This window comes from Clostridia bacterium (assembly GCA_035561135.1).
In the GTDB taxonomy this organism is placed as follows: domain Bacteria; phylum Acidobacteriota; class Terriglobia; order Terriglobales; family Acidobacteriaceae; genus DATMYA01.
Map to the genome: position 1 here is coordinate 346,029 of DATMYA010000008.1, position 115,343 is coordinate 461,371.

General features: G+C 57.6%; 83 protein-coding genes and 3 tRNA genes (1 of these 86 only partly in view). 39 read left to right on the forward strand and 47 right to left on the reverse strand.

Features of this window, described 5'->3' with window-relative positions:
• The 18 genes from VN622_01710 to VN622_01795 all read right to left on the reverse strand — a co-directional run.
• A protein-coding gene (locus VN622_01710) for a universal stress protein (GenBank protein HWR34569.1) crosses the window boundary here: on the reverse strand, nucleotides 1–74 show its beginning. The gene continues 754 nt to the left of window position 1, outside the view; only the first 74 of its 828 coding nucleotides appear in the window; it begins with the start codon at nucleotides 72–74; the stop codon falls past the left edge of the window.
• Nucleotides 71–3,118 carry a glycoside hydrolase family 65 protein gene (locus VN622_01715; protein ID HWR34570.1) on the reverse strand — a complete coding sequence of 1,016 codons (3,048 nt, stop codon included), beginning with the start codon at nucleotides 3,116–3,118 and terminating at the stop codon, nucleotides 71–73. The genes VN622_01710 and VN622_01715 overlap by 4 nt, the downstream gene beginning before the upstream one ends.
• Nucleotides 3,115–4,044, reverse strand: coding sequence for a 1-phosphofructokinase (pfkB, locus tag VN622_01720; protein HWR34571.1), 930 nt, complete (start codon nucleotides 4,042–4,044; stop codon nucleotides 3,115–3,117). Before pfkB ends, VN622_01715 begins: the two co-directional genes overlap by 4 nt.
• A gap of 122 nt (nucleotides 4,045–4,166) precedes the next feature.
• Nucleotides 4,167–6,701, reverse strand: coding sequence for a TonB-dependent receptor (locus tag VN622_01725; protein HWR34572.1), 2,535 nt, complete (start codon nucleotides 6,699–6,701; stop codon nucleotides 4,167–4,169).
• Between the two features lie 61 nt (nucleotides 6,702–6,762).
• Nucleotides 6,763–8,160 (reverse strand): NAD-dependent succinate-semialdehyde dehydrogenase, encoded by a 1,398-nt coding sequence (locus tag VN622_01730; protein ID HWR34573.1) that lies wholly within the window; start codon nucleotides 8,158–8,160, stop codon nucleotides 6,763–6,765.
• Between the two features lie 524 nt (nucleotides 8,161–8,684).
• Entirely contained in the window at nucleotides 8,685–9,032 is a 348-nt protein-coding gene (locus tag VN622_01735; GenBank protein ID HWR34574.1) for a hypothetical protein, read from the reverse strand.
• A 501-nt stretch (nucleotides 9,033–9,533) separates the two neighbouring features.
• Nucleotides 9,534–10,928: an efflux transporter outer membrane subunit gene (locus VN622_01740; protein HWR34575.1), complete on the reverse strand. Its 1,395-nt coding sequence runs from the start codon at nucleotides 10,926–10,928 to the stop codon at nucleotides 9,534–9,536.
• A 1-nt stretch (nucleotide 10,929) separates the two neighbouring features.
• Nucleotides 10,930–14,106, reverse strand: coding sequence for an efflux RND transporter permease subunit (locus VN622_01745; GenBank protein ID HWR34576.1), 3,177 nt, complete (start codon nucleotides 14,104–14,106; stop codon nucleotides 10,930–10,932).
• A complete protein-coding gene (locus VN622_01750) occupies nucleotides 14,099–15,415 on the reverse strand; it encodes an efflux RND transporter periplasmic adaptor subunit (protein HWR34577.1) in 1,317 nt (438 codons plus the stop codon). Before VN622_01750 ends, VN622_01745 begins: the two co-directional genes overlap by 8 nt.
• A 56-nt stretch (nucleotides 15,416–15,471) precedes the next feature.
• The gene (locus VN622_01755; protein HWR34578.1) at nucleotides 15,472–16,005 is read right to left on the reverse strand and encodes a hypothetical protein; all 534 of its coding nucleotides are present in this window, start codon (nucleotides 16,003–16,005) and stop codon (nucleotides 15,472–15,474) included.
• A gap of 737 nt (nucleotides 16,006–16,742) precedes the next feature.
• Entirely contained in the window at nucleotides 16,743–18,803 is a 2,061-nt protein-coding gene (locus VN622_01760; GenBank protein ID HWR34579.1) for a sigma 54-interacting transcriptional regulator, read from the reverse strand.
• 108 nt (nucleotides 18,804–18,911) lie between these two features.
• Nucleotides 18,912–18,988, reverse strand: a tRNA-Arg gene (locus tag VN622_01765).
• 240 nt (nucleotides 18,989–19,228) lie between these two features.
• The gene (locus VN622_01770; protein ID HWR34580.1) at nucleotides 19,229–21,820 is read right to left on the reverse strand and encodes a zinc-dependent metalloprotease; all 2,592 of its coding nucleotides are present in this window, start codon (nucleotides 21,818–21,820) and stop codon (nucleotides 19,229–19,231) included.
• Nucleotides 21,821–21,989: 169 nt separating this feature from the next.
• The gene (locus VN622_01775; GenBank protein HWR34581.1) at nucleotides 21,990–23,966 is read right to left on the reverse strand and encodes a cytochrome c biogenesis protein CcdA; all 1,977 of its coding nucleotides are present in this window, start codon (nucleotides 23,964–23,966) and stop codon (nucleotides 21,990–21,992) included.
• Nucleotides 23,967–24,146: 180 nt separating this feature from the next.
• On the reverse strand, nucleotides 24,147–25,760 hold the full coding sequence (locus VN622_01780) for a redoxin domain-containing protein (protein HWR34582.1): 1,614 nt from the start codon (nucleotides 25,758–25,760) through the stop codon (nucleotides 24,147–24,149).
• A 183-nt stretch (nucleotides 25,761–25,943) separates the two neighbouring features.
• Nucleotides 25,944–27,653 carry a redoxin family protein gene (locus VN622_01785; protein ID HWR34583.1) on the reverse strand — a complete coding sequence of 570 codons (1,710 nt, stop codon included), beginning with the start codon at nucleotides 27,651–27,653 and terminating at the stop codon, nucleotides 25,944–25,946.
• A gap of 95 nt (nucleotides 27,654–27,748) precedes the next feature.
• Complete coding sequence (locus tag VN622_01790) at nucleotides 27,749–31,033, reverse strand: carboxypeptidase regulatory-like domain-containing protein (protein ID HWR34584.1); 3,285 nt, start codon at nucleotides 31,031–31,033, stop codon at nucleotides 27,749–27,751.
• Nucleotides 31,034–31,088: 55 nt separating this feature from the next.
• Nucleotides 31,089–34,040 carry a sigma-70 family RNA polymerase sigma factor gene (locus VN622_01795; protein ID HWR34585.1) on the reverse strand — a complete coding sequence of 984 codons (2,952 nt, stop codon included), beginning with the start codon at nucleotides 34,038–34,040 and terminating at the stop codon, nucleotides 31,089–31,091.
• A gap of 187 nt (nucleotides 34,041–34,227) precedes the next feature.
• Here VN622_01795 and VN622_01800 point away from each other — a divergent pair, with 187 nt between their 5' ends.
• Together VN622_01800 and VN622_01805 are read left to right on the forward strand one after the other, a co-directional pair.
• The gene (locus VN622_01800) at nucleotides 34,228–37,038 is read left to right on the forward strand and encodes a cation-translocating P-type ATPase (protein HWR34586.1); all 2,811 of its coding nucleotides are present in this window, start codon (nucleotides 34,228–34,230) and stop codon (nucleotides 37,036–37,038) included.
• A gap of 15 nt (nucleotides 37,039–37,053) precedes the next feature.
• A complete protein-coding gene (locus VN622_01805; GenBank protein HWR34587.1) occupies nucleotides 37,054–37,755 on the forward strand; it encodes a VIT family protein in 702 nt (233 codons plus the stop codon).
• Between the two features lie 84 nt (nucleotides 37,756–37,839).
• On the opposite strand, the gene VN622_01810 is transcribed toward VN622_01805, so the two are convergent.
• Nucleotides 37,840–38,313 (reverse strand): DUF4920 domain-containing protein, encoded by a 474-nt coding sequence (locus VN622_01810; protein HWR34588.1) that lies wholly within the window; start codon nucleotides 38,311–38,313, stop codon nucleotides 37,840–37,842.
• Nucleotides 38,314–38,776: 463 nt separating this feature from the next.
• On the opposite strand from VN622_01810, the gene VN622_01815 reads away from it, so the two are divergent.
• The 3 genes from VN622_01815 to VN622_01825 all read left to right on the forward strand — a co-directional run bounded on the left by VN622_01815 (nucleotide 38,777) and on the right by VN622_01825 (nucleotide 43,856).
• Nucleotides 38,777–39,976: a hypothetical protein gene (locus tag VN622_01815; GenBank protein HWR34589.1), complete on the forward strand. Its 1,200-nt coding sequence runs from the start codon at nucleotides 38,777–38,779 to the stop codon at nucleotides 39,974–39,976.
• A 101-nt stretch (nucleotides 39,977–40,077) separates the two neighbouring features.
• Nucleotides 40,078–42,972 (forward strand): carboxypeptidase regulatory-like domain-containing protein, encoded by a 2,895-nt coding sequence (locus tag VN622_01820; GenBank protein HWR34590.1) that lies wholly within the window; start codon nucleotides 40,078–40,080, stop codon nucleotides 42,970–42,972.
• Between the two features lie 422 nt (nucleotides 42,973–43,394).
• Nucleotides 43,395–43,856: a hypothetical protein gene (locus tag VN622_01825; protein HWR34591.1), complete on the forward strand. Its 462-nt coding sequence runs from the start codon at nucleotides 43,395–43,397 to the stop codon at nucleotides 43,854–43,856.
• 114 nt (nucleotides 43,857–43,970) lie between these two features.
• Here the strand turns inward: VN622_01825 and VN622_01830 are convergent, their stop codons facing one another.
• The 3 genes from VN622_01830 to VN622_01840 all read right to left on the reverse strand — a co-directional run bounded on the left by VN622_01830 (nucleotide 43,971) and on the right by VN622_01840 (nucleotide 46,422).
• Complete coding sequence (locus VN622_01830) at nucleotides 43,971–44,627, reverse strand: hypothetical protein (GenBank protein HWR34592.1); 657 nt, start codon at nucleotides 44,625–44,627, stop codon at nucleotides 43,971–43,973.
• Nucleotides 44,624–46,039 carry a selenium-binding protein SBP56-related protein gene (locus VN622_01835; GenBank protein HWR34593.1) on the reverse strand — a complete coding sequence of 472 codons (1,416 nt, stop codon included), beginning with the start codon at nucleotides 46,037–46,039 and terminating at the stop codon, nucleotides 44,624–44,626. Before VN622_01835 ends, VN622_01830 begins: the two co-directional genes overlap by 4 nt.
• Before the next feature lie 305 nt (nucleotides 46,040–46,344).
• Nucleotides 46,345–46,422, reverse strand: a tRNA-Glu gene (locus tag VN622_01840).
• Nucleotides 46,423–46,656: 234 nt separating this feature from the next.
• Between VN622_01840 and VN622_01845 the strand changes: the two genes are divergently transcribed.
• The gene (locus tag VN622_01845) at nucleotides 46,657–47,250 is read left to right on the forward strand and encodes a hypothetical protein (protein ID HWR34594.1); all 594 of its coding nucleotides are present in this window, start codon (nucleotides 46,657–46,659) and stop codon (nucleotides 47,248–47,250) included.
• 83 nt (nucleotides 47,251–47,333) lie between these two features.
• Here VN622_01845 and VN622_01850 read toward each other — a convergent pair whose 3' ends face one another.
• Together VN622_01850 and VN622_01855 are read right to left on the reverse strand one after the other, a co-directional pair.
• Entirely contained in the window at nucleotides 47,334–50,522 is a 3,189-nt protein-coding gene (locus VN622_01850; protein ID HWR34595.1) for a TonB-dependent receptor, read from the reverse strand.
• A 263-nt stretch (nucleotides 50,523–50,785) separates the two neighbouring features.
• A complete protein-coding gene (locus VN622_01855) occupies nucleotides 50,786–51,961 on the reverse strand; it encodes an acyltransferase (GenBank protein ID HWR34596.1) in 1,176 nt (391 codons plus the stop codon).
• Nucleotides 51,962–52,256: 295 nt separating this feature from the next.
• On the opposite strand from VN622_01855, the gene VN622_01860 reads away from it, so the two are divergent.
• The gene (locus VN622_01860; GenBank protein ID HWR34597.1) at nucleotides 52,257–52,829 is read left to right on the forward strand and encodes an outer membrane beta-barrel protein; all 573 of its coding nucleotides are present in this window, start codon (nucleotides 52,257–52,259) and stop codon (nucleotides 52,827–52,829) included.
• Between the two features lie 173 nt (nucleotides 52,830–53,002).
• Here the strand turns inward: VN622_01860 and ppdK are convergent, their stop codons facing one another.
• The 12 genes from ppdK to lon all read right to left on the reverse strand — a co-directional run bounded on the left by ppdK (nucleotide 53,003) and on the right by lon (nucleotide 69,657).
• Nucleotides 53,003–55,705 (reverse strand): pyruvate, phosphate dikinase, encoded by a 2,703-nt coding sequence (gene ppdK, locus VN622_01865; GenBank protein HWR34598.1) that lies wholly within the window; start codon nucleotides 55,703–55,705, stop codon nucleotides 53,003–53,005.
• Between the two features lie 122 nt (nucleotides 55,706–55,827).
• The gene (gene glyS / locus VN622_01870) at nucleotides 55,828–58,086 is read right to left on the reverse strand and encodes a glycine--tRNA ligase subunit beta (GenBank protein HWR34599.1); all 2,259 of its coding nucleotides are present in this window, start codon (nucleotides 58,084–58,086) and stop codon (nucleotides 55,828–55,830) included.
• A 154-nt stretch (nucleotides 58,087–58,240) separates the two neighbouring features.
• The gene (locus VN622_01875) at nucleotides 58,241–59,257 is read right to left on the reverse strand and encodes a glycine--tRNA ligase subunit alpha (protein HWR34600.1); all 1,017 of its coding nucleotides are present in this window, start codon (nucleotides 59,255–59,257) and stop codon (nucleotides 58,241–58,243) included.
• Between the two features lie 52 nt (nucleotides 59,258–59,309).
• Nucleotides 59,310–60,068: a hypothetical protein gene (locus tag VN622_01880; protein ID HWR34601.1), complete on the reverse strand. Its 759-nt coding sequence runs from the start codon at nucleotides 60,066–60,068 to the stop codon at nucleotides 59,310–59,312.
• Nucleotides 60,069–60,070: 2 nt separating this feature from the next.
• Complete coding sequence (gene recO, locus VN622_01885) at nucleotides 60,071–60,811, reverse strand: DNA repair protein RecO (protein HWR34602.1); 741 nt, start codon at nucleotides 60,809–60,811, stop codon at nucleotides 60,071–60,073.
• A gap of 241 nt (nucleotides 60,812–61,052) precedes the next feature.
• Nucleotides 61,053–61,313 carry a ferredoxin family protein gene (locus VN622_01890; protein ID HWR34603.1) on the reverse strand — a complete coding sequence of 87 codons (261 nt, stop codon included), beginning with the start codon at nucleotides 61,311–61,313 and terminating at the stop codon, nucleotides 61,053–61,055.
• Nucleotides 61,314–61,528: 215 nt separating this feature from the next.
• Nucleotides 61,529–63,589: an aconitase family protein gene (locus VN622_01895; protein ID HWR34604.1), complete on the reverse strand. Its 2,061-nt coding sequence runs from the start codon at nucleotides 63,587–63,589 to the stop codon at nucleotides 61,529–61,531.
• A 157-nt stretch (nucleotides 63,590–63,746) separates the two neighbouring features.
• Complete coding sequence (locus VN622_01900) at nucleotides 63,747–64,559, reverse strand: inositol monophosphatase family protein (protein ID HWR34605.1); 813 nt, start codon at nucleotides 64,557–64,559, stop codon at nucleotides 63,747–63,749.
• A 136-nt stretch (nucleotides 64,560–64,695) separates the two neighbouring features.
• Nucleotides 64,696–65,085 carry a Sm ribonucleo-like protein gene (locus VN622_01905; GenBank protein HWR34606.1) on the reverse strand — a complete coding sequence of 130 codons (390 nt, stop codon included), beginning with the start codon at nucleotides 65,083–65,085 and terminating at the stop codon, nucleotides 64,696–64,698.
• A 66-nt stretch (nucleotides 65,086–65,151) separates the two neighbouring features.
• The gene (locus VN622_01910) at nucleotides 65,152–66,174 is read right to left on the reverse strand and encodes a VWA domain-containing protein (GenBank protein ID HWR34607.1); all 1,023 of its coding nucleotides are present in this window, start codon (nucleotides 66,172–66,174) and stop codon (nucleotides 65,152–65,154) included.
• 125 nt (nucleotides 66,175–66,299) lie between these two features.
• Complete coding sequence (locus tag VN622_01915) at nucleotides 66,300–67,028, reverse strand: molybdenum cofactor biosynthesis protein MoaE (protein HWR34608.1); 729 nt, start codon at nucleotides 67,026–67,028, stop codon at nucleotides 66,300–66,302.
• Between the two features lie 187 nt (nucleotides 67,029–67,215).
• Nucleotides 67,216–69,657 carry an endopeptidase La gene (gene lon / locus VN622_01920; protein HWR34609.1) on the reverse strand — a complete coding sequence of 814 codons (2,442 nt, stop codon included), beginning with the start codon at nucleotides 69,655–69,657 and terminating at the stop codon, nucleotides 67,216–67,218.
• 507 nt (nucleotides 69,658–70,164) lie between these two features.
• Here lon and VN622_01925 point away from each other — a divergent pair.
• From VN622_01925 to VN622_01940, 4 genes are all read left to right on the forward strand, one after another.
• Nucleotides 70,165–70,713, forward strand: coding sequence for a hypothetical protein (locus VN622_01925; GenBank protein ID HWR34610.1), 549 nt, complete (start codon nucleotides 70,165–70,167; stop codon nucleotides 70,711–70,713).
• A gap of 316 nt (nucleotides 70,714–71,029) precedes the next feature.
• On the forward strand, nucleotides 71,030–71,182 hold the full coding sequence (locus VN622_01930; protein ID HWR34611.1) for a lmo0937 family membrane protein: 153 nt from the start codon (nucleotides 71,030–71,032) through the stop codon (nucleotides 71,180–71,182).
• A 55-nt stretch (nucleotides 71,183–71,237) separates the two neighbouring features.
• Complete coding sequence (locus tag VN622_01935; protein HWR34612.1) at nucleotides 71,238–71,480, forward strand: CsbD family protein; 243 nt, start codon at nucleotides 71,238–71,240, stop codon at nucleotides 71,478–71,480.
• A 281-nt stretch (nucleotides 71,481–71,761) separates the two neighbouring features.
• A complete protein-coding gene (locus tag VN622_01940) occupies nucleotides 71,762–72,151 on the forward strand; it encodes an energy transducer TonB (protein ID HWR34613.1) in 390 nt (129 codons plus the stop codon).
• Between the two features lie 24 nt (nucleotides 72,152–72,175).
• Here VN622_01940 and VN622_01945 read toward each other — a convergent pair whose 3' ends face one another.
• The 3 genes from VN622_01945 to VN622_01955 form a co-directional block, all read right to left on the reverse strand.
• Nucleotides 72,176–72,685, reverse strand: a complete 510-nt coding sequence (locus tag VN622_01945) for an N-acetyltransferase (protein ID HWR34614.1) — start codon at nucleotides 72,683–72,685, stop codon at nucleotides 72,176–72,178.
• Nucleotides 72,686–72,813: 128 nt separating this feature from the next.
• A complete protein-coding gene (locus tag VN622_01950; protein HWR34615.1) occupies nucleotides 72,814–73,383 on the reverse strand; it encodes a type 1 glutamine amidotransferase domain-containing protein in 570 nt (189 codons plus the stop codon).
• A gap of 156 nt (nucleotides 73,384–73,539) precedes the next feature.
• Entirely contained in the window at nucleotides 73,540–75,843 is a 2,304-nt protein-coding gene (locus VN622_01955) for a tetratricopeptide repeat protein (protein ID HWR34616.1), read from the reverse strand.
• Nucleotides 75,844–76,328: 485 nt separating this feature from the next.
• Between VN622_01955 and VN622_01960 the strand changes: the two genes are divergently transcribed.
• From VN622_01960 to VN622_01970, 3 genes are all read left to right on the forward strand, one after another.
• Nucleotides 76,329–78,923: a PBP1A family penicillin-binding protein gene (locus VN622_01960; protein ID HWR34617.1), complete on the forward strand. Its 2,595-nt coding sequence runs from the start codon at nucleotides 76,329–76,331 to the stop codon at nucleotides 78,921–78,923.
• A gap of 101 nt (nucleotides 78,924–79,024) precedes the next feature.
• A complete protein-coding gene (locus tag VN622_01965) occupies nucleotides 79,025–79,855 on the forward strand; it encodes a tetratricopeptide repeat protein (GenBank protein ID HWR34618.1) in 831 nt (276 codons plus the stop codon).
• Nucleotides 79,856–79,963: 108 nt separating this feature from the next.
• Complete coding sequence (locus tag VN622_01970) at nucleotides 79,964–80,743, forward strand: tetratricopeptide repeat protein (GenBank protein ID HWR34619.1); 780 nt, start codon at nucleotides 79,964–79,966, stop codon at nucleotides 80,741–80,743.
• Between the two features lie 200 nt (nucleotides 80,744–80,943).
• On the opposite strand, the gene VN622_01975 is transcribed toward VN622_01970, so the two are convergent.
• Complete coding sequence (locus VN622_01975) at nucleotides 80,944–81,579, reverse strand: HAD hydrolase family protein (GenBank protein HWR34620.1); 636 nt, start codon at nucleotides 81,577–81,579, stop codon at nucleotides 80,944–80,946.
• A 180-nt stretch (nucleotides 81,580–81,759) separates the two neighbouring features.
• On the opposite strand from VN622_01975, the gene VN622_01980 reads away from it, so the two are divergent.
• From VN622_01980 to VN622_01995, 4 genes are all read left to right on the forward strand, one after another.
• Nucleotides 81,760–83,103: a hypothetical protein gene (locus VN622_01980; protein ID HWR34621.1), complete on the forward strand. Its 1,344-nt coding sequence runs from the start codon at nucleotides 81,760–81,762 to the stop codon at nucleotides 83,101–83,103.
• Between the two features lie 995 nt (nucleotides 83,104–84,098).
• Nucleotides 84,099–84,377 (forward strand): hypothetical protein, encoded by a 279-nt coding sequence (locus VN622_01985; protein ID HWR34622.1) that lies wholly within the window; start codon nucleotides 84,099–84,101, stop codon nucleotides 84,375–84,377.
• Nucleotides 84,378–84,751: 374 nt separating this feature from the next.
• Nucleotides 84,752–89,257: a DEAD/DEAH box helicase gene (locus VN622_01990; protein HWR34623.1), complete on the forward strand. Its 4,506-nt coding sequence runs from the start codon at nucleotides 84,752–84,754 to the stop codon at nucleotides 89,255–89,257.
• A 49-nt stretch (nucleotides 89,258–89,306) separates the two neighbouring features.
• Nucleotides 89,307–89,864, forward strand: a complete 558-nt coding sequence (locus tag VN622_01995) for a L,D-transpeptidase family protein (protein HWR34624.1) — start codon at nucleotides 89,307–89,309, stop codon at nucleotides 89,862–89,864.
• A 22-nt stretch (nucleotides 89,865–89,886) separates the two neighbouring features.
• Here the strand turns inward: VN622_01995 and VN622_02000 are convergent, their stop codons facing one another.
• Nucleotides 89,887–90,228 carry an MGMT family protein gene (locus tag VN622_02000; GenBank protein HWR34625.1) on the reverse strand — a complete coding sequence of 114 codons (342 nt, stop codon included), beginning with the start codon at nucleotides 90,226–90,228 and terminating at the stop codon, nucleotides 89,887–89,889.
• A gap of 197 nt (nucleotides 90,229–90,425) precedes the next feature.
• On the opposite strand from VN622_02000, the gene VN622_02005 reads away from it, so the two are divergent.
• From VN622_02005 to VN622_02020, 4 genes are all read left to right on the forward strand, one after another.
• Nucleotides 90,426–90,845 (forward strand): DUF4440 domain-containing protein, encoded by a 420-nt coding sequence (locus VN622_02005; GenBank protein HWR34626.1) that lies wholly within the window; start codon nucleotides 90,426–90,428, stop codon nucleotides 90,843–90,845.
• Nucleotides 90,846–90,986: 141 nt separating this feature from the next.
• Nucleotides 90,987–91,496 (forward strand): hypothetical protein, encoded by a 510-nt coding sequence (locus VN622_02010; GenBank protein ID HWR34627.1) that lies wholly within the window; start codon nucleotides 90,987–90,989, stop codon nucleotides 91,494–91,496.
• 224 nt (nucleotides 91,497–91,720) lie between these two features.
• On the forward strand, nucleotides 91,721–93,490 hold the full coding sequence (locus tag VN622_02015) for a proline--tRNA ligase (protein HWR34628.1): 1,770 nt from the start codon (nucleotides 91,721–91,723) through the stop codon (nucleotides 93,488–93,490).
• Nucleotides 93,491–93,514: 24 nt separating this feature from the next.
• Entirely contained in the window at nucleotides 93,515–93,856 is a 342-nt protein-coding gene (locus VN622_02020) for a hypothetical protein (protein ID HWR34629.1), read from the forward strand.
• 85 nt (nucleotides 93,857–93,941) lie between these two features.
• Here the strand turns inward: VN622_02020 and rlmN are convergent, their stop codons facing one another.
• The gene (rlmN, locus tag VN622_02025; protein HWR34630.1) at nucleotides 93,942–95,072 is read right to left on the reverse strand and encodes a 23S rRNA (adenine(2503)-C(2))-methyltransferase RlmN; all 1,131 of its coding nucleotides are present in this window, start codon (nucleotides 95,070–95,072) and stop codon (nucleotides 93,942–93,944) included.
• A 249-nt stretch (nucleotides 95,073–95,321) separates the two neighbouring features.
• Between rlmN and VN622_02030 the strand changes: the two genes are divergently transcribed.
• The 13 genes from VN622_02030 (at nucleotide 95,322) to VN622_02090 (ending at nucleotide 108,042) form a co-directional block, all read left to right on the forward strand.
• A complete protein-coding gene (locus VN622_02030; GenBank protein ID HWR34631.1) occupies nucleotides 95,322–96,611 on the forward strand; it encodes a pitrilysin family protein in 1,290 nt (429 codons plus the stop codon).
• A gap of 415 nt (nucleotides 96,612–97,026) precedes the next feature.
• Nucleotides 97,027–97,533, forward strand: a complete 507-nt coding sequence (locus VN622_02035) for a prepilin-type N-terminal cleavage/methylation domain-containing protein (GenBank protein HWR34632.1) — start codon at nucleotides 97,027–97,029, stop codon at nucleotides 97,531–97,533.
• Between the two features lie 180 nt (nucleotides 97,534–97,713).
• A complete protein-coding gene (locus VN622_02040) occupies nucleotides 97,714–98,646 on the forward strand; it encodes an ABC transporter ATP-binding protein (GenBank protein ID HWR34633.1) in 933 nt (310 codons plus the stop codon).
• Nucleotides 98,643–99,419: an ABC transporter permease gene (locus VN622_02045; protein ID HWR34634.1), complete on the forward strand. Its 777-nt coding sequence runs from the start codon at nucleotides 98,643–98,645 to the stop codon at nucleotides 99,417–99,419. Before VN622_02040 ends, VN622_02045 begins: the two co-directional genes overlap by 4 nt.
• A complete protein-coding gene (locus VN622_02050; GenBank protein ID HWR34635.1) occupies nucleotides 99,416–100,342 on the forward strand; it encodes a hypothetical protein in 927 nt (308 codons plus the stop codon). Before VN622_02045 ends, VN622_02050 begins: the two co-directional genes overlap by 4 nt.
• 16 nt (nucleotides 100,343–100,358) lie before the next feature.
• On the forward strand, nucleotides 100,359–101,045 hold the full coding sequence (gene lolA / locus VN622_02055; protein ID HWR34636.1) for an outer membrane lipoprotein chaperone LolA: 687 nt from the start codon (nucleotides 100,359–100,361) through the stop codon (nucleotides 101,043–101,045).
• A 243-nt stretch (nucleotides 101,046–101,288) separates the two neighbouring features.
• A complete protein-coding gene (locus VN622_02060; GenBank protein HWR34637.1) occupies nucleotides 101,289–102,530 on the forward strand; it encodes a type II secretion system F family protein in 1,242 nt (413 codons plus the stop codon).
• 55 nt (nucleotides 102,531–102,585) lie between these two features.
• On the forward strand, nucleotides 102,586–104,220 hold the full coding sequence (locus tag VN622_02065) for a GspE/PulE family protein (protein ID HWR34638.1): 1,635 nt from the start codon (nucleotides 102,586–102,588) through the stop codon (nucleotides 104,218–104,220).
• 37 nt (nucleotides 104,221–104,257) lie between these two features.
• Nucleotides 104,258–105,145, forward strand: coding sequence for a hypothetical protein (locus VN622_02070; protein ID HWR34639.1), 888 nt, complete (start codon nucleotides 104,258–104,260; stop codon nucleotides 105,143–105,145).
• 16 nt (nucleotides 105,146–105,161) lie between these two features.
• Nucleotides 105,162–105,815: a PilN domain-containing protein gene (locus VN622_02075; GenBank protein ID HWR34640.1), complete on the forward strand. Its 654-nt coding sequence runs from the start codon at nucleotides 105,162–105,164 to the stop codon at nucleotides 105,813–105,815.
• Nucleotides 105,812–106,354 (forward strand): hypothetical protein, encoded by a 543-nt coding sequence (locus VN622_02080; GenBank protein HWR34641.1) that lies wholly within the window; start codon nucleotides 105,812–105,814, stop codon nucleotides 106,352–106,354. The genes VN622_02075 and VN622_02080 overlap by 4 nt, the downstream gene beginning before the upstream one ends.
• Nucleotides 106,354–106,980, forward strand: coding sequence for a hypothetical protein (locus VN622_02085; GenBank protein ID HWR34642.1), 627 nt, complete (start codon nucleotides 106,354–106,356; stop codon nucleotides 106,978–106,980). Before VN622_02080 ends, VN622_02085 begins: the two co-directional genes overlap by 1 nt.
• A gap of 24 nt (nucleotides 106,981–107,004) precedes the next feature.
• Entirely contained in the window at nucleotides 107,005–108,042 is a 1,038-nt protein-coding gene (locus tag VN622_02090) for a hypothetical protein (protein ID HWR34643.1), read from the forward strand.
• A 101-nt stretch (nucleotides 108,043–108,143) separates the two neighbouring features.
• Here the strand turns inward: VN622_02090 and VN622_02095 are convergent, their stop codons facing one another.
• Nucleotides 108,144–108,512 carry an iron-sulfur cluster assembly accessory protein gene (locus tag VN622_02095; GenBank protein ID HWR34644.1) on the reverse strand — a complete coding sequence of 123 codons (369 nt, stop codon included), beginning with the start codon at nucleotides 108,510–108,512 and terminating at the stop codon, nucleotides 108,144–108,146.
• Nucleotides 108,513–108,944: 432 nt separating this feature from the next.
• Between VN622_02095 and VN622_02100 the strand changes: the two genes are divergently transcribed.
• Nucleotides 108,945–109,217 (forward strand): hypothetical protein, encoded by a 273-nt coding sequence (locus tag VN622_02100; protein ID HWR34645.1) that lies wholly within the window; start codon nucleotides 108,945–108,947, stop codon nucleotides 109,215–109,217.
• Between the two features lie 140 nt (nucleotides 109,218–109,357).
• Here the strand turns inward: VN622_02100 and VN622_02105 are convergent, their stop codons facing one another.
• A complete protein-coding gene (locus VN622_02105) occupies nucleotides 109,358–110,542 on the reverse strand; it encodes an HRDC domain-containing protein (GenBank protein ID HWR34646.1) in 1,185 nt (394 codons plus the stop codon).
• A 167-nt stretch (nucleotides 110,543–110,709) separates the two neighbouring features.
• The gene (locus VN622_02110) at nucleotides 110,710–111,297 is read right to left on the reverse strand and encodes a hypothetical protein (GenBank protein HWR34647.1); all 588 of its coding nucleotides are present in this window, start codon (nucleotides 111,295–111,297) and stop codon (nucleotides 110,710–110,712) included.
• Between the two features lie 221 nt (nucleotides 111,298–111,518).
• Here VN622_02110 and VN622_02115 point away from each other — a divergent pair, with 221 nt between their 5' ends.
• The 3 genes from VN622_02115 to VN622_02125 all read left to right on the forward strand — a co-directional run bounded on the left by VN622_02115 (nucleotide 111,519) and on the right by VN622_02125 (nucleotide 113,247).
• Nucleotides 111,519–112,418, forward strand: coding sequence for a hypothetical protein (locus tag VN622_02115; GenBank protein HWR34648.1), 900 nt, complete (start codon nucleotides 111,519–111,521; stop codon nucleotides 112,416–112,418).
• Nucleotides 112,394–112,840, forward strand: a complete 447-nt coding sequence (locus tag VN622_02120; GenBank protein ID HWR34649.1) for a hypothetical protein — start codon at nucleotides 112,394–112,396, stop codon at nucleotides 112,838–112,840. The genes VN622_02115 and VN622_02120 overlap by 25 nt, the downstream gene beginning before the upstream one ends.
• A gap of 322 nt (nucleotides 112,841–113,162) precedes the next feature.
• Nucleotides 113,163–113,247 (forward strand) — tRNA-Leu (locus VN622_02125).
• 76 nt (nucleotides 113,248–113,323) lie between these two features.
• Here VN622_02125 and VN622_02130 read toward each other — a convergent pair.
• Complete coding sequence (locus tag VN622_02130; protein ID HWR34650.1) at nucleotides 113,324–114,409, reverse strand: site-specific integrase; 1,086 nt, start codon at nucleotides 114,407–114,409, stop codon at nucleotides 113,324–113,326.
• Between the two features lie 2 nt (nucleotides 114,410–114,411).
• Nucleotides 114,412–115,272 (reverse strand): hypothetical protein, encoded by an 861-nt coding sequence (locus VN622_02135; protein ID HWR34651.1) that lies wholly within the window; start codon nucleotides 115,270–115,272, stop codon nucleotides 114,412–114,414.
• Between the last annotated feature and the right edge of the window lie 71 nt (nucleotides 115,273–115,343).

Here is a 115,343-nt window from a genome sequence, read left to right on the forward strand (position 1 = left end):
ACATTCGCCACTGGCAACGCGCTCAACGATTGCTCGGAGCCGTCCAGCGGAACTCCAACGACGGGCATGTTCATGGATGCGCCTCCTGAGCCGGTGCCACGCCTTGCGCTTGCTGGCGTAGTTCGAATGCCACGCGCTCTCCGCGCCACTGAACTGCGAACCGAACTTCTCGCCACGAGGCCGGCAATTGAGGGTTGGCTCGCGGCCCTTCCGGGGTCAGATTGAGACCGGCGAACCCGAAAACAACCGCCTGCCACAATCCGCCGAGAGCGGCTGCATGCACTCCGCCTGCTGCATTGCCCATGTTATTAGCAAGATCGATCTCGGCGGTCTGCTTGAAAAAGCACTCCGCAAGTTCGGTGTATCCGAGTCGCGCAGCAATGGCCGCATGGACCGGTGGACTTAGCGAGCTACCATGCCCGCTTCTTGGGAGGTAATAGCGGAAGTTGGCCTGGTGGACTTCGACGGGGAACCGGTCCCAGAGCAGGTAAAGGAGCATCAGCACATCTGCCTGCTTTATGACCTGGGAGTGCTGGATGCGTTCGCGACCGAGAAGAACGTCCATGGCTGTCGTCCTCGGCTCGTACGATTTGATGTCGATCTCCTCGAGTCCGAAATAGCCCTGGAACTGTTCGAAAAGGCCGGTGCGCGTGTCAAAACCCAAGTACATATTCTGCGCTACACGAAGCCAACCCTCCCTTTCATCGGAGCCTATGCGAAGACGTCTAGACAACTCACGACACTGATCAGGCCAACGCTGATCCAGTAAAGAAAATGCCTCGGCGGCTGTCTCCAGGTTCCACTTCGCCATGCCATTCGTGTAGGCATTATCGTCAACCGATTCGTGGTACTCGTCCGGGCCAATCACCCGCCGGATGTGATACCGGCCGTCTTCTTCGGGCTGAGCGCGTATCGCCCAGAATCGGGCCGTTTCGAAGAGAATCTCAGCGCCTGCCTCGATGAGAAATTGCTCGTCGGCGGTGGCCTGCCAATAACTCCAGACGCCATAAGCCACGTCGGCGCTGATGTGGTGCTCCTGCTCCGCGGCCAACACGGGAATGACTTTGCCATTCGGCATGATCACGCAGCTCGGCGTCACGTCATCACCCGTTTCGGCCGACTCCCATGCATACAGCGCTCCGTGATAGCCGAGCCGCGCCGCTCGGGCACGAGCCGCCGGAAGCGTGTTGTAGCGGTACATGAGAAGCGCACGAGCCGCTTCGGGGTACGTCAGAAGGAACAGAGGCAGGACGAAAATCTCAGTGTCCCAGAAGACATGGCCTTTGTACGCAGGCCCGGTAAGGGCGCGGGCGCCGATGGAAACGTGTTCGTTTTCAGGATTTGCCGCGCTGATGAGGTGATAGATGGCGAACCGAATCGCCCTTTGTGCATCGGCATCGCCTTCAATCACGATATCCGAGGCGTCCCAACGCTTCTCCCATGCGGCGGTGTGATCCTCGACGGCAAGTTCGATGCTGTTTTCGTACGCATGCTGTACTGTCTCGCGAGCTGCTTCGAGAGGTTGATTGGAGTCCTGAGACGTGTGCACGCCCACAAGCCGGTCAAGGCGGCAGGTCTCCCCGAGATCCACCTCGACGGTCCATGGTTCGGGTTCCCCGTCGCATTTCCTTTGAGGCTGAGGTGTCCGCCTGCCCTTTGAATCCTCGATATGGCTTCGGGCGAAAAGCCCAATCGAAACTCCCTGCCCCGTTCGCATTAGCAGCGAGCGTGAGAACGCTGGCGACGCGAAGCTCACCGAGCCGCTGTAGTTCTCTGGCGTGATCGTGACAGACTGCAGGAGAAGATGACGATCGGCCAGGCTGGCCAGGCGCATGCCCCTAACGGAAGTTATTCGACCGGCTGAGTCCCGATGACGCCAATGCCGCCAGAGAATGCCATGGCGCAGGTCGAGTATCCGCCGATGTTCGAGTTGCTCGCCCGAATCGAGCCGAAGCGTGTTGCCGTCCACGGAGATAGAGAGTTGACCCCAGTTGGGAGCGCGCGCCAACCCCGGCACTGCTGCGCCCGGTTCTGAATCGAACACGCCGGCGACAAACGTTGCAGGCGCTGAGATAACACTTCCCTCGGCCAAAGAGCCTCTAGACCCGACGAAGCCGTTGCTGCTTGCGAACAGAGACTCAATTTCGTGCTCACGCGCAGGAACAAACCCTTCCTCGACCATAAACCACTCAGGCCTTTGTTCCGGCAACGAGGGCAATTCCAAGGGGTAGAGCGCGGCCTGGGCTGCGAGCAGTGTGGCGAACATTGGCGGCCCCCCAGGCATGTGCACGACTCCACCTGGGACACCGCCCGGTTCCGGCCCAACGGAAATGAAGGTTACGCCCGCGCCTGCGATGAGCATCCGGGAATCGCTACCCGGAAATCCGGCGATGGGACCAAATTCGTCACCGCAGATCAGTATCTCCTCTGGCCGGACACCACGGGGGACCGCGAGATCGCTGATGACCCACGCCACGGAGTCGGCCTTGTCGGTTAGGCCAATCTCCACGTGTTTCACATCGCTCGTGATCCGCGCATCCAGCAGTCCCTTCTCCCGTGCGACGCATTGGGCAAACTCGATGATCTCTTGTATTCCGCCCGTGATTCCTGCCTCCACGAGCCGCGTCTCGACAGCCAGGAACAAATCGCCGAGCGCGGACTTGGGCGGCTCCTTCCATTCCTCCAGCGGAATGAGATCCACCTTGCGGCGGTTCAGCCGGTCATAGATGACCCGCACATCAAGTCCGGTTCGAGAAACGACATGATCGCGCACGGCGTCGGCAACCCGTGTAAGTTTTCGCTCCTCTTCTGGACTGGCTGTTCGCTGCCAGAGCAACGTCGGCTCAAACCTCTCGTCGAAGCCGTAGACCTCGGAACCCCGGTTCGTCGCAAGATAGAGATTCCGCTTGTGTCTTCCCCTGATGGCACGCGAGAGCTGACAATCGATGTTGCGCAGGTTCGTGCCGCTAATAACAACGGCTAGCACACCGCACCGAAGCAGACGCTCCAGCGGTCCACGTACGGGAGTGGCATCCTCTGCTCTGCTCGCGACGGCAGTGCCGTCCCAATCGAAAGCGATGATTCGAAAACGGCGGTCTGCTACCAGCGAGGGTTTCACTCGAGCGCCTCAACTTGAACTTGGGGGAGCAGTCTACAAACGGCCTCGGCCGTCCCTAGCGCCGTACCCAATGTCATGGCCGTAGCTGCCCCGGCGGACGTGCCCAGGCGCAAGCCATGCTCGATGCCGTCCCCACGTGCGAGTGCTACGGCCAGGCCCGCCACCATTGCGTCTCCCGAGCCGACGGTGCTCCGTCGCTCCACCTTGGGCGGAACCACACGCCAGACATGCTTCCCCTTTACACAGATCGCGCCTTGGGAGCCCATTGATACAACTACGATGCCGATGCCATCAGCGGCGAGTTCTCTCGCCGCACGAATAATCGCTGCAGTGCCGGTAAGCTTCTTTCCGACGAGCCTCTCTGCCTCAGCAATATTGGGCTTAATGAGGTCCGGCCGCGCGGTGACTCCATGCCGAAGAGCATCGCCGTCGGCATCGAGAATGACTTTCACCCCGCACTCCCGAGCCATATGCACGTAGCTCGCAAAGGTATCCGTAGGAATGCCAGGAGGAAGGCTTCCGGCGAGAACGAGCACCCTTCCTGCCTGAAGCCAGAAGCGCAAAAGGGCGTCAAGTGATGCGAGCGAACTCGGAGCGACCTCGGGACCAGGGCCGAAGAAACTCGTCGCTTGGCCGGCGCGATCCACAACAGTCATGTTCACGCGCGTCTGGCCCGGAACCCGAACGAAGTGGTACTGGACCTCCTCAACTTCCAACGCCTTCTCAATAATGTTGCCCGTCTCTCCTGCAAGCAAGCCAAAGGCAATGGTCGGCCATCCCAGTCGGTGCACCATCCGCGAAACGTTGATGCCCTTGCCTGCCGGATCGATCTGCGTATCGATGACCCGGTGAACGCTTCCAGGCTGGAGTCGCTCCACCCAGGCGGTCTGGTCAACGGCGGGATTAGGAGTCAACGTGATGATCATGCAAACCTTCTTTCCTGCTCGGCAGTATGGCCAGGCACACTCCGGTGATTACTACGCTTAATGCGCAGCAGGCTGATGCTTGCCTGTGCTGATATCGGCGCAACTAGCTGGCCTTCTGGTGGTCATTTCCTGCCCAGGAATCGGATCCGTGCGGTGAATGCACGGCGCGCGGTGACGCTGTACTGAAGAAAGTTTGCGGCATCGACATTGTTCTGCACGACGAGCGGGTTCTTGCTGCCGGTGATGTCCTCGAAACCCCCACGCAGCGCAAGGTTGTAACCCTTCAACGTAAAGCGACGCTCGAGAAACGTGTTGATCATCAGGAAATCGGGAAACCGGCGAGAGTTAGCTGCGCCAACGAGTTGCTGGGATTGGTTGAAAACGCTGAACGGGAACCCGGTGTGCCACTCCCCCGAGTAACCGAAGGCCCACTTCTTGAGGTGCGGTACGGGGAGGAATCCCCAGGAAATGATCTTATTCGGGGCATCCCACGATAGCGGTCCTGCGGACTGCGGGCTGAATACGGGATTGTCGATCGAGTAGTCCAGTACGGCGGAAGCGTGCGCGGTGGAACGCGTATATGCTGCGAGGAGCTCGTGACCTTCGCTGAAGGTGGCACGCGCGCTAACTTGCAACGCACGGTATTGGGTTGTCCGATTGTTGCCAAGCCGAAGTTCGCTTGCAATCGTGCCGGCTCGCAGCAGGTCAGTTGCGAAATCGTGCGAGGTGTGGCGGTCGATGTAATCAGCAGTAACGATCAAGTTCCGCGTGAGTTGGTGTTCAAGTCCGAAGCTCCAGTTCCGCGATCCCGGCGGCCGCAATCCAGCAGCTGGCGCAACAAACGTTGTGGTTACCGGCGCACCGATCACGACAGTTCCCGTTGCGTCGTAGATATACTGCGTTCGCGAACCCTGCGCTGGACCACCCAACAAGTTCAATGTCGGGTAATCGTGAAACCAGCCTATGCCAGCGCTCAACTTGGTTACGGGGCCCAGCATGTACGTTGCGGCAATGCGAGGAGAGAATGCAGCCTCGCCTAACGCTGTGTCGTGGTCGGCGCGCACCCCCACTTCAATCAGCAATCGCGATAGAGGCGCCCAGCGATCCTCAATGAAACCACCATAAACGGCCTCGGACTGTCGCGAACGCGGAATGCTGTTGAAAAGTATTCGGCTGTACAGCGTTTGATCTTCGCGCAGTATCGAGATTGGCGTGCGCGACACGGCCATGGTCTCGTCGGTCTTTCGAGCAACGGCGCCGAACCGGAACTCGTGGGTGCCGCCCAGGTGGAACCGCGGCAGATATACATTCAACTGGGGCTCGAGACGTCCGGAACTTGTCCACTGCGAACGATAGAAATTGCCGTGCGCAATTCCCGGACTGATTACGAAAGGCAAAGATCCGAGCGGAAGCGCGCGATCATGGTAACGGCTCACCGCGAGCGCTACCTCGATCATTGTGCCGCCCGCGAGGTAAATCTGATCACGGGCCGTGGCAAGGTAGGAAGAATGAGCCTCTTTCAACGTTGTTTCAATCGGCGTAAGGGGGGAAATGCCACCGAAAGCCGTTCTCGTTCCGTTGACTAGAAAGCTCGTAGTGAAAATGTTTCTTGGTGTCAGGTTGACTTGAACCTTCGCCAAGTTCGAAATCCGCCACATCGTGTTGCTGTTCTGGCCAGGCGGAAGCTCTGAGACGATGTTGTTGTCGTATTCGGCATCGGGCGCAAGCAGGAACCACGCACGCCCCTTCGCGATCGGACCGGAGAAAGTAACCCGGGGAGTTACCTTATCGAGATGGACCCCCTGCTTAAGCTTCAGAGAAGGGACGAAGTTTGTTGCGGAAAACCGAAAGCGGTCATCGCCGGAGATGCTTGTAAACGCCGTCACACCCCCGGATGCGGGACCAAACTGAGCCGAATATCTACTGTCCTGGACATCGATTGCTCGAACAGCATCGGTAGAAAATCGCGTGTTCAGCTCTCCTGTCGCTGGATCGGAAATGACGAACCCGTCGAGAACCGTAAGCGTTTGATACGTTTCTGCGCCGGCCAGATGAATCTGCCCCAACCGATCCCGCATCACTCCTGGAATGAAGGGGAGCGCCTGACGGATGTCACGGGTTACAGGGAACGGGATGTTAACAATTTGTGTGCTGTCGAGGGACCGCGCAGCGGCAACCTGCTGTGCGTCAACCGCAGGCGGCGAGGCAGTCACCTGCACCGACTCTTTGATCTCCTGCGTGTGAGCGAGTGTTACTCGGAGCTGGCCAGTGTCAGATGGTCGAACGTCGCGTAACACGGCCTGGTAGTGCCCGACTTTCGTGACTAAAACCTCATAGGAACCAGCGGGTGCGGCGAAACGGCAGTTCCCGGCAGGATCTGTCGTACAACGCAAGCTCACCATGCCGCGCATTTCGATGCTGGCCCCCGGCACTGCGACGCCGTTTTCATCTACGACTGTGACCAGCAGCGATGTCTGGGTTACAGAGACGGAGTACACGAGCGTAATGAAAACCAGAACTCTCAGGGACACTCGTTTTATGATGCGGCGGAAAGCAACTCCGTAACGCGACTGTGGTGCATCGACGTTTGTTGGGCGGCGCTCGGGCAGACATGCTGCTGATGGACGGCGACCCTTCGAAATCGTCTGGCAAATCACGAGCGCGACTTCGTACAATCAGTAAGGCGGGACAATTCCCCGTCCAGCCGCTCCATGCCGTTTACTCGGTGCTGCTGCCGCTCGCGCTCTCGAGTTCGTAGATGCACACGGTCTTAACGTTCACAAACTCGCGGATCCCGTTGACGCTCAACTCGCGTCCGTAGCCAGACTGTTTCACTCCTCCAAACGGAATGCGCGGATCGGATGCAACCATACCGTTGATGAACGCCATGCCCGCTTCAATTCGTTCGATGAAGATGCTGCGCTCGTGTTCATCGTTCGACCACAGACTTGAGCCCAGGCCAAACTTCGTGTCATTCGCAATCTCTATGGCGTTCGCCATGTCACGAGCACGGAACAGCGATGCCACCGGACCAAACAGCTCATCATCGTGCGCAGGTGTGCCTTTCGGAATGTCGGCCAACGCAGTAGGTGCGTAAAAAAATCCAGGACCATCCAGGCGCTTGCCGCCGCATAACACGCGCGCACCAGCCTTCACTGTCTCTTGCACCTGCCTTTCGAGATCGCCTAGCACATCCTCTGTGGCCAGAGGACCAACGTCCGTCTTCTCATCCATGGGGTCGCCAACCTGGAGTTCCTTCATTCGCTCCGCAAATTTCTGTTCGAACTCCTGCGCGATCTTCTCGTGTACGATGAAGCGCTTCGCCGCAATGCAAGATTGCCCGTTGTTAATTGTCCTCGCCTGTACCGCTGTGTTCACGGTGCGGTCCAAATTCGCGCTCGGCATCACGATGAACGGATCGCTGCCGCCGAGCTCAAGCACAGACTTCTTGATGACCTTCCCGGCGGTCGCGGCCACGCTCCTTCCTGCATCAACGCTGCCCGTCAGTGTCACCGCGGCAATGCGCTCGTCTTCAATAATGCGGTTCACCTTGTCGGAGCCGATGAGCAGCGTCTGGAATGTTCCCTCCGGGAATCCTGCCTGCTTGAAAACGTCCTCGATCGCCAACGCGCATTGCGGAACATTTGACGCGTGCTTTAGCAGTCCAACGTTTCCAGCCATCAATCCCGGAGCGGCGAAGCGGAACACCTGCCACATTGGGAAATTCCAGGGCATGATTGCCAGCACAGCTCCGAGTGGCTGATAGGTTACGAAACTCCGCGTAGGCTCCGACCCTTCCTGATCATCTGCCAACAATCGCTCGGCATTTTCGGCATAGAAGTCGCATCCGCGGGCGCACTTCTCCACCTCCTGCACCGCAGCCCCGATCGGTTTGCCCATCTCCATGGTCATCAGGCGTGCATACTCTCGCTTGTTCTGCTCGAGCACTTTCGCAGCCTCACGCATCATTTTGCCGCGCGTCGTGAAAGGAGTCTTCCTCCATGCCCGGAACGTTTCACTCGCAAGCTGGAGTTTTTTGTCTATGTCGGAGTCGGAAAGTGAATCAAAGCTGCGGAGAACTTCTCCGGTTGCAGGATTCTGCGTTCTGATTGGCATTCGTCGATGCAAACCGCGTTAGCGGCGCCCTCTAGAGTTGATAAGATTAGCAGTTACGATGTTGAAGATCATAGCAGCGATGTCCAGCGCCAAACTCGATTCGAAACGGGGTTGAGCCATCGCTCATCTCCGCAGAAATGGAACACAAGAGCAGAACGTCTTCGCAAATTCTCAAGATCATTAGCGCACCAAAATGTGCATTGAAGGTGAGCCATCATGGATCGCCTCCATTACCATGGAGTCCTGTATGCCTTTTCCCATCAAAGTCTGCATCATCTGCTCGGAAGAGTTCGAGTTGAAGCCAGATAAACCTGGTTTTGCCAACCGCTGCCCAGATTGCAGCACACCTGAATCAATTGACCCCGAGACTAAGCGCCGCATGGACGCAGATGAACGCAGGGCCGAGAGTGAAGCAAACGAGGCCAGGAGGCACGCGATTCGCGACCTTCTTTACCGGAAGGATAGCTAACGGTAATTCCGGGTACACCTACTCCGAAGGCGACAGGACGAAGCGCGAACCCAAGTCAAAAACTTAACCAGATTTCATTCCGGCTGGCGGGAATACGCAGTTCGATCCCGCGCTCGCGATTGGCCAAAACCGTTGCATTGATGTCGAGCATGGAAATGGGAATGTTGCGTTGCTGGCGGTCGACAGTAACGCTCAGATTATCCGCAGTCAGCATATAGTGCGGAGTTTCCAGCCGCTCTCCATTCAGCAAAATAAATATTGCAGACGATTGAGCTTTCATGGCGGGTGCATTCGCAACGCCCGGAATTTCGATGAGCTTCGGTGTGATAGCCGGAGGTTCTGGTACCCGCGATTGCTGATTTCCCTGCTGCAAAATAATGACTGGAGGCGCAGGCGGATTCATCGCTGCTTCAGCATCGGACTGGTCGTACCCAAACGGCTCGTCGTACCAGAACGGAAGAAAGAAGGAACCGAAATTGTGGGAATGTCGAAAGTGAGGACGTCCCACAAAAATGCCGTTGCGGGGGCCGGGATGATGGCCGCGAACCCCAACAGGCGCAGCACCTGGCACAACACCGCGCTGCAACATGCCGCTTCCGCTTCTCTGTGCTTGTGCAGGCCCGGCAAAAAGGACAAAAGCAATCATCAGCGAGGATAAGGCTGCCCTCGACATACGTATAGTTTACGCCTGAATCGTATGTGTCAGGTTGCGAGGAGAGGCAGCTTGGCCGAAAGTGCCGGATTGCCGATTGCGGTTCGAGGCTTAAGAAAAATCAGTGCACCAAAAAGGAGCGCCTGCGCTGTTGCGACTTCGTGAATCGCACATTGCTGCGCAAGCGCCCCTTGGAATAAAGGTCAAAAAAGCAAGCATCCAACTAGCCGGTCCGCTTCAGAAACTCCGCCATCACGCGCCTCCGCCCAGCACCTTATACAAGGTGACGAGATTGGACATTCGGGCCATACGCAGTGTGACCAGACCCTGCTGCGCACCGTACAGCGAGCGCTGAGCAACAAGCACGCTCAGGTAACTGTCGATACCTGCCCTGTAGCGAGCCTCGGAAAGTCGATACGTTTCGTCCAGCGCATTCACTAACGCCTGCTGCGCGTCTTGCTGTTCGGTCAACCTTTTCCGCAGAGCCAGTGAGTCGCTAACTTCGCGGAAGGCCGACTGTATCGATCTTTCATATTGAGCGGTGGCGAGGTCGCGATCCACTTTCGAGACCTTGAGATTTGCTCGACGGGCGCCAGCATCGAAGATGGGCAAGACCGCCTGCGGAGCGAAATTCCAGGTCTTCGACCCGCTCGTTACCAAGTTCGACAAATCACCACTCATATACCCAGCGCCGGCGGTCAATGCGATCCGCGGGAAAAATGCGGCGCGGGCTGCCCCAATGTTGGCGTAAGCAGCTTTCAACTGGTGCTCCGCAGTCAATATGTCTGGACGGCGGAGCAGTACTTCCGATGGCACTCCGGCGGAGACATCCTTCAGCGTGCGATCGGTACCCAGTTGTGTGGGCAGCAAACTTGGCGCCACTGGCGTTCCGACAAGCAGGTTGAGTGCATTTTCATCCAGAGCCACTTGCCCGTTGTATTGAGCGATGTCAACTCGCGCCGCTTCCACCTGGCTCTGCGCTTGCCGCAGATCGAGGTCCGAGGCGATGCCAGCTTCCCGTGAGCGCTGAATCAGTTCGTAAGAAGCCTGTTGCGCGTCGAGAGTGGTTTGAGCTAAACGCAGATTCTCCCGATCTGCAGCAAGTGTGAGGTAAGTGTTAGCAACCGCAGATACCAATGAAATTTGCGCAGCGGAGCGGGCCTGCTCCGTCGAGAGGTAAAGTTCCAACGCGCGGCTTTTCAAGCTGCGGACGCGCCCGAACAGGTCAAGCTCCCACGAGGCGGCACCGAGGCCCACGTTGTATTGTTCCGCTTTGTAAGTCCGGCCGGTCACCGACATGTCTTCCGGAACCTGGTAGACCTGTCCGTCGGCAGAAGCTGCAACCGTGGGATACTGCTCGGCACGTTGAATGCGGTAGAGAGCTTGAACCCTCTCGGCATTGAGTGCGGCCACCCTGAGATCGCGGTTGTTGGCCAGAGCCAATTCGATCACCGATTGAAGCTCTTTGTCGGTGAAGAACTCCCGCCATTTCAGACTAGCGACATCAGGCGCATCCGGAACGCTGGTCTCACTTGCAGTGCTTTCCGGCCAAGCAGGAGGAACTGGCAACGTGGGACGTTCGTATTTCGGACGTACACACCCGCCCAGGCAAGCGGCCATCGTTATGACAATAAGTATTCGATACATGTTATTGCCCCTCCGCTGGGCTCGGTGCGTCGGAAGAGGCGGGCTGTTCGGTGGTGTTGCCCTTCTTCTGGATGAATTGAACCACCGTCACGAAGAACAGTGGGATAAAGAAAATTGCAAGGAATGTAGCCGTTACCATTCCTCCGAGCACGCTTGTGCCAATTGCGGATTGAGCACCCGCACCTGCTCCGGAGGCAATTGCCAGAGGCAGCACGCCGAATCCGAATGCCAGGGACGTCATCACAATCGGACGAAGGCGAAGCTTGGCAGCTTCAAGCGTGGCTTCGATCAACCCCGCCCCCTGATCCAACCTAGTCTTGGCAAACTGAACAATCAGAATGGCGTTCTTAGTGGTCAGTCCAAGAACGGTAAGTAAGCCGATCTGGAAGTAAACGTCATTCGGCAAGCCCCGAAATGAGGATGCCAGCACGCCACCGATGACACCGAGAGGCAGCGCGAGCATGATCGAAATAGGAACTGTCCAACTCTCATACAAGGCTGCGAGAACCAGGAAAATCACGAGGATCGCGAAGGAATACAGTAGTCCTGTTTGCGTCGAGGCCATGCGCTCCTGGAAGGAAAGCCCAGTCCAATCATGACCTATGCCCTTGGGCAGCTTCGAGACGATTTCCTCCATTGCTTGCATCGCCTCACCGGAACTTCTACCTGGAGCCGGCTCGCCCTGAAAATTCAGCGCGGGGAAACCGTTGAATCTCTCCAATCGCGGAGAGTCATAGACCCATCGCCCCGAAGTCAGAGTATTGAACGGCACCATGCCGCCCTTTGAGTTGCGGACATACAGCCGCTCCAAGTCGGTTGGAAGCATGCGGTATGGAGCGTCGGCTTGGACGTATACTCGCTTCACGCGGCCGCCTTGGATAAAGTCGTTCACATAAGCGCTTCCGAATGCGGCAGAGACTGTCTGATGTATGTTTGAGATGGGAACTCCCAAAGCGCCGGCTTTGTCCCAATCCACATCACTGTGGAATTCGGGCACATCTTCCAAGCCGTTGGGACGGACGCGCACCAGCCTTGGGTCCTTAGCCGCCATAGCGAGAACTTGACCGCGGGCTTCCATCAGCTTCTCATGTCCCAGTCCTCCGCGATCCTGCAGCATGAAATCGAAACCGGTGGAAGAGCCGAGCTCTACAACAGCCGGTGGAGGGAACGCAAACGCCACGGCGCCTCTCATGCCTGCGAACGCCTTCATTGCTTTCCCTGCGACTGCTTTGGCCCGAAGATCCTCCCGGTCGCGGAGTTTCCAGTCCCGCAGCATAACGAACGCCATGCCCTGGTTTTGGCCCCGGCCAGCGAAGCTGACTCCCGTCACCGCCAGGCATGATTCAACCGCTTCCTTCTGATCCTCTAGAAAGTGACGACGTACCTTCTCCATTTCCTGTTCCGTCTGTTCGCGTGTAGATCCGGGGGGCAGTTGCACTATGGCCATGAGGATTCCCTGATCCTCATCGGGTAGATAGGCCGTTGGCATTCGCAAGTAGAAGAAACCCATCACCACGACGATCAGAACAAACGCGATGAAGGCGGGTGTTCTTGCCCTGAGAATGCGTCCCACCAGCGACTCGTACTTGTCACGCAGAGAGTTGAAGATGCGGTCGAACCCCAGGAAAAACGGACGAAGCAGGCGGAATCCGGTCTCCGCAGCCTCGTGCCCTTTTGCTACTGGCTTAAGTAGCGAGGCGCAAAGAACCGGCGTCAGGATCAGAGCGACAAGAACCGACAGCATCATGGAGGCAATCACCGTCACCGAGAACTGGCGGTAGATGATGCCCGTGGAACCGGGGAAGAAGATCATCGGGGCGAAAACGGCTGATAACACAAACCCAATGCCGACCAGGGCGCCGGTGATCTCCTGCATTGATTTGCGAGTGGCTTCCCGTGGGGAAAGTCCTTCCTCGCTCATCACGCGCTCCACGTTTTCCACCACGACGATTGCATCGTCCACCAGGAGCCCGATGGCCAGAACCATGGCGAACATCGTCAACATGTTGATGGAAAAACCAGACAATGCGAGGACGCCGAACGTGCCCAGGATCACCACCGGCACAGCGATCGTTGGTACTAACGTCGCACGCATGTTGCCGAGGAAGAGGTACATGATCAGGAACACCAGGATGATGGCCTCGAACAGGGTTCTGACCACCTCACCGATGGCGACTTTGACGAAAGGAGTCGTATCGTATGGATATACAACCCTCATTCCGGAGGGGAAGTACTTGGACAATTCCTGCATCTTGGCCTTAACGGCCGCGGCAGTGTCCAGCGCGTTAGCTCCGGGTTCCTGCCGGATGGGAAGGATAGCGGATGGCTTTCCGTTAAATGTCGACTGGACATCATAAAACTCGGTTCCTAATTCGGTACGTGCCACATCCCGGACGCGAACGATTGATCCATCCGGATTGTTCCGAAGGGGTATAGAACCGAACTCTTCGGGAGTCTTGAGCAGCGATTGCACCAGGATCGACGCATTAAGCCGTTGGCCCGTTACCGCTGGGGATCCGCCAAATTGACCTGCAGAGACCTGCACGTTGTAGGTACGGATCGCCGCAATGACATCCCCGACCGTCATGTTGTACTGAGTGAGTTTGTTGGGATCGAACCATACTCGCATGGAGTACTGGGATCCGAAGGCTTCGACTTCGCCGACACCGGGTACGCGCGCCAGGGATGGCTGAATCTGCGAGACCGCGTAATCGGTGAGATCGTGCTGATCCACATCGGGGTTATCGGAGACAACGCCGACCAGCATCAGATAATTGCGGGTTGATTTGCTGACAGTAACGCCCTGCCGCTGCACTACCTCGGGCAGCATGGGCATGGCGAGTTGCAGTTTGTTCTGTACCTTTGACCAGGCGAGGTCTGGGTCGGTGCCGGGTGCGAAAGTGAGTTCCAGCATCGCGCTGCCGGCTGAATCACTGGTCGCATTCATGTACAGCATTCGATCCAGCCCGGTCATCTTCTGCTCGATGATCTGAACCACGCTGTCTTCCACCGTCTTAGCGCTGGCGCCTGGGTAGACGGCGCGGATTGAGATGGACGGCGGAGCAATCGGCGGATACTGGGAGATTGGCAGGTTGTAAATTGCCAAGGCGCCCCCAAGCATCATGGCAATGGCGATGACCCAAGCGAAGACGGGGCGGTCGAGGAAGAATTTAGACATGTCCTTCCCCTCTTGCCTTCTGCTGCGGAGTGTTCTTACCGTTCTCGGCTCCAGGTTCCCCAGTGGCCGGCTCCGTGAACGGAACAGCCCGAACAAGATCTCCTGGGCGCACGCGTTGTAGTCCCTCCACGATCAGTCGGTCACCGGCCGAGAGGCCGCTGGTCACAAGCCATTTGTCGCCGATGGCGCGGTCTAGTTCAAGCACCCGCTGCTCTACCTTGTCGTCCTTGTTCACGACCCATGCGACAGGTATGCCTTTCGCGTTGCGCGTTACGCCCTGTTGAGGTACGAGAAGTGCCTGTTCGCTAACGCCCTCCTGCACGATAGCCCTTACGAACATCCCTGGAAGAAGCACTTGTTCAGGATTTGGGAAAACCAGGCGTAGGGTGACTGAGCCGGTGGTTGGATCCACGGTAACGTCTCGGAACTGAAGATTGCCTTCGAGCGGATAAGCGGTCTTGTCCTCCAGAATCAACTTCACCTTGTTTTGAACCGACCCATTGCGGTTGAGTCGCCCGTTTTCGAGACGCTGACGCAGGCTCAGCAACTCAGCGCTGCCCTGCACTACATCCACGTAGATAGGATTCAGTTGCTGAACAACTGCCAACGCGGTGGGCTGATAAGCAGTTGCCATTCCACCAACTGTGACATTGGATATGCCGATGCGACCCGAGATCGGTGACTTGATCGGTGTATAGGACAAATTGATGTGGGCACTCTCAACAGCAGCGCGGTTAACCTCGACAGCCGCTTTGCGCGCCTCAACAGTAGCTTCGGCTTGCTGAAGTGCTGCGCTGGCGTCGTCGTAGTCCTGCTGTCCAACCGCATGGATTTCTGCAAGCCCTTTCAAGCGCTCCGCCCGCAGCCGAATGGCTGGCAGATTTGCCTTTGCCGTAGTGAGTTCCGCCTCCGAGGTGGCTAGCGCGGCCTTGGCCTGGTTATATGCTGCCTGGTAAGGCGCCGAATCGATTTGATATAGCAAGTCGCCTGCTTTAACATTCGCGCCCTCACGGAAGGCTCGGCTTCTGATCAAGCCATTCACCTGAGGGCGGATCTCGGCAACAAGGTAGGAACACGTACGCCCAGGCAATTCGGTGTTCAAAACCACGCGCTCGGGACGAACAGTGACAATCGCAACCTCAACAGGGCCCGCAGCCATCGCGCCGGGTTTCGTTGATTTACAACTGGAAATGAGGAAGCTCGCAACAATAGCGAAGATTGCCACAGAATATTTTGACCATTTGCTAAAAGACGCGATCTGAAACATCTTCTTCGCTTCGTTGAAGTCACGCTCTTTCAGTTTTTGCATATGAAGGTTTAGCCGGGACAATTAACGGATCCTTTCGACGGAATATGACCCTGTACTCATTTCTGAACATTGTTGAAATCCAAAGACGTGGCGGTAATCGGCACGCCGGTACCGCACCCCGACTGAGTGTACTCGCGAAGCCAACTTAGCGCGTGGCAGTAAGCACCCATGACAGAACGGCGCTGCACACCGAGCAGGAGCGAGCAATCTGACAACGAGGCGTGTTGTACGCCACGCAGCACGAGCATCGACCGGGCTAGAGGATCAAGACTTTCAATGATCTGTTGCGCTTCGAGCCGGCGAACGAAGACTATCTGATCGGCGGACAGGAGTTCATGATCGGAGTGTTCACAATTCCAATTGGAGTAACTTTTTGCCGATACGGAAATAATCTCATGAATGTTCCCTGCGGCGGCACGGGCAGTTGCTGAATGCGCCCACTGCGTGAGCCAATCACGGAATACACTGCTGCTCGATTTTTGCAACCCGCTCGCATCGACAATCGATTTCTCAGCAAGCGTCGGGTCGCCGGTGATAACCAATGCGGTCCAATGCAGGTTTTCGTGCTCTAAATCGAACGTCTCTTGCATCTCGGGAACGCTTGCGAATCGATCCTTGTTATGCGTGGGAGGTCTCCGCGGATTGAAATGCAGCCAAATCATGTCTTTGAGCCTTTTCCTGACTAACGCCCGGGCTTGTTCTCGCCCGAGCGTTGTCCGGGGGAGGGACTGCGAGGACCATTACATTGCATCGGGGAGGGACCTGGCACGCTTCCGAGCCAGCGGCAAGTGCAGGCGCTCGCAGACATCGAGGGAATACGCGCTTTCAGTGACGAACTTGACCCCGATTCGGCCCAACCACGTCAACACATTTTCACCGACCGTGTCGACGAAGCTCACCTCCGTTAAATCTACAAACAGCTTCGACGGAAAATCGCAGCGAGTAACTAGCTCGCGTGTGTCTTCCGCGAACTGCGAGACGAACCGGCCTTCCATTCGGATCGTCGTCGCATTTTCCGTTTCTTGAAACTCGACTCGAAGCATTAGCCGCCAACCTTCCGAGATCGCGCCTTCCTCTCGCCACCCTTATGTATTGCAAATGTAGAGCCAACGGAAAAGCTGTGTAAGTTGCTGAAACTAAATGCTGCCGAAGAGATCAGCGAAGGCGTGCCCTGCCCTAATAAGGGCACTGCCGGAATATTGTCAGGGTAGAGTTTGTGAACGCGCAGTTGCGACAGTTGGGAAGCTGATTGTGCATGACGTCCAGGGGAATAGTGCAGAGTGAGCAGGCAGGATGACACGCCATCATCTAAAGGAGGCGAATGTGTTTAGTAATCCGTTTTCTTGATCGCTAATCGCCGCATCTTGTTTTGCAGCGTAGTCCGTTTCAGACCGAGGCGTTCTGCCGCCCCATCCTTGCCAGCGATCCTGCCTGATGTGGCTTTCAGCGCGTCGATGATTGTCTGACGCTCCGCCTGGTGAAAAGTAGATACCGTGGCAGCGCTTCTGATCTCGGACCTTTTCAGCTCAGCAAGTGGAAGAGTCAGCTCGTCGCCTTGGGTGAGAATGACGGCACGCTCCATGAGGTTTTCCAGCTCCCGAATGTTGCCTGGCCATGGCGCGTTCGTCAGCGCCACCATCGCATGTTTCGGAATCGACTTGATGTGCTTTCGCATCCGCCGAGCGAGTCGAGACACAAAGTAATGAACAAGGAGGGGGATATCTTCGCGGCGTTCACGAAGCGGAGGGATCTCGATTGGGAAAACGTTTAGTCTGTAGAACAGGTCCTCGCGAAACTGATTGTTTCGGATCATCGCAGCCAGGTCGCGATGTGTGGCGGTGATCAGGCGGGCGTCAACATGAATGGTCCTTGTGCTGCCGAGCCGTTCAAATTCTTGCTCCTGCAGGGCACGCAGCAACTTCGGCTGCAGTTCCAGGCTGATGTCGCCGATCTCGTCCAGGAAGAGTGTGCCGTGGTCGGCAAGTTCAAATCGGCCACGCTTCTGCATCAAAGCGCCGGTGAATGCCCCTTTCTCGTGTCCAAACAGTTCGCTCTCCACCAACCCCGATGGAATCGCAGCACAGTTGAGCCTGACGAATGTTCGGTTGTTCCTCGGACTGAGGCTGTGGATCGCTCGGGCAATCAATTCCTTGCCAGTACCTGTCTCACCGTGCAAGAGCACCGTCGAGTCCGTTGGAGCGACGATTGCAACCTGGTCCAAAACTTTACGTAACGCGGGACTCTTCCCCACGATGTCCTCGAAATTGTATTCCGAGCGAATTTCGGATTCGAGGTACAAACGTTCTTCTTCCAGGAGATTCCTGGAAGCGTCCAGCCTTCCGTACGCAAGCGCATTATCGAGAGCAAGCGAAATCTGGATACTGATCTGCCCCAGCAAATCGAGGTCCGCTTGTCCGAAGCTGTTCGGGCGCCTGCTCCCCATCGCGATTAATCCGAGTGGTCCGTTGGCTGTTGCCAGCGGAGCAATCGCGATTGCGGTAATCGATTCAGCTTTTAAGTGCTCGCGCACCAGGTGTGGAAGCTTTTCAATCTCCGGCAGTGACAAGAGTTCGGGCTGGCGAGTGCGTAACCTCCTAAAATCTTCGTCAGTAAGGTCGTGAACGGGAATATCGGGAAGGAACCCCCTGCTCACGGGGAAGTCAAGGACAGCACGATCCAACTGCCTTGAATTCTTGTTCACCAGCCAAAAGCCGGTAAAGTCATTCCCGAAGTACTTCCGGATCGACGCAGCTGCCGAACGAAAGAGTTCGTTCATTTCCAGCTTCGATATAACGAAGTTGTTGATGTCGAGCAGGAGACGGAACCTGTCACGTTCTTCCGCTAGCTGACGCTGGTACGACTCTGCCGCATCGGTCGCAAGTGCACTCTCCAGGGCTACCGCAACGTGCGACGACACCGAAGTCATCAGCTCCACAATGTCTGGAGAGAACTCGCCCGAAGTAGGATTGGCGAACACGAGTGCCCCGTACTTTTTTCTTGATGTTGAGATCGGGAACACGTATGCGTTCTGCACAGAATCGATCGACACCCGCGACGCCAGCTCTGGTACTTTTGACAATTCACTTTTTGCGTCAGCGATGTATACAGGCTTCCGTTCTTGTATTGCTCGCCCGAGGGTTGTGTGTCCAAGTGCTACTTCGATGCCGATGTCAACTGCGGGATCTGGGCGTCGATCAAATGCAATGAGACGCACTGATTGCTCGCTGGCATCCAGCAACACCAAACTTACCGAGTCGAAGAGTACGACGGCCGACAAGAGTCGACGCAAACTGCGGAGAATTGCTTCGACATTCGGCTGTGCCGCTATGGCACTCGACATGTCGAGTAGCGTCCGATACCGATCCTCGGCGGCATTATCAATAGCCATGCTTCATTCCAACTGACGCTAAGATACCACCGCAAGGGGTGTAGCCCAGAAATGCACCTTCTTTAGTTCTGCCCTGCGGGCTTGTTATGGCAAGTTGTTGAAAAGGAATGGCGCGCCCTGAGAGATTCGAACTCCCGACCTACTGATTCGAAGTCAGCCGCTCTATCCAACTGAGCTAAGGGCGCGCGGTGCGTGTACAGGCGCACGTGAGCGTGCTTGCGGTGGTTTCATAAAGCTTTATTGAAGGAGACAGGGCGGAGCATATTCTCGCTGCCCCGGAACTCTACTGAAACCGATTCTAGTGTAGCAGGCTCGCGCGGGGACAAGCAGGACCACAAAAGCATCCAGAGTTAGAGCTCGTTTATAAATAAAAAAAAACGGGTACAGATTCGCCTGTACCCGGGCTGAAGTATTCACAACTTTGTTCAGTCCATCTGGAAGTCGTGCCAGCAGGGGAGCAAGCGGGCATCGTCATTCGATATCCCGGGGTGAGGATTGGGCGCGTTGGCCGCGGGCGCTTGCGTCTTTGGGTCCAGCGTTTTTGCGATCCGCGCCTCAATGTCACGAAGATGCGCGCGAGTCGAACGCTCGGTTGCGCGAGACATGGCCGACTTAAGGTCAGCACGAATCGTTAACAAGTCATCCCGGTAGAACGCATGGACGGCGGCCGAGTCGCTCGAACTCAGCTGCTTGTCGAGATGCTCGATGTATGAGCGCTGAAGATTGCGGCGGAACGTATCGACCTTGACCGGGCCGGCTCCGTACAACTCGCTCCAAACACCCGTGCGGACGTCGCGCAGCAGGTCACCGACGCCAATCGCGGTGCCCTGATTTGTGGCAGCCATGGCGTCAATCCTAAGCAGGCGTTGCGGCGCCAACAGTGACCGGAGCAAATCTCCCTGCGCTTTGCCGATCCTGGCAGGCGCTCCGACCGGGTCGATCCGATTCAGGATTTCCGGATTGAGGAACATACGCGGTGTTGTGAAGGCGTTCTGGTTCAGGAACTTCACGGCTTCGCGCTGGCGGGCCGAGGATACTGGTTCATAAACTGTGCCCTCCTGCCCGATGTGCTTGTTGTTGCGGGAAATGCCGCCAACGATCCGCACGACATGCGCCATCTCCGTGGTCCACTGGCCAATCAGGCGACCGTACATCAACTGCAGGTCTTCGTATGGTTGCCCGGTCTCCGAGGTGGTGGCCGAGAGCAAATTGGCCGCGACACGTTCGAGATTCTTGACGCCCAGCGCCGTGGATTTCACCGCGTCGGCGTCTCCAACAGCTTCCATCTGCTCGCCGGGGTCATAGCCGGAGAATGCCGCTGCATCGTCGGCATACCGCAAGTATGGATTCTTATCCTGCTCGCGTGCCCACTCGTTCAGCGTTGGAAACTCATCGTCGGGTGACTTGGCGTTGGGAATCGGCTTGTATCCCCATGCAATCGCCCATTTGTCGTAAACGCCGATTCCGGGAATCCCGTCGTTCGGATCTACTCCGTCTTCAGGCTGTGCCACGTAGTTGAAGCGGGCATAGTCCATGATCGACGGCGTGTGCCCCATAGTATGGACCCACTTGGGATCACGCAGCTTGTCGACCGGATATTGCGAACTAGCCTTCATGTTGTGCATAAGGCCAAGGGTATGGCCCACTTCGTGGGTTACCACATAGCCGAGTAGTTTCCCCATGAGATCGTCCGGAAGGGGTAACTTCTGCGCACGCGCATCCAGCGGGGAAACCTGAATGAAATACCAGGAACGGACCAGGTTCAGAATGTTGTGATAAACGGAGATGTTGCCGTTCAGAATCTCGCCTGAGCGCGGATCGGCGACGTGCGGTCCCATCGCGTTTTCGGTGGTCGAGGGTAGCCAGCGTATTACGGTGTTGCGCACGTCTTCTGCGCTCCACTCAGAATCTTCTTCAGGAGACGGTACTTCTTTCGCGAGGATGGCGTTCTTGAAACCCGCCGCTTCGAACGCGACTTGCCATTTTTCGACCGCTTCCTTCAAGTAGGGCACGAATTGCTTCGGCGTAGCTGGATCGATGTAATAGATAATCGGCTTCACTGGCTCAGACATAGCCGCAGACGGATCCTTTTTTTCCAGCCGCCAGTGGGCGATGTATTGGCGCCGCACAACCTTCTGCTCATCACGGCCGAAGTCGATCTGCGCAACCGGGAAGTACCCGATGCGGTCGTCAAACAGACGCGGCATCATGGGCTTTTCCGGCAACTTCACCATGCTGTAGTGAAGAACGTATGTTGAGCTGACGGGCGGGCGCGGAGCTCCAGGGGCCATCCCGGGCCTCGGCGGCATAGGCGGAGGAGGAGCTGTGAACGTGGCCGTAGCCTCAACTTCGACGTTCTGCGGGAAAACAGCGATGCGGTCAATAAAAGAACGCGAGGCGTCGATTGTTCCCTTTGAGGGGCCGAGCTCTTTCATCTCCGACGTGAACAGCTTGGTTACGTCGATGACTGCGGCTTCGTCTTGGCCTACTGCTTCTACGTTGAACGCCGCAAGAATCGTGTTCGAGTTGGATGCGGCCACGCCGCGTGCAATCGCTGCGTTCGGTTCGGCAACCATTCCGTACTTTATCTCGCGGAGGTAGACCTTATTATTGTTCCGCTCCCAGCGAATAACGCGGGTAAGCGAAACACGGCCGCCGCGGTCCTCGCCCATTGGAGCGTTGGAAAACTGCACGGCCCACAGGAAATCCCGGCCAAGTTCGCTCTTGGGGATCTCGTAGAACCACTTGTCCTTCACCTGATGGATGGCGAATACGCCGCGCTTCGACTTGGCATCCTTCGTTATTACCTTGTCGTATGGTTTTGGATCTGTCGGTGATGCCGCCTCAGCGGCAGGACGCGCCTGACGATCGCCTTCCGCTTTGGCCTCCTGCGCTGGAGCTGGAGCCGGCGCCTGCGGCTTCGGATCTTGCGGGCGACCCTCCTTTGCCATGCAGAACGCGGCCAAGAGTATGATTAATATTGCCTGCGTGAGCAGGTTGCAACCTGACCTCTTCATTCACTCCTCCGGATATCCTCTATAAAAGGGCGAGCCGTATTTGATTTCCCGCGATAATTGCGAGATATTACCCAACTTCATGTCGAGCGGAGTCACGATCGAAAGATCGACCGTGTCTTCACATCTAGTTACAACTGCTTCACTGCCGGAATACATCATTCGCGGCCGGTCACTTCCCTTGAGGTGCCTGGGCTCGCTGAAGGAAAGCCGCAAACTCGGCGGGATCGCGCGTGAGACCGGCGAAAGTTGCCACCTTGCTGCCGTCTGCATTGAGTAGCGCATAGAACGGCAAGGCAACGCTTCCAAACCTTTCCTGTTGCATCTTCTGGTGCCGCTTGTAAATTTCTCCCTCGCCGTCGGTATATAGGCGCACACGCACATGTTTCTGAAGCTCCCGCTCTATCTCAGGGCGAGGAAACATATTGGCTTCCATCCACCGGCAGTTTGTGCAGGTGTAGCCTGTAAAGTCCACGAACACAAGCTTCTGTTCCCGCTTCGCCGCCGCGAGTGCCCCTTCATAGTCGTCGACGAGCCATGAATCCGCCGATTTAACGGGCGTGCCCACGGCCGCTGACGCACTGGTCTCTTGCGTCGCTGGCGGCAGGAAAGAATCCAATTCTCCAAGGCGCTTTCCCAACAGTCCCGGAACGAGGTAAATCGTGACGGCGAGGAAGACAATTGCTATGGCTATGCGCGGAGCGCTTACATGATCTGACGGGGTATCGTGCGCAAATTGCACCCGGCCCAACACGTAAAGCACCATCAAGATGCCAATTCCTATCCAGGTCGCCAGCACAAATTCACGGGTGAATATTCCCCAATGCCAGACCAGGTCGGCATTTGACAGGAACTTCATCGCAGCGGCAATTTCCAGGAAGCCCATCACAACCTTGATGGAGTTCAGCCAGCCGCCGGACTTAGGCAACTGCGACAGCATTTGCGGTGCGAGCGCAAGCAAAAAGAAAGGCAACGCAAAGACGCTGGAAAAAGCCAACATGCCGACCAGCGGCCAACGCCAGTTACCTTGTGCCGCCATCACAAGCAGCGTTCCGACGAACGGTGCTGTACAAGTGAATGAGGTCAGCGTGAAAGTGAACCCCATCAACAACGCGCCGATGATTCCGCCCCCCTCTTTATTCCTGCTGATTCGGGAAAGCTTCGACATCAGGCTAGGCGGAACCTGTATGAAGTACGCGCCAAACAGGCTGAAGGCGAATCCCAGGAAGATGGCGGTGATGAGCAGGTTGACCCACGGATTGGCCGCAAACACGTTGACGCTGCCCGCGCCAACCACCAGGGCCAGCAACATGCCTAGACCAGTGAAGGTGAGGATGATACCGATTGAATATATAAGAGCGGTGCCGACAGCACTTTTCCGGCTACCAGCTGAATGGTTCGTGAAATACGAGACTGTGATCGGAACCATTGGAAAGACGCACGGGGTCAGGAGCGACAGCGCCCCCATTACGATCGCAAGCCAAATGAAAGAACCGATCGACTGCTGCCCTGCAGCAGAAGGCTGTTTATCGTTGGGAGATACGGGTGTCTCACTGCCGCTAGAGGGTGCTGGCTCGGAGGAGACAGCGCCTTGGACGCCATCTGCCGGTGGCGAGGGCGGCTGCGAACTCGTGCTGGCGGCCGCCGCTTCTGTACCTGGGCGTTCCTCGTCTACCTGGGCTGTTGAGCCAGCGCCAATCGTGACAGGGGCTTCCACCGCCACAGTGAGCGGTATCGTGCATCTCCGGTCGTTGCAGGCCTGAAACAGCACTTCGACCTTAAGTTTGGTCTTGCCCTGCGGAGCGTTTGCACTTACCTGGACTGGTACTGTGAACGCGGCCTTCGTCTCGTAGTACTCAGTATCGAGATTAAAGTTCTGATCAAATTTCGTATGTGGTACCGGACCGCGGACGACTCCGGCAAGTTTGAAAGGCTGTGTGGACGGGACCGTGATTCGCGTTATCGTTGGTCCGCCCGGCGGTTGCGAAATCGAGTAAAGGTGCCACCCTTCTGCAATCTTCGCTGTCAAGCGAGCATTAAGTTTCTCACCTAACTTAAGCGTAGTTTTAGAAGGAGCACTCAATGACCACGTCACCGGTTCGCCGTCTTCATCATCCTGCGCCGACATCATGGGCACAAGAACTACCATGGCCGACAAAATAAGAAGCGCTATCCTCTTACGGTAAAAATTCATGACTCTGTGCCCATTCCGCTCTTGCCGCTAGTACTGCTGTTAAGTCGTACCGATGTTCCTTCTCTAATCACGGCACGTGGCCTAAACGGCCCACGTGCCGTGCAAACTGTTAACTACACTGTACCGAGCACATGCCTACTTAGCGACAGCCGGAGCCGACATCTGCATTGGAATTGATTGCATCGTCTTGGGCTTGTCGCGTCCAAGCAACTCCTCAATCTCACGCTCGAAAACGCGCAGCGACTGGCTATCGTGAATAAACGGCCGGAAGATCACCCGCCCCTGGCCATCCAGCAGGAAGTTCGCCGGAGTGCCCGTCACTTTATAGGTCTCCTGAGCCCATTTGCCATGAGGAGACTTCAAGGGTATGAAGTCATACTTCTTCATTATGTCCTTCACCTTGTTGTCTTCATCCGGCTTGGTGTTGATAGCGAGGATGGTGAATCCCCGCGAGCTGAACTTCTGAAGAGCCTGCTGGATGTATGGAAACTCAGCCAGGCAGGGACCGCAGCCGGGATACCAGAAGTTCACCAGGACAACTTTGCCACGGTGATCCGCAAGCGACACCTTCTTTCCCTCATAGTCACTCAACTCGAATTCTTTGAAGGGGACCGACTTTGCCATCCGGATGGCCCATACGTCTTGCTGGACTTCTTCGGGGGTCTTGCCCATCTTTGCGCCGTAGCTTTCCAGCGCCGAGTTCAATGCGTCATTGGGTGACTTTGCAGCAACCTCAGCTAGGTGCTTATAGCCTTGCGCCGGCGCGCCGGCACTTTCCGCTTCGGCCCGCAGAAGATAATAGGAGGTGGCGTTCAGACCGAAAGGAACGGACAATTTACTCAACAGCTTGGCAGCCACGGCATATTTCTTTTCTGCCACGAGAGACTTCGCGTTCAGTATGGTTCTCTGAAACGCCGCCATGGTTTTCCATTCGTCATCATCGAACGCTTCACCCATGGCTTTTGCCAGCGGCAGCGTCTTTTCCGGCTCGTATTCCGCAAACAGGGCAAACAGATCCTTCATGGTCCAGTTGAAACCGATAGTCTTCTCGTCCGGGAACGCCTTCCAAACGCGTTCTAAGTACTGCATTTTCTCGCGGCCATTATCGGCTTGACGCACCAGTGAAAGCAGTGCGGAGTACGTGATCCTGTCTTTCGGAAAACGCGCGATCACGTCTTCCAGCGCAGCGCGGTACGCGGTCCGATCCGATTGCTGCTCCTGCGCCAGGTCGAGCGCCGTTTCGGGATCGTTGGGGTCGACTTCAGCAGCTTTCCTCAGATAACCGCGGCGTGTTTCCGGCTCCTTATAAGCGAGGACCGCGAGTGTTTTGTAGGCGGGAGCAAAGTTTGGATCCAGTTGCAACGCCTTTTGAAGGAGTTCCGCGCTCTTCGCCTTGTCGCTTCCGATTATGGTCTCAGCAATTGCCCACTGAATGGCAGCCTTGCCGGGATACTGCTTATCCAATTCCGCATACAACGCGAGCAGTTCTTTCGTTGCGGGGCCGCCACCCATTGGAATGGCCCGAGTTTTCTTACCTATCAGGCCTCCACTGGCCGTCTTGATCGTCGCGGGGATGCGCTTCTCCTCTTCTGTTTCCTCCGCTAACATGGCCGCACGCTTGCTCGCGTAGATGAAATCGCGATGCGCCAGGTAGAAGTCAGGGTCAAGTTCAACAGCCTGGCGGAAACCAGCAGCGGCATTCACGAAGTCATTCGCAGCCATCGCTACAGTGCCGCTCTCGTATTTCAACTTCGCCGCCGGATTCCGCGCTTCGCGAGAAAATTTCCCGGGAGTTTGACCTACTGCAACCACGCTCACAAACAGACAAAGCAGAAGGAGCGTTATGTGAAAGCCTATTTTCGATTTTGCGGATCTCAATGTATCCCCCAACTCTTTAGACGGTTCTAAGTTCATTCTGTACCGTGCGCATGGCTACTTTTTATTAGCCGCTGCGTCGCCAGCATGCATCAATAGAGTTTCAACCTCGAGTTCCAAAATCCTCTGTGTTTCCGGATCGTGGAGACCTGGCTGAAAGATCACGCGACCTTCCGCATCCAGCAAGAAATTCATTGGCGCGGCCGAAATATTGTAAGTATTGCGCACCCAGTTTGGAGAAGGCGGCGGCTTCAGCGTTAAGAATGTGTAGCCGTTCTTTTCCATCAGCGGCACCACTTCGGCGTCTTCGTCCCGCGTGGTATTGATGGCAAGCACCTCAAAGCCACGGGACTTGTACTTATTCAGCACCTTCTGGAGATAGGGAAATTCTTCACGGCAGAACCCGCAGCTCGGAAACCAGAAGTTAACCAGTACCACTCGGCCGCGGTAGTCTGACAATTTGACCGGTTTTCCATCCGCATAGGAAATAAGCTCAAACGGTTTGAACGGATTGGAGTTGCTGCTGCGAGTGCGCCACAGTTCGTCCTCGATCTGCGACTCGGTCAAGCCCAACTTCTTTCCGTAATCGAGCAGAGCACTGTTCAAAAGAAGGTCGGGATTCTTTGCCACTATGCCGGCAAGCAGGTCATAGGCCTGTCGCATTCCCTTGCTTTGTGCGACTGCTTGCGCCTTTAATAGATGGAGTTGAGTCGCAGGGCCCGGCGGAGGCTTGAGAGTTTCCAGCTTCGCGAAAGCCTTTTTGGCTTGGCTGCTGGCGAGCATTTGTTTCGCTTCAACAATTCCCTTTTGGAATTCACTCAACTTCTTTATATCCGCATCCTTCGGGAACCACTGCTCAAGGTCGTGGACAAGTGCCAGCGCCTTTTCTGGATCGCTCTTTGCGTAGATATCGAACAACTCAAGCATTGGGAACTGCAAGTTGGAGAGCTTAAGCGGTCCGTATTCCCTTCGACTGCGTTCGTAAATTTCAACCTGCGCAACAACATCGCCCTCGAAGCTGCTTGCAAGCATACTGGTCGCGGTAACCGCGATTTTGGTCTTCGGATTGCGCGTGATGATTTCTTGCAGGTACTTGCGGTATTCAGGCAGATCACGGCGCAGGGTGCGGGCATAGCTAATAAGAAGAGAGGTGTCCTCCGGTTTGAGTTCAATCGCTTTCTTGAAATACTCCCTAGCCTTTGTCGTCTCGTCCCGGAATGCCCACAATACGCCTAGGTCGATATAGCCACTGACAAACTTCGGATCTTTTGCGATAGCTTCCCGGAAAAGCTCGTCCGCCCTGTTCTTATCAAATGGCTCGTACACTTTGCCAAGCGCCCACCGGAGTGTCGCCAGATCTGGGTGCTGCATGATCCATTGTTGATAGATAGGACCGAGTTCGGTCGCCCCGAAGCGCACTTCCGGGCCAGGCGTCGTGTCAACCGCCGTATTCTCCTTATTAGTTCCCTTTTTCGCGGCTTCCGCCAGCTTTAGCCGCTGCTCCCGCCGCGCGGCGCGGGTAGTCTTTATGAATTCGTTATGAGCATTTTCAAAGTTGAAATCGGCTTCGATAGCACGGCGAAACTCAGCTATCGCTTTCTCCGAATCTCCGGTTTTTCGAAACTCTTCTCCCTTTTCATAGCTCGTCTTGGCTTCTGAAACGGAGGTCCCTTCCGCTGCCTGCACTATCAGGCGAACGCAGATCATGAGCAGGAAGACAAGCACGATCCTCATCAGCAGCCTGCGTCCATTCGATTGAGTCGTCACAATGATTTCCCCAGCGCACACGTATGGTTTCGGTTCTGACTGGCGGGGAATTAGCTTCCCCGCCAGCCTCAGGAGGACTACTTAGTTATGACAAGCTAGAACACGATTTTGGCGGCAAACTGAATCGAGCGCGGGCCGCCGAGCTGGTAGAACGAGTCCAGCCCGCCAATGTTGCCCTGTCCACGCATCGAGGTGGTTTGGCCGAAGGTCGAGTTCTTCATCGAGAAGCCCCATCCATAGAACACGTTGCCCAACTGAGTACTGGGCGGCGCGAAATTAGGATGGTTGAGAATGTTGAAGAATTCGCTCTTGAACTGCAATTTCGCGCGCTTGGTTATAGTGAATTCACGACGGATGGCGAAGTCGAACTGGAATGCGCCCAGATTCCGCACGGAATTGCGGCCGACATTGCCATGGGTAAGTTTGGAAGGATCCCCTAGAGTCTTCTTTGTTGCGTCTGCCCAAACAATCGATGGGAAGTCGAACGCCGCGGCATTCAACACCTTTCCAGATGCTGCGCTCGGACTATCCACCCACATGGGAACTCCCTCAACCCTATCTGCTCGGAACATGTAGTATCCGCTCGGCAGATATGGACTGGGGTCAACCAGGAACGTTACATCCATTGGTGTTCCCGACTCGTACTTCAGAATCCAGTCGGTTGCCCAGCCGCTCAACAATCCGTTGCCAACCTTGGCGAATGCACTAGAACCGAAGCTCGGTTTCGGAAATTCGTAGCTGACCACGGTGTTGAAGATGTGGCGGCGATCGAAGGACGACGACGCACGCGTGTCCATTGGATCCGAGCTTGAATATTCGTCATTCATGCCCCAATCCGACGAACCGGTGTCAATCGCGTGCGACCAGGTGTAGTTGCTCATTACCTGCAAGCCACGCGACATGCGGCGCTGGAACTGAATCTGCATCGAGTTGTAGTCGGAGGTATCGCCCTTCTCATCATTGCTGCGAGTCACGCTCAGCCTTGACGATTGCGCTGTACCACCGAAGTCAGTGTTGACGGAACCGACGTTATACATGTACCTGCGAAGCAGGTTCTTTCCGGAGTTGCCGACCCACGAAACGGTCAACGACTGGTCCTTGCCGAGCGACTGCTGTAATGAAAGCGTCCACTGGTAAGACCGAGGCATGTGATAGTCAGGATCCACTGCGTTGAACATCTGCTGTTTATAAGGTGGCGTTAGGCTCAACGTAGGTGGCGCTTGAAGTTGTGCTTCCGTGAAGGGATACGGTACAGCCGTTCCGGTAGTGGCGCCCACAGGCTTCATCCGCGTGTAGGGGAAACCTTCAGTGGCCAACCCTGCCGTGCCGGCGCCGAGGTCATAATAGATACCGTAGCCACCACGCACGACCGTTTCCCAGCCCCGGGTTGTATTCAACTCGTAAGCAGCACCAATACGTGGGCCGAAACCGGTCTTGATCGAGGGATACAGTTCTGTACCAGCCGGAGCCAATGCAACGTTCGGCAGGTCATCAATGTTCGAGACTGTGTAAAGCGGTTTATCTTCGCGGCCATGCGGGGCGGGGTTGTAATCCCACCGCATACCGTAGTCCAGGGTCAAGCGCGGAGCCACGCGCCAGGTATCCTGCCCATAGATAGAGAAGTTTTCGTAAACAGCCACGACGCTCTCATTCGCAGTGATTCCTCCACTTGCAAGCGAGCTGCGTATATTGGCAAGGCTCCCCAGAGTGAGACTAAGCCCGTAATTGCGGGGTGCGGTCTTCGGGAACACATACCGGTAGTCGGCCCCGAACTTCATCAAGTGGTGGCCGCGTGCCACGCTTAGATTGTCTACAAAGTTGTATTGCCGCTGAACGGCTTCGCGGTTCGGACCTATTTGGAAGCTCCCGCCTAACACGCTGACCGTGACCTGGGCCAAGTCGCCGGCAAAGGACGGCAGCAGCGCATCCCGAGACACGGGGTTCGTGTTGTACAGGTTTGTGAGTTCACTGAGACCCGTAGCTTTGTTATGGCTATAGTTGGCACGGAACTCGTTCGTAATGTTGTTGCTGATAACGGCGTTTGTGCCGAGGGTAAGGGTGTTCAGCAGCATTTCCGTGGCGCCTCTTTGGTTGCCACTCCAGCCTTCGCTGTTGGAAGGGGCGCGATTGTAGCGTCCAAAGATCGTCACTTTTGAATTCAGCGCATGATCTACGCGCACACTGACGTTATCCATGTTGCGCGCGGATGAGCTGGTGTAGGTAAATGGAGCGCTTCCGGAAGGGACTCCCTGGGCAGTGAGATTGTCCGGGCCATTCGGGAGCGGGAAAGAGTTGAGGATTGCCTTGACTTGCGGAGTGAGGCCAGCTTCGTCACGCAGCCACGTACTGGGAACGGTCATTTTGGTGCTGTTTTGCGGAAGCATAAGCCGTAGACCTTCGTAGGATGCAAAGAAGAAGGTCTTGTCCTTAATAATCGGACCACCGACGGTAAACCCAAAATTGTTTTGCCGAAGCGCTGGCTTCTTTTGGTTGTCCTTAACAAACCAGTTTCTCGCGTCCAGCACATCATTACGGAAATATTCCGAGACCGTGCCATGGAACTGGTTTTCGCCGGAGCGGGAGGTCATCTGGACCTGACCGCCTGGCTGGCGTCCATACTCTGCCGAGAAGGTTGAGCTTTGAACCTTGAACTCCTGAAGGGCGTCGACCGACAGCATGCCGTTGGTGCCGCCAAAGGAGTTGTAGGCTGGTGTATTGCCGCCGAGCGTCGTGTCGATGCTTGCATACCCACCCGCACCGTTACTGCGCTGGGACCTGTTCAGCTGAATGCCGACGTTCGCCGACACGCCATCAATAATGTATGCATTGGAATTGGTACGCTGGCCGTTAATGCTCATTTGGCCATCGCCGTCAGAGCCCATAACGGCGCCCGGAGTCATAAGCAACAGTGACTGGAAGCTGCGTCCGTTGAGCGGAGTGTTTTCTACAAACTTGCGATCGATAACTGTGCCAACGGCCGACGATGTTTCAATCATGTCTGCCGTCGCTTCGACCTTGACCATCTCCGTCGTCGCGCCGACCTTCAATCGAATCCGCAACAGCTTCTGGTCTGCCGCATTCAGGACGATGTTGTTGATTTCTGCCGGTGCAAAACCATCACGTTCTGCGATTACCTTGTACGTTCCGGGTGAGAGCAACGGAACAGCAAATGTTCCATTGCGGTCTGTGACCGCGCTGCGTCGCACCGCGGTGGCCGTGTTCATTACGGTTACTTTAACGTTTGTAACGATGGCTTCGGTTTGATCCAACACCGTGCCGCTCAAGGTTGCGCTATCGGATTGCGCGCTCAACCAGGGCGCGGAAGCCAACAGCACAATAATTAAGAACGCTATCCATTGCAGGTTACGTTGCCGACTCATTATTGCTCCTCGTTGCTCTTCTTTCGGAGACTCAGCACAGCCATACTTACTTTCGTCATTGCTGCGCATGACGCAGAATGGCGGCAGCAGTGACCTCCGCCGCGTACATTGACGGCCAGAACCGCGGTGTATTCACCGTCGGTTCCAAGTCACTGCCGGTTGATAGTCGGAAGGAACGGCCGACCGCATCATCATTAGCTTTAGCCAAGCGGATGAGGCCATCGGCCAGCGTTTTCAGATCACTTTCGGTGTCGACGACAACGGCGGAAGGCACCTCAGTGATTGTGTCGGGGGAGATCGGTTGCAGGCTGGCGCGGAGCTCTTTGTTCACCCGCAAGAATTCATTTACGTGTTGGCTTATCAGGGCAAGCCACTCTGCACGCGCCTTCTCTGTCATGGCCGCAATCTCGGCCGCAGTGAAGCGCCCGGCAATTTCTCTCAGCGTTTGCGCGTGCATCCGCGCTTGCATGGAGTAGCCCGTTACTTGTTCGGAGAAACGCTGGACCTCTAAATCGAGCTCTGTGGTAATGCCTCTGCGGGCCAAGTAAGCACGCACTGCGGCATCCGCCGGGATGCGATCGCCGCTGACTTCGATTGAATCCACAAACAACCGTTTGGCCGTTTGATCTGGGACTGGGGCGCGTCGCTGCAACTCGGCGACCGTATTCACTCGCACCTTCAGCGAAGGAGATTTGGTGAACGGACCGAGCGCGCGCAGAATCGAGTCCCGGCGCTTCGGACTCTCAACCACGCCACGCAGAGTCAGCACGCCATCGGTGCGCCTCAATTCCAGCTGTTCGCCGGCAAGCGCCTGTGCTGTGTCCAGGCGGCGCAGCACTTCGATTTCCTGCTCCGTCGTTACGGGAGCGAACAATGGCGACGGCAAGGCTGGCTGCAAACGGACGGCCGGGAAAAACAACCGCGGCTCCGGCTCGAAAACTGACGGATCGGTGTCTGCGTCTGGCTGCCGCGTGTATCCGGTTTCGACCAGGCGGTATTCCCTACTGTCGTTCTCTTGTTCAATTACAAAACTTTGCTCGACCGCATGGAGACCGCTGCGGCGCAGAGTAAGGCTGGCGTTCACCAACCGCGGACCATCTTGCACTGGCCTGGCATTTTGATAGCGAAGGACGACTTCGCGGTCATTTTCTTCAGCTTTCAGCTTGCCCCCGCCATCGGCCAGCTTACGGAAGACCTCTGCGGCAGGCACAAGGTCCCACATCGGCACGGAAAGAACTCCGCTCTTCGACTTCCCGTCCTGCAGGGTTGCGCTGGCTGAGGCGTATGTAATCTTTGTGCCGTCCGGCTTCGTCCACTCACCGGCAACCAGTTTCTGGTTTTCATCAAAGACGCGTCGCGAACCCGTCGCCTGTCCCAGTTTTTGCCAGAATTCGATTCGCCGCCGCCGAATTACCTTCTCCGTGCCGGGTTTCCGTTCTTCGACCGCGATGCTGCGGTGAACAACATCCGCGCTCCCAGCAGGAACAGTTCGCTCCGCGGCCTCCGCACGCGCCAGTATTGCCGCCGGCGGTTCTTTTCTCGATGGCGTCAAAATCAACAGCAGCGCCGCAAGCACCGCGAGCACAGCCATGACAGGCACTGGACGCAGCCAGGGCGAAAGTCCCCGAAGCGCTCGCAACGGCAGAACAAGCAGCCCGCAGCTCCGTGTCAACCAGTTACTGCGAGGGACCGGTGATCCCAGTACTTCGCCTTCGACGTGAACTGCATCTGCCTGCCGGGCTGTCGTGTCGTCTTCAACGACCTCAACCGCACTTGCCTGACGGGCAATCGAAGGATCGCTGTAGCTGACGTGGACCGAAGGCCAGTGGCCACTCAGATTCAACTTCGCCGTCAATATCCGGTTATCACTGAGGCAGACGGCGGCAGACTGCTCTACCGCGCCGTCAATTGCGGCATCCTCGACGTTCAGTAGCATGAGGCGAACGTTGCGCTCACTGAAGAGCTCGATAAAGCTGACGGGCTCAGCGATCGGCACGCTGACGGTCTGCTCCATCAGCCCCGAACTGATCTTCTGCGATCCCACCGAGTACCCGTTGACCGAAAGGAGGAGCTCCTCGGGACGGTGCTCATAAACTTCCCGCGCACAGCGTCCAAAGTGTCCGCCGCCGTCTGCGGCTCCCGCGCCACCATCGAACCCGTCGTGCGAATCAGGGCCGAGCATATCGGACGGATGACGCTGCGCCAAAAGCGGAAGGCCAAGGATGCGATTCACTTCATCCAGGCACTTCGCACAACTCACAATGTGGGCAATCTGGCAGCATTCAATTGTCTGCGTGCTTGCCTGCGCGTATGCGCGCTCCAGTTCGCTACGGCCAATGCACTCGCCCTGGCACGATGCAAAGACCCTCTGACGAAGTTCGGCAAGATATTCCTGCCGTGGACGGTGGGTCTTGGTCTGCGCCTCCTGAAGACCGGTGCCCTCGATGTTTCGGTGGGTTATGCGTAGCCGCGCTTCACTTCGCGCCACGAGCAGCCTGTTTGCAACCGCCTGGCGCGTGACGCGCATTACACGCGCAATCTCAGCCGGATAATAGCCGTGGAAAAATCGCAGGATGAGGACGCTACCCGCCGTTGAATCCTGCTTCCGCTCGCAAGCGTAACCACAGACGAGCCACAGTTCCTGTTTCGCCTCTATGCGCGCAACGGGATCGAGCACGCAAAGTCCGAGTTCCGCAGAGTCGTACTCCAGGATTGACGCATTCACGGTGGTGCGGCATGCAGCGCGGCGCACCATCGATACGTAGACATTTCGCAGGATGATTCGCAAATATCCGTCGATATTTGCGATTTTGCTCAGGTCCGGCCGGGTGAGGGTGAATTGAATAAAGGCGTCGTGGAGGACGTCCTCCGCCTGATGCTCATTCTCTGTGAGCCGCAGCGCCCAGCTGCGTAGCCGGCTGTAGCGGTCCAGAAAAATATCGGCATAAGTCGGCTCCGGGCCGACCACACGACTATGCCGGGGTGCGCGTTTTAGAGACTTCAGCATCTGTTGTTACATATCTGTCGCTCCTGGGGGAGGCGATATTTCGCGCTTGTGAAACTTTTTTATTATGTTAGGCAAAATAAGCGTGTTTGGTGGTGACGTATGTCACTGCTGTCGGTACGGACTACCCGGAATTTGTTAATGGTCGCCAGGTCTCGAACGCAGATCATCGAACCCGGAGATGAACTGAATGACAGTCGAAGAAACTCAACGAAACGTGTCAGATGTGTACCAGCGGCCATTCGAGAAGGTCGTTGCGGAGCTTCGAAGCGACGCCGAACGCGGTTTGAGTGAAGGCGAGACACAAGCAAGGCGAGCACGCTACGGCAGCAACGAGTTGACGGCGGAAAAACCGGTACCTGCCTGGAGGAAGTTTCTCGCCCAGTTTCAGGATGTGCTCGTCATCCTGCTCCTGATTGCGACTGCCATCTCTGGCGCGCTCTGGCTGTATGAACGCGAATCTGCCCTGCCTTACGAAGCGATCACGATTTTTGCTGTCGTTCTGCTCAACGCGGTAATGGGTTATATCCAGGAATCGCGAGCGGAGTCTGCAGTGGCGGCCCTGCGCCAGATGGCAGCGGCACACGCGAATGTGGTGCGCGACGGCGAGCAGCGCGAGATTCCGGCCACAGAGGTGGTACCCGGCGACATCATTCTCGTCGCAGAAGGCGACACGATTCCCGCAGATGCCCGGTTAATCCAATCCACAGCATTACAAACAGCCGAAGCAGCTTTGACTGGCGAGAGCTTACCGGCCTCGAAGGACGTGGATCCGATTCCCGAGCAAGCGGGCATTGGCGACCGCGACAACATGGTCTTCAGTGGCACCACCGCCACCTACGGACACGGGCGTGCCGTGGTCGTCGCAACCGGCATGAACACCGAGATGGGTCATATCGCCGGCATGCTGAAAGAAGTTCCGGACGAGACGACGCCGCTGCAGAAGGAACTGGACCGGGTCGGAAAGTTGTTGGGAGTGATCGTGGTGATCATTGCAGCCGTGATGATCGCGACCATCATTCTCGTTGAGCACGTGACAGGGTTCTCAGCAATCTTCGAGGTACTCATTCTCGGGGTAGCGCTCGCCGTCGCGGCTGTGCCGGAGGGACTGCCGGCGGTTGTGACAGTCGTACTCTCGATCGGAGTTCAGCGCATGGCGCGCAGGAACGCGATCGTTCGCCATCTCGCGGCGGTGGAAACGCTCGGATCGGCGAATGTCATCGCATCCGATAAGACAGGCACGCTGACGAAGAATGAAATGACGGTGCGAGTGGTCGTTACGGCCTCCGGTCGTGTGGACATCGAGGGCACCGGCTATGCTCCGGAAGGCGAGGTAACGCGGAATGGAGGAGGAGCCGTCGACGGTGATCTCCGCCTCGAGTTGGACCGGGTGCTTGCGGCTGCCGACCGCGCCAATAACGCAGTTCTACAGGAGCACGACGGCCGGTGGACGGTACAAGGCGATCCGACCGAGGGTGCTCTCGTTGTCGCCGCTCGCAAAGCCGGGTTGGAAGCCGAGGCTCTGGCCGCGCGCTTTGAACGCATCGGCGAGATTCCATTTTCCTCAGAGCGCAAGCTGATGAGCACGATTCACACAGACGCGGAGAGGAAAGACCGTGTGCTCGTTTTCACAAAAGGCGCCCCCGACATTCTCCTCTCGCGATGCTCACAGGAACTCGCCGGAGAACATCTCAGGCCCTTGAACGATGAGCGTCGCAAGGAAATTCTGAGCATCAATGAAGAACTAGCCGGGCGCGCGTTGCGGACGCTGGGAGTTGCGTTTCGGCCTATGCCCGCCGATACGGAAGCCGAGCAACTCGACAGCAGGGTTGAGCGCGACCTGGTCTTTGCCGGATTGATTGGGATGATTGACCCGCCGCGCGAAGAGGCGAAAGACGCTGTCGCTCGCGCTAAAGGCGCTGGAATACGTCCAATGATGATCACGGGAGATCATCCGAAGACGGCGCAGGTGATCGCTCGCGAATTAGGCATCGTGCGCGATGACCGGGCCGTCACAGGTGCGGCACTCGAAACCATGTCCGATGATTCGCTTGCGCGGACCGTCAAGCACACAGCCGTCTATGCGCGAGTAAACCCCGAGCACAAACTGCGAATCGTGAAGGCGTTGCGGGCAGGCGCAGCGGTCGTAGCCATGACCGGAGATGGGGTCAATGATGCGCCCGCTCTAAAGACGGCGGACATCGGGGTCGCGATGGGGATTACAGGCACTGACGTTTCCAAGGAAGCGGCCGACATGATTCTGGCAGATGACAATTTCGCGACTATCGTTGCAGCTGTCGAAGCAGGCCGTTCAATCTTTTTAAACATCAGAAAGTTTTTGCGTTACTTGCTCTCGTCGAATATCGGCGAAGTAATGACCATGTTCTTCGGCGTCATTCTGGCGAAGTTTATCGGGTTGCGCGCGGATGAGAACGCTGTCGTTCTCCCGTTGCTGGCTACGCAGCTTTTGTGGATCAATCTCGTTACCGACGGTGCGCCCGCGCTGGCGTTGGGCGTTGACCCGGCCGATCCAGAAGTGATGAACAGGCCTCCCCGCCCAGTCGAAGAACGCGTGATCACGAAACCCATGTGGCGGGGCATCTTTTTCGTCGGCGCAGTAATGGCCGCCGGGACGTTGCTCATCCTGGATGCGTCTTTGCCGGGAGGGCTGATAGAGGGCTCCGGCACTATGAACTATGCGCAAACAATGGCTTTCACGACACTGATGATTTTCCAGTTATTCAACGTCTTCAATGCTCGTTCCGACAAAGAGAGCGCATTCCGGGGAATCTTCAGAAACCATTGGGTATGGCTGGCAATTGCATTGTCGCTGACGCTGCAAGTGGCGGTAGTTTACGTGCCGTTTCTGCAGCGCGCCTTTTCGACATCGAGCCTGAACCTCGGCGATTGGGTGCGCTGCGCAATGGTCGCAAGCTCGGTATTGTGGCTGCGCGAGATAAGCAAAGCGGTTACGCGAGCGATGAACAAGAGAGCAGCGTAACGGGAGACCTTTGAGGTGCAAGTGCGGCATCGTGAACAACACAAGACAGGACGGATCGGCTGGCTTCGTGCCGCGGTGATGGGCGCAAATGATGGGATTGTCTCTACGGCAAGCCTTGTCGTAGGGATCGCAGCGGCCAACTCGCGCCGATCTGAAATCTTGCTCGCGGGCGTAGCCGGGCTGGTGTCTGGGGCGCTCTCCATGGCTGCTGGGGAGTACGTGTCTGTCAGTTCCCAGGCCGATACGGAACGTGCGGATATTGCTCTCGAGCGGAAAGAACTACAGACGCAACGGTCCAGCGAAGAAAAAGAGCTTGCCGCAATCTACGTGCAGCGTGGACTGCAGCCGGAGCTGGCAAAAATAGTGGCTCTGCAATTGATGGCTAAAGACGCGCTTGCGGCCCACGCTCGTGACGAGATTGGTCTTTCGGAAAATCTGCTTGCCCGTCCCCTACAGGCTGCGCTGGCATCGGCAGCAACATTTTCGGTGGGAGCAGCCTTGCCGATTCTGACGGCGATCTTGGTTTCCCAGGCGAGGATTCTGTTCGCCGTTTCAGGAGTGTCGTTAATTTGCCTTGCCGGAATGGGCGCACTCGCGGCCCGTTCAGGAGGCGCTTCCCCGTGGGTTGGCGCCGGACGGGTCTCGTTCTGGGGCGCATTAGCGATGGCCGCCACAGCGGCAATCGGTACACTGTTCGGAACTTTCGGGTCGTCATAAGGGTGCCGCTGGCGGGACGTTAACAGTCGAACGTCAGTCGCGCGCGAGCACCCTCAGCATTTCAAACATCTAGAAACGGCTTCGTCAGTCCGAAATCACCGCGCCCGTTGCCTGTATCTGGTAGGTAACCGTTTCAATCTTCGCTTTAGATTCGTCGAATGGAAGCTTCTTTTCTTCTGCCTCGTGCTTTGCCTGTTGAATGGCCTCTTCGCGTGTCCGTTCAGTCTTGACGAATTTCCCCTCCACGGTCGCCATCTTGCCGGCTGCGTCTTTCGGGAAAACAATCTCACCGTCTTTGACTTTGATTTTCACTGCGTTGCCTTTATCGTCCATGACGACCATCCAGCAACCCGCTTTTTGGCAGACCTCCGTCACTTTGCCCTTCACCTGCACGTCCTTACCAGCGTACTGGTCGCGGTGTACAACGAGCTTCTTAATGCTGACCGTTTCCTTCAGCTTTAGAGGGTTGCCAAGTTTGGTCTCGCCGGCCCATGCCGTAAGCCCCAGAATGAAAACCGTAACAAACACAAAGACACGTTGTATTGATGCTCTCTTCACAGAATCTCCTTTCAAAAATTGTTGCGGATTACGGGTTTACGCAGCGTTCGAAACTGATAGACACAGTGTTCCCACGACTGCAATTAACCGCGCGCTGTCATGATGGCGGAGCGTGCGACGTTCGTTGACGATATCGGCGCGAGATTGCAACACTAACACTCGTCCAGTCTCCAGAGCAACTTACCCACGATTGCTATCGCGACAACTCAAGGACGAACAAGTTCGGCAATTCATACATCCTTGTCCTAGTCCACTTGCGTTGGTCCGTGGGATGATTACTTCAAGTGCCCGCATTCTTCATTCGGGCCGCGAGATAACCGAGGCTCGATGGTCTCGTCGGCTCATCGATTCCGTTTTGGGCATACGAGCACGAAAAATCCTATTGAGACGCAACATACCTCGTGCAGTTGGGTTGAGCATCATGCCAGCTTTGCTGGCCCGAGGGGGCGTTGAGGCGCGATTGATGATTCGAAGAAAGAGATTGTTATTGGAGTTGAGTATTCCAGCGATGGTAATCGTCGCTGGGTTAACGGCTGTCCCCTTCACTCGTGCAAACTCCGTTGCGGCAGAGACCGAGCAGGCGTCGCAAAAAACGGTGCGGCCCGTTGGGGCCGTGAAGGCTGTCCGCGGGAACACGATCCTTCTGGCGTTGGATTCGGGATCCGACATCGATGTAATCGTTCAAGATTCCACTCGAATTATTCGCACCGCTCCCGGACAGAACGACCTCAAGGGCGCAACGCCGATCCAACTGGCAGACGTGCAGGTTGGAGATCGGATTCTGGTGCGAGGCACCAGCATTTCTGGTGACAAATCGGTTGCTGCTTCGTCTCTCATTGTGATGACGCGTACCGATATTGCGGAGCGGCAGGCTCGCAACCGCGAAGACTGGCAGAAGCGTGGTGTGGGAGGACTAGTGAGTGCGGTCGACCTCACTAGCAAAACCATTACCCTTTCCACGTCTCATGCCGGCGGCAAGGGAACTGCGATTCATGTCGCAAACGGCACGATCCTTCGCCGCTACGCGCCAGACTCTACGAGGTTTGACGACGCAACCATCGCGCCGCTTGATCAGATCAAGCCGGGTGACCAATTGCGTGCGCGTGGGACCAGGAGCGCTGACGGTACTGAGTTCGACGCGGTAGAAATCGTTTCCGGTTCGTTCCGTCACATCGCCGGCACGATTGCAGCAATTGACGCGAACAAGAACACCGTCAGCATTACCGATCTAGCGACCAAGAAGCTCGTGGTCGTGAAAATTGTGGCGGATTCGCAAATCCGCAAATTGCCGCCGATGATCGCGCAGCGCCTTGCTATGAGTTCAAAACCGACTCCAGGCACTGCGCAGCGTGTCCCCTCGACTGGTGAACGGCGAAGTCCCAGGGCGAACCCGATGGGAGCGACGCCGGGCGACGCGTCGGCGCCAACTACAGGTGGTGATCTACAGCAGATGTTGAGCCGGGTTCCGGCGGTCACGATTGCGGAGCTCCACAAAGGTGACGCAGTTATGGTTGTGGCTACGCAAGGGACGGCAACAAACGAATCACGGGCGATTATGTTCTTGAGCGGCGTGGAACCTCTCTTGACCTCGCCAAACGGCGGTGACGCGGCCACGCTTCTATCGCCTTGGGATCTTGCCTCTTCGAGCGGTGAAGGTGAGTAGTTCAGAGCGCTTGTGAATGCGCAATTGTTCTTCAATGGGAAGGTGTGATGTACTTTTGGCGATCCGCAATACGAACGTATAGCTGTCTTGCGCTGTTTCTCGTGACAATTTTTGCTGGCAGCTTGCTCGCGCAAGCGCCTGTAGGCTCTGCGCGCGGACTGGTCACTGACCCTTCAGGCGCGGTGATTGCACAGGCGGTCGTGTCAGTCACAGGCTCGGCTGGGCAGGTATCCAGCGCGGTGACAGGTCGCGATGGGATATACGAAATAAAAGGGCTGATACCCGGCAACTACACTCTGACTGTCCAGGCGAAAGGTTTCGCGCCGTATGAGCAGCCGGGTGTCGTGATCTCTGCAAACCAGACTCTGGCGCTCAACGTTCCGCTTGCCATTGCAGTGCAAGATCAGCAAGTCGTTGTTCAGGCTGAAGCCACAAACGTTGATGTCGATCCCAGCAGCAATGCTGGCGCTCTCATTATCAAAGATAAGGATCTCGACGCACTCTCCGACGACCCCGATGACCTGCGGGCCGATCTCGAGGCATTGGCAGGACCGGGAGCCGGACCCAACGGCGGACAGATTTACATCGACGGTTTTACCGGCGGTCAGCTACCGCCGAAGTCTTCGATCCGCGAGATTCGCATCAACCAGAATCCGTTCTCGGCGCAGTATGACAGGCTCGGTTTCGGACGCGTTGAGATATTCACGAAGCCGGGAAAAGACTCGTATCACGGGCAATTCTCGACCCATTTGAACAACTCGAGTTTCAACTCGAAGAACCCATATCTTCGACAACAGCCAGGGGTGGAGGTTCCGGGATATCACACGGAACAGTACAGCGGAAACATTGGCGGCCCGCTCAACAGCAAAGCTTCATTCTTTTTAAACGCGGAGCGGCGGAACGTCAACGAAACCTCTATCGTCAACGCCACGATTCTCGATTCTAACTTTGATCCCATTCCCTTCAGCCAGGCCGTTCGCAATCCCAGGACTCGCACGAGCATCAGCCCTCGCCTGGACTACCAAATCACGCCGAACAACACCTTCACGGCAAGGTACGAGTACGAAACGTCGAAGGGCACCAACAACGGAATCGGACAGTTCAATTTACCTTCGCGGGGATACGACGACAACAGCACCGAACAGAACCTTCAGATCAGCGATACGCAAGTGCTTAACGCGTCAACGATCAATGAGACCCGCTTCCAGTATGTTCGCAACACGTCTGAGCAGACCGCGCAGAACTTTGCTCCGACGATTTCGGTAATGGATATGTTCACGGGAGGCGGAAACAGCATTGGACGCACTTCCGATCACGCGGACCACTACGAACTGCAGAACTACACTTCCAAGGTTCACGGAAAGCATTTTATTCGCTTTGGTGGCCGCCTGCGCTACAACAGGTACGCCAGCAGCGCGAACAGCAACTATAACGGCACGTTTATTTTCACATCGATGACGGCATACCAGATTGCCCAGAAGGGACTGGCGCAAGGATGGACGCCGCAGCAGATTCGAGCTACGTGCGTTCCAGTGGTGAATGATCCGAGCGCGCCAACGGGAGAAACGACCACGGTATGCGGCGGTGCAAGCCAATTTACGATTAGCGCCGGGACAGCACTCGCCGGAATCTCGCAGTTCGATGCCGGACTTTATGCGGAGGACGACTGGAGGATTCGCCCGAACATCACGCTCAGCTACGGTGTGCGCTTCGAATCGCAGACCAACATCGACGACAAGGTGGATTTCGCGCCGCGTGTGGGTCTCTCATGGGGAATTGGCGGCGGGAAGAATGCCGCACCGAAGACCGTCTTGCGGGCCGGAGTCGGCATGTTCTATGACCGCGTCAGCCAAGGCCTGGCATTGCAGGAGAAGCGATGGAATGGTGTTCTCCAACAGAAATATCTCGTACAGGATCCCGATTTCTACCCGAATGTTCCCGATTTAACCGCGACGAACGATCCAGTGTCGCAGTCGATCCCGATCATCTATAAGATCAGTCCGAAGCTTAAAACGCCGTATACGATGCAGGCCGCGTTCACGCTGGAGCGACAGGTTTCAAGGGCGGCAACGATGGCTGTCTCGTATGTCATTTCGCGCGGAGTGCATCAGCTTGTCTCCGCGAATGTGAATGCGCTTTTGCCTGATGGAACCCGGCCCGACCCGGATCACGGCAATATCTATCAATATCAGTCCGCAGGCATCTTCAAACAGAACCAGTTAATGACGAACGTGAACGTTCGTCTCGCCTCGATCCTGTCGTTGTTCGGCCATTATTCGCTGAGTTACGCAGACAGCAACACCTCGGGCGCAGGTAGCTTCCCGTCAACTCCTTTTGATCTGAGTGCTGATTATGGACGCGCAAGCTTTGACGTCCGCCACCGGGCAACGGTGGGCGGTAGCATCGGGTTGCCATATGGAGTCCGGCTCAGCCCGATGATCAATGTAAGCTCAGGGCGGCCGTTCAACATCACGATCGGTAAAGATCTGAACAACGACTCCATCTTCAATGATCGGCCTGCTTTTGCCACCAGCCAGACACTGGCCGAGAACCTTCGGACAACTCCTTGGGGTTTACTGGATGTAGCGCCTGCTCCCGGCGTAAAAGTTATCCCCATTAACTACAGGACCGGACCCAGCCAGTTCACGACCAACTTGCGCGTCAGTAAAACCTTCGGGTTTGGCAGGAAGGCGGAACCCGCCCCAGGGACAACAGGCGAGAGTGGCCCTTCAATAGGCGGACCTGTAAGATTGGGTGGGGGGCGCGGCCACGGCGGCCACGGTCGTCACGGTGGCGGCTTCGGCGGAGGCCGTACGAATCAGCCTTACAACCTGACAATCGGTGCATCTGCCCGCAACCTGTTCAACAACGTGAATTCAGGTACGCCGATCGGCAATCTCAGTTCGGACAGATTCGGCCAATCCACCTCGATTGCTGGCGGCGGCTCATCAGCGGCAAACCGTCGCATCGATTTCCAGTTGCAGTTCTCGTTCTAAGAATTGAAGCATCTTCCTCGGCGAACGATGCACGAATTCAACTCGCTGCTCTTTCGTCAGCTCGCAGAACTAGCGCACGGCTCACCCCCCGAACCATGCGCTAGTCCTTGCGATGTTCGTACCACCGGCGGCGACTACAGGTGTTCCTCACCGGCCGGCGAAACGTCCGCGCCATAGCTCAACCCTCCTTCTGGCCGCCACGGACGGCGAGGTCATCACGGACCTCCGCTCCACGTATAAACGACTGGCTCGTCTGCACAGGACAGCTTCTACCGATCTACACCCGCCAGGAGGCGTTTGCCCCAGCCCCGAGTCGCGCAAAACCATCCCCCCGTACCCCAACCCCGATTCGCAGAGAATCATCCCAGACCATGAAAATCGAATTGATCCACCGCAGAAACAGACTGGAGGAGACAAGGATTATGGGCGCACAACCCACGCACGAACAAGCGCAACTCCACTTGCAGATTTATGAAATGCGTCGCGAGCCCCGGCTGCGCCAGGCGCGTGATTGGTTCTTCAATAACTACATCGCGAACGATCTCGACGAGGCCATGAAACTAGCGCCGCCCGGATCGGAAAATGGCACTTTCGTGATGATGGTGTTCAGCTATTGGGACCAAGCCTGTGCGTTGCTCAATTACGGGTTGCTCCACGAAGACCTATTCTTTGAGACCAATGGCGAGTTTTTCGGGGTGTGGGAACTCGTCAAATCCTACGTCCCGCAGGCTCGGGAGCGCTTTGTGAACCGGCAGTTCCTCGCGCACGTGGAAAAAGCTGCGCAGCGCTACGAGACCTGGATCGAGAACCGCTCCCCGGGTCATATCGCTGCCATGCGCAAGTATACGAGAGAGATGCGTCCTAAGCCTTCAAAAGCAGCGTGAGGCTGCTGAGGCGAAGATGTGTGTATGCGGCGAGTCTGCGCCACCGGTGCATATGCATTGGGAGCGCAGGCTCGCTTTGCGCGTGCAAGGTTCAAAGGCCCAGATTTTTAGAGGCTACATCAACAGCGTGACCAGGCCGGTGACTACGAGCGCAGCGGCCCAGACCAGGTTGAGGTTAAACCACGCTGTACGGAGAAGCGCGAGACCGAACTTACGATAGACCACCCACGCGACGAGCCCCGTAACCGCAAGGTAGCTGATCGTGTGGACTCCGGTGGCAAGCAGCCCTGCGAGAGGGCTGGCGGCCGCGGGCGTATGGTGATGTTGCCCTGCTGTTTGGTTCGCTGCCTCGACAGCACTACTGGCCAGCAGCACCGGTACCACCATCAAACCCGCTCCGTGTGCCGAGGCCATCAGAAACGACCAGAGCGTCAGGCCCCAGAAGCCCACCTTCATTCGGACCCAACGCGGGTGGTAATGCCGTACCAGACAATAAAGTCCGAGACCGAGCAGGACCGCGGCTACGGGGTAGCGAAGGGCCGCAACCGGCAGCGCCTTGCCAAGGAACGTAGCGGCAAGCACCACGCTCCCGATCGCCAATGCGTGACCGAGCGCAATCGGGAGAAGCGATTTCGCCACCGCACTTCCCTTTTGCTCCTGCATCCCCAGCGCCACCGCGAAGAGCCATCCCATCCCGGGATTGATTCCGTGGTAGGCGCCGAGGAGCAGTATCAGCCACAACGCCGTCGAGCCTATCTCCGCATGAATCATTGCGCCTCCGAGTAGCAATAGGAGTCCGACGATGCATCGCCTCCTTCCAGCCGGACTTGGTGCGCGCGCACACCATCGAACTCGACGAAGAACGTCTCATCCAGCTTCATCCCGCCCTTCGGATCCGCGTCCATCTTTACCATCCAGCTCTTAACTCCATCGGGATAGAACTGTTCGTCCCAAGGGGAGTAGAGCGAATTTGTGAAATAGACGCGCTTGCCGTCGCGGCTGAGCTCGACCATCTGCGGGCCGCCGTTGAGCGGCTGCTTGGGGTTTTTCGGATGAGCCGCACGGCGTACAATTCCGCCGAGGTGAACCGAGCCGGTCTTCTTCGGATTGACGGGGTCGGAAACGTCGTACTGAATGAACTCACCGGTTCCCCAACACGAAACATAGAGCCACCGGTCGTCGAGCGACAGGTTAATGTCGGTCACCAGCGGCGCCACCGCCTTGAAGCCCTGAAGCAGTGGCGGCAGTTGTTCCGGGTCGGCCGGTTCGGCGGGGATGTCAATCACTTTGCGGACGGCCCACTTGCCGTTCTTACCGCCGTTTTCGCGGTACCACATCCAGATCGAAGACGAAAGGTCTTTGAGCGAAAGGACGACACTGGCGAACCCATAGGTCTTCTTCGGATCGTGGGCGGGGCGCAACTCAAGCACCATCTGTTGCTCCGCACCTAAATCCAGTTCCTGCAGATGGCGGCGCTTGTCAAGGTCCCAGATGTGCAGCTTGTGGCCATACCTGCCGGCCAGCAGCAGCTCCGGGTTGACCCCGTCCTTCACCATGTTCGGCGTGCCCCATTCGGAGGTGACCATGGTGTCGTGCCCAAGATGCCACCAGAAATCGTAGGCAAGTTGCTGTGGGCCGCGCTCCTGTTCCCACTGGCCCTTCAGCTCAAACGTGTTCGAATCCATCAGGAAAATGCCGCCGGGGCCGTCTCCGCTGGGCGAGCCGAGGGCACTCCCGTAAACTCCGTCGGGGCCACAATGGATCGTGTGGGGCGCGCTGTATCCGGTCTTCTTGATGAACTCTTCGGGCTCGATCACCTTCACGATTTTCGGCTGCTTTGGGTTCACTTTCGTATCCAGGATGTGAACTCGCGACGACCCGATCCCCGGTACGATCAGGTAGCGACGCTCCATGTGCGGATGCGGCGCCTGCGGGCAAAGGCACGCGCTGCACGCATTCCACCCGAAGTGGTGCAATTCATTATCGTTGTTTGGAAAATCCACTTGGGCGATCAGACGGCCGTACTCGGAAGATCTCGGCTCGACGTCAATGACGCCCAAGGCGTCGCGCTTTCCGTTCTTGCCAACGTTGAGCAGCGCAACGTAAGCGAGGCGTTCTGGAGGGGCCTGCATTGCCATGGCCGGTGAAGGGTAAAAGGTGGGGTCGGGACGCATCAGCGGCATACATTTCTCCTTCTGCGAACAATCGCCGAAAAAGATTTGCCGGCCGGTGTTTCATCTACGTCTACGTCGCAGCCGCAAGGACCACGAAGAGGCCCTGGTCAAGGAGAGCCATGGCAAACGCTGGACCGGGCAACGCCTGCAAGCCAGCAGCCTAGAGGGGAACGCACGGCTGTTGGTCGCCGCAAAGCATACTACGTCTTACACCCCATTGGTGAAGTGACCACAATTTTTCGAGCAGCACGGACATCGCCACAGAAAACTTAGAGATTCTATGCAAGCAAGGTGGGATCGGTCGGTTAGAGAGTTGGCGTCCCCGACGGGATTCGAACCCGTGTTATCGCCGTGAAAGGGCGGTGTCCTAGGCCGGGCTAGACGACGGGGACGCAGCAAAGGCAGGAAACTGCGAACTGCACCGGACAAGTCATACTACCAACCAACAAAGCAGAGTGTCAAAGGCGAGCGTCCGTTTCCACATTGCTTCCCGTCTCCGTGCTCGCACTAATGTTGCCTGCTGATGGACTTGAACTTCCCCGGGCAGCGATGCGAACGCGATCCCGAACCTGCCGTAGAATGAATCTCTGGGCTCATGGCCCCAATGTAACGCACGGTAGGATTCGATGGCAGACACTCTGTACCTGAGCCTCTGGTTTCCCGGTTTCGATGCTGAAGACATGTTGCCGCGCGCCGCGGCCGTAATGCGGCAGTTCCCTTATTCTGCCACCGAGCCCGGCGTTAGCTACATCGCCGTGCAACCGATCGACTGGGCGCAACCCACCATTCTCGAGCGGCGCATGATTCCGCCAGCAACCCCAGAACAGGTGGCCGAGATCGTCGCCGACTTCGCGCAAGAGGACTACGCCCTCGTCTTTGAGGCTTACTGGGATCTGTGGACGCCTTCCGAAACCGGGGAGACCTGGGTTGAGAAGCCGCTGAAGGTGCGCTTCATCGTTCACGGTGTCGCTTTCGATGAGGGCGTTTACGAAGAGCACGGTCACATCGAAATCGATTTCGGGTTGGACTTCCCTTTCCTGTACGAGGAAATGGAACTCACGCCCGAGAACGAGGAGAAGGTAAAGGCCAACGTCGCGAAGCTGGTCGACTTCAGCGCTCGCGTCGAGAAGAACTGCAACATCACCGGACGCGTGCTGTGGAATGAGACTGAAGAGAACCTCGCGCAGAGACTTATCTCGCGATTGCAGCGCGTGCAGTAAAAACCGCCGCCGGAGTCGCTGACGTTCCGAAAATGAAAAAGCCGTTCGCGCTTATCGCGGACGGCCTTTGTTTTACGAGCAAATCAGAAACTGAGGCGCAGACCGAATTGGATGTTGCGTGGTCCACCACCACCCAGGAACGGGTTGCCAGTGCCAACGTCAGGCGTCGCAACCGTTGCCAGGCTGCCAGTTCCCACCATCCGCTGGCTGCCGTTGATCGTCTTGATTTCCGAGCCGTTGGTGAACATATCCACCGAAAAATTCGGCAGCAGCGGACTGCTGAAGTTCGGGTGATTGAAGATGTTGAAGAAATCCACGCGGAACTGCAGATCCGCGCGCTCGCCTATCCGAGTAGTCTTCTGGAGCGAGAAGTCGAAATTCGCGTAATTTGGCCCGTTGAAGGCGTTACGGCCAAGGTTTCCGAAATGGAAGGTGGACGGGTCGCAGGCGTCTGCGACGATCGTGCATGGTGCAGCGAACGCCGACAGGTTTAGCAGCTGGAAAGGTGCTTTTGTTCCGCCCGCGAAGGGATCACCGACGACGTCGGGACGTCCGAAGAATTCTCCGCTGCCGTTGAAATCGTCGAAGAAGTTGAGGTTGTACGGTTGCCCCGTCGAGTATGTGACGATGCCGTTCACCGACCATCCTGAGGTCAGCACTGGAGCGGCCCCAAACTTCGGCAGCTCGTAGTTCCAGAACCACTGCAAGCGATGACGATTGTCGAAGTTCGAACTGGCGCGCTCGGCCGATGGGTTGTAGCTGTTGTCAGGCTGCGCCGCGTTAGGTACGTAATCCTGACCATCGCTGGCATTGTCGATCGAGTGTCCCCAGGTGTAGTTCAATGTCGAGTTGATGCCGTGCCATCCGCGAATTCGCAGGCTCGACTGAAGCGAGTTGTAGCTGGACGCTGCAGTGGACTCGAACTCGTTGACGTAACCGAGGCCGGGAAACGGCCGGTCGCCGGTTGCGAGATTCGTGACCTGGTTGATGTCCCTGTAGCGGAACAGCTTGCGACCGGCGGAACCCACATAACCGATTTGCGCGGCAATGTTCTTCGTGAGCTGCTGCTCCACGTTCAAATTGAAATTTTGAACGTACGGAGTTCGCATCTTCTGCGATACCGTGAACACGTCCCCTGCCGAATAACCCGTGAACACCGGTAACGCACTGGCGATTGGCCCGGCAGAGAATACAAATCCGATATCGTTGTACGCCGGCCCTGGGTTGAAGGTATTCCACGGCAATTGACCGACGAAGAAGTCTTGCGAGAAAGCGTCGTAGAACAGGCCCCAACCTGCGCGCACAACCGTTTTTCCACTGCCAGTCAGGTCGTAAGCGAAGCTTAGGCGCGGGCCGAAATTGTTGTAATCCTTCGGATAAAGTTCCGTTGGCTTCACCAACGTACCGCTGGGTCCGAGGATGCTGAAGCGTCCCTTCTCTTCCCCGATTACGCCGTAGTAATCCCAGCGCATTCCGTAGTTCAGGGTCAAGCGATCCGTCAGTCGCCAGTTGTCCTGAACGTAGAAACCATGATTGTTCTGGAACGTTCCACGCCGCGAGTCACCAGTCGCCGAGCGTCCGCCTGTGGGTACGCCTTGCAGGAAATCGGTCAAGGTGTCGAAAACCAACTTGCCGCGATAGCCCGCGTCGAAAAAGCCGTTCACAAATGTGCGCCGGAACTCGTATCCGTACTTCCAGCTATGGCTACCTTTCGTCCACGACGCATTCGTAAAGTACTGCCAGTTTGTATCCGTGCGTCCGCGAGGAACGCTCGGCGTTGCGCCAATGCTACTGAAATCACCTACCTGGATCAGCGGCAGGCCGAAGTCGCGGGGGTTGGCGTCCGCAACCAGCGTGTTCAGGCCAATCGAGCGAGGATCGAAATTAATGTCTTGCGCGAGGAAGTCCTCGTGGAAACGGTTCCAACCGGTGCGGAACTCCAGAAGGAAGCTGGGGCTGATGATGTGCGTGTAAGACAGCGACAGGATATTGACGCGCGTCGGCGTGACCGTGTTGTAACCCGGCGCGGAGCCGCCGCCACCTACGAGCCCAAGCGGGAAGCTCTGCTTACTGTCGCCGAAAAAGTAGCGGCCTGTCAGCAGGTTGTGTTTATTGTGTCCGCCGAGGTGCTGGTCGATCTTCGCAATCAGGCTGTCAACCCGGTTGTAGAACGGAGTGTTGAACTGTACATTGCCGTCTGTAGCGGGCAGCGCAATCCCCCAGGGATTTCGGTTCAGCAAGTTCTGAATGACGGGATTCGAAACACCCCCGGCAGCAGCGATATCTGCCTGCGTGGGCACCGTTCCTACCGTTGGCAGACCGCCATGCTCGCGCTGACCCTCATAGGCCAGGAAGAAGAAGGTGCGGTCTTTCGCAACCGGGCCGCCGAGCGACGCTCCAAACTGATCGTTATGGAAGCTGTTCTGCTGTTCGCTCGAAGCGTTGAAGTAATTGCGCGCATCGAAACGGTCGTCGCGCAGAAATCCGTAAAGCGTTCCGTGCAGGTTGTTGGTGCCGGACTTGGTGACCAGGTTAACGACCGCACCGGAATTGCGGCCATACTCGGCTTCCACGCCCGAGAGCACGGGAATCTCCGCCAGCGCATCAACGGGCAGGATGGTTGCCGGCGTTCCAAAAACTCCGGCCTCATTGATCGAGGGCAGGTTGCGATAGCCATCGTTCATGTCCGTGCCATCGAGCATGTAGTTGTTCGAGCGTCCACGATTGCCGTTGACGCTGAACAGACCGAACGAACCGGGCGAGTCCGTTGAGCCCACTGGATCACCGGTCGCGCCCGGGACCAGAACCAGCAGTTTGGTGAAATCTCGGCCATTCACGGGCATGTCAACGGCGGCCGGCCCCTCGATGGTTCCGCCCATGACGTTGCTGCTGGTCTCGATCAAGGGAATGGCGGCCGTGACTTCCACCTTCTCCTCTACCTGACCGGGCGTCAAAGCGATATTCGCGCGGGAAACACTGCCCACGGTGACAGCCACGCCACGCAATGTCTGCGTACGGAAGCCGGACTTCGTTGCGCTGATGTCGTAGTTGCCGGGTGGCAGTTCGGTGACAGTGAAGTAGCCGGTGTCACCCGTCTGTGCCAGGCGAGAGAGCCCAGTGCCGGCGCTGATAATCCTTACTTCCGCCCCGGGTACCGCGGCACCGGAGCTATCCGTGATGGTGCCCGCGATGCTACCGCGGAATGACTGAGAAGCTAAGGGTAGTACCGAGAGAAACATCAAAAACAGCACGACCTGAAACCGACGTGACATCTTGCTCTCCTTGCGGAAATAGGTTGGGAACCTACAGCACAAAGGCAACATGTTCAGAAAACCATGTTTTAGAAACCAATAGGTCGGAGCCCCACAGTTGGCAGGATTATAGCTGACTTTCTACGCAAGCACATTGGAAACAGTAATTTGAGCGACGAAAGTTGCAGTAACCACTTAAGCAACGGCAGGCGCGCCCGTAGAGATCGGCTCCCCATCGAGAGCAGGCGAGGGCGGCTGCTCGATGTTCTTCTTATCCGTTTGGCTTAACCGCCGGGACGCGAGAGAACGTGCGTAAAGCGTTGCTTCAGGTTCAGGAACGGAGTCTCCAGCCAGCGATACGACGCCGCTGACAGCGCAATCGTGATGCTTAGTGCGACCGCATTGCGCAGCATGTAACGCGCGAAGCTGGAATCGTAATGAGGAACGATGTAGTCGCTCGACATGAGGCCGAGGATGTGGAAGACGTAGAGGCCGTACGAAATGCGTCCGAGGTACACGAACGCGCTCTTGCGGAGTGGTGCAGATTCGCAAAGGAACGCCAGCAGTAAAGCGATGCTTCCGAGGGCGACCGCAGGATACCCCAGCATGATTCGCGAAACGGTGAGCGGATCACCTTTGATCTGCCAGTAACTACCGGCGGCGGCGAGAGCGACCACTCCGAACGCAACCAGTGCTACGCGAGCCAGCGTCGAGAGTTGCGGCGCGCGACCGCGCAAGAAGATGGCGGCGAGGATTCCGAGCGCAATAGGATCGAGCTGCGCAAAAGTGTTGCACCACACCTGCGTTTCGGTTGCGCCGTGCGTCCCGAGATACAAACGTGTCAGGCTCGCGATGCCGAGCAGCAGTACAGCGAATGCCAAAAGGAATGGCTGGCGCAGGCGTCGCATCGCAGCTGGCCAGAAAATATAGAACTGCTCCTCGATCGAAACGCTCCACAACGGGAAGATTACAGACGAAGGAAAGCCTTTGAAAACGATCCACCAATTGCCGGAGAGAGCAGTAAACGCGAGAGCCGTATTCCAGGGCAGTTGCTGGCCCGGCATAAAGATGGCGAGCGCAGCCGCAACCGCCAGGAAAGCAAAGTAAAGCGGCCATATGCGCAGAATACGCCGCATGTAGAAAGCGCGAAGATCCACGTCCCCAAGCAAAGCACGTTCCCGCAGCAGCAACTCTGTGATGAGATACGCGCTCAGGACAAAGAATAAATTTACCCCGAATGCGCCTGAGGCTCCGATGGCGGCGAAGAGGCGCGCCATCACGATGGGAACATTCATCGCCGTGTAGAACGCCGGATCATGCGGCAGCGCGTGATGCAGAAACACCATGAAAAACGCGAAAAAACGCAGGATGTCGAGTTCGGGATGATAGAAGCGCTTTGTGGCCGAGCGGGTGCGCTCTTCGGCCACCGCCTGGGTCCAGTTCGAAGTAATCGTCGCCAAGTGCGGGGAAGGTCCTGAGTTTTAGTTTTCAGTCCAGAGGAGTGTAGCAGGTGAGCTGGCGATTTGCGCCAGCGTAGAACAAGGGAATGAAGACGCCTCGGAACTGCCAATGGATGGGTGTAGCACACCAGCGTCTCAGAACGGCTTAGCAACAGCTCTGATATCCAGCGCAATTCCATACATCGTTCAGCGTCTCGCGGCAACTAACCATCCATTGCTGCAACCAATAGGTTAGGCATCGCGTGTGGGGTTGCGCGCAAGTTGCCGGACACCGTTAAAAGCCGCGAGGACAAGTATGAGGAAGGTTGGTTTGGCGGGCTTGTTAGTTCTGATGGCGTGCATCGGAAGCCAGGCGCAGATAGACACACAACATATGTCGGCGGGGATCGGTTTCACCCACATGACTGGCGACTTCGGGCCTGATGGGTTCGAAGGCAGCGTCGCCGTGCATCCGAACCGGTGGCTTTCGCTGGCGGGCGAGGTGAGCGCGCTCTGGTCGACGGTGCGAACAAATGACATCAAGGTCACCGACAGGATACAGAACTACCAGGCAGGACCACGGGTTCACTTCTATCGGGCCTTCGCTAATCCGAAGTGGGTGCCGTTTGCTCACCTGCTATTCGGTGTTAGTCACCAGAGCACCAGTATTCAGAATGGCCCGGAGGCTTCCGACACCAGTTACTCATGGTCGCTGGGCGGCGGCACGGATTACGATTTCAACCGCAAGGTCAGTGGACGTCTGAAAGCGGAGTTCCTGCGCACGACGTTCGAGTCGATCGGCCGTACTCGTGGCCGTTTCACCGTTGGGATCATGTACCACTTCGGCGGCGGTATAAGGCGCGGAAGAATCCCGGTCACCACGCCGTAGCCTTAAACTGCAGTCCAGAAAAAACGCGGTCTAAATGCCAAGGATGGAGTAAGCAAGAGCTTCCTTGTAAAGTCCAGGATCGCGATAAGCGAAGTTTGTGGCGAAAAAAGAAAGGGGCACGCGCGAAGCGTGCCCCGTCTCTTTGGCGGACGCATGGTCCGACAATGCAACTACTACTTCGTCTGGCCTGCCTGCACGCCGCTCTTCTCGGCGTAGCCTGCCTGGGCAGCCGCTAGACGCGCCGTGAGGACACGGAACGGCGAGCAGCTGACGTAGTTCAGGCCGACTTCGTGGCAGAACATGACGGATTGCGGTTCGCCGCCGTGTTCACCGCAGATGCCGACCTTCAAGTTCGGGCGGGTCTTGCGGCCCTTTTCGACTGCCATGCGCACGAGCTGACCAACGCCTTCCTGGTCGAGCACTGCGAAGGGATCCTGCTTGAAGATTCCCTCCTTCAGGTAGTCGGGCAGGAACTTATTGATGTCGTCACGCGAGAAGCCGAACGTGGTCTGCGTGAGGTCGTTTGTGCCGAAGCTGAAGAACTCGGCTTCCTCGGCGATCTGGTCGGCAACCAGCGCGGCGCGAGGCAATTCGATCATCGTTCCGACCATGTACTCGATGCGCTTGCCCTTTTCCTTGAATACATCTTCGGCAACGCGGTGGACGATGTCCGCCTGGTGCTTCATCTCCTTGATGCCCGTGGTGAGCGGGATCATGATTTCCGGCAGGACCTTGATGCCCTTGCCCGTGGCGATGACGGCGGCTTCAATGATGGCGCGCGCCTGCATCTCCGTGATTTCGGGATAGGTGACACCAAGACGGCAGCCGCGATGGCCCAGCATCGGATTCACTTCGTGCAGGTCCTCCACGCGCTTCAGCAGCGTGTGCAGTTCCTTCAGCTTGGGCGAGCGAGGCTTGGTAATTTCGAGCTTCGCGATCTCGACCAGCAGGTCTTCGCGCTTCGGCAGGAACTCGTGAAGCGGCGGATCCAGCGTGCGGATCGTGACCGGGAAACCGTTCATCGCCTTGAAGACGCCGAGGAAGTCGGCGCGCTGCATCGGAAGCAGCTTCTTCAGTGCGGCGCGACGGTCTTTCTCGTTGTCCGTAAGAATCATTGCGCGCATGTGCGGCAGACGATCTTCGGCGAAGAACATGTGCTCGGTACGGCACAGTCCGATACCTTCCGCGCCGAACGCACGCGCTTGGATGGCATCGCGTGGAATATCGGCGTTGGCGCGCACCTTGAGGCGACGATAAGGATCGACCCAGGCCATGTACTTCACAAGGTCCGGATCGTCCGGCGAGGCAGGCAACGTGTTCAGCTTGCCCTTGAGCACGCGGCCGGTGGTCCCGTCCAGGGAAAGCCAATCACCTTCCTTGAAGACCTGACCCTTCACGCGCAGTTCCTTCTTCTTCTCGCTGACGTCGCAATCACCCGCGCCGGCAACGCAGCACTTGCCCATGCCGCGCGTTACGACGGCAGCGTGCGATGTCATGCCGCCACGCGACGTGAGAATGCCGCTCGCGACTTCCATGCCGTGAATGTCTTCCGGCGTGGTTTCGCCACGGACGAGAATGATGGACTTCATCTTGCCCTTCTGGATTGCCGTCACGGCATCGTCGGCCGAAAAGACAATCTGTCCCACAGCTGCGCCTGGCGAGGCCGGAAGCCCGGTGGCGAGCAATTCGATCTTTGCGCCCTTCTCATCAAGACGCGGAACAAGGAAGTCGTAAAGCTGGTTTGGTTCGACGTAGTTGATGGCCTCTTCCTTCGTGATCAGGCCCTCTTCCACCATGTCGATCGCGACGCGGACAGCGGCCAAACCGGTCCGCTTGCCGTTACGCGTTTGCAGCATGTACAGCTTGCGATCTTGGATCGTGAACTCGAAATCCTGCATGTTCTTGTAATGCTTTTCCAGGCGCGTTGTGATTTCGCGCAGCTGGTTGTAAACATCGGGCAGGATCTTCTCGAGCTGGCTGATGTGGATCGGCGTGCGAACGCCGGACACCACGTCTTCACCCTGCGCGTTCATCAGGAACTCGCCGTAGAACTCTTTCTTGCCGGTCGCCGGATTGCGCGTAAAGCCCACGCCCGTGCCGGAGGTCTCGCCGAGGTTGCCGAACACCATGGCCTGAACGTTGACGGCCGTGCCGAGCATGTCGTCAATGTTGTTCATGCGGCGATAGTGCTTCGCACGATCATTCTGCCAGGAGCGGAACACGGCGTCCCGAGACATGACGAGCTGGTCATGCGCGTTCTGCGGGAAGTCGATTTTCGCGTACTTCTTCACAACCTTCTTGTACTCGGCGATCACTTCCTGCAGCGCCTTCGCATCGAGATCGGTGTCGAGCTTCGCTTTTTTCTGCTTCTTCTTGCCGTCGAACACTTCTTCGAAGGCGTGCTTCGGAATTTCCAGCACGACGCTACCGAACATCTGGATCAGGCGGCGGTAGGAGTCATACGCAAAGCGCGGGTTGTTGGTGTTGCGCGCAAGCGCTTCCACGGCCTTGTCGTTCAGTCCGAGGTTCAGGATCGTGTCCATCATGCCCGGCATGGAGAACTTGGCGCCGGAGCGAACGCTGACGAGCAACGGATTGGAGCCTGCGCCGAGCTTCTGGCCCATCACTTCTTCCAGCTTCGCAAGCGCGGCATCCATCTGCGCGTCGATCTCTTTCGAGAATGTGCCGCGCATGAATTCGCGGCAGGCTTCCGTCTGAATCGTGAAGCCGGGAGGCACAGGGAGTCCGGCGTTGGTCATCTCGGCGAGGCCTGCGCCTTTGCCGCCGAGAACATCTTTCATCTTGCCATTTCCTTCTGCCGAGCCCGCGCCGAAGAAATAGACGTATTTGATTGCTGCTGTGCTTGGAGTTGCCATCTTCACGCTCTCTGTCTGTAGGGTCTGGGTACTCATTTTAGATACCTCTGATTACTTGTGCCATAGCGACTGCTAGTAGTGCGTGTGCATCTCGCGTCGAGCTTTCGCCCTCGCCATGAAAACTATACCTTGCGTTCGATCACGATCTCGCTGAAGTCTGCGATCGTGGTGAACTCGCTCAGCAGCTTGTAAAGCAGATACAAGCGCCGGCGGCGTACCTCCTCTTCTTCCACCATGACCATGACTTTTTCGAAGAAGACGTCGATGGGTGTGCGGAGTTTCGAAACCTCCACCAGCGCCTGTTCGTATTGCTTTTGATCACGCAGGCGGCCGACATCTTCGGCTACCTTAGGTACAACCTCGAAAAGCCTGCCCTCGGCAACGTCATCGTAAGTCTGCGGGAACTCCGTCATAATCATGGAATCATCCCACTTCCCTGCTTCCTTTGCCTGACGCAGAATGTTCTTCATCCGCTTGAATGCAACGGAGATCGATTCGAAATCCTCCGACGGGCGAACCTTCGCGACAGCCTCTGCGCGTGCAAGCGCGTCCACCACATCATCTGCGCCATCGCCGCGCAGCAGCGCCGCCTCGGCAGTCGCCGGCGCGTTCGAGTTCGCGGCCAGCACGGCGTTCACAACGTCATAAGCGAAGCCTTTGGCATCGCGCAGGTAGAACTCAAGCCGCTCGCGGAAGAAGCTGTCGAGGTCTTCGCTGAGCCTCTCGCCTGTGTTAGTGAACTTGTTCTCGGCCTCGGAGCCCTGGTATCCGTCAAGCGCATCGCGCATGAGTTGGCGCAGGCTGAGCGGCAGCTTGTGCTCGGCGATGATCCTCACGATGCCGTTAGCCGCGCGTCGCAACGCGAACGGATCTTTCGACCCGCTCGGAACAAGTCCTAGCGCAAACATGCCGGCAATCGAGTCGGACTTGTCGGCGATGGCGAGCACCGCGCCTTCCATCGTGCGCGGTACAGCGTCCTCCATCGACTCAGGCTTGTACTGATCGTAGATGGCGCTGCCGACCGCGGCATCGTGTCCCTGATGAACCGCGTAGAGTCCGCCGACAATGCCTTGAAGCTCCGTAAATTCTTTTACAAGCTCGGTCGTCAAATCCGTCTTGGCGAGCTGTGCGGCCTCGCACACCGCATTGCGCGACAGTTCAAGGCCGGCAGCGGCCAGGTCGTCCGCAATGCGAGCTGCGAGCCGGCCAAGGCGTTCGGTCTTGGCGTAATAGCTGCCGAGATCCTTCTGGAACGTAACCGATTTCAGGCTCTGCACGCGATCGCGCAGCGGGATCTTCTGGTCTGTCGTCCAGAAGAAACGGGCGTCGTTGAAGCGTGCGCGCAGTACCCGTTCGTTTCCGTGACGGATAAGACCTTCGGGATCGCCCGAAGTGTTCAGCACAGCAAGGAAATGCGGCGCAAGTTTTCCGGATGTGTCTTCCACGGCGAAATATTTCTGGTGGTCGCGCATCACCGTGACAAGCACTTCTTCCGGCAACGCTAGATATTCGGAATCGAAGTTGCCGAGGATGACCGCGGGGAACTCCGTTAGGTTCACCACCGTCGCAAGCAGATCGCTGTCTTCGCGCCAGCGTGCGCCGTGCAGTGTCCGCGTGGCGGCATCAAGAGCCTTACGGATTATGTGCTCGCGCTGCGCAGCCGTTGGGATTACGAAGCCGCTGGTCAGCGCTTCCACGTACCGCCCTGGCGACTGGATCGTGATTTCGTGCGAACGTCCGTTCTTGGCAATCTGCGGCATACCGTCGGACAGAACGCGATGCCCACGCGTTGCGTTCGATGCCGTGATGCCGGCGAACTCCAGCGGCACGACCTGCCGATCCAGCATGGCGACGAGCCAGCGCACGGGACGCACGAAGCGCTCAGCGCTCTTGCCGCGCCAATACATGTTCTTCGCCCAGTAGAGCGAAGCAATCTCTTTTGGCAGGAACTCGGAGAAGATCTCGCCGGCGCTGCGACCTTTCCTCGTGACGTTTGCGGCAAGGTAGTCGCCCTTCGGCGTGGAGACCTGCTGCAACTTCGCTACGTCAACATTCACCTTCTTAGCAAACGCGTGCGCTGCCGGGGTGGGCTGGCCATCCTTGTAGGCGACCTTCAGCGATGGACCCAGCACTTGCTCTTCGACATCAGGTTGAGAGGCAATGACACCATGCGCGAACACCGCGAGGCGGCGCGGCGTAGAGAAAGCCTCGATCTGAATCTCAATATCGGAAGTGGAACCGCTTTCAGACGCCACGCTGCTGCGGCCAAGGCGTTCGCGTGCAATAAGGTCGCGCACACGGCGAGTCAGTTCGCCGGTCGCGGTGGGAATCATGCGCGCCGGAATCTCTTCGGTCCCGATCTCTAAGAGGAAGTCAGCCATTATTCAAATTCTTTCTATTTTCTCGCGTTTTCGCACTCGCCGGATGTGAGTTAGATCACAAAAAGTAGTTTCTCGCCTTAGTTCCACTTCTTAGTTCCAGCTTGCTCGTCGCGTGTACCAGTCTTGATGTGCCTGCACAAACGAACAGCAGAGCCTAGTGTCCGACGGCCTTTGTTTCTGCAATGCCTTCTGCTGCCTTCTGCTGGTCTACATACGACTTGGCGCAAGCCACCGCGAGTTGGCGAATGCGGGCGATAACGCCCACGCGCTCCGTCACGCTGATCGCTCCTCGAGCATCGAGAATGTTGAACAGGTGCGAGCATTTCAGACAGAGATCGAAGGCGGGGAGCACTGGAAAGCGCAGCTTTTGCTCGCGTAACTTATTTGTGAAATCGTGATCGACAGCGCGATCCTTCTTGCTCGCTTCCTTGCCCGCGTGCACCAGAGTCGAATACTCATCGAGCAATGCCTGGCACTCGGCTTCATAGGCATCGAGATGCTTCCATAGCAGCGCCACGTCCGCGCGTTCAAAGTTGTAGACCGAGAATTGCTCTTCATCGGCGAGACGTATGTCGCCGTAGGTGACTGCGTTGCCTTCGGCATCACGTACCCACACGATGTCATAAATGGAATCGACGTCCTGCAGGAACGCCGCGATGCGCTCAAGCCCATACGTCAGTTCGACCGAGATGGGGTCGAGATCGACGCCGCCGCACTGCTGGAAATATGTGAACTGCGTGATCTCAAGTCCATCAAGCATGACCTGCCAGCCGATGCCCCACGCGCCGAGTGTGGGCGACTCCCAGTTGTCCTCCTCGAACTTGATGTCATGTTTCTTGAGATCGATGCCGATGGCCGCCAGCGACTCAAGGTAGAGCTCCTGCACGTCATTTGGCGGCGGCTTCAGGATTACCTGGAATTGCGTGTGCTTATAAAGTCGGTTCGGATTCTCGCCATAACGACCATCGGCGGGGCGGCGCGAGGGCTGCACGTAGCCGACTCTATGCTGCCGCGGGCCGAGCACGCCGAGGAACGTTTCCGGCGACATGGTTCCGGCTCCGACTTCTACATCGTGCGGTTGCTGCAACACGCAACCCTGACGCGCCCAGAAATCCTGCAGGCGGAGAATAAGGTCCTGAAAAGTCAGTCCGGTCTGTTTCGCTTTCGACATTCGTTTCTCGTAACTGCAACTGCGGCCGATGCGGGCGGCCGCTCCCCTGGTTTTATCTTGTCCCGCTCGCAGCTTTCGCGATCACTTCGGCAAGCACAGGCTTCTCTTCCGCGCTCGCGGTTTTCAGCCGTGTCTCAAGAATAGGCTTCAAATCCGGGTCGCGTGCCAGGGCCAGCATGAGCGTATCCTGTGCAGCGATACCAATTGCCGAATCAGCCTCGTCGCTACGGTTTTTCAACGGTAGCACGGACGCGATCTTCTCGACGTAGCGCCTGTCGCCGCTGGCAAAATAACTGCCCCAGAGCGCTTCGACCGTGGTCGGAGAATCAACGGCGTCCTTCAGAAAATCTGGCGGCACGCGGTACATCATTTCCTTTGCCGCCCTCGCAATTCGCTCGTCAGCGCCTTTCTTTATTTCCTCGAGCAACTCGGTCGAGGAGTCCAGGCCTGAGAGCCATACCGCATACAGCATGAGCTGGCGACCTATGTTGCTTCGCAACTGCCGCACCGCTTGTGGAGCGAGGTCGGGGTTGGCGCGGAATATCTGCGCAACAAAAGCCGACACCGGCAGCAGCGCGAACTGCTGCTGGATTCGCGCATCTGTTTCGATGACCTTCAGTGCTGAGAGCGCGAGATCGGGGCGCGGATGCTTGTAGTAGTAGCGAAGCCATTCCTCGGCTTCACCCGGACTTGTCACGGTCTTGATACCGGACAGCAGTTCGGGGTGCGACAATTCCTGCGCCAGCACAGCTCCGGGGAGCAGAGCTGCAAAAAGCAACAACAACGTGCTCACCCTTCTAATTTTTCCCACGCCTACTCCAGTTTCTCAAGCTGCGATACCGTAATGAACTTTCTCTCTGCGTGCCGCTGCACAATCTGCATCAGGAACCGGCGCAGGTCAGCACCTTTGGCACGGGGCCAACGCTGATCCGCGAAGGTTTCTACCGGAGCGCGAAACATCTCCGCCGCCATCCTGCGCGATTCCAGCGACAGCTCGGACGACGCCAGGCGCTTATCCCGCCCGCACAACAATCCGTCCACCATCGCATGGTAGAAAGCGCGCTCGCTCCACAACTCCACGCCGCACTCCGTGCAGACGCCAAGCTCCGGCAGGAAGCCCATCAAGCGCACCATCCAGATCTGGAAATACGTGACCGGCATCCAGATGGAGCCACTTGCAAGCTCGGCCAGTACCGAGGCGGCAAGACGGAATACCGTGTCGTTCGCCTCGCGATCCGGCATCAGCTCGTCGAGCATCTCGGCCACATGCCCCAACGCCACGAGACGCGGATAGTCCAGTTCGTCCGAGAGCGGCGACAGCAATACGTCGCATGAATCGATGCGAGCCAACTCCTGTCCTTGCCGGTCCTGCCAGTACACGCGAACGCACGTGAGAGGCTCGAGTGCACCGCCAAAGCGGCGCCGCGATTTCTTGGCGGCCTTCGCAACTCCCTTGAGCTTGCCTTCCGCGCGCGTGAAAAACGTAACGAGCAAGTCGGCCTCATGCAGCGGATACGTGCGGAGGACGATTGCTTCGGATTGCTTCAGCGGCACTGGTCAAGGCCTTCCACGCCGAGGTTAACCACGGAGAAGAATCGCGAATGTGAGCCAAAAAATTGATTCTACTGGAGTGGGGAGGCACTTGCCAGTCGCCCATTGCGGTATTCCTCTTGTCGCGCAATGTCGCGGTGAACGAAATCTCCAACTTGTAGGACGGTGAACGCCGAATGCAAATGCGGTACAAGAAAAAGCGCGCGGCATGACCACGCGCTTCTCGTTCTTACCTGACTTGAGGCTAACGGCCAAAGTACTTCGCGTTTCGCTCGGCGTAGGAAGCCCACTTTTCCGGCAGGTCATCAAGAGCAAAGATCGCCGACACTGGACATACAGGAACGCATGCGCCGCAATCGATGCACTCCACCGGATCAATGTAGAGCATTTCTTCAGTCGCGAACGCAGGTTCATCTTTCTTCGGGTGAATGCAGTCCACGGGGCAGGCATCCACGCAGGCCGTGTCCTTCGTGCCAATGCAGGGTTCAGCGATTACGTATGCCATATCGGTTCTATCTCTCCGCCATCAAGGCTGATGTTTGTAACTGATGATTCTAGCAAACGGCGCGAGCAGGCGCGAATGGCAAAAGTATGTGATTGGCAAAAAGTATGTAATTGCGATCACCCCACCTTGTGATCTGGCAATCATGATCTAACAAGCGGGCAACCGATGGTTAACAATTAGCCCCATTGGCCTTCGCGTTCTGTGCTTCATCGCGCTTACGATATTGGCTGCGGAGTCTCGGCCGGTTCGTACTCCACAATATGACCCGCAACCGCGCTGGCCGCGACAGTCAAGGGCGACGCCAGGTACATCTGCCCAGGTCCGCTTCGTCCCGGGAAGTTGCGATTTTGGGCGCTGATGACGACCTGCTCCGGCGTAGTCGAGACACCAGGGCCAGCGTTGATGCAGGCGCCGCAGGAGGGCTCTATGACGATGGCTCCGGCCCTCTCGAACACCTCCAGGTATCCCTTGCTAATGCAATATTCGCGCGTTTCTTGCGAGCCGAACTGTATGTAGAACCTGGTGCCTGCGGCTACCCGGCGGCCTTCTTTGACGGCTTCGGCCAGGACTTGGGCGTACATATCCATATCCTCGTTCTTGCCCGCCGTACAGGTTCCCCCGTAAGCGATGTCGAGGGGCACGGGCGTATGCAGGTCGCGAATAAACTTGCCGTTGCCCGGGTCGCCCGGCGTCGCCACCATCGGATATATATCGGCTGCGTTGAGTTCGATCACATGCGCGTACTCGGCATCGTCATCGGAGCTAAGACCTTCGATCATCTGCTCGGCGGCGGCCTGTGCGATCCCGCGCCGCTGCGCGAGGAACTCCACGACCTTCGCATCTGGCGCAACGATGCCCGTAAACCCGCCGATCTCCGCAGCCATGTTCGTCATCGTCGCGCGCTCATCGACACTGAGTTCTTCAATCGCTTCGCCCGCATACTCGATCACTTTCGCCAAGGCCTGGCCGCTGCGTATGTAGTCGAGCGAGAGCAGCTTCAGGATGAAATCTTTCGCCGTAACGCTCGGGTGTCGCCGTCCGCGGATGACGACCTTAACCGACTCCGGCACCTTGACGCGAATGTCCTTGGTGAACCAGGAGTTGAAGAGATCCGTCGTGCCCACTCCGAAGGCGACACAGCCGATCGCTCCAACGTGCGGCGTGTGCGAGTCCGAGCCGATGTTCAGCTGGCCCGGCAGAGCATAGCTCTCCAGCACGATGGAGTGGCAGATGCCTTCACTGCCTTTACGGTCACGCAACTCGCCGTGCAGGCGTATGCCGCGCTTGGCGGCAAAGTCCTGCTGCTTCAGCTTGAGCTGCGTGGCAAGATCGAGCAGCCCCATTTTCTTCTTCTCTTCCGAAATCACATCGTCGAGAAACGTAAGATGATCGCGGAAGAAAATGACAGATTGCGGATCGGTGACCGGTTCGTCCTGTCCAACCAGGCGCTCGTAGAAGATCGCCGCCATGGGCGTGACGTATTCGTGCGAGAAGCGCAGGTCTGTGCGCGCAAATCCGGTGTCGCCGGGCATAACGTACGGCACGCCCACCTTCCCCTGCGGATCCACCATGTGTCGCGCGAAAATTTTTTCGGAGACGGTCATGGCACGTTTGCCGGTGGTGATGGCGGGCAGGAAAACCATCTTCTCGGCTCCCGGCTGGGCTGACTGCAATCGAGCGACATTGAACGAGAACAATCCGCCGTGCTCGATCACCTGGCGCGTGATCTCATCCTCACCCTCGGTGAAAACCGATAGCGGAATCTCCTCACCCGCTCGGATCTTATCGATCAGTGAGAAGTTGGTAGACGTGAGCACGCCGAGGTTCTGGCAATTCTGCTTGTAGATGCGCTCGATGTTCTCGGCAATCACGAGTTGGATTCCGGCGGCACGCTCCGCATAGGGCGACTGCTCGCGGCTGCTTCCTTTGCCGCGCCGCTTTCCGCTCACGGCGCACACGAACGCGCCACGCTTAACGTCGCCGCGCTTAATCGGCATTTCGTTGCCGCACTTCAGTCCGAAGTAAGGGAATTCTCCGAGCGTCTCGTCGAAGAAGAAACAGATGTGCGCCGGAGTGATCTCGTCCGTAGAGATGTCGTCGCGCAGCTTGGAATTGTTTGCCGGATTGCGAGTGTCCCAAGGCAGATCCCAGCCGTCGAGTTGACGGCGGATCAGTTCGGGATCTTCGGTGAGGAAGAGAATGCGACCGTTCAGCCGTACACGGCCGGGACGCTTTTCAATCTTTCGCTCAAGCAGGGAGTTTCGTAAGTTCGCCACTTTGTAATCCTAGCAAAACGCTGTCAAGGACGTGCGTCCGCCGGAGTGGTGATACCGGCGAATGAATGCCAATAAGCACTTTCCTGTGAGATTAAGATGCGCTGACCCTGCGTGACGGGCTCTCGCGAGAATTCATGGAAAACGAATCGACCTGGTTCTACTTCTGGCGAGTGCGCGCGTACTCGGCGGGCGACGGCAGGTCTTCCAGACCGCGCCCCGCAAATATCTCGGCGAAGTTCCGCATCAGTTCCTCGTGCAGGATGCCGTTCGATGCCAGAGTCTCCCTGCTGTCGATGGCCCACTGCGAGCCGTCAAAGCGAGTGACCGTGCCTCCAGCTTCCTGAACCAGCAGAACGCCAGCGGTTGTGTCCCAGGGGTTCAGGTTGAATTCCCAGAAACCGTCATACCGTCCGGCCGATACGTTAGCCAGATCAAGCGCCGCGGAACCTGCGCGCCGAATGCCGTGCGAGCGCAGCGTTAGCTGATGGTAGAAGTGAATGTTCGGATTCTGGTGGCGCTTATGGCTGGGGAACCCGGTCGCAAGGATGGACTCCGAAAGAGTCTTCGTTTTGGAAACTTCAATCGGTCTACCATTCAGAAACGCGCCGCTCCCCTTCTCCGCGGAGAAGAGTTCGTCACGCGTGGGATCGTAAAGAACGCCAGCCTTCAGTCCGCCTTTGTGAACGAGTCCCAGGGATACGCAGAAAACCGGATACCCATGCGCGAAGTTCGTCGTGCCATCGAGCGGATCGACATACCAGCGGAAATCGCTACCGCTGTCCTTGCGGGTACCTTCCTCGCCGACGACGCTGTGCTCAGGCCAGGTTTCATGCAGGCGCTCGACTATCAGCTTTTCTGACGCACGGTCTGCCTCCGTCACCAGGTCGACGTCGCCCTTGTACTCGAAGCCGATCCGGCGCTCGAAGAACGACATCAGCAGCGCGCCTGCTTCGCGGGCAATCTGCGACATGCGGGGGACAAACTCCAAACGAGCGTTGGTCACGATGCGAGACTCCGGTGCTGAAAACGCAAAACCGAGGCTGACTCGGCAGGGCGTCGCGTTACTAGCTCACTGATCGTCAATTACGGATCGCCCTTACTAAATCTTATTGATCGTCGTCCTTGCTTGAAGCCGGCTGCAGAGGTGCATCAGCGCGAACTTTCGTGGCGCGGGCAGCGGCGAGCGGTTTGGCTGAAACAGCAGGCACTTCGGCACGAACCTTCTTCACCGCATCTTTGCCGCTCTCGGCGATGTACATGATTTCGTGCTTGAAGATGAAGAGATTCGGAGCGTCCTCACGCGTCAGCCGAATCATCGTGCGGTCGTAGTATTCCACCCAGCCACGGACGATTTCACCGTCAACCAGCTTGATAGAGACGACCTTCTGTTTTTCGCCGAGCGACTTGAGATATGCGGCTTCTTCGAAAGTCTCTTCAGGCGGTGGGGTTTTGCCTTTTTTATTCGTCGGAGTTGATTGCGAGCTACGGAAAGCCATGACGATTCATTGTAGCGCACCAGTCGCGGCGTTTTCGGTGACAGCGCAAACAGAATGTCGCGCCAGTTATTTCAATTTGCTGGTGTAGTAACCCGTGCGATGGCGGACCTTCAGCGATGCAGCATCCGGCGCATCGTTCGTCGCAGGATCAATGTCTATGCTTATTCGCCGGAACTCGTTCCCGGTCCTCTGCGAAGGATAGTAGGCGATAAGGTACTGCGTCCGAAGTTCGTCGCTGATCTGGTGGAAAACCTCTTCAAGCTGGCCCAGCGAGGTGGCGTAATAGTGCTTGCCACCGGTGTCCCTGGACAGTTGAATCAGCGCGTGTTCCCCGCCGGTGTCGCGCCCGGCGCTGGCTTCGATGGGGACCATGATGACGGCGTAGAGAATGGTTTCCGCAGTCTGTGCAGCGCGCACCGCTTCGGCATAGCTGATCCTGCTGGCGGTGTCACCGCCATCGGTGATCACGACCATCACCTTGCGTCCCTTGCGCGGAAGCAGTGCCTCAGACCCGAGATACAGCGCGTCGTACAGGGCCGTAGCCGCGCCGGTTCGCACCGTGACGATCCCGCGATCAATCTGTTTCAGGTCCGACGTGAACGGGACAACCTCGTGGACGATCTCGCTGAACGCGTAAACCGAAAGCGCGTCGATCGGGCGCACGATTGCATGCGCAAATTTTCTGGCAGATTCGAGCTCAAGCCTCAGGTCCTTGCGCGTGCTCAGGCTCGCGTCTATGCCCATGACGATGGAGAGCGGCAGCTCGGATTCTCGGTTGAAGACCGCGATCTTTTGCTCGACACCGTCTTCGGAAATCTTGAAATCGTCTTTCTTCAGCGACGCGATAGGCGCGCCGTTATTGTCCGTGACAGTGGCGAACACATTCACCAATTTCACATTTACTTTGAACACTGCGGCGGGATCGTTTGTCTGTTCATCCTGCTTCGGTTCCCGGGCGGCGGGGGGTTTTGCACTTGTGTCCGTGTGCGACGCCGGCGGCTCGCCGGGAGCAACCGCCGGTGGCGGCGATGTCTGGGCCAAGGCTGCGGCGGCCAGCACGAAAGGAAGCAATATTTTCAGGATCTTCATTGAAAGCTTTTCTTATCGAGCGCTGTTGATGATTGTGCGGCGGACACTTGCGGTGCAAACACCGTCCATAAGCCAAACACCGCGCGCAGTGCGAAGTTTCGCGTAGGGGCCCTGGACCTGCATCATCAATCCCTGGTCACCCGTAGCTCGGGCGGGAACTCTTCGCCATCGGCCCAGACCGCCCCGTCCTCAAAGTATTCCTTCTTCCAGATCGGAACCGTTTTCTTCAGCGTATCGATTAGCCAGCGGCAAGCCTCGAACGCAGGGCCGCGATGCGCCGACGCGACCACGATAAGGATGCTTGTCTCTCCGATTTCGAGCCGCCCAAGGCGATGAATTATGCGCACCTCGCGAACCTTGTGCTCGCGAAGAGCCTGCTCCGCGAGGCTCTCCATCTGCTGTATCGCCATCTGCTCGTAAGCCTCGTAATCGAGGTACAGCGTGCGGCGACCACGCGTGTTGTTCCGCACGATGCCATCGAAGATGCACGCAGCCCCGTCTTCGGGCCGCTCCACTGCTTCGATTACAGGCTGTGCTGCGATGCGTCGGCGCGTTATGCAACAGTGTGGCGAAAGCAGATCGGCGGGAGCCGTCGCGGGCACGGCATCCGTGCCACCGCTCACCGGCGGTAGCAGCGCGACTTCGTCTCCCTCACTAAGAACGACGTCCGGGGCGGCGTACTCGTTGTTCACTGCAATAGCGAGCGAGCCATTGAAACGCGCGAAGGTTGGATACGTGGAGAGCAGATGCTTCCAAAGATCGCCGACCGTCGAACCCACAGAGACATCCTGCTGCTGGACGGCGCGTCCAGCCAGATCCTTCAGTATCCCGAGATAGACAATGCGAACCTGCATGCCCGGCCAGTGTAATGCACGGCGAGAGATTTGAAAAAGCCATGCCGAGTTGCAGAAAACCTCAGAGTTGCGACTTCAACGGTTCGCAAGAAAAGAAAAAGGCCGCCAGCACATGACGGCCCTAAGAGTCGATGAGGTGGCGCCTATTTTTGGCGCGGCCGAAGCATCTCCAGATAACTTTGTAACATTACCCGACGGGTGCTCCGCTCAGAACCTGCTCGCGAGTCTCGGCGTCCTTCTTCTCCTCAGCAGGAGAGGAGGGCAGCGCGACCGTCAGCAACTCTTCAATGGTGTTCACGAAATGAAGCGTGACACCGGAGAGCTGTTCCTGGGTCAGGTCCTCTTCAACGTTCTGCTTGTTGTCGGACGGAAGGATGATGTCCTTGACGCCGGAACGTTTGGCTGCCAGAACCTTCTCCTTCACGCCGCCGATGGGTAGCACGTTGCCGCTCAACGTGATTTCGCCGGTCATCGCCGTTAGCGGACGCACCCGACGATCGGTGAGCAGTGAGACCAGCGCAGTCGCCATCGTCACGCCTGCCGAGGGACCGTCCTTCGGGATGGCTCCGGCGGGAACGTGTATGTGAATGTCGTGGTCCTTGAAGAAGTCCTCGCTGATGCCGAGCGACTCCGCATTGCTGCGGACCCACGTCAGCGCGGCCTGCATGGACTCCTGCATCACCTGGCCGAGTTGACCGGTCATGGTGAAGCCGCCCTTGCCTTTCATCTTGTTCGCTTCGACGAACAGGATGTCGCCACCCGTTGGGGTCCAAGCCAGTCCGACAACGACGCCCGAGCGCTTCGTACGCTCTGCGATCTCGCTGTCTACCCGCACCTTGATACCGCCAAGCATCTCCAGGACGACTTCGCGAGTTACAACAAGCTTTTCCGTCTTGCCCTCGGCGATGCGACGCGCCTGTTTGCGGCAGATAGTCCCTATCTGGCGTTCCAGGCTGCGCACGCCCGCTTCGCGCGTGTAGTGACGGATCAGGAAGCGAATCGAGTCTTCCGTAAACTCGATTTGTTCGTTCGTGACGCCGTTCTCATCGGTCTGCCGCTGGATGAGGTACTGGAAGGCAATGTGCACCTTGTCCTCTTCCGTGTAGCCCTGCAGTTCGATAATCTCCATGCGGTCGAGCAACGGAGCAGGTACGGGATCGAGCTGGTTCGCGGTGGTGATGAACAGCACCTTGGAGAGATCGAACGGCACGTCGAGATAGTTGTCCCGGAACGTGGAGTTCTGCTCGGGATCGAGCGCCTCGAGCAACGCGGCCGCGGGATCGCCACGGAAATCGCGCCCAACCTTATCGATCTCGTCGAGCATGAAGACCGGATCGTTGGTCTCGGCGCGGCGAATTCCCTGCATGATCTGGCCAGGCAGAGCGCCAATGTATGTGCGGCGGTGTCCGCGAACCTCAGCCTCGTCGTGCACGCCGCCCAGTGACAGGCGAACGAACTTGCGGCCAAGCGAACGGGCGATCGACTTGCCGAGCGAGGTCTTGCCGACGCCAGGAGGACCTACGAAGCAAAGGATCGGCCCCTTCATTGACGGCTTCAGCCGGCGAACCGACAGGTAATCGAGAATGCGGTCCTTTACTTTCTTCAGGTCGTAGTGGTCCTGGTCCAGGATCTCCTTCGCCTTGTTGATCTCGATCTCCGTGCCCGAAGATTTCTGCCACGGCAGCACCGCAAGCCACTCGATGTAATTACGCGTGATCGAGTAGTCGGCGGCCATGGGCGACATGCGGGACAGGCGGCCGAGTTCCTTCAGAGCTTCCTTCTTGACGTCGTCAGGCATTCCCGCCTGCTCGAGCTTCTCTCTCAGCTCCTCGACGTCGCGCGTGTTCTCGTCCTGTTCGCCCAGTTCCTTCTGGATCGCCTTCATCTGCTCGCGCAGGTAGTACTCGCGCTGCGTCTGCTGCACGCGGTCCTGAACTTCGGACTGGATTTTGTTGCGAAGCTGCTGCACCTCGAGTTCTTTCGCGAGGTGCTGGTTGATTTTGTCGAGACGGGTCCGAACGTCGGGCGTCTCCAGTACATCCTGCTTATCTTTGGTCGAAAGCGACGGCAGCGAGCTGGCAATAAAGTCCACCAGCCGGCCTGCGTCGTCGATGTTCATGGCGACGGTCGAGAGCTCGTCGGACAGCGTCGGCGAACCGGCAACAATCTGCTGAAACAATGTAAGAATATTGCGTTCAAGCGCCTCAATTTCCGCGCTTTTTGGCGTACTGATCTCGCTAACGGTATCGACACTTGCCCTCATGAAGGGCGTCAACTGCGTGTATTCCCCAACGCGGACGCGCTCCAGCCCTTCGGCAAAAACAAAAAGGCTCTGGTTCGGCATCTTGACGACTTTGTGCACAACCGCCAAGGTGCCGAGCGTGTACAAGTCGGCAGGCTGAGGAGAATCCACACGGGCCTCGCGTTGGGCAACCACTACAATGGTCTTATCCTCGCCAAGCGAGTTGATTAGCTGAACCGAACTTTCCCGGCCAACCGTAAGAGGCAGAACGGCATGCGGGAATAGAACCGTGTCCCGAACCGGGAGAACCGGAAGGGTACGCGCCTCGGTAGCGTCGTCCCGAAATTCGGGCTCGGTCCGCTCTATGTTGCGCGTTTCTTTGGCCATAACACTCCTTGAGTCAGTCATACTCAACATTTTGATGAAGCGACGTGTTTGAAAGATTCAAGCTGCAACATAGCGCTTTGATTCCAGTCACTTAGCCGCACCGGAGAAAACGGGACCAGGCTGAGCTAACGGCGAATCCCAGGGAAAGAACAGCATGCGATGCCAAAGTGCCACGTCTTGCAGAATTACAACCGGGCTTAAACCCTCCCTTAGAAGCGGCGCGATTCTAATCGCAGTACTGGCCGCACCGCAATGACAGAGGGGAGAATATCTTCCCAAGCCTTGAAGCAGCACTGGCAAACATCACTCATTCGTACATTGTCCGAACAATACGGGCCGATGGACTTTCGGTACGACAACGGCCAGGGCAAGCAGCTGCATCTCAGCCAGAGCTTCTCAAATCACGCACAGCGGCCCTGGCTAAGAGGAGGGGCTCGCTTTTAAGGAATGCCGATGAAAAGCTTTCCCAGAAATCTTACCGTTTTAAGAAATTTTGCAAATGTTCTTATGTTGGGCTTCTGCTTTCTGGCCACTGTCGTTGCAGCCAACGCCCAACAGAATGAATTAGCGATTACCGTCGGCGGACAATTTCCCCGAAACAATCTGTTTGATACGGGAGCAAGCTTTGCGGTTGGCGGCAATTACGCTAGTCGTCTTCTGCACGTGCCCCTTGCTTCGCTCTACTTTGAAGTTTCCGTCGTTGCAGGCCCGAAAAGCGTTCTGCGACTGCCCTCACGGTCCAACTATTCTTCTCTGTTCATCGCGCCCGGACTAAAGCTGAAGCTTGCGCCGGAGTTTCCGGTGTCGCCCTATTTCGCTGTGGGCGGCGGATTCGCAAGATTCCACTCGGACGCGACCGCTACCACTTCCGGCGAGAGCGTGAACACGGGTGTTTTCGATTACGGCGCTGGCTTGGATATGAAGATATTCCCGGCGCTCAGCGTTCGCGGCGAAGTACGCGATTTCTTTTCAGGCTCGCCAAGCTTCAGTGCCCTCGGCGACACAGGACGCCAGCACAACGTAGTGGCGCAGACCGGAATTGTGCTGCGGTTCTAGAGGCTTCTGAAGTCGAAACGGCTTGCAATAAACGGGTCACCCTGAGGGTAGCGAAGGATCTGCTATTTACAACAAAGCAGATTCCTTCGGTCCCGCAAAGCGGCGTGACCTCAGGATGACCCAATATAGAGTTTTTCAGCAACCTGTCTAGCAGGGAAGCCAAGCAATCGACCCGCGGCTTTGCGGAACCCGCGGAATAGAGTTGCCTGCGTAAGCGGCCTTCGGTGGCAACCCTCGATTCGTACCAACCCGTACGGCGCAGAGCGCCTCAAAGTTTGTAGTCGAAGATTGAAAACCACAGGGTGAGGAAATCGAGATGCTTTGGACGCTGTTTGTGATTCTGCTTGTACTGTGGCTGCTGGGTGTCGTCAGCAGCTATACGCTGGGCGGCTTCATTCACATTCTGCTGGTCCTGGCCGTCATCGCGCTGGTGTTCCAGCTGATTAGTGGACGCAGACCCGTCGCCTAAGCCCGACGGAATCGCCGGGCGCACGCTTGAGAGAGTTTAAGTCTTGGGAGGGCTAATGGATAAGGACCGCATCAAAGGCAAGATGGAGGATGTGAAAGGCCGAGTTGAGCGGCAAGTGGGCGAGTGGACGGGCGACGAAGAAGCCCAGGCGGAAGGCATGAAAGATCAAGCCAAGGGCAAGATCGAAAATGCCTGGGGCAAAACAAAAGACGCTGTCCGCGATGCCACCGAGAAAGGTGATCGTAACGTTGACCGGGACGCCGACAACGACATCGACCGCGACAAGAACGCCGCCTAGATCATCCGGCGAATTGCGCAGCGCTCCGGTCGACAGAATGCTTCAGGGTTGTCACTCATCAAAGGCGCTCCTTCCGTGGAGCGCCTTTACTTTCGCGGCAAGATAATCCGGTTCGAGTCCGAGCGTGGCATCCAGGGAATACAAATAAGATCGGCAGCATACGATTTCGCCGGCACCTACGACTTCTTGCGGGACAATGGTCAATTGCAGCGCAACCTGGATTGCAGCGCAGAACTCCGTGTGACCACTGCAATTGCGCTCGCAGTCGTGTGCGGTGATTTATGTTGCGGGTGCTGTCGGGTGTCCTTATCGCTATCGCTGCATCTCTTGCTCAGGCGCAATATCCGAATCCGCGCTTGGGGGGCGAGTTCGTGCACGTGGCCGAGCAGATTGCACGAAGCCGCCTGACGCGCATCGTGCGCCCGGTTGCACCCGCAGAGCGCGAGCGCTTCTCTTGCGACTCCAAGGTTTACTTGATCCTCCGGCTTGATGATGCGGGCGCACCTGCGCAAATCAACGTCATCTCCGGCGAGCCGGTGCTTGCCGCGTCAGCAGTGCAGGCAGTACGACAATGGCGCTTTGAACCCTATTTTATCGATGGCAAGCCAGTACGGGTACAGACACAGGTGACGCTCGTCTGCCCTTATGACTGGGATTTTCCTGCTGGCTAAACAGCTCCAAAACTTTTGCGTCTTCTATAGTCGCTTGATCATGAAAAACGCGTCGAGCTCGCCGTTGTAGTAGCGCGGCAGGGTTCGCACGATGTTGTACTTGTGCTGCTTATAGAACGCGAGCGCAGAAGAATTATTGACAGCCGCTTCTAGCACCATCATGAACGCGCCTTCTTTGATGACACGCTTCTCGGCGGCTGCCATCAGTATCGTGCCCAGTCCCTGGCGGCGATATGCGGGACGGATGTCGAGCGTGATGACATGTCCGTAGCCCTTAGGGTGCATCTCGGCCACTGCGAAACCGGCAATTCTGTGGGCGGGCTGTTTTGGTTCACGAGGTCCAGCCAGTGTGGCGTCGCCGACTGAACTTGAAGATGCAGGCGCCGGCTCGGCGATGATGCCGAACGCCCCCTTGCGTTGAACATAGCTTTGCAACTCGCCGCGCGAGTAGGAGATGCCGGGAGGAAAGCACTCCCGATCAATGGCGAGCATCTCGTCGATGTCTTTGACTTTGAAGTCACGAAGTGAGAACACGAAAGCTAGTGTGGACGTTTAACTTCGCCGTGGCAAGTCGCGACTTTTGCGCACGAAGGATCTGCTTTGTTGTGAAGAGCAGATCCTTCGCTACGCTCAGGATGAGCCCCGCTTGTTTCCGTTTCCGGTTATGCAGTCTTTCGTCCGGCGATACGGGATTCAGAGAAGAGGCCGATCATCTCCTGGTTGAAACGCGGAATGTCAGACGGTTGGCGGCTGCTCACCCAGTTGCGGTCGCGAATGACCACGTCGTCCCGCCACTCGGCGCCCGCGTTCTTGAGATCGTCCTGGATGGTGTGATAGCTGGTCATTTTGCGGCCTTTCACCAGCCCGGCCGAAACGAGCAGCCACGGGCCGTGGCAGATGACCGCAATCGGCCGTTCCGATTGATCGAATTTGCGAACAAATTCCTGCGCTTTTTTCTCCATGCGAAGCGCGTCAGCGTTCAGCGCGCCACCCGGAAGAAGCACTGCATCGAACTCGTCCGGATTCGCCTGGTCGAGCGTGCGATCTACTTTGATCTTCTGCGTTTTATTCACGTGCTGGACGGCCTGAATCTCACCGGCTTTCGGAGCAATGACGGATGTTTTCGCGCCAGCTTGCTGCAACGCTTTCCTGGGTTCCGTCAGTTCCGACTCTTCGAAAAAGTCCGTCGCAAGGATTGCCACATTCATTCCGTTCAGGTTCTGCTCTGCCATGGAGACCTCCAGTTAGCTGTTTCTGTTTGGGAAGGTGGAGTGAGCACGGTTCGGTCAGTTCGTGTTCTCCGAGAAATTTCAATCGTTGGGATGCGACGGATGCACGTTAGGAAGTAGCTGCGCCCGGGTTTATCCAGCTCGAGCTTACGCACATCATTATTTGTGTAGCGCAGCCCCTCTGTTGCTGGCCACCAATGCAGCCTGCTCGGTTTGGCCATTGCGGAGGTAAGCCTCCGCAAGATGCCGCTTGATGTCGCCCAGAACGGCTGCGCCATCGCGAGCTTGCGTCTTCGCGAGCACGTGCGCCCGTTCCAACACGGCCACCGCCTGGGTGTACTCACGACGTTTCAAATAAACGTAGCCAAGCGTGTCGAGCACTCCTGCGCTGGCCGGCGCCAACTCACGCGCACGCTGTGCCAAGGTCAGGGCGCGGTCGAGGTTACTTCCCTGCTCTGCGTAGATCCAGGCCAGGTTGTTGGCGGCCACTCCTGTCTTGTCCCCGGCGCGCACCGCAGCTTCGTAGTTTGCTATTGCGGATTGCATGTCCTGGCGATCCTGCGCGCGCACGCCGTTGAGTAGAGTCCGCATGTCGCCGACACGAGCGGCAGAATCTGTGGCTGCGCTGACTTCGCCGTCGGCGGCGAAGATTTGCGCCAGGGCAGTCGCCGCCGAAGGCCGGTTAGGATCGATTTCCAGGGAACGTTGCAAGCAGCGGCGCGCGTCCTCCGTCCAGCTACGCTCAGCGAACAATCGCCCTGTAATCTCCATCAACGTGGCAGAGCGTGGCTCGGAGGACGCAATCGTTTCCATCTTCAGCAGCATGGGCCGGGTGACCATACCTGAGCGATACACCTTCGTAAGGCCTTCGATCGCCGAACGCGAACGGGGTTCCAGCAGCACGGCCTGTTGAAACTGTATGAGCGACTCGCCAATCTTGTCTTCTTCCAGCGCGATCTGTCCGTTTATCAGGTGCGGCTCGGCCGAAGTGGGGTCCACTACCTGCGCACGGTGGCTGATGATCCGCGCCGAGGCATAGTTCTTCTCCGCCACCAAGACGCGAGCGAAGAGAATCAACGCTTCGAAATTCCCGGGCTCTTCCCTGACCGCGGGTACCACGTAATCCTGCGCAGCCGCGAAATCGCCGGAGTTGAGCGTGTAACCAGCAAGCGCCAATCGCGCGGGGATGAAGCGAGAATCCTCCTCCAGCGCAGCGTCCCAATCGGTTCGTGCGCCAGATGGATCACCCGAACGGTACTTCACTACGCCCAGAACATAATGCGCGGCGGCCGACTCCGGAGCCATTTCGACGGCCGCTTCTGCCTGAACCTTCGCCATGGGAAGATCGTTCTCGGCAATGGAAATTTCCGCCTCGAGCAGGCGAATTGTGGCGGCATCCAGTTCTCTTCGAAACTCCGTAAGATGCTCGCGCGCAATCCTGGCTCCGGACTCAGCGTGACGGGAACTGCGTTGGTCCGAAACTGCCCCTGCGGCGAGATCCGCTTCGATCAACCGGGAAATGAGCTGGCCCCGCGTTTCTTTGGCCTGTGCGATTTGTATGGGACCGGAGGCCTGGTCGGCTGCGACGCTGGTGCGCAATGCTATGAGATACGCTTCGCTCGCCCTGCCCGCCTTTCCGGAGATCAGGTGAAAATCCGGAAGTGCCGTCGGCAACTTCGGACGCAGACTATCGACCCGCTTCAGTATCTGTTCGGCCTCGGCGACGCGACCGGCACGCTCCAGGTACTGCGCCAGCCGCAGATTGCTCTCCGGCGTGTTCTCGGCGGCCACAGCTTTTCGATACGCGTCCTCCGCGATCTTAACGTTCCCTTCCTGCTCTTCCAATCTCCCCAGCGCGAGCCAGGGCATCGCGCTCAGGGGTTGAGCCTGCGCAGCTTTCCGCAGTACATCGCGAGCCTGTTCCGTCTGGTTATCGTGCTGGTAGAGGTCGGAAAGCGAGAGCGCGACCTTTACACGGCCGGGGTCGGCCGTCAGCACGCGCGTGAAGGCGTCGCGGGCGATATCTGTTTGCCCGTTCGCGGCGGCCGCTGCACCAAGCAGTGCGAGCGCATCCAGGTTCGCGCCCGAAGACTTGAGCGCAGCGCTGGCCTGCTCTGTGGCGCGGTCACCCGATCCAGCGAGCAGATAGAGTTCGCCCAGACGCAGGTGCGCCGATTGATTGTGGTCGTTCAGTTCAACGGCTTTGTTGTAGGCGGAAAAGGCGTCTGCCGGGCGCTCCAGCGCAAGCAGGCACTCGCCCGACCGGTAGTAGAGTTCGGAGAGTCTCTTGGTATCTGACGCCGCGGTATCGGCAATCTCAGCCTTGTAGGCGTCCAGGGCGAGCGCAAACTGGCCCTTCTTCTCGAGTTGCTCTGCGCGCTCAAGCTGCTTGTGGCGCGAACATGCGAAAGTGACGGAGAGTACGACGACAGCAAGCGAACAAAATAAGATTCGGGTACGCACTGTGACACCAACCCCGGCGCGCATCCGCGGGGGCCCGAAGGCCTTCTGTACAAGACCTCTGAATTGCGCTGAACATCAGGCGCTCCAATCCAAGATGCCAGCGCTCCGGCGTTAGTTGTAAAAGAAGCACTTATGCAAGCCGAGCGGACGGAAGTGGCGCTATCTCTCTTCAACTTGATGAATGCTGGGCCAACAGCTCTGCGCTCCTGTAGAATGTGGGTACTGCTCTGGCTGATTCACCTGCGAGCGGTTCTGCTCCCCAACGCCCAGCACGCGTCATGCTGATGGGGTGCGCCGCCTCGGTATTGCCGCTTCGGAATTCGGATGCGTTCGGCCTCATTTCCGAACGCGAACGCAAATAACCTTTTGGTCCGGTTCACCGTCTGAAACAATAGCGGCGTCTCTCAAATATCAAAGTGGCGATAAAACTGAAAATCCCGCAGAGCACTAACAGGAACAAGAAGCAGGGCGCAACCCGAGCCCACATGTCGGACCCGGTGATTAAGACGGCAGTCGCGTCGTTCATCGTGATCTCGATGGTGATGCTCAGTGTGTTCGCCTATTACTACATTCATTACGAACGCATCATCGACCGGCGGATGCGTGGGCAGCTCTTTAACAACACTTCAAAGATCTTCGCCCGGCCCCGGCTCGTGCAAGTTGGCGACCCGCTCTCCATTGAGCAGATCGCCGCAGAGTTGCGGCGAGCGGGCTATACCGATTCCGGATCTACGGATTCGCCCGTGGGCTCCTACCGCCTGATGAAGGGCGGCATTGAGATAAGGCCGGGGGCCGAATCGTTCCACTCCACAGACGGCGCCATCATTCGCGTTGCCGATGGCAAGATCGAGCGCGTCGTTGGGATTGGCTCGAACGAAGGGCAGAATCTCGCCGGGTACGAACTTGAGCCACAACTTGTCACCGCACTTTTCGAGGGTGAACAGCGAAGCAAGCGCCAAGTCGTCAAGTTCGACGAGATACCCAAGGTAATGGTGGACGCAGTACTGGCGATCGAAGACCGCCGATTCTTCCAGCACTCGGGCGTCAACTACTTCCGCTTTGTACAGGCGGCTTTGATCGACCTCCGCGAAGGACGTCACGCGCAAGGCGGATCCACGATTACAATGCAGGTCTCCCGCGCTTTTTTCCTTACGCCGGAAAAGACCGTAAAGCGCAAGCTCGTGGAGATGCTGATCGCCATTGAGTTGGAGCAGAAGCTAACGAAGCCGCAGATTTTCGAGCTCTACGCGAACCAGATTCCAATGGGACAGCGCGGCTCGTTTGCGGTCAGCGGCTTTGCCGAGGCGGCGCGCTCTTACTTCAACAAAGACATCAGAAGCCTGACTCTGCCGGAAGCTGCAATGCTCGCCGGCATCATCCAGCGACCCAGCTATCTCTCGCCCTACAAACATCCGGAGCGCGTGCTGGATCGCCGCAACCTGGTGCTGGAGTCGATGGTGGAAACCGGCGCCATCACGCGAGAGGAATGTGACCGCGCGAAGGCAACGCCGCTAAAGCTCGCTCCGCCGAACGTCGAAGCCAGTGACGCTCCTTATTTTGTCGACCTGGTGAAAGACACCCTCCAGAGTCGCTACAGCGATAGCGACCTGAATGAGCAGGGCTTCCGCATCTACACCACTATCGATTCCGACCTCCAGCGCGCTGCCGCCGAAGCTGTCGAAGTCGGCATCAAGGTCGTGGACGAGCAGGTACGGAAGCTGCGCACCCGGCGGGTGAAGACCGGCAAAGGCAAGAACGCGAAGACAGAGGAAACTGTTGTAAACGGGCCGATTCCGCAGGTAGCGCTGATCGCGCTCGATCCGCATACGGGAGAGGTGCTGGCGCTCGTTGGTGGCCGGAACTACGGCTTCAGCCAATTGAACCACGTCGTCGCTAAGCGGCCGACAGGGTCCATTTTCAAGCCGTTCGTGTTCGCGGCGGCTATGAACACTGCAATCAATTCCGACCTCCCGGAAAACGTGATTACCGCATCCTCGCTCATCGACGATGCGCCGACCACGTTCGCGCACGGTGATCAAATCTACGAGCCGCGCAATTACAAGAACGAGTATCACGGGCAAGTGACAGCGCGTTATGCGCTCGCGATGTCGCTCAACAACGCGACGGTGAAACTTGCCGAAACCGTAGGCTACGACAACGTAGTTGCGCTTGCGCGCGCGTCCGGCATCACTTCGGTGAGAGCCACGCCGTCGATGGCACTCGGCGCTTATGACGCGAGTCCGCTGGAGATGGCGGGCGCTTACACGATCTTCGCGAATGGCGGAGTGAAAGTCGATCCGCTCATGCTGAAATCGGTTCGTCGCGGCAATGGCGACGTCGTCGAAGATTTCCATAACGATCAGAAGCCGGTGCTCGATCCGCGAATCGCTTACATCATGACGGACATGATGGAAGCCGTGGTCAATTCCGGCACCGCCGCTGGCGTCCGTTCGCGCGGATTCTATGCCCCCGCCGCCGGTAAGACGGGCACTTCGCACGATGCCTGGTTCGCTGGATACACGAGCAACCTGCTCTGCATCGTGTGGGTCGGCTATGACGATTACAGCGATCTCCGGCTAAGTGGCGGTGTCACTGCCGCGCCAATCTGGGCTGAGTTCATGAAACGCGCGGTTGGCATGCCGCAGTACAAGGGCGCCACGGAATTCCAGCAACCCTCCGGCGTGGTCGACGTGCAACTCGATAAACTCACGAACCGGCTTGCAACGGCGTCGTGTCCGGAAACATACACGGCTGCCTTCATCGCCGGGACCGAGCCGAAGGAAACCTGCGAGCAGGGCGACAGCCGTAACCTGTTCCAGCGCATTTTCGGCGGAGGCCAGCCACAGCCCTTGCCGCCGCCAACCAGCAATGGTCCGGTGCATAACGTTCCGGCGAATGCGCGTGCACCGTTACCGGGAGTTCCGGCGCAACAGGCCAACCAGCAACAACCAGCGCCGGAGAAAAAGAAGAAAGGATTCTTTGGACGTATCTTTGGCGCGTTCAAAGACGACAGCGAAGAAGAACGGCCCGCGCCCGCACCGCCACCTGGAAATGGCGGGAACAATCCGACGCCTCGCTAGGTCTAATGGAGCAGGAAAAACCCGGTTGCGGACGGCTCTTTTCCGAATGATCGATCGTTAGAGACATCCCATCGTCATCAAGATGGGAGGAGGGTTGTGCGATGCGTCGTATACCCGTTTTCTGCTCGTCTCTCTTGCTGCTAGTGCTGCTGCCCTGTGGTTTGGCTTCAGCACAGAATCCTGCACCAGCCAGCGGTTTGAACCTGGCACAGATACAGGAAGTGCAGCCGGCCCCGCCCCGGCCACCCGTTTCGCTCACCACTGCAACGCCCCAGGAACTCGAAGCTCGTGGCGATGAACTTCGCGACGTCAAGGATTACCTGCAGGCGATTGACTACTACAATGCCGCGATTCGCCGCCAGCCCACCGCTGTGTTGCAGAACAAGATCGGCATGGCCTACATCTCGATGCAGCGTTACGACAAGGCGCAGGATGCGCTGAAGCGAGCCATCAAAATGAATAAGACGTACGCCGAGGCCTACAACAATCTGGGTGTGGTTTACCACCTCAAGAAGAAGTACGGTCCGGCGGTCAAGAATTACCGAAAGGCGCTGGAGTTGAACGAGCAGTCCGCGTCTTTTCACAGCAACCTTGGCACCGTTTACATCGAACGCAAGGAGTACGAGAAGGGCACGGCGGAGTACCAGCGGGCCTTCGATCTGGACCCGTCGGTGTTCGAACGATCCTCTCGTAGCGGAGTATCCGCGCGGATGTCGTCTCCCGAGGATCGCGCCCGGTTCAACTACCTGGTTGCCCGGCTATACGCCAAGCAGGGAAACCTGGACAAGTCTCTGCTGTACCTCAGGCGGGCGATGGAAGAAGGCTTCCCCGATATTGGCAAGGTTTACACGGACGCCGAGTTCGCCACGCTCCGCGCCGATCAGCGTTTTACGGAGTTGATGGCGGTGCGTCCGCCCGCCATTCCGCAGTAGGATTGAATTGGCTGAGACAACACTCGGCCCAGTGCGGTGCGCCATTCTGCAAACTACGCGTCCGTGCTGGAGTTGAAGTGTGTGAGGTGTTTGTATGGAAGGTCTGGAATGACGCGTCCTTATATCTGCGTCCTGGGTTTCGTCATCCTGCTGACGGGAGGAGCGTTAACCCTGGAGGCGCGCGACTGGCAGGCAGCGGAGCCGCCAGCTCCATCACAGATGTCGTCGAAAGAGCTGGAAACAAAAGCCGACGCCTTTCGTTTACAGAAGGAATGGAACAGCGCGCTCGACTACTACAATCTGGCCATCAAGAAGGATTCGAAGAACGCAATCCTTGTAAACAAAGCCGGCATGACGGAGTTGCAGCTCGGCTTGTACGATCAGGCCCGCAGGCGTTTTGAACGAGCCGTGAAGCTGGACAAAAAGTACGCCGAAGCAATCAACAACATAGGCGTCGCTTACTACCTGCGCAAAGACTACCGGCGTGCAATAACACAGTACCGAAAGGCGCTCGCCCTGCGCGACGAGGCTTCTTTCCACACCAATCTTGGAGCGGCGTATTTCGACAACAAAGAGCTTAAGCCTGCGATGGCCGAATACATGCGCGCGCTGCAACTCGACCCGGAGGTCTTCGAGCGCACTTCCTTAACCGGGATTTCCGCGCACGTAAGCAAGCCCCAGGACCGTGCGGAGTATGCCTTCATGATGGCGCGCCTCTATGCGCGTTTTGGGGACGTGGACCACGCAATCACCCAGTTGAAGCGCGCCCGTGAGAATGGCTATCCGAAACTTGATGATGTTTACAGGGATGACGAGTTTGCGGCCGTCCGCCAAGACCCGCGATTCGCGGAACTCATGGGGTCCGAAACGTCTGCTATCCCGGAGTAGCAAAAGGCCCTAAAGTGGTGCCAGGCAGCCGTGGTACGCGAACAAAAGCAGGGCTGGAAACAACCTTTTCCCTCCAAATGTATCTATATCTTCAGAGCCTCCTGAAGACGGACACGTTGTTCGGGGGAAACGGTGAACCCACCGCAATTGCGGTGGGTCTTTTTTTGCAACTTTTGTCTCAATAGGACTCTGCCTGCAACTCACTTTCCGTGTGACGAAACTTTGTCAGGAGTGCGATTGGCGATGTAGGCACTCACTGCTTCCTCGTACTTCCCTTGTGCCTTCAGGATGTACTCGACGGCATCGCGCACGGCACCGTCGCCGCCGCGGTGGTCTGTGATGATATGCGCTTCATCCTTCACGACTTCGCGCGCGCTGGCAACCGCAATGGCCAGTCCGCAGGCACGCATCGGCGGAAGATCGATGATGTCATCACCCACATAGGCCGACTGTTCCGGGCCCAGATTTTCTTTTGCCAGGATTTCGTACAGCACGGAAAGCTTATCGGCTGCGCCCTGGTACACGTGATCGATGCGCAAATCCCGGCAGCGCAGGCGGACCGTTTCAGAGATGCGCTTCGTAATCACGGCTGTCCTGAGTCCGGCGAGTTTCGCCAGGGAAATTGCTGTGCCGTCGTGCGCGTGGAATCCCTTGGCCTCGATCATGGTGTCCGAGGAGATAGAGTAGCCACCTGCATCTGCCTTCGTCTCCGCAGCACTGCGCGTTGTTTGCGGCGCTCCGGCGGGCGCAGGAAACAGGAAAATGGTTCCGTCGGTCATAACGCCGTCGACGTCGAGAATGAGCAGTTTGATTTTTTTGGCGCGAGGTTTCGACATGGATTCGATCTTTGGCCTGCGAGCGAGTTTCTAGCGCGCAGTTGCCGGCTGAATTCTATCAGGCGCGCACCACAGCTTTGTTCTCCGTAGTCGCAACTAAAGGGCGGAGCCTTGGCTGTGGCGAACGAATCCGTATAAAGTGAAGTCAAACAAGATCGGGAGTTTGAGTCAGAGGTCTTGATGATGCGAGCCCGAGTTGTAGTGGTGGGACTCTCTTGTGGTTTCTTCCTGGCCTTCGGGTCCGCTCTGCATGCGCAAGGTGTAAAGGCGCCATCACTCGCAAAGAAACATGCAGCCGAAGCGCTGGTCCAATCCGCAAAATCGAAGCAACTGCTCGATCAAAGTTATGAACTTGGCCGCGACTTCGCGCCAGAGCAGCGCGTGGCACACCTCATTGCACTCTGCGACGCCGTGACCGGGGAAACAGGTTACGGCACCGACGCGGAACGTTGGAGCGAGGAGCTGTACCGCATCGCCTCCGAGCTGCCAGAATCGGACTTTCGGCGTTCCGATGGGCAATCAACCGCAACAGCCACAATGTCTCGAGTGCGACTGTCGCGGGCAGTACAAATGCTGGACGGAATCGCGCCACCGGTTGCCGGCGCAACCGACTCTCGCGCCTCCGCAGCCGGAGCGGTCTTTTCGGCAATGATTCGAAAAAACGGCTCGGCCATTATTCCGGCAATCCGCCAGCGAGCGCGCAAGATGGGCGATAGCGGCACGTATCCCTATGGGCCTATGACGCTCGTCGTCACCAAACTGCGAGACAAGCCAGAACTCGCGCAGCAGGTATTCACAGACGCTCTCGCCTACTATCGGCAGGGTCGCGACATTCCGATCAGCGAAATGCAGTTTGTGAGCCTGCTGCAGTTCGCCTCCGGCTCCGGACTCATCTCGCAGCCCATTTTGCTCGACGCCGCCCGGGAGCTGATCGCCCACGTACTTCGACTGAACGAGAGCGACACCCCATCTGACAGCACAAGCCAGGAGTTCGATTACTTTAAGTTCATCGCGATGCGGGCACAGAGGACCGTCGAAAAGATTGATCCTGCGCTGGCGAAGAGCTTGAAGGAGCGGCTTGCTTATTCTCCCCGCACGATGCACGCGGACACGGAAACTGGCGATCTGCGTCTCCGACGCGACGCGGCTTCGGATACCTCCTCAAACTCAACCGTTTCGGACGCGATGAATGCCTTGATGTCTCTGAGCGAAGATGAGAAGCAGAACTCACCCGAAGCCCGGGACGTGATCAGCAAGGCCTTCTCGCAAGGCATGCGGAACATGGCTTCGGCCATGGAGAAGGCCAATGCAAACGAGTCCGCCATCAAGCGAGCGGCAGGCGGACTTCCCTCGTTTGTGCGCGCGGCCGCTCGCCTCTCGCCTGATTACCTGCTGGAGGAACTTGCCATCCTTCAGGACACAGAAGTCAGGGCATTCCTGTTGATCGATGCTGCCGAAGGAATACGGGAGCAAAGGTCGGAGGTTGAACTGGTCTACCCTCCGCCACGAGATTCTCGCAAATAAGAACACTGCCGCTTAGATCATCACAAACCGTTGGCTTCAAAAGAAGCAGTTGGTGTCATCCTGAGGTCGCGCCGCGCGATTGAAGGATCTGTTTTTTTAACAGCGGCACAAAAGCTGATCGTTCGTTTCACTCAGGATGACGGCTCTCTCAGTTGTCCTCCTGAACGGAGCGACGAAGCCGCGGAGTCGAAGGATCCCTCTCAGTGTCCTCCGCGCGAGAACGTGATTAAGGGACTCCCGAAGCAGCGTTCGGTTGTCGTTATTTGTGATATGGCCTGTTACCAACAGCTAACGTGCGCTCGGGGTCGTCACGCTACCCCGCAGGTTTTCTGGAATGTCTTCTACCGTGAACTGGGCATAGCTTAAGGGCTGAAGGCCGTGGTTAATAGGAGGCAAGTGAAACCGAAAAGGAACCCGCATGTACCAGCGTTTTGCTACGTGATTGACGGGAACACTGAAGGTTAAGCTTTTCCCTGGCTGGATTATTTCGGGGCTTCCGTGAACTGATACGTACCCCATCGGAGGCTCTTCGATAGAGTCTGATTTTTCGATTCTGGTCATTGTTCCCAGTATCTCGTCTGGTACGAGTGTCAACTCAGGTGTGGTGCTGGTCCCCATCGTCTGCACCTCGATTGGGAAGCTAGAATTGTTCACCAATCTCAGCCAAAGACCTTGTGTAGGTTCGTTATCTTCTACGGGGGGGCGAGCGCCGATATGGTCGAGTGAGATGTAAACGATAGGCCTAGTCGCATCCAGTGCCAGTTTCGAAGTGGTGTGCGTTTGTGCAAAGGAGAACGCGGTCAGTGTTAAAAGCAAAACGACATATCGCAAGGTTCGCATCTTTGCTCCCCAAGTAAGTACACCGAACACTACACGATTGTTCCTTCTTTGGCGATTGTTGACGGTATATCGCCATCTCGCAAGTAATCCAGATTTGCTGGATAGGGAGTGGGATGTGCTGTTCACAACAGCTATCGTGAGCTACGATGCTTCCAATGAACGACAACAGACGAAATGGCTGGCCATTCGGAGCCACCAGCATTGCCATGACAGCCGCGTTTTGGCTGGTCTACTGGCTGCTGCCTAATCAAAAAGTCGATGCATTCCTGCAGTCGCTCCCTGTGATTGCTCCGCTCTTGTGGATTCTATTGTGGTTTTTCATCGCGCTCGGACTTGGAGTATTTGCCGCTGTACGCCGTAGCCGCGCTTGGCTTGTCGCACCATCATTTGCTGTCGCAACAGCGGCCTTCTTCTTCGTCCACATCTTGGCGTGAGAGCTGGATAGCTGGCGGTATATCGCCATCTCACAGGCAGTCGTTCGTTTCAGTGCTGCTTGAAGTTTCACTCCCAGTCTCACGCGAGTCGAAGGACCTTTCTCATCAGCACCAGCATCACAAAGGGATACTTCGACTCGGGCTTACACCCTCGCTCAGGAAGACAAGTTATGTTTTCAACGGGTACGAGGTATTCAGCAATCAGCAATGTGAAATGTTGAACTTTGGGGCGAAGCTTTGGCGAAGACCGCGGCCCGGCTTACAATATCTCGGTGGGGCTTTTTGAGGACATTCTTCCGTTTCCTCTCGACGAGACCGTCCGTCCAGATATAGCGGATCGTAGTGCGCACTTGACGCACGAGAGCGAAGCACGTGTGCCCGCAACAGGTTTCGACTCCGAAACTGTACCCCTGTCGTTGCGCTGGGCGCACCCGCTCGTGCAAGAGTGGTTCACCAGGAAACTCGGCGCGCCTTCCGAGCCACAGGAAGCAGGCTGGCCTCATATCCTCGACGACCGCACGACGCTGATCTCCGCGCCCACTGGTTCGGGTAAAACGCTGGCCGCGTTCCTCGCGTGCATCGACCGCCTGGTTCGCAAGGCGCTTGCCGGTGAACTGCACAACCGCACGGAAGTCCTCTATGTTTCTCCGCTCAAAGCGCTCGGGAACGATATTCAGAAGAACCTTGAAGGGCCTCTGAGCGAAATACAGGCGCTCGCCGGTCAAAAGGGCCTTTTGATGCCGACCATCCGCGCCGCCGTACGTACCGGCGACACGTTGGCCTCCGAACGGCTGGCGATGTTGAAGAAGCCGCCGCACATCCTGGTCACAACCCCTGAATCGCTTTACATCCTGCTTACGGCCGGCAAAAGTCGCGAAGTGTTGCGCGATGTTGAAACCATCATCGTCGATGAAATCCACGCGGTTGCCGACGACAAGCGCGGCGCTCACCTCGCGCTTTCGCTGGAGCGCCTCGAACACCTCGCACATCGCAAGCCCGTGCGGATTGGGCTGTCCGCAACGCAGAAACCGATTGAGGCCGTTGCCGGCTTCCTCACCGGCAATGGACGCGAACGCGCTCACATCGTGGACGTCGGACACTCCCGCAAGCTCGACCTTGCGGTCGAGGTCCCTAACACGGAGTTGGGGCCCGTCGCTTCAAACGAGATGTGGGACGAGATTTACGACCGCCTTGCCGAGCTTGGAAATCAGCATCGTTCGACGCTCGTCTTCGTAAACACGCGACGGCTCGCCGAGCGCGTCTCGCACCATCTTGCAGAGCGCATCGGCGAAGAGAATGTGGCTGCACACCACGGAAGCCTCGCGCGCAAGCTGCGGCTGCAAGCGGAACGCAAGCTGAAGAACGGCGAAGTGCGCGTGCTGGTCGCCACCGCGTCGCTGGAGCTCGGCATAGATATCGGCACGGTTGACCTTGTCTGCCAACTGGGCTCTCCGCGAGCCATTGCCGTTGCGCTGCAACGCATCGGACGCGCGGGGCACTCAGTCCCGAAAGAAGGCGAACCGCCAATCGTGCCCAAGGGACGCATCTTTGCGACCACGCGCGACGAACTCGTCGAATGCGCAGCGCTCGTGCGCGCCATCCGCCAGCACGACCTCGATCGCCTCGTCATCCCCGAAGCGCCGTTGGACATCCTCGCGCAACAGATTGTCGCTTGCTGCGCCGCCGAGGAGTGGAGTGAAGAAGAACTCTATCGCGTCCTGACGCGCGCTTATCCCTATCGCGATCTGTCGCGACGAGACTTCGAGCGCGTGCTCGTGATGCTCGCCGAAGGCATTGCGGCGCGGCGGCGCGGCCGGTACGGCGCGTATCTCTACCGCGACCAGGTGAACGGGCGCGTGAAGGCGCGGCGCGGCGCACGGTTGGCGGCCATTACGAGCGGAGGCGCAATCCCGGAGACGGCACTTTTCACCGTTGTTGCCATGCCGGAAGGCGCGGTTGTCGGCACGGTGGATGAAGACTTCGCCACGGAAAGCAACGCCGGCGACATCATGCTTCTCGGCAACACCAGTTGGCGAATTCGCCGCATCGAGGGCAGCTCCGGCCGCGTACTTGTCGAAGACGCGCATGGCGCACCGCCGAGTATTCCCTTCTGGCTTGGCGAAGCTCCGGCACGCACCGCCGAACTGAGCGCGCACGTCGCGGAATTACGGCAAGCCGTGAGCGAGCGGACAGGACATGCAACTCCGCTGCGCCATGAAGCACTCGACTCTGCAAGGGAATCCAAGGCGCAGGGTTCAAAAAAGTTACCGCAGCTGGTTGCGGCCGATGGCAAGCAGCCGTCTTCCACTACGCGCGCCATTCGCGGCGTCGAACTAACTCGGGAGACTGTGAACGCCGTTGCCTGGCTCAAGGACGAGTGCGGCCTCGATGACTCTGGCGCAGAGCAGATCATCGAGTACATCGTTGCAGGTCGTGCAGTGCTCGGTGATGTGCCGACGCAGAGGACGATTATCGCCGAGCGTTTCTTCGATGAGTCAGGCGGAATGCAACTCATCATCCATGCGCCGTTCGGCGGACGCGTGAACAAAGCGTGGGGATTGGCGCTGCGCAAACGCTTTTGCCGCTCCTTCAATTTCGAGTTGCAGGCGGCGGCAACGGATGACGGCCTGAACATCGCTCTTGCCGAACAGCACAGCTTTCCGTTGGCGGATGTATTCAACTTCCTGCAACCGGAATCCGTTCAGGACGTGCTGGAGCAGGCCGTGCTGACTGGCTCACCGATTTTCGCGACGCGCTGGCGTTGGGACGCCAATCGTTCGCTGGCTTTGTTGCGCTTCCAGGGCGGAAAGAAAGTGCCTCCGCAGATTCAGCGAATGCGCTCGGATGATCTGCTCGCGTCCGTCTTCCCCGATGTCGCAGCCTGCGGCGAGAACATCGATGGCGACATCAAACTACCTCACCATCCGCTCGTGGAAGAAGTGATGAAGGACGTGCTGCATGAGGCCATGGACGTTGAAGGCCTCAAGCGCGTGTTGAACGACATCAGCACTGGCCACATCCGCTGTGTTGCGGTGGATACGCCCGTGCCGTCGCAGTTCTCGCATGAAATCCTGAACGCGAATCCATACGCCTACCTCGACGACGCGCCGCTGGAAGAGCGTCGCGCGCGCGCCGTGCAGATGCGGCGAACATTGCCGGAAAGTGTGCTGCAAGAGGTCGGCAAGCTTGAGCCTGCGGCGATCGCGCAGGTGCAAGAGGAAGCGCTTCCAGACGTGCGCGACGGCGATGACTTGCACGATCTTCTCCAGACGATGGTCATCTTGCCTGAGCGTATTCCGCTGCCTAACTGGGACGCCTTGCCTGATGTGTGGCGTGCGTTCTACGCACGGCTGGAAGGTAGTCGACGCGCGGTGACGGCGCATGTTGCAGGGCGGAGTTACTGGGTAGCGTCAGAGAAGGTCGCAGCGTTTGGTGCACTTTTTCCCGATGCGGCGTTCGCACCCGAACCGCCGGATTTCGGCACGCACTCTCAGCAGACGCGCGACGACGTAATCGCCGTAGCGCTTTCCGGATGGTTGACGCATACAGGGCCCATCACGGCGCGTGAGTTAGCAAGCGTTTTCGGACTGCCTGATGCCGAGATCGACTCCGCGCTGCTTCGCAAGGAAGCGACAGGGGCGGTGCTGCGCGGGCACTACCGCGAACCGGCAGAGGGCGCCACGCCACACGCGGGCGCACCGATTCCAAACGAGTTGGAGTGGTGCGAGCGACGGCTGCTCGCGCGAATCCATCGCTTGACGCTCGGAACGCTGCGCAAGCAGATTGAGCCTGTCACTCCGGCACAGTTCATGCGTTGGCTTCTGCGCTGGCAACATGTTGCGCCGGGAACACAACTGGGCGGCGAGCGCGGTGCGCTGGAAATTTTGCGACAGTTGCAAGGCTTCGAAATCCCGGCCAACGCCTGGGAACGACAGGTGCTCGCCCGCCGCGTGCGTGAGTACGATCCCGAAGTGCTCGACCAGCTCTGCCTTACTGGCGCGGTTGGCTGGGGACGCCTGTCGCCGCATCCGGCGACGGTGCACGCGAACGAAAACGCACCCGGCGACGGGGCGGAGGCGAGGACGCGGCGCGTGGTGCCGACGAGTGTCGCACCGATTACGCTGTTCCTCCGCGAAGATTCGGAGTGGATGGCTCCGCGCGCCCACGGCGAAGATGCCGAGCAGGAAAATGGTCTCAGCGCGGTCGCGCGCGAGGTGCTCGGGTTCCTGCGACGTCGCGGTGCCTCGTTCTTCACCGACATCGTTCGCGGAACGGGGAAGCTGAAATCGGAAGTTGAGACGGGACTGTGGGAGTTGGTCGCCGCCGGGTTCGTCACGGCCGATGGCTTCGACAACCTGCGCGCGCTGATCGATCCCAAGCGTCGTGCGGGACAGGGACATGGGCGAACATCGCGCCCGCGTCATTCATCGGGCAGATGGTCGCTGCTCTATGCCGAAAGCGCAGACCACGCCCGACGCGTGGAAGCGACGTGCTGGATGCTACTGAAGCGTTATGGCGTCGTCTTCCGCGAGCTGCTGGCGCGTGAGGCGAACCTTCCAAAGTGGCGCGAATTGCAGATCGCGTTCCGCCGCCTCGAAGATCGCGGCGAAATTCGCGGAGGGCGCTTCATCAGCGGCTTCATAGGCGAACAGTTCGCATTGCCCGTTGCGGTGGAAAGCGTCCGCGAGATGAAGCGCATAGAGCCGAGCGGCGAGACCATTACGATTTCTGCTGCGGACCCGCTGAACCTCGTTGGCGTCGTCGTGCCAGGCGAACGCGTTCCGGCCATCAGCGGAAAGACTGTTACATTCCGCGATGGCGTCGCGTACGAGGCCGATGAAGAGCGAGCGTTCGCGTTGCGTGATGTCGCGACGATGTAAAGCGGAGGCAGACGTCGGACGTCAGTGCCGGTTGCCAGTTGAAGTCGCCGTGTTTCGTGCTCGACGAGCTCTGCCGTTTTCCGCGACAATGCCGGGCATGCGGATTCGCTGGCAGTTCCTTACAGTTCCGGTTTTGTTTGCAACGGTGTCGCCGCTAGTTGCCGGCGAACTGCCAAAAGACGCGATAGCTGATCGCATCATTGTGCTGAAGGCGCGCCGTGAACTGCAACTATTACATGAGGGCAAAGTACTGAAGACGTATCGCGTCGCACTCGAAGGCAATCCCATCGGCCCGAAGCAGAGACAGGGCGACGGGCGCACTCCGGAGGGAACGTACTTCATTTCAACGCGCAATCCGAAAAGCCAGTTTCATCTTTCCCCGCGCATTTCTTATCCAAATCAGGAACAGCGCGGACGCGCGAAAAAGATGGGAGTCGATCCAGGCGGCGATATTTACATACATGGTCTTCCGAAAGGCTGGGAATGGGTCGGTGCAGGACATCGTATGAAGGATTGGACAAACGGATGCATCGCCGTCACGAATGACGAAATCGAAGAGATGTGGCGTGTTGTGCCGAACGGTACACGAGTTGAGATAAGGCCCTAGCCGTCGTCGTGCTCTGCCGCCCTTACGACCGTTTGCGGGTGGAGCGGGGTTTGGCTGCTTTCGTCCGTTTCTTTACGAAGAAGCTGAAGTGATGCTTGGTCATGTCCACGCGAAGTCCAATGAATTGGACGCCTTCGGTTTGCAGACGCATGCGCTGTTCGAACCCTATCTCGCCTGCGAGAAGAATTCTGCCGCCGGCGCCCACGACGCGTTGCCACGGAACCGAGACGCCGTCGCTGCTGTGCAATGCCCATGCCACCTGTCGGGCCGACCCCGGGAATCCGGCAGCATAGGCAACGTCTCCGTAGGTTGCGACCATGCCGCGCGGAATGCGGCGCACCTGCTTCAGCATTGCAGCGAACATGGAAGTCTGCGGCATGTAAGTGAGTTATAGACGAGTCGCGTGTCGAGAGTCGAGGGTCAGGTTCGAGACGCGGGTCGCGCCCACAGCACAGCCAGAAGTGAGTCACTCGTCCGCTCTGCTTTGTTAGTAGTATTGCCCAATGGTCGTTGGTCCGCTGCTCGGTGGCGCGATTCGCAATGGCACGACGGGAGGCATTCATGGACAGAACGTACGTAGAAACCCTGTACAGAGAGCTTGTGAACGCGTTCAACCGGCACGATCCGGTTGCACTCTCGGATTGCTTCTCGGAACAATGCGAGAAGATTGAACTTGATGGCAGCCGGGCGAAGAATCGGGCGGAAGTTCTCAACCAGGCGCAGAACCTGAAATCCAACATCTACAAAGATGCCCAAATTACGCTGGACATCGAGTGGCTCCTTCCAATAGCGGCCGAAGTTGCGGCCGTCACGAGCAGATTCACGCTGACAGGCGCGCGCAACGCAGATGGCACACCTATGCAGGAGCTTAGCGGTTTTCAATTCTCAATCGTTGCGCTCGATGAGGGCACGCCGAAGATCAAGGTTGCGCACTCATTCCTGCCCGTGCCGGACCTTCAACCAATACAGGCTGTGGCGTGACGGCGGATCGGCGCAGCGGCCTCTAGTCTTACCGCGCGACACTTCTAGACGACACTCCTGACGATGAAGGCACTCCGTCCTAATGCCCGCCCAATCCGATGGGTGACTTTGGCGCTGATACTCGGGGGCAAAGCACTCGCTGTGATCTTTCTGATTACGGCGATCGCGAGCCCTCGGACGCGAGTCATTTACGTTTCACAATTTGCGGAACCGGCGCGCGAACGGATGTTCTGGGCATCAGTTGCGTTCTTTCTGACGTTCGCCTTGGTGCGCGCTCTAACGATGTCGATTCGCGCCGGCATTGGCCCATTCAAAAATGTGGTCGTGGGCGGCAGACATATCCATCATCTCGTCTGGGGCATCGCCCTGCTGCTTCTCGTCGGTTATGGGTGGCTGATTGAGATTGGCGGTGGCGCAGCAGGAACATCGCGGTTGGCGGGAAGAGCAATGGCTGTTCTCTATGGAATCGGCGCGGCGCTGACGCTGGACGAGTTTGCCCTCTGGTTCAATCTGAAGGACGTTTACTGGGCGCGTGAAGGACGCGAGAGTATCGACGCAGTCGTGCTGTTCGGTGCACTGCTGTCGGTCGTTTTTTGGGGTGGACCGTTTTTCAATGCGCTGTTCCGCGAGGCGGGCAAGCTGATGCACTAATTGGGGCCTTACCTCAGCGGCAAAAGCCGCACATCAGAGCTGTTGTGGATGGCACGGCTTGCAGCCGCGACCCTCAAAGCTTAACCGGACAGACTTCTTGGTTGCTGGATAACAGACTTCTTTCGCGCTGGGAAGAAGAACACTGTCCCATGACATTGTTACAATGAAAAATTCCCGCCTGTTCTGATTTGCTTATTTCTTCCACGGCGGACGAATGGACAAATATGCATCGCTGGTCACAGCTCTTTATTCCTACCCTTCGTGAGGCTCCGGCCGACGCGGAAGTCGCGAGTCACAAGTTCCTGGTGCGTGCCGGCTATATTCGACAGCTCGCGTCCGGTATCTACTCCTACCTGTTCATCGGTCAGCGCGCGATGCTAAAAATCACGAACGTGGTGCGCGAGGAGATGGACAAGATCGGGCAGGAGTTCTATCTGCCGGCGATTCATCCGCGGGAGGTATGGGAAGCGAGCGGTCGCTGGGCCGGCATGGGCGACAACATGTTCCGACTGAAAGACCGCAAGGGCGCGGACCTCTGCCTGGGCATGACAGCAGAAGAGGTGATGACGGAGATCGCCCGCAAGGAGTTGCGCAGCTACAAACAGCTTCCGCAGATCTGGTACCAGATTCAGTCGAAGTTCCGCGATGAGCCTCGTCCGAAGAGCGGACTGTTGCGCGTGCGCCAATTCACGATGAAGGACGCGTACTCGTTCGACATTGACCCCGCGGGGCTGGACATTAGCTATCAGAAACATTACGACACTTACTGCCGCATCTTCGACCGTTGCGGCCTGAAGTACGTGGCGGTGGAAGCACATTCGGGCGCCATGGGCGGTTCCGCGTCGCACGAATTCATGGTCTACACCGAAGCCGGCGAAGACCTGGTGGTGAGCTGCCAGAAGTGCGGCTATGCGGCCAACCTCGAAAAGGCGACTTCGCGTCTGGACATCGTCGAAGATTACGAGGCGAGCGGCGATGGACAGCCGGAGCTGGTTCACACGCCAGGCTTGAAGACGATCGAGGCGGTCGCGAGTTTCCTGGGCGTGTCGCCGAAGAACAAGATGAAGACGCTGGCGTACATGGCCGTGAAATCGAATTCGGCGGCGAACGAGATCAGTGAAATCCCCGTGGTTGTCTTCGTGCGCGGCGACCATTCGCTGAACGAAGCGAAGCTGGCCAGCACAGTGCCGGGTGCGGAGTTCCGGCCGATGCATCCCGAAGAGATACAGGAAGTCTTCAATTCACCTGCCGGATTCCTCGGCCCAATCGGCATGGAAACGATGCACCACAAGGGCATCAAGGCGAAGGTATTCGTGGATCGCGCGCTGCTGGGTCGCAAGAACCTGATTGCCGGCGCGAACAAAGAGGACTATCACCTTCGCAACGTGACGCCAGGGCGCGACTTCAAGGTGGAAGAGTCACAGTGGCTCGATCTGCGCAGCGTGGAGCAGGGCGAAGGTTGTCCGAACTGCGGCGAACCGCTGCAGGTGGGCAAGGCCGTGGAGATTGGACACATCTTCAAGCTTGGCTACAAGTATTCGGAGTCGATGGGCGCGCGCGTGCTCGACAAAGACGGCAAGGAAGTGACGCCGATCATGGGCAGCTACGGTATCGGCATCGAACGCATTCTGACGTCGGTGATTGAGCAGAACCATGACGATAACGGCTTCTGGCTGCCGCCGAACATTGCGCCTTATGAAGTGGTCGTCGTACCGACCAATGTTGCCGATGAGAAGCTGCTGGCGGCCGCTGTCGAGATTGCGGCCTCGCTGGAAAAAGCCGGGTTCGATGTGCTGCTCGACGATCGCGACGAGCGTCCGGGAGTGAAGTTCAAGGATGCCGACCTGGTAGGAATCCCTTACCGGATCAACGTTGGGAAAAAGGTCGTCGAGGGCAAGGTTGAAGTCGTTACCCGCTCGACACGAGAGAGTGTGGATGCTACTATCCCCTCGATTCCAGTGTTAATGATGAAGCTGCTGCGGCCGCAGGTGTAGCCCGGTGGCGGGGAATGTTGCAGGATGAAGAATCTCAAAGCTCTTTTCGGACTTGCGGTTCTGTTTGCGGCGGTCTACGTGGCGTGGGCGGTGTTGCCGCCCTATTACAACAACTTCCAATTTCAGGACGCGGTGGACGCCGAGGCGAAGATGAGTTCGTACTCGACCAAGACCGAGTTTGAAATGCAGGAGTCGTTGGCCAAGAAAGCGCAAGAGTTCGACATTCCACTCAAGGCCGAGCAAATCCACGTGGTGCGCTCGGGGAATGAGCTGAGCATCTGGGCGGAGTACCAAATCCATGTGGATCTGCCACTCTATCCGGTGGATCTTAGATTTCAGCCTGCAACGAAGAACAAAAAGATCTGAGCAGAATCGTTGTCTAAGGAGCCCGGGCGAAAAGCTCGGGCTTCTCTTTTTGGGGACAAGCCCGAACGCAGCGCGGAGACCAAAGTCAGGCGAGAGTCACTAGTTCAGATGTGCGCTTGAGTTGTCCGCAGGCTGCGTAGATGTCTCGACCACGCGGACGGCGGACAAAGGCTGGAATGCCGGCGTCAACAAGCACCTGCCTGAAGATTTGGACGCTGCTTTCCTCGGGCGTGGTGAACGGAATGTCCGGGCCGGGATTCAGGGCGATAAGGTTAACCTTGGCGCGGAGGCCGCGCAGAAGTCGAGCCACTTCGCGAGCGTTCTGCACGGAATCGTTGTCGCCGCCTAGCAGCACGTATTCGAAGGTGAGGCGTTCGCGACGACGTAGCGGGAAATCGCGCGCTGCGGCCATGAGCTTCTCAATGTTCCATTTCTTATTGATCGGCATGACGCGCGTGCGGTCCGCGTCATTTGAGGCATTCAAAGAAATCGCCAGCTTGGGGCGGACAGTCTCCTGAGCGAAGTCGTAGATGCGGGGCACGATGCCGGAGGTTGAAACCGTCATGCGCGACTCAGGGATGCCGACGCCTTCAACGAGCAGGCGGACGGCTTTCATGAACGGCTCATAATTCAGGAACGGCTCGCCCTGGCCCATGAAAACGAGATTGACGCGCTCCCTGTCGATCTCGACCCGGTGATCGTTGAGGACGACGATGATCTGGCCGACGATCTCCCCGGCGCTGAGGTTACGCTTAACCCCGAGCAGGGCCGTCATGCAGAACTGGCAATTGACGGCGCACCCGACCTGGCTGGAGACACAGATGGTGGCGCGGTCGTAACGGGCTTTGCCTGATACGTCGCCACCTTCTTCATTGCCGGCTTCGGTTCCGTCGCCCGCTTCCCCGCCATCCCCTTCCGGCATCCAGACGGTTTCGACCGACTGCCCATCAGCGAACTGAAGTAGATAACGGACGGTGCCGTCCAGGGAGACGAAGCGTTTCTCTATGTCGGGCAGGCCGATACGAAAGCGAGTCGCAAGCTCTTCGCGCAGATTTTTCGGGATTGTGGAAATGTTCTCGAGAACCGAGGTACGTTCCCGGTACAAAGCCTGGTAGAGCTGCCGGGCACGGTAGCCGGGCTGCGCTGGCTGCCGCAGAACGTCCGTAAGCTCTTGAAGATCAAGGCCTAATAGTTCGAGTTTTTCGAGGTTCTCCATGCATCCAACAGACAATTGAGCAGTGACGAGGGCTTTCTGGCCACGCCGCGGCAATTGGATTAGATTCTATAGGCAGTCGATTCCTTTTGCAGGTTGCGAGCGAGTCCTAGCGCCACCTGTTCCCAACACGGGAATTAACTGTAACTTTCTGCAACACTGGGTCATGTGGCAAGGTGTTCGTGAAAGGTCGCGATCACGGACGGGGGATGTGTGCAAGAATCCATTAGGGGTGCCATGAAGGCCGTTTCCATGCAGAAGCAGACGTTCGATGATTTGCGAAACGTCCAACGGACGGTGCTCCCGAACGGACTGACGATCCTGACCGAGGAAATGCCGCACGTACGCTCTGTCTGCATTGGCATCTGGATCAAAACAGGTTCGCGGCATGAACCGACGGAATGGAACGGCATTTCTCATTTTCTTGAGCACATGGTGTTTAAGGGAACGACGACCCGTTCGGCCGAGGATATCGCGCGTCAGGTGGACTCGATTGGCGGGAACATGGACGCGTTCACGGCGAAGGAGTGCATCTGCTTCAATGTGAAGGTGCTCGATGAACACCTACCGATCGCCATGGACGTGCTGACCGACATGGTGCTGAACCCAATCTTTGCGGAAACCGATATACAGCGAGAGCGGGGAGTGATCCTGGAGGAGATCAAGATGGACGAGGATAATCCCGACTACCTCGTGCATGAGATTTTTACCCAGAACTTCTGGAAGGACCATCCGCTGGGGAAGCCGATCCTGGGCACGAAAGATACGGTACGCCGTTTCGAGCGGCAGATGCTATTCGACTACTATGGCCAGCGGTTTTCATCCGGCAACATCATTGTGTCTGCGGCCGGTAATCTGGACCATCACGAATTCTGCCGGCTGGTGACGCAGAGCTTCGAGCACCTGCAACCGGTCCCCAACGGATCGCACGAAGCGCCGCCGAAAACGGTTTCGCGCATCATGATGCGCAACAAGAAATCGCTGGAGCAGGTGCAGATCTGCATAGGCGTGCCGGCCTACTCCATCTCGCACGAGAACCGGTACGTCTCCTACATATTGAACACGCTTCTGGGCGGCGGCATGAGTTCGCGACTGTTCCAAAATGTGCGCGAGCGCCAGGGATTGGTGTACTCGATCTTTAGCGAGTTGAGCCCCTTTCACGACACGGGATGCCTGGCGGTGTACGCTGGCACTTCGCGCGATTCTGCTCCGAAAGTGGTGCATTCGGTGATTAACGAGTTCCGCGAGCTCAAAAACATCGCGGTGCCAGAAGAGGAACTGCGACGCGCAAAAGACCAGATGAAGGGTTCTCTCATGCTGAGCCTCGAGTCTTCAACGGCGCGCATGTCAAACCTGGCTCGCCAGGAGATGTATTACGACCGCTTTGTTGGGATCAATGAAATCATCGATCGCATAGAATTGGTCACTTCCGAAGAAGTGCTGGCGCTCGCCAACGAGTTCTTCAGGAGCGAACAGATCGCGGTAACCGTGCTCGGGAACCTGAACGGGTTGAAAATCTCTCGCGATCAACTTGCCTGTTGAAATTCTAGTAAAATATTCTCAAATGGCCTGTGGGCGGCCCTTGCAAGTGAATTCCCCTGGGCGCGACGCGGTCGCGGAGTTGTAGGAGCGGAGGTTCAAGAGGGCTCCTCCGACCCGGGCTTACGCCCTCGCTCGGGAAGAGAACCGCCTGCCACCATGATTAAGAGATGAACAACGCTATCCATGACAAATTTGTGCTTCGCCGAGTGACACTATTTGTCAGTGTGACTGCGTTCGCCGGTACGCACAAAAGTTTTGAGGCTTTGCCAATTGGGAGCAATACACCTAACTTCTTAGAAACAGACAACATACAAACCAGTGCCGAAGGTAACCAACGCTGCAAACACGTTTGGCGTCCGACGTGCCCTATACCACGACAGTTGTGAATTCCACACAGTCGAGAGAGATGACATCCATGCGTAAACAGAAGGGCTTTTCGCTTATCGAGTTGCTGATCGTTGTCGCGATCATCCTGATCATCGCGGCCATCGCGATCCCGAACCTGCTGCGTTCCCGCATCGCCGCGAACGAAGCTTCGGCCGTAGGGTCTATCCGCACCGTCAATACCGCCCAGGTCACGTACGCGTCGACATATCCGGGTTATGGCTTTGCCGCTGACCTCGCTGTGCTTGGCACGACTGCAACCCCGCCGACCGAGGCCGCCTCGGGGCTGATCGACAGCGTCCTTGGTTGCCCCAGCCAGCCCTGCAGCAAGAGCGGATACAAGTTCGCGATCGTTGGCACCGCGGGTGATGGCACGACTCCGAACGGCTCGTACCAGATTAACGGTGAACCGATCACTGCCGGGACTACCGGCCAAGCCTCGTTCTGCTCAAACACTGATGGCGTCGTTCGGAAACAACAAGCCGGTGGCGCAATCGCCGACGAAGCGGCTTGCTTGGCTCTGCCCCCGATCCAGTAACAACTAAGATTGGCGAAGTACCTGGGGGAGGGTACAAGCCAAGGGGAGCAGGAGCAATCCGGCTCCCCCTTTTTCTTGGTTAGTTGCCGTGCGAAGCGGAAGTCGGCAGTCTGGTCGTTGCTATCGCGAGTTCTTTTCAGCCACCGTATAATGTCTGATCGTTCCTGACACTTAAACTCTATGGCCGCCATTGAGACTGTTGCGCTCGAGAAACGCTATCCTGCGGGATTCTGGCGCAAGACATACAAACAGGCGCTGCATCCCCTTTCGCTGACCGTTGAGGAAGGCGAGGTCTTCGGATACCTGGGGCCGAACGGCGCCGGTAAAACGACTACTTTGAAGCTGCTGATGGGGCTGGTGTTCCCGACCGGGGGCACGGCAAGGATTCTCGGACGCGAACTGCACGATGCGACGATGAAGGCGCAAATAGGCTTTCTTCCCGAGCAGCCCTATTTTTACGATCACCTCACGGGAACAGAACTGCTCAATTACTACGCGCAGCTCTCTGGCGTGCCGCCGAAGGAGCGCCGCCGCCGCGCAGAGGAAGTGCTGCGCCGCGTGGGACTGCCTGAAGCGCAAGACACGCAGCTACGGAAATACTCCAAGGGCATGTTGCAACGGATCGGAATTGCACAGGCAATCGTCCACGATCCCAAGCTGGTCTTCCTCGACGAACCGATGTCCGGACTGGATCCGATAGGGCGCCGGGAAGTGCGAGACCTGATCCAGAGTTTGAAAGACGAAGGCAAAACCATCTTCTTCTCGACCCACATTCTCTCGGACGCGGAAGCGTTATGCGACCGCGTTGCCGTGTTGAACAAGGGACGCCTGCGCGGTATCGGCGTGGTGGCAGACCTGGTTCGCGAAGTTAGCGGGCGGGTGGAAATCATGTGGGAAGGCGCGGCAGCGACGGCGGGGATTGTCGCCCTGGGCGGCGACTGCCACGCAAGCGGCGATGTGCTGCGGGCGACCGTGCCCGAGAGTCGAATGGACGAGGCGATTGACGCGGTGCGACACGCGCGTGCGCGATTGATCTCGGTCACGCCGGTACGCGTAACGCTCGAAGACTACTTCGTTTCGCGACTTGAGGCAGAACAGGCGGTGCACTCATGAGCCGCATCGGGGCAATTGCATTCAACACCTTCCGTGAAGCGGTGCGAGACCGCGTGCTCTACAACCTTGTCGTGTTCGCGATTCTCATGGTGGGATCGGCACTGCTGTTCGGGCAGATTTCGATCGGCATCGAACGGCTTGTTCTGGTGAACCTTGGATTGACGGCGATTTCGCTGTTCGGGATCGTGATCGCAATTTTCATCGGCATCGGGCTGGTTTCGAAAGAGATTGAGAAACGCACGCTCTATACGGTGCTGGCGGCGCGGCCTGTGCGGCGCTGGGAATTCATTATCGGCAAGTTCTTCGGGCTGATCGGCACGCTGGTAGTGAACGCATCGTTCATGGCGGCCGGCTTCTTCGCGGCGCTTCTCTACCTGACACATAAGCTGCAGGCGGCTGATGCCTATCTGCTCGTCGCCATTTACTTCATCGTTTTACAGTTCGTGCTTATCACTTCGCTGGCGTTGCTGTTCTCAACCTTCTCTTCCCCGCTGCTCTCATCGGTATTCGCGTTCTCGCTGTTTGTGATTGGCACATTTGCAGAGGACCTGCGGGGATTCGCGGCCATCGCAAGCGGACCGACGCGATGGCTGGCGGAGGGACTTGCCTACTTTGTGCCCAACTTCGCGGCCTTCAATGTAATCTCGCAGGTGGCACACTCGGTGCCCGTGCCCGGGAAGCTGATTCTTTACAACAGCATCTATGCCGTGCTGTATGCGACGGCGGCGATTTCCGGCGCTGTGCTCATTTTCGAACGCCGCAACCTGAAATGACTTCGCGTAAGCACATCTCGCTTGTGTTCTCGGCGCTGCTGGTGCTGGGCCTGGGCGCGAGTGTCCCGCTGGTGAAGCGGATCGATCGCGCACGAGAAGCTACGGCGCTGCAAGAGGTGCTCTACATCCCTTCAGCGAACACGGTGAAGCGCATGAGCCTGGGATACACCGGCCTGCTGGCCGATGTTTACTGGACGCGAGTGGTGCAGTACTTCGGGGGGAAGCACCACGAAAGAGCGCTGCAATTCAAGCTGCTAGAACCGCTGCTGGACATCACGACGACGCTCGATCCGCACCTGATGGTGGCGTATGAGTTCGGGTCCATCTTCCTCGCACAGCAGCCTCCTGAAGGTGCTGGCGATCCGCAAGCGGCGATCAAGCTGGTTGAGCGCGGCATTCGGGAGAATCCGGCGGCCTGGCGGCTGTACTACCATTTGGGCTTCATCTACTGGCAGGAGCTGGGCGATTCGAAGAAGGCGTCGGAAGTATTCTTGAGAGGGTCGGAAATTCCCGGCGCATTGCCCTGGATGAAAGTGATGGCGGCGACCTTCGCGCAGCACGCCGGAGACGCGGAGATATCGCGCCTGCTGTGGACGAAGATACTGGAAAGCACGGAAGACAAGCACATCCGGGCGAATGCCATCAAGCGGCTTCGGGCGCTGCGCGTAGATGAAGAGGTGACGACGCTGCAACAGTGGGTTGATAACTACGCCCGCAATACGGGCCGCGCACCTGCTTCTTTCCAGGAAATGGTGGCGGCTGGATACCTGAAACGTCTGCCCGTGGATCCGCTGGAAAATCCCTACCAGGTGCGCGGAGGACGTGTCGAGGTGGCGTATCCGGACGACCTGCCGTTCATCACCAAGGGACTGCCGCCCGGTCGCAAAGCATCGGTTGTGCCCTCTCCGGAATCCAACAAGTAAGCACCTGAATGAGATCATGAAAATTTTGTTGAGGACTCTTCTCGCAATTCTCTGCTGCGGTCCACTGTGGCTCGTGGCGACGGCGATGGCCCAGACTTCGCCGGCAGATATTCAAAAATTGGCAGAGGGCGTTGATAAGCACTACAACAACCTGACTTCCATGCAGGCCGACTTCGCCGAAATTTATCGCGGTGGCGGCATGGCACGCAGCGAGTCGGGCGTGATGTGGCTGAAGAAGCCGGGCAAGATGCGCTGGGAGTATAGGAATCCGCGGGAGAAACTATTCATCACGGATGGCAAGACGGCGTGGTTCTACGTCCCGGGCGAGAGGCAGGCACGGAGAGCATCTGTTAAGAGACTGGACGATATGCGCTCTCCGCTACGTTACCTTCTTGGCAGGACAAAGCTAATGAAGGAGTTCGAAGGACTGTCTTTGGCACCGGACGCTAGACCGGCCAACCAAGGAAACGTCATGTTGCGCGGAGTCCCGAAAGGAATGCAGGACAGGGTTTCCCAGGTGTTGCTGGAGATTACGCCGGAGCGCCGCATTGCGCGCATCTTCCTTGAGGAACTCGATGGTTCGACTACGGAATTCCGCTTTCTCCAGCAGCGTGAGAACGTCCAGGTAGCCGATGAGCGCTTTCGGTTCAGCCCTCCGCGTGGGATAGAGGTCATGGAAGCCAGCGAACTTGCCCCGCAGTAGGCAGGCGGACTTTGGCCATGATACTTAAAACAGGTTTTTAGGGGCCTGTGCTTGGGCCTTAGTGACCTTGCAATTACCGTCGATTTCGATTTAATGCCGAGAGAGCGTCTGTACAGCTACAATGCTTGGGTTTTCAGGATGTTAGACTCTAAGACAGGCAGTTAAATCCCCGGCTGAAACGTTCAGGGAATCGGCAGGACGCGTGGCCGTGGGGCCACCTTGCCGGTAGCATGGCTCACGAGCATGGCAGAATTCCTTATCAAGATGGCCGATGAGCGGGGGAACGTTTCCGAACTAATGGAGGCGGGCTTCAGTGAGGCTGAAGTGCGCGAGCACTTCGCCCAGCAAGGATACCTGGTTTATTGGGTGAAACCCCGCGGATTGCTCGCGGGCGGCGAAATTCGCCTGCCACAGCGCAAGCGCGTCAAACTGGAACAGTTCGTAATATTCAACCAGCAGTTTGTAACACTGATCCGGGCGGGCCTGCCGATCTCGCAGGCGCTCGACCTGCTCTCAAAGCGGCAGCGCAATCTGTACTTCCGGTCCGTGCTGGAAAACGTGCGCGACCGCGTTAAGAGCGGCGAGCTGTTGAGCGAAGCATTCGAGGCCCAAGGCGTTTTTCCCAAGATTTATTCGACGACGATCCTGGCGGGCGAGAAGAGCGGCAACCTGGAAGAGACTCTGTCGCGCTATATAGGGTTTCAGCGGCTGGCGCTCAGTTTCCGCAAGAAACTGGTAGCTTCGCTGATCTATCCATCGATCCTTGTGATTGGCGTCACCCTGCTGCTCTCGTTGCTCATCACATTTGTGGTGCCGCGCTTTGCCGCTCTCTACAACGACATGGGCGCGCCACTGCCGGGGATCACGGCATTCACGCTCGCCGTCGCGTTGAGCATCAAGAACCTGCTTCCCTTGCTGCTGATTGGGTTGGGTGCTACGGGATTCCTGCTATGGCGCTGGAGTCGCACCGATACGGGGGCTGCGCAGATCGACAAGATCAAGCTGCGGACACCGATCCTTGGGCCGACCTGGCTGAAGTACCAGGTAGCGGTGTTTTCGCGGATGCTGGCAACACTGCTGGCGGGCGGCCTGTCGCTGGTTCCGGCGCTGGAGACGGCCAGCGCTTCCATGCAAAGCCGGCTGATGGCAAACGGCATCAGCGTGGCCGTGCAAAGCGTCCGGGAGGGACAGCCACTCTCGCGCAGCCTGGAGGCCACGGCGATTTTTCCCGAACTAGCGGTGGAGATGATAGAGGTCGGCGAGTCCACGGGTGCGCTCCCGTCCATGCTTACGTCGGTGGCGGAATTCTATGAGGAAGACGTGCAGAACGCGCTCTCGGCGGCGATGTCGCTGATCGAGCCGTTCATCCTGATCTTCATGGGCCTGGTGGTCGGCTTCATCCTGATATCGCTCTACATGCCGGTTTTCAGCATCGGAACTACCGGGGCCGCGGGCGGAATCGGATCGGCGGGGGCAGGCCGCTAGAGCTAACCGGCGCCTTGCCAAACGGCGCACAGATATTTTCCTGGAGTAAGTATTAATGGCACAGCTTTTCATCAATGGCGCAAGCACAGTCACGGGCGACGAGGAAGCGCGCGGACGCGACTTAGCGCGCCGCTATCGCTGCGAGTTCGTGGACCTGCGCAACTTTCATATACAACACGAACTGCTACGCAAAATTCCTGTTGACCTGATGTTCCGGCACAACTTCGTCCCGTTGGAAGAAACAGAGGACGGACGCCTGGCAATTGCAGTCGCCGACCCGAGCCAGTTGATGATGATCGACGAGATCAGCCTGCTGCTCGCACGGCGCATCCAGCCGAAGGTCGCGACCCTGTCGCAGATCACGGACATTTTAAAAAAGACAGAGCAGTCACAGCGCGTGCTGGAAGAAGCCAGCGAGGGCTTTGCGCTGGACGTTATTCCGGAAGACGAGAGCGCCGACGAAACGATCTCGATTGAGCGGCTGACGGCCGAGAGCGACATCAGCCCGATCATCCGCCTGGTGGATACGACGATCTTCACCGCGCTGCAACGCCGCGCCAGTGATATTCATATCGAAACCCGCGACGACTCGGTCGTAATCAAGTACCGCATCGACGGCGTGTTGCAGCAGGCGATGCAACCCATCGCGAAAGAGCACCACTCGACCATCATCTCGCGTATCAAGGTGATGAGCGAATTGGACATCGCCGAGCGTCGCGTGCCGCAGGATGGCCGGTTCCGCGTGCGCTACAGCGCGCGCTCCATCGATTTCCGCGTTTCAATCATGCCCAGCATTCATGGAGAAGATGCTGTGCTGCGTGTGCTCGACAAGGAGTCGATGAGCGAGAAGTTTCACAAACTCACGCTCGACGTGGTCGGCTTCAGCGAAGATGACCTTCGCAAGTTCCGCCGCTACGTGGCGGAACCCTACGGCATGGTGCTGGTAACGGGTCCGACGGGCTCTGGTAAAACGACAACGTTGTACGCGGCGCTGAACGAAATCAAGACAGACGAAGACAAGATCATCACGATCGAAGACCCTGTCGAATACCAGATTCGAGGCGTGACGCAGATTCCGGTGAACGAGAAGAAGGGATTGACGTTCGCACGCGGCCTGCGTTCGATTCTTCGCCATGACCCTGACAAGATCATGGTCGGCGAAATTCGCGACACGGAAACGGCGCAGATTGCTATCCAATCCGCACTGACAGGACACCTGGTGTTTACGACGGTACACGCCAACAACGTGGTGGACGTGATCGGCCGCTTCCTGAATATGGGCGTTGAGCCGTACAACTTCGTTTCGGCCTTGAACTGCATCCTGGCGCAACGACTGGTGCGCCTGATCTGCGAACACTGCAAACAACCTGTGCGGTATCCGGCTGACGTGCTGGAAGCGAGCGGGCTCGACCCGGAACAATGGAGCAATTTCACGTTCTATGAAGGTCCGGGATGCATAGAGTGTGCGGGCACAGGCTTTCGCGGGAGAACGGCGATTCACGAACTGCTGGATTTGACGGACAACGTTCGCGAGATGATTCTCGAAAAAAGGCCCAGTTCAGAGATTCGGAAGGCGGCGCGCGAAGAAGGAATGACGTTCCTGCGCGAGTCGGCCATCGCTAAAGTAAGGGCCGGAATTACGACGCTGAAAGAAATCAATAAGGTCACGTTCATCGAAACGACGCGTTAGCACGACAGAACTCGGTATGAGAGAGAACGGAAACAGAATGGCCAACAACCTCAGCAACGGCCGTCCACGGATCGCCTGTGAAGTTATGGCAACCCGCGTGACCGCAGCGCGGGTGAACGCCACGCGCCACGTAGTGGAAGCGGTGCACTCGCGAACACTGCCGCCAGGAGCCGTGACTCCGAACCTGCTCGCGACGAACGTGGCTGAAGGCTCCGCTGTCCGGGACGCTATCGAGGAGATGGTAAGCACCGTGGCCGGCAGAACGCGCGACGTGATCGCCATTGTGCCGGATGCTGCCGTTCGCATCGTGCTGCTGGAGTTCGATACCCTGCCAGAACGCCGGCTGGATGCCGACTCGGTCGTGCGCTTCCGGCTCAAAAAGTCTTTGCCGTTCGACATCGACAAAGCCGCGCTCAGTTACGACGTTGCGCGCGCGCCCGGGATGGTGAAGGTGGTTGCCGCGGTAACTCCGTCGGCGGTATTGCAGGAGTATGAGCAGGTTTTCCGCGATGCGGGGTGCAATCCCGGCATCGTGATGCCCTCGACGATTGCAGCACTCGGCGCGGTGGATACTTCCCGTCCTACGCTGGTGCTGAAGGTGGATGCCGACACAAGCAGCGTCGCGATTCTGAACCATGGCGAACTGCTGCTGTACCGAACGCTGGAGAATGGCGGAACCATAATTTCGGGCGAGCGTCTTGCGGAGGACGTGTATCCTTCCGTCGTGTTCTTCCAGGACACCTTCGGAGTGAACGTGGAACGGGTGCTGGTCGCAGGCCGCGTAGCGATTCAGGACGTCGCCCCGGCGCTGGAAGCGCAGACAGGTTCACGCGTGCAGGAACTCGTTGGACTGACGACACTTGCCATGAACGGCAACACCGACCGGTCGGAACTGGCGGGCGTAGTTGGAGCCCTGATCGGCTGAGGAGCGAACAACAACGATGCGCCTGAACATCAATCTCGCAAGCCAGCCGTATGAAGACGTTAAGAAGTTTCTGCTGCGTTGGGGAACGCTGATCGCGGTGCTCGCCATTTTTACGGGTGGCCTTGTTTATTACGCCATCTCGTCGTGGCGGCAGTCGCGTGACGTGAACCGGCAGATCGCTATGCTGCGGCAGGAGATGAATAGCCTCGACCGCGAAAAAGCGGCCGGCATGGCGTTACTGAATCGTCCCGACAACAAGGCAGTCGCCGAGCAGGCGCGATTTCTGAATGAGGTTATCGCACGCAAGGCATTCTCATGGACCCGCGTGTTTGAAGACCTGGAACGCGTGATGCCACCTCGCTTGCATGTGGTTTCCATTGCGCCTGAACTGAACGATCAGAACCAGCTGCAAGTTCGCATGATCGTCGCCGGAGATTCGCGCGAACGCGCCGTCGAACTGGTGCGGAAGATGGAGGAGTCGGACACCTTCCGGCAAGCGCAGGTACGAGTCGAGTCGAAGGCCCAGCAAGCTTCCGGAACCGACACGGTTCAGTTTGAGATCAGCTCCATCTACGCGCCACCGGCGGTGGGTGCGCCGTATACGCCGGAATCGAACGGTACCTCCGGCAAGCTTGGCGACGCTGGCGTGCAGAAAGTTGGCCAGCGATGATCCGTAACGTTCCCGAAGCACGCCGTCGGCTGTTAATAGTACTGATCGTTCTTTTGGTTCTCGATGCAGCGGCTGTTGCCCTGCTGCTCTCGCCGCTCGGCCGTTCGCGAAGTGCACGCGAGAACGATTACAGCCGGGTGCGTGCGGAATTGCAGGCCAAGCGTCGCGAGTCGCTTCCGGCGCGCGGCATGGACCAGAAGCTGGATACCGCGCGGAAGCAGATCGACGTCTTCTACAGGGATCGTCTGCCGACTCGATATTCCGAAATCTCCGCACAACTGGGGAAACTCGCGAACGAAAACAAGATACAGATCACCGGTATCCGCTATGAAGAGCAGGACGTGAGTATGCCCGGAGTGCAGCGCATCGGAATCGATGCATCGCTCACGGGCGACTACGCCAATGAGATGAAATTTATCAACGCGCTCGAACGCAACAAGCTGTTCTTCGTGGTGAACAGCGTGTTGCTGGGTGAGGCGCAAGAGGGCACGGTACGCCTGCAAGTGCGCTTCGAGACATACATAAGGACGGCCGCCTAGTGAAGCTTGGATCCGAAAGCCGGACGAAGTTCATCATCGCGATAGTACTGATGTGTGTGGCGGTGTTTCTTCTGATCAGGATGCTGAGTGGAGCGTCTGCACCGGAGCCTGCCAGCGCGCCAACAGCAACAGCGACGGCGACCGCTGGAGCGCCGGCGCAGGCTGCTAGTGCACCCGCTCCGCCTCCGCGCACTGCACAACGCCGTGGCACGCGCAGGGCGCCCGCAGCGGTGCTGAACGACACGCTCGATCCTACGCTGCGGCTTGATCTGCTGAAGGCCAGCGAGGAAACGAAATACGAGGGTAAGGGACGCAACATCTTCAGGGCACAGGCCGAACCGGCACCCGAGCTTCCGAAGCCGGTGCAGCCGGTGATGAATCGGCCGACGGCGAACAACAACGCGCCTTCGGGTCCACCTCCGATTAATCTCAAGTTTTTCGGATTCGCGAGCCGCCAGGGCGAGGCAAAGCAGATTTTTCTTTCCCAGGGTGATGACATCTTCGTCGCCGGGGAAGGCGATATCGTGAAGAGCCGGTACAAGGTGCTACGCATCTCACCGAATGCGGTGGAGATCGAAGACGTTCTAAGCAACAATCGCCAGAGCATTCCCCTGTCGCAGAGCTAACCGCGCGCGGCAAACACAAATTCCATGAAGTATCGCGGATTCCAATCACGAAACAAGCGCAAGAGAGGCAGGCAGTCTGGCTACATTCTGCTCATTCTGCTGCTGGCCATGGCACTACTGATCCTCGCCATGACGGCCGCCGCTCCGCGCATAGCCCAGCAGGTTAAGCGCGACCGCGAGCAGGAGATGATCCACCGCGGCGAGCAGTACGCGCGTGCGGTCAAGAAGTATTACAAGAAGTTCGGACGCTACCCTACGCGTGTCGAAGACCTTGAGAAAACGAACAACATACGTTTCCTGCGCAAACGATATAAAGACCCCATGACCGAGAGCGGCAACTGGAGGCTCGTACGCTTTGGCGAGGTTCAACTCGGACAGACAGGCGGGAGCACAGGCAGTATCGCCCCAAGTGCGCAGCAACCGCAAGGGATCGGCGCGAGTGCCGGTACGCTCGGGAGCACTTCGACCACAGGTACTTCGACCACAGACGGCGAGCAGCCCAAGGCGGAGGCGCCACAGTCTGGCTTTGGCGCCTCAAGCGGCTCCAGTAGTTTTGGCTCAGGCAGTTTCGGCTCAGGCGGCTCTGGTTTCGGCGGAGGCACCGGCGGTCTTTTCGGAAACTCGAACTCGAGCCCGGGAAACACAAATTCTGGAACTCTGGGTTCGGGAGGTTCTACTTCTGGGAGCTCGAGTTCTGGAAGTTCGTTCGGAAGCTCCCTCACCGGACAGACTTTTGGCGGCGGGCCGATACTTGGCGTCGCCAGCATGAGCGAACGAACCGGCATACGCGAGTTCAACAACAAGCGGCGCTATAACCAGTGGCTGTTCGTCTTTGACCCGGCACAGGACCGTGGCGGATTAATCAAGGGACCGTACAATCCCCTCGCCGGAGCGGTGGGCGCGACGCCTGGAGTCAACATGCCAGGCGGAACTGCTGGGGGTTTTGGATCTAGTGGGTTTGGAACACCCGCTGGATCGGGAGCGACGACAGGATTTGGAAGTCCGGCAGGTACCCAACAACAGCCGCAGGGTAGTAGCGGCTTTGGCATGAACCCCAGATAGAACCCAGAGCAGCCCCACACGAACGCTCCAGGCGATAGTAGATGAGATGCTAAAAGGCCGCGTCGAAAGACGCGGCCTTTTGAGTGCTCACTCTCGCGAATTTACGCGCTGAAGGACGAGCCGCAACCGCACGTGCTCTTGACGTTCGGATTTTCGAACTTGAAGCCGGCACCCTCAAGCGTCTCGACGTAGTCGACAACGCATGACTGCAAGTACATTAACGAAGTCGCGTCGACGAAAACCTTAAGGCCTTCGTAGTCGAACGTCTTGTCCATGGCTCCCGCGCCGTTCTCAAACGACATGCTATACGAAAAGCCGGAGCAGCCGCCTCCAACGACGCCAACACGGAGTCCCGCGGGAACAGGATTCTGCTGCGCCATGATTTCCTTCACCTTAGCAATTGCGTTCGGCGTCAGCGAAACCGGGTTTGTTTTTTTGACTTCGGGCGGTGTCGTAGTCGTGGTCGACATTCGTGTCTCCTGTTGATTGCCGTGTACCAGAAATTATAGCAAATACTCCATCACATTTACCTGTGATGCGAACTTTTCGATGCAGCGATATGCGCTTAAAACGAGCAACACTGTTTTAGACGCCGGATGGAAGCAGATCGTTGCAAAAACTTGAGTCTCGCGTTGGATGCGCGAAAACAAAGTCCTGCGCGGGCAGCCACTTTGCCCCAGTCACCAGGCAGGCGTCCGAGAGTTGCCGTAGGCGAGTGTTTGGAAAAAATATTCATCCCATCAGGAAAGACTCGGAGATATAATTTGCCGCACAAAGGGCCCCATACCCGCGGCGGCTGGCCGCTCATCCGGGTTGGGCCGGCGTAGAAGTGGGAGTGCGCCGGTGGGTGAGCTGCTCAGAAAGCCTCTACGAGTGCGCGGGATCAGAACCTGAGGTGGCGAATGCCGTTAATGCAAGTGCTGCTGATAGTCTGGGCCGTACTTACGACGATTCTTGTGATCCTGATCATCTATCGCAGCACGCTGACCATGCATGAGGATGATCAGCTTTTCATCGAGAAATCCGAGTCGCATATGGAACGCGAACAGCAGGAGCTGCTGCTCAAGTTGAACCGGCTCACGCCGATCGTCGGCTGGCTCGGAGCGACTTCAGGCGTGCTCATCCTGGTGATTGCGGGCATGTGGATCTGGCGCGGATTGAACGCGGTTCAATGATCTAACTGAATTGCGATAGAACCATTGCTGATCGGGGGCGCTTCAGCCCCAGTGAAAGTTGCTGCAAGCAAGAAGCGAAGCTCCGTCTTGAGATATTCCTTGTGGTCTTGTAAATGAGCACAGCTTCCATTCCTTCGAGGTTACGCCTTCACAGGATCACACTCCTCAAAAGATAGCGGATTGCCACCCTGCAAGTTACCCACCCGCACACATCGCTTGCCTTCGAGAATACCCAGCAGAGGTGTGCCAAGGATTTCGCCGCGCCAGCCTTCCAGTAATGCGGGCTCGTTGTCCTCCGGATGTAATCTCCACCGAACCAACTCCTGCAGGTCTGCCGTCGTCGCGAGGAGAGCCGCGTCGATGCGGTACTCGGTAGCGAGGCCGTTCGAAGCCACGGAAAGAAGCTTGGCGAGGATCGCGACCTGCGGTGGATCTTCGCGACGTTCATTGCTCGGCAGTTTACTTTCCGGCAACTCTATCGCGACATGCACGGCTGCGACGATATCAGCGGAGGCACTGCGGACCAGGCGACGATCGAGGCCGCGCAGTGCGAACAGGTCTTCCTCGGTTGCCGGGGACCGGCGAGCGATCTCCACAAGTAAACTATCGCCCAGAACCCGCGCGACCGGCAGGTTTAAATGCCGCGCACTACGGTCGCGCCAGCGCCACACCTCCCGCAGGACCCCCAACTGCCTCCGAGTCAAGCGCGCGCTGCCGGAGACGCGCCAACGCTCTTCTTCGCACAACACATCTTGCGCCAGACGAGCACACTCGCCCTCAACCCACTCCAGGCGGCCCATCTCTTTCGCGCGTTCGAGTACCTTTTCGCGCATGGCGAGCAGGTATCGCACGTCATCGGCGGCATACTTTAGCTGCACGGGTGTGAGAGGACGCTTGCGCCAGTCGGTAAAGCTTTCTCCGCCGTGTACGCGGACGCCGACAAGCTTGTTCACCAAATTGGTGTGACTGAGTGGATATCCGTATCCGACCAAACCGGCGGCAACCTGTATGTCAAGGACACCCGCAGGGGGCGCGCCGGCGCCTTTAGCGCAGAAGCGCACTTCCTGCCGCGCAGCCACCGCCACCATTTCACGGCCAGGCTGGACGAGCAGTTCCCATAATTTATGGAGATCGGGAATGGCAATGGGATCAACGATCCAGATTCCATCTGGCGTCGCCAACTGCACGAGGCAGAGCGCCGGCTCATATCGTCCTTCGGAGATGAATTCGGTATCGAGCCCAATAATGGCATATGGTTCAAGCTGCTTCAGCAGCTCAGTAAACTTCGCGGGCGTATCTACGTAAACGGCTGGGTTCGTGTCCATGGGGCGTTACTGAAACATTGTAATCGGTCGGAGTTGCAGACGGCTCACGGTGCTTAGAACCTTCCCTCCCCTGCACGCGATGATCAAGCCTGCTTCGCATGGCCAGCAAGACGAAAGGCACGGCTTGCGGCCGCCCTCATTCGCTAGTACAAGGTCATCGTCCACGTTCATTTCGTTCCGCTGATGTTCAGTTCGTAGAGCATGTCGGGACGGGCGTCACCGCGCCAGTCAAGAACGTGCAGGAAGAAGACGACGTCCTGCCCCGCTGTCCCAGGCACCTGGAGCTGTAGCAAAGAATCGGTGGTGCCGGAATACTGGTCGTCGTTAAGACACTCACCAGTGTAGTTGTAGCTGCTTTGGGACCAACATTTCTGGAGCCGTATGCCATTTGCGTCGACGATCTCGATGACCGTGTCCAACACGCCCGAGGTCTGCGTGTACAGCGCCCTGGCACCGACCTTCACCATTGCGCCAGCGATGGCGGTCAATTGGTAGTAGTCGTGGTCGGACTCTGTGTCGGTGCGAGTGTCCCAGTATGGGCTTAAAGATGCATTGTAAATACCCGGCCCGATGGGAGTGGCGGTGATGACTGTGTCATTGCGGGCGCTGTTTGCCGGGCGGAAGATGGTGAGCAAGTTATTTGTGACGCTTTGTGGCTTTGCCGTGAACGCGTCTGTAACCTGGACCGTTACATACGATCCGCCGAAACCCGTCGGAGTTCCCGAAATTACGCCGGTCGAAGCATGCAGCGTCAAACCTTCGGCTATCGGGAGCCCAGCATCATCACTGAACAGCTACATTGGAATTGCATGAATGAAAATGAGTGAATAATTTCCGCAGCAGCGACTTGCCTGTTCTCTGGATAGACGCTATACACTACGGCACAGAAAGATCAATCAGGCCGCCCGGTTTAGTTGCAATTGATTTTGCAGCAGTCCGTCCCAATCCAGCCGCGGTTCCAATCGCGAGGACACCAATGCCCCCCGTTGTTCCCCCTCCTGTTCGGCAGATCACCAAGATCTTCGATCACGTCGATCTCGCCCTCAGAAACGGCCGCCGCCGTAACCCTCTTCTCGCGCGTATTGCGTGCGCGTGGTTGGTGTTTGTGACCTCAATGCTGGTTTCGGCCGCAAACGCACAAACGCACATTGCGGTGGGCTACAAAGATTTCTATTACGGCACGACTGGCACCGGTACCCCGACGGGCGAAAAACCGGAAAGCAAGTTGTGGTGGAATGATGGCTACTGGTGGGGAAGTTTGTACAACGACGCCGCGCAGGAGTTTCACATCTACCGCTTCGAACCCGCGACTCACAGTTGGCAGGACACTGGAACGGTGCTCGACGACCGCAACAGCAGCAGGGCCGACGTGCTGTGGGATGCAGAGACGAACAAGCTCTACCTCGTATCGCACATCTTCACCACGCTGGGGCAGACAACGACCTCAAGCAGTTGGGGACGCCTGTACGTCTATACCTACAATTCGAGCACGAAGACGTACACCAAACAACTTCAGGTGAACAACGTTACGAGGGGCAAATCCGAGACGCTGACGCTCGCGAAAGATACGACCGGAACGCTGTGGGCCACGTACGTAGAGGGCAGCAAGGTAATGGTGAACCACAGTAGCGGCACCAACTACGCGAGTTGGGGCACTCCCTATGTGTTGCCGATCAGCTCGAGCGCAGTCAATGTCTCGTCGGACGACATCTCGTCGATTATTGCCTTTGGAGGCAAAGTAGGAGTGATGTTGAGCAATCAGCTCACCTCCAGGTTCTATTTTGCAACTCACGCGATGGCGATCCTCCGACGACCTGGCACCAGGAGGTACCAATTACAGGCGCAACGGGCTTGGCTGACGATCACATCAGCCTGAAAGCCACCTCAGACGGACGGGTGTTTGCCGCAGTGAAGACCTCGTACACCGGCTCCAGCGATCCGCTGGTGCTGCTGCTGGTCCGCAACACGGCAGGACAGTGGAGCAGCTATACCTTCGGACGCAAGAGCGACCACCACACCCGTCCCATCGTGCAGTTGGATCAGCAGAACGGCCGGTTGTACGTGTTCGCGACGTCGCCAGAAAGCGGTGGCACGATCTACTACAAGACTTCGAGCCTGAGCAGCATTTCGTTTCCCACCGGACTGGGCACGGCGTTTATTAAGAGCACGACCGAAGCCAACATCAATGACGCCACTTCTACGAAGCAAAACACAAACAGCACCACAGGACTGCTGGTAGCCGCTGGCAATGTCACTGTTCGCTATTACTTCCACAACAGCTTTGGACTCAAGGAATGAGCACGCAGAGGCTTCGACCGTGACACGAGGTCCACGGCCATTCCCGATGTGAGCAACAAATTCAAAGCGCCTGCAATCGCAGGCGCTTTTCATCAAGTGTCGCGCTCACCTCCGCCGCAGCGTGCCATATTGCGGATGCGTGTGCCGCGACTGCCTCAGGCGATGGTGGCGCACCGATGCTGAGTCGAGTTTTCGGCAGCAGCCGCTCCGGAGGTACAATAGCTATGAACGAGAAATTGAAGTGACTGCGACAATGACAATGTCGAGTGGAAAAGCTTGACGTTGCATTCAGTCCCTTCCAGAATTCTTTACGATTCTTAATGCGAGAGTGGCGGAATTGGCAGACGCACCAGACTTAGGATCTGGCGGGTAAAACCGTGGGGGTTCGAGTCCCCCCTTTCGCACCAAATACTTACGGGCACCCTCATAAGGTGCCCGTTTTGCATTGTGCCCAATTTTGTGCCCACCTGAGATTTTCTGTGCCTAGTCTCCCGCTGGCGGAAGTGCCGCAAGTGCAGCGTTCGTTGTCTGCTGAAAGGCGCGGTCTATCGCGTCCGCCTGAGGGTGAACATATCGCTGTGTGATCGTGATTGAGGAGTGCCCAGCGATGCGCGCCAGCGTGAACACATCACAGCCCGCCTCTGCTAGTTGCGTCAGCGCCGTGTGCCGGAGCACGTAAGGCGGGAAGGCTTTGATTTCCTTTTCCCGGCTCGCCTTCGCTTTCGCGTTCGCACGATCGAGGCCGCGCTTGTGCTGGTCCTTCGCCGTGTCTTTGTTGAGGTGGCCTTCAATCGAGGTGGCGGGGAATACCCAACCCTCTTCCGGCTTGCCCGCGGAAATATAGCGGTTCGACATGGCGACATACACGGCCGGGACCATCGGGAGCATTCGGCGCGCGGCTTTCGTCTTGCCCTCTGTGACCTGTATAAGCCCGCCTGTGCCGTTCAGATGGATATTCTCCCACCGCAGCGCGAACACTTCGCCAGGGCGCATTCCTGTGCCGCGAATGATGATTGCAGCGTCTCTCCACGGCTGCGGGCATTCTGCGATGTACCGTTGCCAATCGCCATCTGTGAGCACGGTGTCACGCTGGCGCTCGCCTTTCGCGAGAGTGATCTTCACGGGCCTGTCCAGCTTGCCCCACTCGAATGCGAGGTTAAGGGCGCGGCGTAGGGTGCGAAGGCCGCAATTGATGCGGGAAGGGGAGAGGTGGGCATACTTCGCGGCGAAGTGCTGTGCGTGCTGGTCGCTGATCTTGTCCAGTGGATCAGAGGCCCAATCGCACTTGCAAATCATGTTCGCGCCATCGGTGTAGTATTCGGCCGTTGCGGGCTTCGCAGCGTGTTTCGTCTCCACGAATGGCACGAAATCGTCTTTCAGAAAATCCGCCAGCGCTGGCGCGGGTTTCTTTTCACGGATGCCCACAAGGCCATTCGCTAGCGACGTGCGGTGTGCCGATTCAATGTTGCGCGCCTTCTTGTCATTGCCTTGCTTCGTGGACTCGCGGATCAGCTCGCCATTCCACATGAACTTGTACCAGTAGACACCGCCGCGCTTGTAAATGGACATAACTAGCTCTTCGCCTCGTTTCGGTTCCTTCGGACTGATTCAAGATGACCGCAGTATTGATCGCAGTAGACCCGCTTGTGCTTTGACTCAACTTTGAAGATCTTCGGGCAGTCGCTACGCGCGCATACGCGAAACTCCGTTCCTAGCAAATGATCAACGGTAATGGTGCCCAATAGTGCGTCTATGCAAGTTCGAGCTTCAATTCTGAGGTGGGGAAACTCCGGACGGGGCTTTCCGAACGGTAGCGATGCGAATTGTGAACCTAGCCAATTCGCTGCCGTGCAGAGCAATCCCGAACTAATTAGTTCTCTTACGTCGTAGTACTCATTTGCTGTACGCGGCACAGATACATGCCACACCCGCTCTGCGAACGTGACCCAGGGAACTATCTTGTTGCTAGAGCGATCAACTGGTTCACGCGGCAGGGTAACGGAATCCCATTGCCCATAGCGCGACAGAAAGGCCGCTAAGCCGTTCGTCGTTTCATCGAGCTCGAGAAGTTCGTCCCGCATCTGCCATGCGTCAATCTCTTTAGGCACATAACTGACAAGTCTCTTCCCAGCTTTGATCGGGAAATCAGCTATTAAAGCTTCTGCTGTTCTGTTCTCACGAATTGCGCGGAAGCGCATCGAGTTTTTACCAGTCACCTTGAAAGGAACGACATCTCGGAGTTCCGTGGGTAGAACAAAGGGACGCATTCTTTGGCGGAGCCCTTTGTATTCGCCGGGCTCGGTCACTTCCACAACTGTGAAGGTTGAAATTTCGTCCTCTACCCAGCCAACGCTTTTGACTTTACCTACTGTCCAGCGAAGCGGAGTAGTAGCGAAATCTATTACAGCAGCGACTTGGATTGGGTGTGCCACAATTTGTGTCTCGATTGTGGCATTGTGCTATGCCATGCTTCGGTTGTCAAGCATGGCATTCGCTTAGACGT

Excerpts from the sequence above, each read along its gene's own strand:
- pfkB (HWR34571.1), bottom strand. The coding sequence starts at position 4,044 with ATGATCATCACGTTGACTCCTAATCCCGCCGTTGACCAGACCGCCTGG.
- VN622_01730 (HWR34573.1), bottom strand. The coding sequence starts at position 8,160 with ATGCCAATCAGAACGCAGAATCCTGCAACCGGAGAAGTTCTCCGCAGC.
- VN622_01735 (HWR34574.1), bottom strand. The coding sequence starts at position 9,032 with ATGAATCCGCCTGCGCCTCCAGTCATTATTTTGCAGCAGGGAAATCAG.
- VN622_01740 (HWR34575.1), bottom strand. The coding sequence starts at position 10,928 with ATGTATCGAATACTTATTGTCATAACGATGGCCGCTTGCCTGGGCGGG.
- VN622_01745 (HWR34576.1), bottom strand. The coding sequence starts at position 14,106 with ATGTCTAAATTCTTCCTCGACCGCCCCGTCTTCGCTTGGGTCATCGCC.
- VN622_01750 (HWR34577.1), bottom strand. The coding sequence starts at position 15,415 with ATGCAAAAACTGAAAGAGCGTGACTTCAACGAAGCGAAGAAGATGTTT.
- VN622_01755 (HWR34578.1), bottom strand. The coding sequence starts at position 16,005 with ATGCAAGAGACGTTCGATTTAGAGCACGAAAACCTGCATTGGACCGCA.
- VN622_01760 (HWR34579.1), bottom strand. The coding sequence starts at position 18,803 with ATGGCTATTGATAATGCCGCCGAGGATCGGTATCGGACGCTACTCGAC.
- VN622_01770 (HWR34580.1), bottom strand. The coding sequence starts at position 21,820 with ATGAAGAGGTCAGGTTGCAACCTGCTCACGCAGGCAATATTAATCATA.
- VN622_01775 (HWR34581.1), bottom strand. The coding sequence starts at position 23,966 with ATGGTAGTTCTTGTGCCCATGATGTCGGCGCAGGATGATGAAGACGGC.
- VN622_01790 (HWR34584.1), bottom strand. The coding sequence starts at position 31,033 with ATGAGTCGGCAACGTAACCTGCAATGGATAGCGTTCTTAATTATTGTG.
- VN622_01795 (HWR34585.1), bottom strand. The coding sequence starts at position 34,040 with ATGCTGAAGTCTCTAAAACGCGCACCCCGGCATAGTCGTGTGGTCGGC.
- VN622_01800 (HWR34586.1), top strand. The coding sequence starts at position 34,228 with ATGACAGTCGAAGAAACTCAACGAAACGTGTCAGATGTGTACCAGCGG.
- VN622_01815 (HWR34589.1), top strand. The coding sequence starts at position 38,777 with ATGATTCGAAGAAAGAGATTGTTATTGGAGTTGAGTATTCCAGCGATG.
- VN622_01825 (HWR34591.1), top strand. The coding sequence starts at position 43,395 with ATGGGCGCACAACCCACGCACGAACAAGCGCAACTCCACTTGCAGATT.
- VN622_01830 (HWR34592.1), bottom strand. The coding sequence starts at position 44,627 with ATGATTCATGCGGAGATAGGCTCGACGGCGTTGTGGCTGATACTGCTC.
- VN622_01835 (HWR34593.1), bottom strand. The coding sequence starts at position 46,039 with ATGCCGCTGATGCGTCCCGACCCCACCTTTTACCCTTCACCGGCCATG.
- VN622_01845 (HWR34594.1), top strand. The coding sequence starts at position 46,657 with ATGGCAGACACTCTGTACCTGAGCCTCTGGTTTCCCGGTTTCGATGCT.
- VN622_01850 (HWR34595.1), bottom strand. The coding sequence starts at position 50,522 with ATGTCACGTCGGTTTCAGGTCGTGCTGTTTTTGATGTTTCTCTCGGTA.
- VN622_01860 (HWR34597.1), top strand. The coding sequence starts at position 52,257 with ATGAGGAAGGTTGGTTTGGCGGGCTTGTTAGTTCTGATGGCGTGCATC.
- ppdK (HWR34598.1), bottom strand. The coding sequence starts at position 55,705 with ATGGCAACTCCAAGCACAGCAGCAATCAAATACGTCTATTTCTTCGGC.
- glyS (HWR34599.1), bottom strand. The coding sequence starts at position 58,086 with ATGGCTGACTTCCTCTTAGAGATCGGGACCGAAGAGATTCCGGCGCGC.
- VN622_01875 (HWR34600.1), bottom strand. The coding sequence starts at position 59,257 with ATGTCGAAAGCGAAACAGACCGGACTGACTTTTCAGGACCTTATTCTC.
- VN622_01890 (HWR34603.1), bottom strand. The coding sequence starts at position 61,313 with ATGGCATACGTAATCGCTGAACCCTGCATTGGCACGAAGGACACGGCC.
- VN622_01900 (HWR34605.1), bottom strand. The coding sequence starts at position 64,559 with ATGTCGCAGATTGCCCGCGAAGCAGGCGCGCTGCTGATGTCGTTCTTC.
- VN622_01905 (HWR34606.1), bottom strand. The coding sequence starts at position 65,085 with ATGGCTTTCCGTAGCTCGCAATCAACTCCGACGAATAAAAAAGGCAAA.
- VN622_01910 (HWR34607.1), bottom strand. The coding sequence starts at position 66,174 with ATGAAGATCCTGAAAATATTGCTTCCTTTCGTGCTGGCCGCCGCAGCC.
- VN622_01915 (HWR34608.1), bottom strand. The coding sequence starts at position 67,028 with ATGCAGGTTCGCATTGTCTATCTCGGGATACTGAAGGATCTGGCTGGA.
- lon (HWR34609.1), bottom strand. The coding sequence starts at position 69,657 with ATGGCCAAAGAAACGCGCAACATAGAGCGGACCGAGCCCGAATTTCGG.
- VN622_01925 (HWR34610.1), top strand. The coding sequence starts at position 70,165 with ATGTTGGGCTTCTGCTTTCTGGCCACTGTCGTTGCAGCCAACGCCCAA.
- VN622_01930 (HWR34611.1), top strand. The coding sequence starts at position 71,030 with ATGCTTTGGACGCTGTTTGTGATTCTGCTTGTACTGTGGCTGCTGGGT.
- VN622_01935 (HWR34612.1), top strand. The coding sequence starts at position 71,238 with ATGGATAAGGACCGCATCAAAGGCAAGATGGAGGATGTGAAAGGCCGA.
- VN622_01940 (HWR34613.1), top strand. The coding sequence starts at position 71,762 with ATGTTGCGGGTGCTGTCGGGTGTCCTTATCGCTATCGCTGCATCTCTT.
- VN622_01950 (HWR34615.1), bottom strand. The coding sequence starts at position 73,383 with ATGGCAGAGCAGAACCTGAACGGAATGAATGTGGCAATCCTTGCGACG.
- VN622_01960 (HWR34617.1), top strand. The coding sequence starts at position 76,329 with ATGTCGGACCCGGTGATTAAGACGGCAGTCGCGTCGTTCATCGTGATC.
- VN622_01965 (HWR34618.1), top strand. The coding sequence starts at position 79,025 with ATGCGTCGTATACCCGTTTTCTGCTCGTCTCTCTTGCTGCTAGTGCTG.
- VN622_01970 (HWR34619.1), top strand. The coding sequence starts at position 79,964 with ATGACGCGTCCTTATATCTGCGTCCTGGGTTTCGTCATCCTGCTGACG.
- VN622_01975 (HWR34620.1), bottom strand. The coding sequence starts at position 81,579 with ATGTCGAAACCTCGCGCCAAAAAAATCAAACTGCTCATTCTCGACGTC.
- VN622_01980 (HWR34621.1), top strand. The coding sequence starts at position 81,760 with ATGATGCGAGCCCGAGTTGTAGTGGTGGGACTCTCTTGTGGTTTCTTC.
- VN622_01985 (HWR34622.1), top strand. The coding sequence starts at position 84,099 with ATGAACGACAACAGACGAAATGGCTGGCCATTCGGAGCCACCAGCATT.
- VN622_02000 (HWR34625.1), bottom strand. The coding sequence starts at position 90,228 with ATGTTCGCTGCAATGCTGAAGCAGGTGCGCCGCATTCCGCGCGGCATG.
- VN622_02005 (HWR34626.1), top strand. The coding sequence starts at position 90,426 with ATGGACAGAACGTACGTAGAAACCCTGTACAGAGAGCTTGTGAACGCG.
- VN622_02015 (HWR34628.1), top strand. The coding sequence starts at position 91,721 with ATGCATCGCTGGTCACAGCTCTTTATTCCTACCCTTCGTGAGGCTCCG.
- VN622_02020 (HWR34629.1), top strand. The coding sequence starts at position 93,515 with ATGAAGAATCTCAAAGCTCTTTTCGGACTTGCGGTTCTGTTTGCGGCG.
- rlmN (HWR34630.1), bottom strand. The coding sequence starts at position 95,072 with ATGGAGAACCTCGAAAAACTCGAACTATTAGGCCTTGATCTTCAAGAG.
- VN622_02030 (HWR34631.1), top strand. The coding sequence starts at position 95,322 with ATGCAGAAGCAGACGTTCGATGATTTGCGAAACGTCCAACGGACGGTG.
- VN622_02035 (HWR34632.1), top strand. The coding sequence starts at position 97,027 with ATGCGTAAACAGAAGGGCTTTTCGCTTATCGAGTTGCTGATCGTTGTC.
- VN622_02040 (HWR34633.1), top strand. The coding sequence starts at position 97,714 with ATGGCCGCCATTGAGACTGTTGCGCTCGAGAAACGCTATCCTGCGGGA.
- VN622_02045 (HWR34634.1), top strand. The coding sequence starts at position 98,643 with ATGAGCCGCATCGGGGCAATTGCATTCAACACCTTCCGTGAAGCGGTG.
- VN622_02050 (HWR34635.1), top strand. The coding sequence starts at position 99,416 with ATGACTTCGCGTAAGCACATCTCGCTTGTGTTCTCGGCGCTGCTGGTG.
- lolA (HWR34636.1), top strand. The coding sequence starts at position 100,359 with ATGAAAATTTTGTTGAGGACTCTTCTCGCAATTCTCTGCTGCGGTCCA.
- VN622_02060 (HWR34637.1), top strand. The coding sequence starts at position 101,289 with ATGGCAGAATTCCTTATCAAGATGGCCGATGAGCGGGGGAACGTTTCC.
- VN622_02065 (HWR34638.1), top strand. The coding sequence starts at position 102,586 with ATGGCACAGCTTTTCATCAATGGCGCAAGCACAGTCACGGGCGACGAG.
- VN622_02070 (HWR34639.1), top strand. The coding sequence starts at position 104,258 with ATGGCCAACAACCTCAGCAACGGCCGTCCACGGATCGCCTGTGAAGTT.
- VN622_02075 (HWR34640.1), top strand. The coding sequence starts at position 105,162 with ATGCGCCTGAACATCAATCTCGCAAGCCAGCCGTATGAAGACGTTAAG.
- VN622_02080 (HWR34641.1), top strand. The coding sequence starts at position 105,812 with ATGATCCGTAACGTTCCCGAAGCACGCCGTCGGCTGTTAATAGTACTG.
- VN622_02090 (HWR34643.1), top strand. The coding sequence starts at position 107,005 with ATGAAGTATCGCGGATTCCAATCACGAAACAAGCGCAAGAGAGGCAGG.
- VN622_02095 (HWR34644.1), bottom strand. The coding sequence starts at position 108,512 with ATGTCGACCACGACTACGACACCGCCCGAAGTCAAAAAAACAAACCCG.
- VN622_02100 (HWR34645.1), top strand. The coding sequence starts at position 108,945 with ATGCCGTTAATGCAAGTGCTGCTGATAGTCTGGGCCGTACTTACGACG.
- VN622_02105 (HWR34646.1), bottom strand. The coding sequence starts at position 110,542 with ATGGACACGAACCCAGCCGTTTACGTAGATACGCCCGCGAAGTTTACT.
- VN622_02115 (HWR34648.1), top strand. The coding sequence starts at position 111,519 with ATGCCCCCCGTTGTTCCCCCTCCTGTTCGGCAGATCACCAAGATCTTC.
- VN622_02130 (HWR34650.1), bottom strand. The coding sequence starts at position 114,409 with ATGTCCATTTACAAGCGCGGCGGTGTCTACTGGTACAAGTTCATGTGG.